We start from the raw sequence: 115,343 nt of genomic DNA, 5'->3' as shown, positions 1-115,343 counted from the left end.
TCTGCTCGTTCTCGTCGGCTGCCGCGATGGTCGGCTCGCCCGGCCAGGCCGCCTACGCCGCGGCCAACAGCTGGCTGGACGCGTTCACCCACTGGCGACGTGCTCAGGGGCTGCCGGCCGGTGCGATCGCCTGGGGTGCCTGGGCCAAGATCGGTGCCGGGCAGGGGATGGCGTCCGACGAGACCATGGCGATCGATCCGGAGGACGGCGCCTACGCGTTCGACGCGATCATCCGCCACGACCGTGCCTACGCCGGCTACGCGCCGGTGGCCGGGGCCGACTGGCTGGTGGCTTTCGCCCAGACCAGCAAGTTTGCCGAGTCGTTCGCCAACATCGGGCGGGGAGGTGCGGGCACGAGCGAGTTCCTCGCGGAGTTCCACGCACTGTCGGAGGAGGAGCGGCCGGCTCGGCTGAGGCGCCTGATCACCGACGCTATGTCTATGATACTTAGGCGATCTGTCGATCCTGACCGTCCGTTGGCCGAGTACGGCCTCGATTCGCTCGGGGCGCTTGAACTGCGGACACGTATCGAGGCCGAGACGGGAGTCCGGATCGGTTCTTCGGACATCACGAATGTTCGGGCTCTGGCAGACCGCCTGGGGGAGGCGATTTCGACGGCGATTTCGACATGACGGGTCAGGGTAGGGCGTCACAGAAGCCGCACGCTGAATTCACCGAAGCACAGGAGAGTGAGCATGGTTGCGATTAGGACCATCCATGACTGGATGGGTTCCTCGGGTGTTCTGACTTCCTGGAACCCTTCCTCTGCGTCGCTCACCAAGCTGCGCAATGCACCGGTCAGTTCGGTTCCGGTCAGCTATCAGCAGAGCCAGCACATCCGCGCGTTCCGTTCGCACGAGCGCAACGGCACCGACATGGCCCGGCTCAACATCGCGGCCTGGGACATGCCGGGTAAGTGCGACGTCCGGGCGATGACGCACGTCATCAACGCCTACGTGCGCCGGCACGACACGTTCCACAGCTGGTTCGAGCTCACGGACGACGACGCGGTGGTCCGCCGGACGGCGAAGAGCCCGCGGGACATCAAGCTGGTGGCCACCGAGCACGGCGAGATGAACGCTCAGCAGTGGCGTGACCACGTGCTCGCGACGCCCGATCCGCTGCAGTGGGACTGCTTCCACTTCGGCATCATCCAGCGCGACGACCACTTCACCTTCTACTTCAGCATCGACCACGTGCACACCGATGCGTTGCTGATGGGGCTGGTGCTGGTCGAGATCCACCTCATGTACGCGGCTCTGGTCAGTGGCGCTCCGCCAATCCCGTTGGCCGACGCCGGCAGCTACGACGACTACTGCGTCAAGCAGGCGGATTTCACCGCGGCGCTGACGCTGGAGTCGCAGGAAGTCAAGGACTGGATCAAGTTCGCCGAGGCCAACGACGGCACGCTGCCGTGCTTCCCGCTGCCGCTCGGTGACCCGACGGTGGCCTGCGGTGGCGAGATGCTCACCGTCCGGTTGATGGACAAGCATCAGTCGGAGCGGTTCGAGTCGGCCTGCATCTCCGCCGGGGCCCGAGTGATCGGCGGCGTTATCGCCTGCGCGGCGCTTGCCGAGCACGAGCTCACCGGCCGGCCGGTCTACAACGTCATCACCCCGACCACGACGCGCCGCACCCCGGCCGAGTTCATGACGACGGGTTGGTTCACCGGCGTCGTGCCGATCAGCGTCCCCGTGGCGCCGGAGTCGTTCGGCGACACGGCGCGCGCCATGCAGAAGGCGTTCGACGCCGGCATGGACCTCGCGCACGTCCCGTTCGAGCGCGTGCTGGAACTGGCAGAGGGCAAGGTCGACTCGATCCGCAAGGCGGACCCGGGTGTGCCGATGGTGTCGTACCTCGACACCAACCTGCCGCCGCTGTCGCCGGCGATCATGAACGAGTGGGAGCGGCTCAACGGCCGCGTGTACAGCGATGCCCGCTCGGCGTACCAGATCGGCATCTGGGTGAACCGGTCCGAGAAGGAAACGTCGGTCACCATCGCCTACCCGGACAACCCCATCGCCCGCGAATCGGTGGACAAGTACCTGCACGCGATGCGTGCGGTGTACCTGCGGGTCGCCGACGGCGGTTCGGGTGCCGGCCGTTCGGATGCCTTGCGCCACAACGGTTGCCGCAGCGAACTGATTCGAGCTGTGAAGGGCTGATCTGTGACGACCTCCACGCGTCCGTCGCGTGTGCCTTTGTTGCGCCGCTGGCTGGCTGACGGCAACGCCGACGATCAAGGCCGCGTGCTCGACTACGTCGATCAGGCGATGTTCCTGGGTCTGCGGGCCACCGGGCAGGCCGCCGTCATGCAGTGCGTCTGGGTCTACGAGCACCCGGTCGACATGGAGGGCCTGCGCCGGTTCCACTACAACTTCGGTCACGGTCTGGCCGGTCGGCGCATTGAGCCGTCGATCCTGCCGTTCGGCCGGCACCGGTGGGTGTCGTCGCTGGGGCCGCCGGCCCCGATGCGGGTGTACGAGACCGTCCGTCCGCGCGCCGAGCTGGGCGACTTCCTCGACGAACACGCGCAGATCCCGGTCGACCCGGAGTTCGGTCCGGCCTGGCACATGGGGGTGCAGCCGCTCGACGACGGTGCCACCGTGGTCAGCCTGGTCGGATCGCACTGCATCGGCGACGGCGGCGGCGCCATGCTGACGGTGTTCGAGTCGGTGACGGGCCAGGTGCGCGACCTCGGTCTGCCCCAGCCGCGGTCCCGCTCGTCGTTGAAGGCGCTGCGCACCGACTTCCGTCAGACCTTCCGCGACCTGCCCGAACTCGGTCGTTCGATGAAGTCGGCGGCCAAGCAGGCGTACCAGAAGCGCAGCGAGCTGCGGGGCTCCGGAAAATCAGCCGCGGCCCATCTGGATTCGGCCAGTGCCAAGGAAAACCTGGTGGTGCCGGCGATCTTCGCGTTCATCGACGCTGCCGACTTCGAGTCCAGGGCCAAGGCACTCGGCGGAAACAGCTATGCGCTGATCGCCGGGTTCGCCGCTCGGTTGTCCGAGCGGGTGGGCCGCTTCAGTGAGGCCGAAGGCGTGGTGCCGCTGGTCGTGCCGATCAATGACCGCACGCTCGAGGACACCCGCGCCAACGCGGTGCTGATCGGTGACGCCCGGGTCAATCCGAAGGGTGTTGCCGAGGACCTGACGGAAACGCGGGCGATCATCAAGGAAGCCCTGCGGAAGATGCGCGAAGAGCCCGACGAGAAGTTGGAGCTGCTGCCGCTGACGCCGTTCATCCCCAAGCGGGTCGTCACCCAGGCCGCGGATATCGCGGTCGGGTTCGGTGAGCTGCCGGTGTTCTGCTCGAATCTCGGCGTGCTGCCGGACGATCTGGCGCGCGTCGACGGAACGCCGGCCGAGTACGTGATGGCACGCGGCGTGGACGGTCAGGTTCCGCGCGCGGTGATGGAGCACCGCAAGGGCATTCTGACCGTCATCTCCATGCAGATGATCGGCCGGGTGTCGATGGCCGTGATCGGTTACCAGCCGGGCGCCGAGAACACCAAGGCCGCTCTGCGCGCGCACGTGGAAGCGACGCTGGCCGAGTTCGGCCTGTCTGCCGTCTACGAATAACTCCCCGACAATCCCAGTTTCGACAATCGAAAAGTGAAGGGCCAGGTCTATCTTGTCCACTGATACCCGGTCGAAGAGGACCGGCAGCGGCCGGTTCGGCAAGCTGCCGCAGGAGCTGGACCGTCCGCAGGACCGTCTGGACTACATGGACGAGGCGACCTTTCTGTCGTACCGGGCCAGCGGCCGGGTCCAGGTCATGCTGGCGATGTGGTTCTACGAAGGGCCCGTCGATCTCGACGGCCTGCGCCGCTTCCACGCGAACTTCGGCCGGAGCCTGGCGGCCCGGCGTATCGAGCGTTCGCCGCTGCCGTTCGGTCGCGCCCGGTGGGTCGCCGCGCCGGCCGTCGAGCGGCCGCTCGACATCGCCGAAACCGCCCGCCCGCGTTCGGAACTGACGGACTGGCTGGAGGAGCGGTCGCAGATCCCGATCGATCCCGAGCACGGTCCCGGCTGGCACCTGGGCGTCCAGTCGTTCAGCGACGGTTCGACGGCTGTGGCGCTGGCGCTGTCGCACTGCCTGATCGACGGCACCGGAGCGGTGGCCGCGATCATGGAATCGGTCCTGGGTCAGAGCCGGGATCTGGGTTACGCCCAGCCGGGGTCCCGGACCCGGTGGCAGGGCCTCCGCGCCGATCTGCGCCAGGCCCGGCGCGACTGGCCCGAGGTCCGCCGGACCGTCGTGGCCGCAGCGAAGATGCTCCACCGCAGGCGTCACGAGCTCTCCAAGTCGGGGGACACCCGTCCCGCGGTGACGACGATCAACCCCGACGAGCACGTGCTGATGCCGTTCGCCGGCACCCACATCGACGTCGAGCAGTGGGATGCGAAATGCGATGCCCTTGGCGGCAACACCTACTCGCTGGCCGCGGCATTCGCGGCCCGGCTGGGTGTCCGGATGGAACGGCACCGCAAGCACGACAACAACATTGCCCTCATGGTCGCGGTCAACGACCGCACCTCGATGGACGACACCCGCGCCAATGCCATGGCGTTCGCCAATCTGACCGTCGACCCGACCCACGTCGCCAAGGACCTGACGGACCTGCGGGCCGCGCTGCGCACCTCGCTCAGCACGGCCAAGGAGCAGCCGGACGAGTCGTTCGTCCTGCTGCCGCTGACGCCGTTCATTCCGCTGCGCGCGGTCGACAAGACGGCTGACCTGGTGCTCGGTGACATGCCGGTGACGTGCTCGAACTTCGCCGAGCTGCCGGACCTGATGTGCCGGCCCGACGGCGTCAACCAGGCGACGTTCCTGAACTGCTGGGGTGTCGAGCAGAACGTCAAGCGGGCCGACATCGAGCGGCCCGGCGGCCTGCTCGTGGTCGCGTCCGGCCGGTACAACGGCCGGGTGAACCTCGGGATCGTCGGCTACCAGGTGGGGGCCGAGAACACCCGGGCCGTGCTGCGCGAACTCGTCCAGCAGACGCTCGACGAGTTCGGCCTCACACCGCTCACCCTCTACTAGAGGCGGTCGCGCCCAGGCCGCTATCTGGCCTGGGCGGCCTTCTCCAACAGATCCGCGGTGCGTGCGACGCTGTCCGCGGGCTTCGTCATGCGCGCGGCGGCGGCCCGGACCCGCTCCGCACACTCCGGCTGCAGCGCGGTGCGCAGGGCGGCCTTCAGCGATGCCGGCGTGGTCTTCGAAAAGCGGCCTGACGCCCCGAGTTTCAGCTTCTTGATCTGCCCGGCCCACACCGGCTGGTCGGCGCTGACCCACAGCACCACGGTCGGGACCCCGGCGCGCAGCCCTGCCGCGGTGGTACCGGCACCGCCGTGATGCACCAGTGCCCGGCACAGCGGGAACACCGCGGCATGGTTGACGGCACCGACCAGCTTCACGTGGTCGCCCAGCACGGTGTCCGGCAGGTCCCAGACACCCGAGCTGATCAGCGCCCGCTCGCCGAGCTCGGCGCACACCGTGTCGATCATCGCCACGGCGTCGGCGGGGGATTCCACCGGCATGCTGCCGAAGCCGAAATAGATGGGCGGCTTTCCGTTAGTGATCCAGTCCATGACGTCCGCGTCGGTGTCGGTCTGCAGTTCCATCGACATGGACCCGACCAGGGGCTTGGCGTCGCCGTATTCGGCCGCCAGCCCGGGGAACAGCACCTCGTCGTAGGCCTGGATTTCCAGTGCGCCGCGGTCCTCGATGCGGCGGACGGCCCGCACGGTGGCCGGCGGCAGCCCCAGGGTGCGCCGCTGGATGTCCTCGGCCTCCTTGAGCATGCGCCAGTGGAACCACTCGCCGACGGCGAAGCCGCGGCGGATCAGCGGCAGCGGCAGCGGTACCGGCAGCACCTGACTGTTGGGGCGGAACGGGAAGTAGTGCAGGGCGGCCAGCGGGATGTCGAAATGCTCGGCGACGTTGGCGGCGACCTCTTGGTAGGTGGTGCCGGCGAGGAGCAGATCCGCGTCCGCGGCGACCTCGGTCAGGGTGGCGTTCATGTCCTGCCAGCCCTGGGTCATGTAGTCCCGCAGTTCGCGCACCGCATTGATGGGGTTCTTGACGCTCAAATGGTCGCGAAAGATGTCGGCATCGAGTTGCTGCTGAGAATCCACGCCGTAGCTGGCGGGTTCGGGAAGACCCGCCGAAGCGACGAATGACACCAGATTCGGCGGCACGGCCATGCGCACTTCGTGGCCGCGACGCAGCAATTCGCGGGCCACGGCCCCGCTGGGCTCGATGTCTCCGCGCGTGCCATGGATGGCGATAGCAAACTTCACAGGACGCCACACATATCGGTCTGCCGCTGATCTCCGCATTGCTGGGACATGAATGGCAACAAGGATGCTCCGCGCCCGGGGGCGTGGCGGAGGGTGGATGACTTCATCAGTGGCACACCCGATTACAGCATGGCGGCGGGATTGCGGCTCTTTGGCGGCGTCGATATTGGGGTGCCGGTCGGTGCATCTGATCGGTTTGCGGCGTGTAGCCTGTCGGGGATGCTGAAACGTGCCAGGCCAAGCGGTGCTTTGGCACATGCGGGTTTCGCCGCACTCGGCAAGTTCGTGGTGCGGCGCCCCGTCATGGTCTTGGCGGCCTGGATCGGTGTGGCGGTCGTCCTGTTTCTCGCGCTTCCCACGTTGGTCGACGTTGCCAGCCGCCGCCCACCGCCCTTCCTGCCCGACGATGCGTCGACGCTGATCGCCAGCAACGCGATGAAGAACGCGTTCCGCGAAGCCGACGCCGGCAACATCGCGGTCGTCCTGCTGACCAACGACAAGGGCTTCAGCAAGGACGACGAAGAGGTCTATCGCCGACTCGTCGACAAGCTCAACGCCGACAAGACCAACGTCAAGTCCACGCAGGACTTCATCCACATTCCCGAGCTGCGCCAGGTGATGGCCAGTAAGGACGGGAAAGCGGTGCAGCTACCGGTCAGCCTCGTCGGCAGCATGGGCACCGGGCCGGGCCAATTGGCGTACCGCAACGCCCAGAAGACCGTCCAAGAGGTGGTCAAGGGCAGCGACCTGACGCTGAACATCGTGGGTGCGTCGGCCACCTTCCAGGACATCAACGACATCGGTGCCCGCGATCAGCACATGATCGAAGCGGCCACCGGCATCCTGGTGTTCTCGATCCTGATGATCGTGTATCGAAGTCTGATCGCGATGCTGTTGCCACTGGTCACCATCGGCGTCTCGCTGATCGTGGCGCAGCAGCTCGTGGCAGGACTGGGCCTGCTGGGGCTCGCGGTCGGCCCACAGACCCTGGTGCTGATGACCGGCATGATGCTGGGCGCGGGGACCGACTACGCCATATTCCTGTTCAGCCGATATCAGGAGTTCATCCGGCACGGAGTTGCCAGCGATCAAGCGCTGGTCTCTGCGCTCACCTCGATCGGCGAAGTCATCGCCGGCTCGGCCGGCACAGTCGCGATCACCTTCCTGGCGCTCTCGTTCGCCACCCTCGGCGTCTTCGCCACCATCGGGCCGGCGCTCTCCGTGACGGTGCTGGTCGGGTTCTTTGCGTCGGTGACGATGCTGCCCGCCCTGATCGTTCTGGTCGGACGGCGCGGCTGGATCAAGCCGCGCAAGGACATGACGGGCCGGTTCTGGCGCCGTTCGGGTGTCAACATCGTCCGTCGCCCGGTCACCCACCTCGCCGGCAGCCTCGCGGTGCTGCTCGCGCTTGCCGGCTGCGCGACGATGGTTCGCTACAACTACGACAACCGCAAGGACCTCGACCCCGATGCGGCCAGCAACATTGCGTACGAGGCGCTGAACAAACACTTCCCGGTCAGTACGACCATGCAGCAGTTCATCCTCATCCAGTCGCCGCGCGACCTTCGGGCCCCGAAGTCGCTCGCCGACATGGAACAGATGGCGCAGCGCGTCGCCCAGCTGCCGCACATCGACGCGGTCCGCGGTATCACCCGTCCTACCGGTGACGTCCTCGAACAGGCCAAGGCCACGTATCAGGCCGGTGAGGTCGGCAGCAAGCTCAAAGACGCCTCGAACCTCATCAACAGCAATGACGCCATCCTGCAGAAGCTCGTCGACGGCGAGTATCAGCTGGCCGATGCGCTGAACCAGATCCGCACGCAGGTGCTCGGCTCGATCGGTCCCGTGCGTTCCATGTTGACCCAGATGTCGGCGCTGCAGAAGCAGTACGGCGGCTCGAAGACACTGGACGATCTGGACAAGTCGGCGAAGATGGTGTCGCAGATGACGTCGCTGGGCGACGCCGTGGGTGGGCAGCTGGTCCGCGTCGGAGACGTCTACAAGTGGTCCGGGAAAGCCCTCGAGACGCTGAACGCGACGCCGTTCTGCAACTACTACCCGGCATGCAACGACCTGAAGATCGGTCTGCAGAACGTCAACGACGGCAACGATCCCGAGACCGTGCAGAAGGTCATCAACCTCGGCCACATGCTGCAGCAGTACAAGAGCGACCCGGGCATGGACGACAAGGTCCGCGGCATGGGCACCAACATCGAGGGCATCACCAGCCTGCTCAAGCAGCTGCGCCTGTACGACACCGCCGACCTGGAGAAGCGCCTGCAGCAGGCCATCGACGGCGTCAACCTGCTGGCCGATTCGAGCAAGCAGCTCGCGGACGGCGTGAAGCTGCTGGTCGACCAGGTCCGGGGGATGGGCGGTGGCCTGAACCAGGCCTCGTCGTTCCTGCTCGGTATGCGGCGCGACGCCAACACGCCGCAGATGGCCGGTTTCTACGTGCCGCCCGAGATTCTGAGCCGGAACGAGTTCGAGAAGGCCGCGACGCTGTTCGTGTCCCCGGACGGCCACACGGTGCGCTATCTGGTGCAGACCGCGCTGAACCCGTTCGGCACCGAAGCCATGGACCAGACCAACGCGATCGTCAAGGCGGCCCAGACGGCGCTGCCCAACACGACGCTGTCCGACGCGAAGGTGTCGATGGTCGGTCTGTCCGCGGTGAACCGCGACATCCGCGACTACTACAACAGCGACATCCAGTACATCGTGATCGTCACGCTGATCGTGGTGTTCCTGATCCTGGTGCAGCTGCTGCGGTCCGTCGTGGCACCGCTCTACCTGGTGCTGTCGGTGGTGCTGTCGTACGGCTCGGCGCTGGGCATCGGGGTGGTGTTCTTCCAATTCATATTGGGCTACGACATCTCCTGGAGTGTGCCGGGCATCGCCTTCCTGGTGTTGGTGGCGGTCGGCGCCGACTACAACCTGCTGCTGATATCCCGAATACGTGACGAAGCGAAATGGGGCGTGCGCTCGGCGATCGTGAAAACGGTCTCCGCGACCGGCGGCGTCATCACGTCAGCCGGTCTGATCTTCGCGGCGTCGATGCTCGCGATGACGGTCAGTAGCATCCTGGGCGCCGTGCAGCTCGGCTTCATCATCGGTGTCGGCCTGCTGCTGGACACCTTCATCGTCCGCACGGTGACCGTGCCGGCGATGGCGGCGTTGCTCGGCGACGCCAACTGGTGGCCCTCCAAGTCGCCGCGACGCAAGCGCGAAGAGGCCGAGGAGGCGGCGGCCCTGGCCGCCACCGAACGGCTGCTGGCCGAGCGGCAGGCCCGCCGGGAGTCCGACGAGGTCGAACCCTGCCCGGAGTGCGGCTACGCGGCGACGTGTGATGCGTGCCAGATGACGACGGCCTTCGAGGCCGCCGGGTCGGTACAGCACCGCGGCTTCTTCGGCTGAAGCCGAGCGAATTCCGAGAAATTCATCTTTCTCGTCAATAAATCTGGTTGAATTCCTGACGTCCGGTGGGGGGAATTTAGCGTCGATGTTTTGTGCGACGGCCTGGCGCGATCGCACCGCGACTCTAAAGAAGAACAGGATATTCGATCACTGATGGATCCTCGGAAATTCGCTGACGCATTGCGGCCACTACCAGGATGGGTCGGGGGTGGCATTCTCGACTGGTACCAGCTCGGGCTCAGAAAGCCGCGAGACGCGACCAGCTATTACGGCGCCACCTTCCATTGCGACCCCGTCGACTCAATTCAGCGCAGCATCATCTACTACGGCGTGTGGGAACCCGCCATCTCGCGAATTATCGAAAACACTCTCGATCCGGGAGATCTGTTCGTCGACATCGGCGCGAACATCGGCTACGACGCCATGCTCGCGGCGACCCGGGCCGACGTCGTCGCCATCGAGGCTGCGCCCCACATCTACCGGAAGATGCTGCACAATCTCGGCCGCAACCCCGAGCTCGCCAGCCGTATCCGCCCCGTGAACGTTGCGGTTTCCGACCATGCCGGCGAACTCGACCTCTATGACTTCGGCCCCCGCAACATCGGTGCCACCACCACCTTGCGGTCGCGCAATGGAAAGAAATGCGCGACAGTCGAGGCGGCTCCGTTGCTGGATATTCTCTCGGCCGCTGAATTGGCACGTATCCGGCTGATCAAGATGGATGTCGAAGGTGCTGAAACGACCATTCTGAATGACATTCTCGACCACATCGACGCGTTTTCCGCGAATATGAACATCATCTTCGAGGCCAACCCCGAAGACGACCAAGCGGCTTTCGGTGTCCTGTTCAAGCGAATTCAGCAAAACTTCGCCGCTTACGAAATAGCGAACGGGTACAGCAATGCGTGGTATCTGAAATGGAAAGATCGCCCGCTCAAAGAACTTCATGCCGCACCGGCGCGGCGTACCGATATTCTGCTGACTCGCTCATAGCGCCGGCGCCGTCCACCTCAGGTCCCAGGCCGCAGCACCGATACCCCTGATACGGCTGTGGGCCGCAACGCCAGTGACGTTGCGGCCCACAGCCGTATCAGGTGGATCAGGCGTCGAGCCGCGCCAGTTCACCCTTGCGGTACAGCTCGGTGCAAGCCTGCCGGCGGATCTTGCCGCTGGTGGTGATCGGGATCGAGCCCCGGCCGACCAGCACCAGGTCGGCGGCGTTGACGCCGTGCACCTGCGAGATGGCCGAGGTGATGTCGTGCTTGACCTGAGCCAGGTTCTCGCGGACCTCGTCCTCGGTGTCGCCGCGCTTCTTCATCTCGATGACGACGGCGAACTGCTCGACACCGTCCTCCTCGAAGCCGACGGCGGCGGTGCGGCCGCCCGAGACCGCGCTGACGGTGGCCTCGATGTCGTCGGGGTAGAGGTTGCGACCGCGGATGATCAGCAGGTCCTTGATGCGGCCGATGATGAACAGCGAGCCTTCGGAGATGAAGCCGAGGTCGCCGGTACGCAGCCAGGTGTCCGACGGGGTGCCTTCGGGAGCGTCCTCGAGCACGCCGCGGAAGGTCTTCTCGGTTTCCTCGGGCTTGTTCCAGTAGCCGGCACACACGTTCTCACCGTGCGTCCAGATCTCGCCGACGGTGCCCTCGGCGGCCTCGCGGCGGGTCTCCGGGTCGACGATGCGAACCAGCGGCGACGGCGAGAAGCCGTAGCTCACCAGCGGGCTGCCCGATTCGACGCGCTCGACGATGCCGTCGGCCAGCTTTTCGGTGTCGAAGTCGACGACCGTCGGCGGCTCACCGGATTCACGCGACGCCACGTAGAGGGTGGCCTCGGCCAGGCCGTAGCTGGGGCGGATGGCCTTGCCGGGCAGGCCGAACTTGGCGAAGCGCTGGATGTAGCGCTTGATGGTGGTCGGCTGCACGCGCTCGGCACCGCTGAAGACCGTCAGGACGCTGCTCATGTCCTTGCCGGCCATGTCCTCGTCGGTGGTCCGGGCGGCCGCCAGGTCGAAGGCGAAGTTCGGCGCGGCGGTGATGACGTTCTTGTGGCTGCCCATCAGCTGCACCCAGCGGGCGGGCTTGACCAGGAACGAGATGGGGCTGGTCATCACGGTGTGCCAGCCGCCGAGGATCGGGGTGCAGACGCCGAGCAGCAGGCCCATGTCGTGGTACAGCGGCAGCCATGTCACCACGGTGCTGCCGGCCGGCGCGACTTTGCCCCAGTCGGAGAAGAAGACCGCGATCATCTGCTCGTAGTTGGCCGAGACGTTGCGGTGCGACACCATCACGCCGGCGGCGGTACGGGTCGAGCCGGAGGTGTACTGCAGGTACGCGGTCTCCGGGCGAACCTCGCGGCGGGAGAACGGCTTACGGCGGGTCTCCAGGTCCAGCTCGTCGACGGCGAGGACGGCGGGGCTGCGGCCGTCGTCGTTCGGCGTCGCGTACTGCGCGACGGCGTCCTTGCTGGCCGCGGTGGTCAGGGCGACGACGGGCTGCGCATCCTTCATGACCGAGATGACGCGCTCGTCGTGGTGGCCCATGATCGGCTGGGTCAGCGGGACGGCGATCATGCCGGCCTCGAGGGCGCCGAGGAATCCGACGACGTATTCGAGGCACTGCGGGGCGACGATCACCACGCGGTCGCCGATCTCACCGTGCTGGCGCAGTTCGTGCGCCACTGCGACGCTCTGCTGGTACAGCTGAGCCCAGGTGAGGGTCTTGGCCACGCCATCGGGGTCGGTGTCGTAGTCCATGAACGTGAAAGCCACGTCGTTGGGTTGCAGGCTGGCGCGCTCGCGCAGGACGGCCGGCAGAGACGACTCGATCACGGACACTTCCTCCTCGGGGATGTTCGGGCAGGGGTGAAGGCCGGGTGTCGTCGAAGGTGGTGAAACACAGTCAAACTGACACCGGGTGCCGGATAGCAGAGTAAGGCATCCCCGCAGATTTTGGCGGATCGGGCCTTTTGCTGACGAGTCTCCGACGGTCAGCGGCGGAGGCTCAGTGGGCTGCCTTCGAGAACCACTTGGTCTTGATCAGCCACGAGTGCGCGGACGCCAGCGCGAAGACCCCGCCGCACATGCAGGCGAAGACCCAGACGAACTTGCCGTCTTCGAGGGGCTGCAGCTCCGGAACCAGCGACGTCACGATGCGGGTGGCGCAGGCCATGATGCCGCTGGCGGTCGCGAACAGGTAGATGTTGGCGATGCGCCGCGAGTCGGGGATCTTGCGCAACACCAGCAGGGCGCGGCCGCCGAACACCAGCAGGTAGGTCAGGGTGCCGCACAGCACCAGCCAGTACGCGGCCAGCCAGCCGTCGGTGGGCATGGTGAACAGGTCGGGGGAGTACTCGCGACCGGCCACGCTCATCGAGAACAGCGCGAGCAGCACCGGGATGCACAGGGTCGCGGGCCGCTCGATGTACTGCGTGAACATCTTCTGCATGACGGCGTCGTCGGCCAGGCGGCCGATGGCGTTGTAGACGATGGCCGAGGCGGCCACGATGTAGCAGTCATGTCCGAGGTAGGCGGGCAGATTCCAGACGCCGGTTGCCGAGTGGATGGCGCGGCCCAGGGTGTCGGCGGCCATCGGGGACATCAGGGCGACGGCGGCGGCCTGCAGCGCGATGTTGAGGGTCGCTGCCACTTCCCAGCGGCACGACCAGGTGACGCGACGAATCCACAAACTCCACGCCATACAGGCGAGAGTGATGGTTATGAGCAATGTGAGAGCCATGGTTGGAGCCTTTGCCAGCGCCTGCGAACGCTCAGATTCTACTGGTCAGAGCGGCGGTGCATCAGCACGTCGCGTCATTTCCGACAACTTTGTGGCGCGTTTGGGGACCGCCGGCGCCGCTGTGGCAACCGCGAGGGGTGCCGATTGGATGTAGTTGACGACCTCGTCGTGACTCATCAAGCCGAACCGAACCTGCAGGTCGGGATAGCTCAACCGGAAGTGATCGGCCACCAGGCGGAGCTCTTCCGCGTTGGGATAGTCGGCCTCTTTGATCCGCCGGTAGTACGTACTGCTCGACGTTCCGAGCGCACCGTAGATCTCCCTCGCCTCGACGTCGCCGTCGAAGATGTAGTCGAGCAGCGCCTTGAGCTGTCTGCCGTTCTGGTCTGTTCGGGGCACCCTGCCACGATAGACCCTTCCCCCCTTTGGTTGCTAGCAACTGTTTTTACGACACATAAGCCGTAATTGACATGGGCGTCACAGTTTCGGGAGCTATGTCCCAAATTTGGGAATCGTGTTGTAGTGTGCATCACATGACTGTTGCGTACGCCGGTGAGATCGATGCCGTTCTCCCTTCTGCTGCTGCGGCGACGGTGCACGTCGCCGACTACGAGTTCGGCGGCTTCGACACCGCCGGTACTGCGGTCGATATGCGGCGCCTCGAGGCCCCGCTGTCGCCGGTGATCACCGCCGAGCTCGAGGGCGCTGCCGAATACCTGGGAGTGGACGCCGAGGTGCTGCTGATCGCGGCGCTCGGCCGCGCTATCGAGCGGGTCGTCGGACCCGGCCGAGCCGCGGTCGACGTGGCTGCAGCGAAGGAACGCTCCGGCGGCGGACTGGCCGTTATCCGCCGGCTCGAGGTGGATGCCGTCTCGGCATCGGACGTGGATGCCACCGAGATGGTGCAGACGGTGCGGGGCGCCCTGGCGGCCGCGACCGCCGACCCGAAGGACGTTGCCGACGTGTTGTTCAGTTACGGCATGTCCGCGATCGACGGCGAGCATCCGGGCCCGGCGCACACGCTCGAGGTGCGGGTGTTCCACACCGACGACGTACTGCACGTCGATTGGTGGTACGCCCGGCACCAGTTCGAGCCCTACACGGTGGAAGAACTCGCCGAGCAGTTCTCCTACGGCGTGATCGAGCTGGCCTCGGAGGCCATGCCGGTCTCCGAGTAATCCGTGGTGACCCGCGCCCGTTAGAATCGCTGCATTCGCATCGATCCGGCCATCACCGGGGAGCATTCGGAAGAACGGCTGCGCCGGCCTTGGCCGCGGCAGCTCAGTAGAACCGAACGGGTAGGCCCGTCATCGCCTGCAGTTGAGCGGCGCACGTGTGCGACCTTCCGGGTCGGCTGTGCGCAAGCGGGGTGGTACCGCGGCGCTCGCGTCCAGACGCGAGATCGTCGTCCCCGTGCCTGGAACTGAGCACCTGTTGGTGCTGACGGCACTGGAGACCCTGACGTGAGCGCGTACCCCAAGACCGCCAGCGGCACACCGAACTTCCCCGACCTCGAAACCGACGTCCTGGAGTTCTGGGCCCGCGACGACACCTTCCGCGCCAGCATCGCGCGCCGCGACGGCGCCCCCGAATACGTCTTCTACGACGGCCCGCCGTTCGCCAACGGCCTGCCGCACTACGGCCACCTGCTGACCGGCTACGTCAAGGACATCGTTCCCCGGTACCGCACCATGCGCGGCTACAAGGTCGAGCGCCGGTTCGGCTGGGACACCCACGGCCTGCCCGCCGAACTCGAGGTGCAGCGCCAGCTCGGCATCTCGGACAAGGCCCAGATCGAGGCCATGGGCATCGGCGCCTTCAACGACGCCTGCCGTGCGTCGGTCATGAAGTACTCGAACGAGTGGCAGTCCTACGTCACCCGCCAGGCGCGCTGGGTCGACTTCGACAACGACTACAAGACCCTGGACCTCACTTTCATGGAGTCGGTGATCTGGGCGTTCAAGCAGCTGTGGGACAAGGGCCTGGCCTACGAGGGCAACCGGGTGCTGCCGTACTGCTGGAACGACGAGACCCCGCTGTCCAACCACGAGCTGCGCATGGACGACGACGTCTACCAGAGCCGGCAGGACCCGGCGCTGACCGTGGGCTTCGTCGCGACCGACGGTCCCGTCGCCGGCGCCCGTCTGCTGGTCTGGACCACCACGCCCTGGACGCTGCCGTCCAACCAGGCCGTCGCGGTCAACCCCGAGGTCACCTACGTGCAGGTGGTGGGTCCCGACGAGCAGAACTACGTCCTGGCCGAGCCCCGGCTGGCCGCCTATGTGCGCGAATTCGGCGAGGAGCCGGTCGTCGTCGGCAGCTATCTCGGCGCCGAACTGCTCGGCACGCACTACCTGCCGCCGTTCGCGTTCTTCGTCGACAGTGACCAGGCGCAGAACGCATTCCAGGTGCTGCAGGGCGACTTCGTCACCACAGAGGACGGCACCGGCATCGTCCACATGGCCCCGGCCTACGGCGAGGACGACAAGGCCACCTGTGACGCCGCGGGCATCGTCGCGGTCACGCCGGTGGACTCCACGGGCCGCTTCGACTCGACTGTGCCCGACTACCAGGGACAGCAGGTCTTCGAGGCCAACTCGCAGATCATCAAGGATCTGAAGAACGGCACCGGCCCGGCGGCGGTCAACGCGCCGGCGCTGCTGCGGCACGAGACCTACGAGCACTCGTACCCGCACTGCTGGCGGTGCCGCAATCCGCTGATCTACCGCGCGGTGTCGTCGTGGTTCGTCAAGGTCACCGAGTTCCGCGACCGGATGGTCGAGCTGAACCAGCAGATCACCTGGTACCCCGAGCACGTGAAGGACGGCCAGTTCGGCAAGTGGCTGTCCAATGCGCGCGACTGGTCGATCTCGCGAAACCGCTACTGGGGCAGCCCGATTCCGGTGTGGAAGTCCGATGACCCGGCCTACCCGCGGATCGACGTCTACGGCAGCCTGGATGAGTTGGAGCGCGATTTCGGCGTCCGCCCGGACAATCTGCACCGGCCGTACATCGACGAGCTGACCCGGCCCAATCCCGATGACCCGACCGGGAAGTCGACGATGCGCCGCATCGAGGACGTGTTCGACGTCTGGTTCGACTCGGGCTCGATGCCCTACGCGCAGGTGCACTATCCGTTCGAGAATCAGGACTGGTTCGACGGCTCGGCGAGCGAAGAGGCCCATTTCCCGGGCGACTTCATCGTCGAGTACATCGGTCAGACGCGCGGCTGGTTCTACACCATGCACGTGCTGGCCACCGCGCTGTTCGATCGTCCGGCATTCAAAACCTGTGTGGCACACGGCATCGTGCTGGGCAACGACGGCCAGAAGATGAGCAAGTCGCTGCGCAACTACCCGGATGTGTCCGAGGTGTTCGACCGCGACGGGTCCGACGCCATGCGCTGGTTCCTGATGGCCTCACCGATCCTGCGGGGCGGCAACCTGATCGTCACCGAGCAGGGCATCCGTGACGGCGTCCGGCAGGTGCTGCTGCCGGTGTGGAACGCGTACTCCTTCCTGGCGCTATACGCGCCGAAGAAGGGCACCTGGCGCACGGATTCGACGCACGTGCTGGACCGCTACATCCTGGCCAAGCTCGCCGACCTGCGCGACACCCTGACCGCCTCGCTCGACGCCTGCGACATCTCGGGCGCCTGCGAGCAGTTGCGCCAATTCGCCGAGGCCCTCACCAATTGGTATGTGCGACGGTCGCGTTCGCGGTTCTGGGAAGAGGACACCGACGCCATCGACACCCTGCACACCGTGCTGGAGGTGACCTGCCGCCTGGCCGCGCCGCTGCTGCCGCTGGCGACCGAGATGATGTGGCAGGGACTGACCGACGAGCGTTCCGTCCACCTGACCGACTGGCCGGAGGCCGGCGTGGTCCCCGCCGACCCCGAGTTGGTCGCGGCCATGGACCGGGTGCGCGAGGTGTGCTCGGCGGGCTCGTCGCTGCGCAAGGCCAAGAAGCTCCGGGTGCGCCTGCCCTTGCCGAAACTGACTGTGGCGGTGGACAACCCGGAGGCGCTGCGGCCCTTCGTCGACCTCATCGCCGACGAGCTCAACGTCAAGGCTGTCGAGCTCACCGACGACATCGACGCCTACGGCAAGTTCGAGTTGACGGTCAACGCACGTGTTGCCGGCCCGCGCATCGGCAAGGACGTGCAGGCCGCGATCAAGGCGGTCAAGGCCGGGGCAGGCGTGGTCAACGCCGACGGCACGCTGACCGCGGGGCCCGCCGTCCTGCTGCCGGCGGAGTACAGCTCCAAACTCGTTGCCGCAGAACCGGAGTTCACCGCGGCGCTGCCGGACGGTGCCGGCCTGGTGGTGCTCGACGCCACCGTCACTCCCGAGCTGGAGGCCGAGGGCTGGGCCAAGGACCGCATCCGCGAACTGCAGGACCTGCGTAAGGCCACCGGCCTGGACGTGTCCGACCGGATCACCGTGACGTTCGCGGTGCCGGCCGACAAGCAGGCGTGGGCGACCACCCATGCCGGCCTGATCGCCGGCGAGATCCTGGCCACGGACTTCACCGTCGTGGCTGCTGAGGAACTGGCAGACGGCGCCGACGTCGGTGACGGCGTCCGGGCCGCCATCGCCAAGGCCTGACGACATTCCCCGCGAGCGTGCCGTCGGCGCACGCTCGCGGTCAGGTCCGCAGCCGTCGGCCGGTGACGACCGTCCAGCCGAGAGTGGCCACCGCCAATCCGACGTACGCCACCGCGGCCCACGCCAGGTACCACGGGCGGCTGATCTGCCACAGGCTCGGTTCAGCCATGGCCAAGACACTGGGGACGCTCACGAGCGTCAGCGCGATCCAGCCCCAACCGAAGAACCGGGCGCCAGGTTCGTCCCGCCACGGTCCGCGCAGCAGCCAGATGATCAGCGGCAGTATCCACACCCAGTGGTGCACCCAGGAAATGGGCGACACCAGAAGGCCGAACAGTTCGACGACCAACAGTGACCCCAACCGATCGCGGTCACCTGTGCTGTTCCCCAACGCCCACCACGCCAGCGCGGCGAGCACGGTGGTCCCGACGATCGCGGTGAGTACCAGGGCGCCTTCCCCCGCGTCATGGCCCACGATCCGCGATATGGCGCCTCGCCAGGATTGGTTGAACGCGATGCCGATCGGGTTGATGCTGGTATCGCCCATCACTTTCGTGAAGTAATGCCACACCTGATCGCCGACCACCAGCCAGGACACCCCGACCGTGGCGAAGAAGACGATGGCCGAGCACGCCGCGGCGGCCCAGCGTCGCACGCCGACGAAGTACAGCCCGGTGATGGCCGGAGTCAGCTTCACCCCGGCAGCCAGGCCGACCAGCAGGCCCGACAGCCACCATCGCGTGCTGTAGGCCGCGTACAACACCGCCAGCGTCAGGAAGACGCCTACCTGTCCGAGGTCGAGAGCGACACGGGCCGGCTCGAGCCAGATCAGGCCCGCGGTCCACACCATGGCCTCGCGCGCACTGCCGCTGCCCACCATGCGTTGGGATATCCGCACGATCGCGTACACCGCCGCGAGGATCGCGACTTGCCACACCAGCCCAACGGCCGCGAATGGCAGGAAATGCAAGGGGTAGAACATGATTGCCGCAAAAGGTGGATAAACGAACGGCAGCGGCTGGGTGGGGGACTGGTCCGAGTAGGCGAAGGCGTACAAGGTGTCGGGGCGGTCCAGCGCGGCGCCACCGAGGACGTACACGTGGAAGTCGACCAGGTCGGGCTGGCTGGGAATCGTCACCGCAAGCAACGTCACCGCGCTCGCCAGCAGCAGCACAGGCGCCGGCAGCCTCCGGTCAGACAGTGTGCGCAACGTGACCACGACGCCCCGTTCGGACTATCCAGGCCATGGTCGCCAGCGCGGCGCCGATGTACACGGCCTCACCCCAGGCCAGGTACCAGGGCCGGCTGATCTGCCAGATATCGGGCTGGGCAAGGGACAGCAGGCTGGGCACGCTGAGCACCATCAGTGCCACCCAACCCCAACCCAGGATGCGGGCACCCGGCTTGTCGTGCCACGGACCGTAGATCAGCCAGATCATCAGCGGCAGCGCCCAGACCCAGTGATGGACCCACGACACCGGTTCCGCGAGCAACCCGAACAGCTGGACCACCAGTAGTGACCCGAGCCGGTCCCGCTCGCCACCGAGGGCTCGGAAGGCGAGCACCGCGAGCACGGCCGTGCCGACAATCGCGCCGATGACCAACGGAGACATCCCGGCGTCGTGCCCGAGGATCCGCGACAGCCCGCCGTGCCAGGACTGGTTCCATGCCGAGCCTGCCGGCAGTGTCTTGCCGGCCGCGATCATCTGGCCCGGGAAGTAGCGGCGCGTCTCCTCGGGCGCCACCAGATACGCCAGCCCGACCGTCGCGAAGAACACCACGGCGGAGAACAGCGCGGTGCCCCACCGCCGCACTCCGACGAAGTACATGCCCGTGATCGCCGGTGTCAGTTTGATGCCGGCACCGACACCGATCAGCAGCCCCGATAGCCACCACCGCGAGCTGTAGGCGGCGTAGAGGACGGCCAACATCAGGAAGATGCCGATCTGTCCCGATTGAATGCTGCTGCCGGGCGCCTCCATCCAGATCGCGCCGGCGGTCCACAGCATCGCGGTACGCCGACAGCCGCCGCCGACGAATATCTGACTCAGCCGCACGCTCGCGTAGGTGGCGGCGATCAAGGCGACCTGCCAGCCGAAGGCGACCACCCCGAACGGCAAAAAATGCAAGGGAGCGAACAACATTGCCGCGAAGGGCGGATAGGTGAACGGCAGGTGTTCGCCCTTGGTCGGGTCGACGTAGAAGAAGTCGTACAGGCTGCCGGAATGCGCCAACGCGGAGCCGCCGAGCACATACACCCGAAGATCGAAGAAGGCGTCACCCTTGACCAGGTAGTAGCCCATCGTCGAGGCGACCCGCAGGGTGGCGCTGACAGCGAGGATAACCGGCGCCAGCGTTTGCCAGCGGGACAGTTCGGGCCGCAATGTCGAGGCAGGCCCGGCGGTCACCGGCCGACTATATCGGCAGCGCAGCCAATGCCGCCTGTGGAAATGCTGGTGCCCGCCACGTGCGCCGGCGGGGCCAGGTGCCGCCGGGCGGCTAATCCGGTGGTGACCATCCACCCGAGCGTGGCCAGCGTCAGCATCGGGTAGACGAGTCCGGCCCACGCCTCGTACCAAGGGCGCGCGATCTCCCATCGATTCACCTGCAGCTGCGCCAGCATGTTCGGCACGGCCGCGCAGGTGACCACGATCCACGCCCACCACAGCACCCTGGCGCCACGCTTGTGCTGCCACGGTCCGTGTCGCAACCAAACCAGCAGTGGCACAAGCCATACCCAGTGGGCAGTCCACGACACCGGAGAAGACAACAGTTCCAAGAGCATCACCACGAGCAGTGAGCCCAGCTTGTCACGGTCCGATCCGGCGTTGCCCAAAGCCCACCAGGCCAACGCGGCAAGCACGCCGGTGGTGGCGATCGCAGCCCACACCAGTGCACCCATCCCTGGGTCGTACCCCAAGATTCGGGCGATGCCACCGCGCCACGATTGGTTGTACACGTTCCCGATGGTGAACAGCTTGTCCCGGCCGATGAAGTCGGTGAAGAAGTAACGCACCCGGTCGCCGGTCACCAGATACGAAACCGCAAGCGTCGCAGTGAAAACAAGCGCAGCGAAGAGCGCGGTCGCCCAGCGCCGCAGTCCGAAGAAATACAGCCCGCTGACTGCCGGGGTCAGCTTGATTCCCGCGCCGAGCCCGACGAGCAGCCCAGACAGCCACCATCGGGAACTGTATGCGGCAGTCATCACGAGAACCATCAGGAAGACGCCGATCGTTGCGTGCTTGATGTTGCCGACGATGGGCTCCAGCCAGATCGACCCGGCCAACCACAGCATGGCTACTCGGTTGTCGGCTACGCCGATCATGTTCTGGCACAGACGAATTACCGCGAACAACGCCGCGATGATGCCCATTCGCCAGAGCGTGACGGCCAGTCCGAACGGCATCAAGTGGAGCGGATAGAACACCATGGCGGCGAACGGTGGATAGACGAACGGCATGGTTTCGTGGTGTGCGGGATCGAGGTACGCAGCCTGATAGAGCGCGCTCGGCTGGTCCAGTGCAGCGCCGCCGAGGACGTAGATGTGGAAATCGATGGGGTCGGTGGCCGAGTTGACGATGACGGACGCCGTCACGCTGACGACCATCAAAGCGGGCGCGAGTGCCCGCCATCTGTCGGCTCTGCTCCGAGACTGCCCATGGCTTCGATTCGCCACCAACCCCGCCCCCCAGAATTGTGACCACCCGGGCCGGCACTCAGCGTAGGCACAGCCGCCGCTGGGGCGTCACAATTCTCAGGTCATTCAATGGTGGCTCACAGCAACACGATTGGCCTCTGGCTACGACAGCGTGCCCGAGACGAGGAGATACACACCCAACAGAGTCAGCGCCGTCGCCATCACCCAGATGCGCCTGGCCCGCAACCAATTCGGCACCAGCTCCAGGTACTGCTGCGTCTTGGCAGGCGCTATCAGGTAGCACAGCAGCGGGATCTCGGCGAATGCGAACGACACGATCGCGTACACGACCACCGCGGCGACCTGCGTTGACTTGCACTGCCCGGAAGCCAGGATCACGCCGAGTGCACCGACCAGTTCGACGTGGGGCCCCGGGCCGGCCCATAACCCGGCCAGAAACGCCATCCACAACGACTGGCTGCGCATCAGCTTGCGAGCCCAGGTCGTCAGCTGTGCCGTCAGGGACGACGACTCCGGTTCGGCCTCTTCCTGGACGTCAGCGCCCGAACCGGCACGTCCCGTGACCGCCGCGGGCACCGGGGTCTTCGTCCCGGCTCGAAACAGCAGCGCCACCGCGACCAGCAGCACCAGCCCGCCGATCGCCAGTTTGGCGTCCGCAGGATCGATGGAGTCCGTGGTCGAGTTCATGTCGGCGATGAGCCGCTTGGTGGTGCCGTGCAGCAGGTAGACGGCGCTCAGGCCCACGAGCAGGCTGGAGGCGATACCGCCGAGGCAGAATACGAACAACGCCGGGATCGGCCGATGTCGGATCACGATGAACACTGCCACTCCGAGGCGGACTGGATCCCACATCGCCATGACGGCGAACATCACTACGGCGGCCCACACGGGGCGGACCATACCGACGCTAGCTGGTGACTCTTGCCAGACTTCCGCCGTAGGAGACGACGTCGCCGGCCCGCAGCTGCCGGCCGCGCCGCGTCTCGACCTCGCCGTTAACCTCGACCAGGCCGTCGCTGATCACCGCCTTGGCATCGGCGCCACTGTCGATCAGCGAGGCCAGCTTGAGAAACTGGCCCAGGCGGATCGACTCGTCGCGGATGGGCACGTCGTTCATGACCAGAAGGGTAGCCACCTAGCATTGGCCACTGTGGATCGCTGGGTCCTGCATCTGGACATGGACGCCTTCTTCGCGTCCGTCGAGCAGCTGACCCGACCTACCTTGCGGGACCGTCCGGTGCTGGTCGGCGGGCTCGGCGGTCGTGGCGTGGTGGCAGGCGCCAGTTATCAGGCCCGCAGATTCGGCGCTCGCTCGGCGATGCCCATGCATCAGGCCCGGCGGCTGGTGGGGGCGTCTGCCGTCGTCCTGCCGCCGCGCGGCGCGGTGTATTCGGTGGCCAGCCGACGCGCGCTCGACGCGGTCCGCAGCGTGGTGCCCGTGCTGGAACAGCTGTCGTTCGACGAGGCGTTCGGCGAGCCGATCGAGCTGGTCGGTGCCGAGCCCGACGAGGTCCGGCAGTTCTGCGAGGACCTGCGCGCCACGGTGCGCGCCGCGACCGGGTTGGTGGCCTCGGTCGGTGCGGGGTCCGGCAAGCAGGTCGCCAAGATCGCGTCCGGACTGGCCAAGCCCGACGGGGTCCGGATCATCAGCGGTGCTGAGCAGGGTCCGCTCTTGGCGGCGTTGCCGGTGCGCAAGCTGTGGGGGATCGGGCCGGTCGCCGAGGAGAGGCTGCACCGGCTGGGCATCGAGACCGTCGGCGCGCTGGCGGCGCTCACCGATGCCGAGGCCGCCGACGTCCTCGGCGCCACCATCGGACCGGCACTGCACCGGCTGGCCCGCGGGATCGACGATCGCCCGGTGGCCGAGCGCGCCGAGGCCAAACAGATCAGCGCCGAGTCCACGTTCCAGGTCGACCTGACCACCCTGGCGCAGTTGCGCGAGAGCATCGGGCCCATCGCCGAGCACGCCCACCGGCGGCTACAGCGCGACGGCCGAGGTGCGCGCACCGTGACGGTCAAGCTCAAGAAGTCCGACATGAGCACGCTGACTCGTTCGGCCACGCTGCCGTACGCGACCACCGACCCTGCGGCGCTGACGGCGACGGCCCGCCGGCTGCTGCTCGATCCGGTCGAGATCGGTCCGATTCGCCTTGTGGGCGTGGGCTTTTCGGGCCTGACCGATGCCCAGCAGGAGTCGTTGTTCCCGGAACTGGAGATGGCTGACGGCACTGATCTCGCGACGCCGGCGGGGGAGGCCGGGCCGGTGAGTGCCCCGCCGGCCGAATCCCCGTGGCGCGTCGGCGATGACGTCCAGCATCCGGACCACGGCCACGGCTGGGTGCAGGGGGCCGGGCACGGAGTCATGACAGTGCGATTCGAAACGCGGGCCACCGGGCCCGGCGTGGCCCGCACCGTCGCGTCCGATGATCCGCAGATCACCCGCGCCGACCCGATCGACAGCCTCGACTGGCAGGACTATCTGGCGCAGTTGCCGAGCGACGACGGAGCGGCCTAGCTCTACCCCCGGTGGGGTCGAAGTCCGCGGTTCTGCTGAGGCGGTCCGTTACCGGGAGCGAGCAAAGCCATCACATCTGCGTCGACGACGGGAGCCAGGGCTGCGCTCATGTGCACGGTGAGATGGTGGCCGTCCCGGTAGACCAGGGTGTCCCCGAGGATGCTGGGGCAGCCGGTGTCATTGCACAGGTAGTCGGTGTAGTCCAGATAGCTGAATGTGCCCCTGGTGGCCAGGTCGTGCTCGGCCTGCCGGACCCGCGCGTCGAGTGCTTTGGCCCGCGGCAGCGCGCAGCGCTGCGCATTGTCGGGGAACAGGCCCAGGCAGAACTGGGGCGCGACACCGATCGACGGAGTGTCGGCGAGCACCGCGACGCGGGACTGCGACGGAAGCTGACTGAGGGTGTCTGTCAGTGCCTTGCTCCAGTGCGCTGTCGCGTCGGAATCGTCGCTGACGTAGCTGCTTCCCCAGCCGCCGAGCAGGATCAGAGCCGGTTTGGCTGAGGCAACGCTGGCCAGCACCTTTTCGCGCCATTCGTCGCACCGCGGGTAGTTGGCGACATGAATCTGGGCCGACGGGCAGTGACTCTTGGTGCGATTGTCGAGGCGGATCAGGCCCTGATCGGCCAATGCGGAAAGCGCCGGATACCAGTGCGCTGCATGGGAATCGCCGAACAGGACGACAAGCGGTGCCCCCGGGTTGGTCCCCACCGTGCAGCCTGCCGGATCGGTGGCCCATTGGCCGCGGTGGCAGCCGTTCGCGTAGATGACGGGTTCACCGCCGGCGCTGTCGGAGAGCTGCGGTGTGAGGTTGCTCGGCACGTACCCAGTCCCGGCCGGCTTCATGCTCAGCGTGAGGTGAGCCGCGGCGCGGCGCGCGTTCAGCAGTGGGTCCTGCACGACGGCGACCGCGAGTACGACCGCACATACGGCCGCCATCACGCCCGCGGTCGCGGCGAGCGTCCGGCGCGGGCGCGCGGCGTTCAGCCACCTCAGGCGCTGGCCCGGTTGCTCGACATACGTGTAGAGCAGCCACGCCAGCGGGACACAGGCCACGACGATCGCGACGCGCAGCCACATCGGCGATGCCTGCATGTAGCCGGTGGCGGCGACGGGTAGGACCAGCAGCGGCCAGTGCACGAGGTACAGCGAGTACGAAATATCGCCGATCCAGGTCAGCGGGCGCAGACTCAGGAATGCCGCGGGGCCCCAGCGGACCGGGCCGGCGGCAATCAGCAGCGCGGTGCCGATCACCGGAACCGCCACCGCATCGCCCGGGTACTCGGTGGCCGTGGAGAACAGCACGCCGCTGCCGACGACCGCCGCCAGTCCGGCCCAGCCGGCGACGGCGCCGGCCCGGTCGCCGAAGACGCGGCCGCGGCTGAGCAGCACGACCGCGATCAGGCCGCCCACGCCGAATTCCCAAATCCGCGCGAACAGGATGAAGAACGCGTTCGGCTGGGAGAAGCCGGTCAACCACACGCACAGGACGAACGACGCCGCGATGATCGCGCCGATGGCCGCCACCCTGCGGCTGCGCAGCTTGCACAGCCCGAACAGGCCCACGAGCAGTACCGGCCACAGCAGGTAGAACTGTTCTTCCACGCCGAGCGACCAGTAGTGCATGAACAACGACGGCGTCTTGTCGGCCAGATAGTCGGTCGCGCGGTAGGCGAACACGACATTGGGGACGTAGAACGTGGCGGCGATCGCGTCCTTGACGACGTAGCCGAACTGCAGCGGTGACACCCAACAGGCTGCGGCGGCCACCGTCGCGACGATGACGGTCAAGGCGGCCGGCAGCAGGCGCCGGACCCGCCGGGCGTAGAACGCGCCGTACGCAATGCGCCCACGGTCCCGCAACTCGCTGAGCAGGTGGGTGCTGATCAGGAATCCGGAGATCACGAAGAAGACGTCGACGCCGACGTACCCGCCGCCGAATCCGGGAATCTCGGCGTGGAACAGCACGACCAGGGCGACGGCGATCGCGCGCATGCCCTGGATATCTGGGCGCTTCTGTTGTTTGCGTTGGCTCGCGTGCGCCGGCAGTTCCAATGTTGTTGTCCCCTCCGGAAGATCGGCGTGGGGGAAATTATCATTGGTTCGTCAATTTGATGCGCGTCGACAGCGCAGGTGGCCCACCCAGTGGGACGGTTTCGCTAAACCCACTCAGCGAACAGGTCCGCGGCCGGTATGCCGGCCGCCAGGGCCGCCATCAACAGCACCCGCGCCTGAGCTGCCCGCAGCCCGCCCGCGGACACCGCCCCGGCGTCCAGCAATGCCCGGCCGGGGCCATAGCCCGACGTGACGCGCGTGCCGGGCACCCGCGTCGCAATCGCCACTGCAACGCCGGCCGCGCTCAGCCGCTGCACGCCCGCGAGCACCTTGGACCCCGCATTGCCCGAGCCGAGGGATTCGAGCACGATGCCGCCTGCCCCCGCGGCCGCAAACGCGTCCATGGCCAGCGCGTCACTGCCGGCATAGGCGGCGACGATGTCGACGCGCGGCGCCGATGCCGCCGACAGCAGGCCGATCAGTGGCCGCCGTTTGACCGCGTCGGGGACGAACGAGCCGTCCCGGATCGATCCGACCCCGGTGCCGACCAAACCGTGTCCGGCCTTCGTCATGCCCAGCGGTTGCCACACCCGGCCGGCCATGCTGACCAGCACCCCGAGGTCGCGGGCGGACGGACTGGCAGCCACGGTGATGGCGTCACGCAGATTGGCCGGGCCGTCGGCATCGGGTGCGTCGCTGCTGCGCATGGCGCCGGTCAGGACCACGGGCACCGCACCGGCGTACGTGATGTCGAGCCACAGCGCGGTTTCTTCCATGGTGTCGGTGCCGTGCGTGACGACGATTCCGTCGGCATCGCCGGCCGAGCGCACGGCGGCCCCGATCCGGTCCCAATCGGTCGGGGTCAGCTCGGAACTGTCGACGGACATGAGGTCGACGGTGTCGACCTGGACGCCGGCGCCGAGATCGTTGACCAGGTCGGCGGCGCTGCGCGTCGGCCGGGCGATTCCGTGTTGGTCGATGCTGGTGGCGATGGTGCCTCCGGTGGCGATCACGACGACGCGAGTCATGGGCGAAATTGTTCCTCACGGCGTCTTTGGGATGATGGGGGAGTGACTGATGAATCCACGGAACCCGAGGCGACTCCGGGAACCGAGCCCGAGGCGACCGATAACACCGGGCCGGAGGCGACGACGGGGACCGAGTCCGCGCTGACCGCGCGGCCTCAGACCCCGCCCACCGCACGGCGGCTGCGGCTGTTGCTGGTGGTGGCAGCGCTGGTGCTGGGCCTGGATGTGGTGACCAAGGTGCTTGCGGTCAAGCTGCTGATGCCCGGCCAGCCGGTCGAAATCATCGGCGACACCATCACCTGGACGCTGGTCCGCAATTCCGGGGCGGCCTTCTCGATGGCCACCGGCTACACCTGGGTGCTGACGTTGATCGCCACCGGTGTGGTGCTCGGCATCATCTGGATGGGCCGGCGCCTGGTCTCGTTGTGGTGGGCGCTCGGCCTGGGGATGATCCTCGGCGGCGCGGTGGGCAACCTGATGGACCGATTCTTCCGGTCGCCGGGGCCGTTGCGTGGGCACGTGGTGGATTTCCTCTCCGTCGGCTGGTGGCCGGTGTTCAACGTTGCCGATTCCGCGGTGGTGTGCGGGGCCGTGCTGCTGGTCGGTCTGTCGATGTTCGGCTTCGATTTCGACACCGAGGGCAAGCGGCCGCCCGAGGATTCGGCTCCTTCGTCGGGGCCGGAGCCGGCACCGGCCGCGGTCATCGACGAGGCTGAAACCGGCCGATGAGTAGCCGTTCGATGCCGGTCCCCGAAGGACTGGCCGGGATGCGGGTGGACGCGGGCCTGGCCCGACTGCTGGGGTTGTCGCGGACCGCGGTGGCCACGATCGCCGAAGACGGCGGGGTCGATATCGACGGCGCCCCGGCGGCGAAGTCGGACAAGCTGGTGGCGGGCTCCTGGCTGGAGGTGCGGCTGCCGGAGGCGCCGCCGCCGGTGGAGAACACGCCGCAGGACATCGAGGGCATGGGGATTCTCTACTCCGATGCCGACATCGTCGTGGTGGACAAGCCTGCCGGGGTCGCGGCGCACGCCTCGGTGGGTTGGACCGGCCCGACGGTCCTCGGCGGGCTGGCCGCCGCGGGCTTCCGGATCAGCACGTCGGGTGTCCATGAGAGGCAGGGCATCGTGCACCGCCTCGACGTGGGTACCTCCGGCGTCATGGTGGTGGCGCTGTCCGAACGGGCCTACACGGCGCTCAAGCGGGCGTTCAAGCACCGCACGGTCGACAAGCGCTACCACGCGCTCGTGCAGGGTCACCCGGATCCGTCGAGTGGCACCATCGACGCGCCGATCGGCCGCAGCCGGGGCAATGACTGGAAGTTCGCCGTCACCGAGGGTGGCCGGCACAGCATCACGCACTATGACACCGTCGAGGCCTTCGTGGCGGCGAGCCTGCTCGACGTGCACTTGGAGACCGGCCGCACCCATCAGATTCGGGTGCACTTCTCGGCGCTGCACCACCCGTGTTGTGGCGACCTGACCTACGGCGCCGATCCGACGTTGGCGAAAAAGCTTGGGCTCGAACGGCAGTGGCTGCATGCGCGGTCGTTGGGATTCGCGCACCCGGCCGACGGCCGGTGGTTCGAGATCACGAGCGAGTACCCGCCGGAATTGCAGCACGCCCTCGACGTGTTGCATCGGCAGTGACCACTACCGCGACGGCCACTTCCAACCAGAACCGGGGATTGCTGCTCGGGCTCGGCGCCTACGGCTCCTGGGGACTGTTTCCCGCGTTCTTCCCGCTGCTCAAGCCGGCCGGCGCGTTCGAGGTGCTGGCCCACCGCATCGTGTGGACCGTGCTGCTGATGGTCGTGGTGCTGGCCGTCGGCCGCCGCCTGGGTGACCTGCGCAGGCTGTCGGGGCGCACCTGGGGCCTGCTGGTGTGCGCGTCGGCGTTGATCTCGCTCAACTGGGGCATCTACATCTACGCGGTCAACAACGGCCACGTGGTCGACGCGGCACTCGGCTACTTCATCAACCCGCTGGTGAGCGTGGCGCTGGGCGTCGCGCTGTTCGGTGAGCGGCTGGGTCGCGCTCAGGCTGCGGCCCTGGCCATCGCCGTGGCCGCGGTGATCGTGCTCGCGGTGCAGGGCGGGGAGGTCCCCGCGATCGGCCTCGGCGTTGCGGTGTCGTTCGGTGTGTACGGTGCGGTCAAGAAGGTGGTTCGCGCCGACCCTCGGGTCAGTGTCGGCGTCGAGGCCGGGGTGGCCGCCCCATTCGCGGTGGCCTATCTCGTCGTCCTCACCGCCGCCGGGCAGGCGACGGTTCCGTCGCTGGGAGCGGGCCACACGCTCCTGCTGATGCTGTGCGGCCCGGTGACGGCACTGCCGTTACTGATGTTTGCCGGTGCGGCGCAACGGCTCCCGCTGGTCACCATGGGTCTGCTGCAGTACCTGACGCCGGCGCTGCAGATGGCGTGGGGCGTTGTCGTCGGCCATGAGCCCATGCCGGCCGGGCGGTGGGTCGGCTTCGTCCTGATCTGGGTCGCACTCGCCGTGTTCACCGGTGACGCGGTGCGGCGCGCCCGTACGCCGGTGCCGGAGCCTCCGGAGAAGGACCCGGTCGCGACCTAGGCGACGCTAGGACGCCGCGGCGTGGCGGTAGTCGCAGGACGGCTGGTCGACGGCGCTCGGCTGCGGTACCGGGCGGCCGTCGACGAAGCTGCGCAGTCTGCTGCGGAGTCGGTCCAGTTCTGCGCGCGCCGCGGCGATGCGCGAGGTGACCGACGCGCTGTCCGACAGCATCTCGTCGAGATAGGCGTTGATGGCGGCCGGTTCATCGGTCGGCAACGCGAAGCCACCGGGTTTCAGGGTGCGGACGGTCTTCTCGATGGTCCAGTTCGACACCGCCAACGGGACAGCGCCTTCGGTGGCACCGATGATCAACGCGTGCAGCCGGTCGCTGGCGACGATCGCGGACTGCCGATGGAGGGCGCGAATCTTGTCCTCGCACTGGGCATGCGACTGGCTGCCGAAGAGCAGCGCCTCGGTGCCGGGATGAAGTTCACGGGCGAGCTTCGCCATGGCCTCGTCATCGTCCCGGACCTGGCTGAACACCTGAATTCGCAGCCCGCGTGCGTCGGCAATCTCGCGCAGGAGGCGAATCTTGCTTGCGCTCAGGGCATCTCGGTCCCATCGAGTGGTTACGGCCAGGACCTTGCGCTCGCAGGGCGGGGCGCCCAGACCCTCGGTGAGCGGATCGGGGCCTTCGCCGAATGCCCAGTCCGGCGCCACGTCGCCAACGCCGAAGGAGTCCGACGTGCCCGGATCGCGCCAGGCGACGACAGCCATCTTGCGTCGCGCGTAGCGCTCCATCGCCGGCACGTCGACCGATTTGCGGACCCGTCGGGTGCCGCGACTGGCGGCCTTGCCGACCGTCGACAACCGCACGCCGGCACCGGCCTGCACCGCCGTGCCACGGTGGGCCAGCGGGAGCAGCGCACAGAGCGCCGTCCACCAGCCAAAGTAGAAGCGAGTGCGTTCGGGGTAGACGATTTCGCCCGCCGGCATGACCATCACCGTGCGGTTGGTCATCGCGCTCGCGGCGTAGCGGGCGAGCCAGCCGATCGGGGTGTTGTGTACAGCTTCGTCTCCGCGCAGTCCGACCGCGGTGAGATACCTGTCATCGTTGGGGATCGGCATGTACTTCCGGCCGACATGGACGTGCAGTCGGGCACCGTCGATTCCGTGAAATGTCCGGAGCATGCCGCGCCTGAGGATCGAATCGCCGATGTTGCCGTTGTCGCCCCATGTCGACAGGAAAACTCGCGCCAACGTCACTGCCCCCTTCGGCATCCCCGAGTGTCAGAAATTGTGGTCCCTGTGAGGATGTTCAGGACCCTAACAGGTAGCTACCAGCTTGCGCGCCGAGACGGGACGCCCATTTGGTGTTAGCTGGTCGCGCGCGGGTGCGCGGCGGCGACGCCGACGCAATTGACGAATTCGTCGATTTTGGTCGTCGCTGGGGGTGCTGCCAGGCCCGCGGTGAGCTACCCGGTGCCTCGGGGGTGCTGGCCGGCGTTCACCGGCCGGGGAAGGCCTGACGAATGCTCGCCAGCTGTGCCGCGTTGTCAGGGTGAACAAAGATGAAGTTGTTCACGTAGTCGGGCGAGCGTTTGCCGCCCACCGACTTCGCGGCCTCGGGCCGCTGAAGCGCTGCGAGATCGAATTCGGCCGCATGCCGGAGCGCGCCCCGGTGCAGAAAATAGCCCTGATATCCCACCGATTCGAAAAAGGCGAAGGTCTGTGCGACACCCCCGGCGTTATGCCGCTCCTCGCATTCCACGATGCACGTCGGCTTCGATGTCTCCAGGGTTTGAATACCGCCGCGAAGAACTGCCGATTCGTGGCCTTCCACGTCGATCTTTATCACGCCGAGTCGGCTCAGATCGAGTTCGTCAATTGTCGTGATCGGCACGTTGATAGTGCGCAGACTGAAGCCCGGATTTGCATCTTGCTGCAGTGAACTGCGAGTGAGGACATCGCGACCGCCGCGAGTCGGAATGTGAAAGGTGGTTTCACCAATTCGGTCGGACAATGCCACCGGCAGAACCCGATTATCCGGCTTGATGATCCGGCGCAGGCCGGCCGCCATACCCGGATGTGCCTCGACGGCGACAACTTTGCGGAACTGATTGAGCGCGCAGTACGAATAGACGCCCACATTGGCGCCCACGTCGAGAAAGTCCCGACTTGAATCCTTGAGTAGGGCAAGAAGTCTGAGTTCGGGTTCGCCTTTGCGCAGCTCCCATTTGACGAGCTGGCGGGCGCGGATGGCATGTGCTGAGATCATGTTTGCTATTTGCCGCATTCTCCGACGAATTTGTAACGTGTTTCAGTGGCTGTCGGCACCGTCGCGGAACACCGCCGCGGTGCGCGCGGCAGCCTCGCTCCAGCTGCTGTAACTACCGGCCCACGAGCGCATCGATTCGCGGTCGACGGTGCCGGCCTGCGCGCGCGCCTCGGCGAGGCCCACCGCCAGTCCGTCGACGCCGAGTTCGACCGGGTAGAGCCGCTGTCCGCCGGCGAGATCGACGAGGTGGTTGACCTCGGGTCCGATGACGGGGCAGCCCATGCTGAGTGCCAGCAGGGCGCTGCCGGACGTGAAGAAGCCGCGATGCGCGATGACGGCGCCGTCCGCCGCGGCGAAGTACAACGGGACGTCATCCTTCGAAATCCGCTTTGCGCACACCAGGATTCGCGGGTCTTCCCGGGCGAGCTCGAGGTCCGCGGACACGTCACCCTGCGGGTTGCCGGCCAGGATCAGGCGGTCCTGGTCTCTGGCGACCTTCTGGAAGGCGCGGATGATGTCGCCGATTCCCTTGTAGGGGCGCAGCAATCCGAATGACAGGGCGACGAAGCCGTCGATGGGCAGGCCGAGCTTGGTGCGGGCTGCCAGCTGCGACGGCGGCGCCGGGTGTGAGTCGATGTAGTGCGGGTGCCGAACCACGGTGCATGGCCCGGTGTATCCGAATTCCGCCGCGAGCGTCTCCTGGGCGCTGGGGAAATGGATGAACACATGGTCGACGAGCGCGAGCAGGTCCTTGCGGATACTGCGGCCCAGTTCGGGGTGTGGATCGTCGTGTGGCACGAGATTGTGCGCGGTCCAGGCAATGCGCACGCCGCGCCGTTTCAGTATTTGCAATTGCCGGTTGAATGCCGCGGCGCGCGCTTCGTATATCCAACGCACATGGCTGGTGTGCGCTTCTGTGGACCAATGCAGATGCAACCAATCGCCGGCATGTAGGCGAGCGGATTCGATGCTCAGAATATGGGGCGCAGAAACTTCCAGGCCTTCGGTGCGCAACCCATTGATCATGTTGGGCAGATACGGGTTGTCCAACCAGTGTGGCCACACCGCCACTCGAATCGGCTTTGTGTCCTTGGCGGCAGAGGTATCGAGAGCATGCGGTGCAGGCCGAGTAAGCGGGCGAGCCATGCAGCGGACTCTACAGTTCGATGCGGCAAATCTGCCATATATCTGTGAATTACGGCCGGGCGCGGATATTTCTTTTTGGTTACCAATGCGAACGGTCTCTGAGCAGCGACTTCGGGCTGACCGGAAATTGTCGGAGTTCGACCGCTGAATACAATTCTGACGCGCACAGCAATTGCGTTGCCCGCATATCTCTGGCAAATAACGGACAACGGCTGGACGGTCGGCCCGCGGGTCGATCGGCAATCCTGCATCGGCGCCCACCATGATTTTTCGGTCGTCAATCGGCGACATCGCACCTGCCGCAAGGCCACGGCAACGACGCGACGGGCTGATTCGGGCAGGCCGGTGTTGATCGAGCAAACCTGAGCGCCCATGCCCAAATCCCGGTCCCAGGCCGGCGCCGCAGCGCTCGCGGTCAGGGTTGGCGTCGCCCAGGTGGCCGAACGGCAGTTCGCGGCGACTCGACGAGGCCCCGGCGGGATGGTGTGGTGTACTTAGCTACGACGGCTGCTGCTCTCGAATATTCCCGGGTCCGTGCGTCCCGACCGTGCGTGGAGCGCGCTCAGAATGATTGACCGGCGACCCCTCAGTGGTCGGAAAATTGCTGCTACGACGGGGAGTTCGGCTGTATGAGATTGAGCGTGATTGGAACGGGTTATCTGGGCGCCGTTCACGCCGCTTGCATGGCACATATCGGGCATGAGGTCGTTGCGTACGACACCGATGCGTCGAAGATCGCCGCGTTGTCGGCCGGTACCTCGCCGTTCTACGAGCCGGGGTTCGATGAGCTGCTCGCCACGGTGCTCGCCACCGGGCGGCTGCGCTTCACCGATTCCGCGCAGGAAGCGGTGTCCGGCGCCGCGGTGCACTTCGTCTGTGTCGGAACGCCGCAGTTGGCCGGTTCCGACGCCGCGAACATCGAGTACGTCAACAGTGCCTTCCGCGCGGTGGTGGCCAACGCTGACTGCGACGGGCTGATCGTCGGCAAGTCCACCGTTCCGGTCGGTACGGCCCAGCGCCTGGCCGCAGAGGTCGCGAAGACGTCGTCGGGCCTCGAGGTCGCGTGGAATCCGGAGTTCCTCCGTGAGGGCAAGGCGATCGAGGACACGTTGCAGCCGGACCGTCTGGTGTTCGGGGTCACCTCCGAGTACGCCGAGAAGGCGCTGCAAGAGGTCTACGGGGCTCTGCTCGATGGCGGCACGCCGTATCTGACGGCGGACCTGCCGACGTCGGAACTGGTGAAGGTCGCTGCCAATGCTTTTCTCGCGACCAAGATTTCGTTCATCAACGCCATGGCCGAGGTGTGCGAGATCGTCGACGCCGACGTGACGGTGCTGAGCCGCGCGTTGGGTTACGACGATCGCATCGGTAAGCGATTCCTGAACGCGGGCCTGGGTTTCGGCGGCGGCTGCCTGCCCAAGGACATCCGTGCGTTCAGCGCCAGGGCCGGTGAGCTGGGGGCCTCGGACGCGCTCAGGTTCCTGCACGAGGTCGACAAGATCAACCTGCGCCGGCGCGAGAAGGCCGTCTCCGTGGCGCGCGCGGTCGTTGGCGGGGAATTCCTCGGCAAGAGCATCGCCGTGCTGGGGGCGGCGTTCAAGCCCAACAGTGACGACGTGCGTGACTCGCCGGCCCTGAACGTGGCCGCCGCGATGCACTTGAAGGGTGCGGACGTCCGCGTCCACGATCCGAAGGCGATCGACAACGCCAAGGCCCGGTTCCCGACGCTCGGTTACTTCGACACCGCCGAGGACGCCTGCCGGAACGCGGATCTGATCGTGCTGGCGACCGAGTGGGACGAATACACCAACATCGATCCCGCGGCGTTCCGCTCGGTCGTGAAGGAGCCGCGCCTGCTGGACACCCGCAACGTCATCGACCGGGAGAACTGGTCGCGCGCCGGGTGGCAGGTGTATTCCCTCGGTCGTGGCGGACTGCACGTCTGATCCGCGGCCGCGCCGCTGCTCGACGAACTTGCGATAGAGGAGATTGATCCATGGCGGGTCAGACGATCGACGTGATCATTCCGGTCCGCGACATGGCTGATCACCTTCCGAGCCTGCTTCGGCCGTTGCTCGATCAATTGTCCGAGGGAGACCGCGTCACGGTCGTCGACGACGCTTCGGCCGACGACACGGCAGCGGTCGCGCGTTCGCTGGGCGCCAACGTGGTGACGCTGACGAACAGCCGCGGTCCCTACTACGCGCGGCAGGTTGCCGCGAGCCGGTCGGACGCCGACATCCTGCTTTTCATCGACGGGCGCTGCCGGCCCCTGCCGGGTCTCCTCGACGCGCATCGGGCCCTCCAGGGGCAACCGGGAGTTGCGTTGTCCTGCACCAACGTTCGTACCTTGTCGGGGCCGACCGTGGCTGCCCGGATGGCGGCGAAGATGCAGCCGTTCATGTTGCCCCGCGGGGGCGGGGCGATGAAGGCGGTCGTCGGGATGGTGCCGGCGCGGCCCGACTACTACCCGACCTGCAACCTCGGCATCGACCGGATCGCCTTCGAGAAGGTGGACGGGTTCCGGGCGATGCGTGGCGGCGGTGACCTCGACATCTGCTGGCGGATCCAGGACCAGTCGCTCGGCACCATCGCCACCGACACCCGGGTGCTGATGGAGTGGGAGCCACGGACGGCGATCCGCGATCTGGCCAGCCAGTGGAAGCGTTACGGCAACAGCAACGCGTACATCCGCTGGGCGCACCGCAACGACTCCGTCAGCAAGGGCACCCACGCCCCGGCGCGGGTCTCACCGGCGGTGGCCTGGACGACGATGCGGGCCGAGCTGCGGCGCCCGCCGTCGGAGCTGGCGGCTACCGCGATCCTCGGAATCGCTTTCCAATACGGCTATTTCGCCGCGCAGTTCAAGCGCAAGGAGTTCGAGATGCCGGTGCATTTCGACGTGGCTCGGGACACCGGCTCCGCCTAGGCGAACGCCGGCCCGCGCCGGCTGACCCGACGGGCTCAGCCGTCGACTTTGCCGCCTTCGACGGCGACGCGGTACGAGCGCACGGCCATCGGGACGACGACCGCCGCGATCACCACCATCCACAACGACGCCACGGCCAGGGGCTGCCAGAACGCGCCACCGGAGGACAGCGCCCGCATGGCCGCCGCCGCGGGTGCGATCGGCTGGTAGTCGGCAAGGGGACGCAGTGCGGCCGGAATCCGCGCCGGCGGGATCAAGGTGGCGAACGCCAAGCCCATGCAGGCGGTGTTCGTCCAGGTGAGGATCATGCGGCCCTGCGGTCGCAGGGCCAGGGTGATCACGATGGTCGCGAAGACGAGCACGATGACCACCGGGACCAACAGGTAGACCAGGAACGCGATCCAGTTGCCCGAGAAACGAAATCCCATCAGGTAGCCGGTCGCCACGACGAACGCCGATGCCGCAAAGGTGCGCAGCGCCTCGGCCAGCAGGGCGCCGGTCAGGGGAGAGGTCCGTCGAACGGGCATGATCCACAGCCGGGTGAGCAGGCCGCTGTCGCGGTCGTGCGGCACGGCCAGACCGGCCCCGATGGCGCCCGACATGGCGCCGGCCAGCGTGCAGACCGGGATCAGGATGTCCAGGCCGCTGTTGCCGGTGAGGCGCACCATGGACTTGCCGACCAGGATGCCGTAGATGAGGAGCAGCAGGGTCGGAAACACCAAGGCCTGCACCGGCACCATCGGGTACCGACGCCACTGGATGAACAGCCGGCCGGCGAAGATCCAGCTCTCGGTGAGCAGTGAATGTTGGTGCTGCGAACTCCGATTCACGATGATCGCTCCTGAAGTCGAACGGCAAAGGCGCCGAACACGAGCAGCAGCCCGACCGTCCACGCCAGGCTGGCGCCGAGGTTGCCGGTATCGATGTGACCGCTGGTGAATCCGCGCAGTGCGTCGGTGATCTGCGAAACCGGTTGGTAGCGCACGAAAGAATGCAGCCACGAAGGAAATGCCTCGACGGGCGCCAGGCCGGTCGACAGCATCACGAGGAACAGCTGGGGGATCAGCAGCAGCTGGCTGGCCACCTCGGCGCGTCCGGCCTTCGATCCGGTGGCGTCGGCACCGAACGACACGGCCAGGGTCAGGGTCAGCGCCAGCACGATGAAGGCTGCCGCGTAACCGATTCCGGTGGTCACCCGGAAGCCCAGCAGATACGCGGCCAGCACCGATGCGACCAACGCCAACAGGCCGCGGATCAGGCAGTAGGCCATCCGCGCCATCAGCGGCGCATAGGGGGAGATGGGCAAGGTGCGCATCCGGGAGCCCAGGCCGCTGGCCCTTTCTCCGGCGGCCCGATCGGTGGTGGTCAACGCACCGAACAACATCGCCTGCACGACCACCGCCGGCAGGATGTACTGCACATAGCTCATGTCGCCGGTGGCGATGACACCGCCGAGCATGAACGTGAGGCCGATCAGCGTGGAAACCGGCACCAGTACGGCGAAGACAAGGTCCAGCCAGCCCTTGCGGAGGAGGCGGCCCGTCAGGAGTCCGAACGCCGTCACTTGGACTTGACCGGGGTGGTGAGGTGCAGGAACACCTCGTCGAGCGAGGGTCGGCGCAGCGAGATGTCGATGAGGTCGACGCCGATCTCATCCATCCGCCGGAAGACCTCGGTCAGGGTCGCGACGCCGTTCGGGGCCGGTACCGCCACCGTCGTGGCGTCGGTGTCGACCTCCACCTCATCGAAGTCGGCCAGGGCCGTCGCGATGCGCGGCAGGTCGTCCGGGTTGAGCGGGGTCATCTCGCAGTAGCTGGAGCCGGTCTGGCGCTTGAGCTCGTCGGCGGTGCCGCGGGCGACGATCTGACCGGCGTTGAGGATGACGATCGAATCGCTGAGGATGTCGGCTTCTTCCAGGTACTGCGTTGTCAGCAGCACGGTGATGCCCTGGGCTTTCATGGACGACACCAGATTCCAGACGTCGCGGCGGCTGCGCGGGTCGAGGCCGGTGGTGGGCTCGTCGAGGAACAGCACCTTCGGCGGGACGACCAGGGACACCGCGATGTCGATACGCCGGCGCATGCCGCCGGAATATCCGCTGACCTGGCGGTCCGCGGCGTGGCCCATATCGAATTGGGTGATCAGTTCGTCGGCCCGGCTGCGGGCTTCGCCGCGCCGCAGGCCCCGCAGGCGGCCGAACAGGACGAGGTTCTCGCGTCCGGTCAGCCGCAGATCGAGCGCGGCGTCCTGCCCGGTGACGCCGATTGCCTGACGAACCTTCCCGGGCTCCTTGGCCACGTCGTAGCCGGCCACGATCGCCTGGCCCGAGCTCGGCTTGAGCAATGTGGACAGGATCTTGACCGTCGTCGTCTTACCGGCGCCGTTGTGTCCCAGCAACGCACACACAGAGCCGGTGGGGACGGAAAAGCTCACGTCGCGGAGTGCGGGAACGGACCCGCCAAAAGTCTTGGCGACGTTAATGAGCTCGATCACGGAGTCATACGATACAGAGAGCCACAGCGCATTCAATTCGCACAGCGCTCGCCGCGACGTGGACATCGTCACTGTGCGCGGCTGTTTGCCCGGCGCCTCGAGACCGCGATCGGTTGCCGGATCTCTACGTTGGCGACAAATTTCCGGGCAAATGAATTGCGGCGCTCGGCGGCGTGGCGGAAGACAGCGCTGATCGGGCGGCGAACGCACCGCCGTCTGTGCCGGTCACCGGACAGAATCGACGGATCCGGACGGTCTCGGACGGCAAGTTGGCTGGGCGTTGATGGGGTAGCGGTTGACCAGGCATCAGCTATGTCTTAGAGTTTGCTGAATTCGAAAATATCCCTTCCCTGTGCGAGGACGTGGCATGGTGCAACTCGAGGTTCTCCCAGTGAAGGCAACTCGCCGGAGGGGTCGCCCGGCGGGCACTGATTCTGCTCAGACCCGGGCCCGGATCTTGGGTGCCGCGCGCGAGGTGATTGCCGTCCGTGGCTACCACGCCACCACCATCCAGGCCATTGCCGAGATCGCCGAGTTGAGCCGTCCGACGCTGCATTACCATTTCCAGACGCGCGAGGACATCTACCACTGCCTGCTGAATGAGATCGCCACGACGATCGATCTCTGTATTACCCGCGCGGGCGCGGAATCCACGCTGCCGTCGCAGATTTCAGTGCTGATCACCGAATTCCGCAATGCCGGCGTCCATGAACCGGAGAGCGTCGCGCTGCTCGTCAGCTCCTACCTCGAGGCCGACCGACTGCCGGCCCCGAGGCGGGATGCGAAGGCGGCCGTCCGCAAATTCATGGATCAGGCCGTGCGCGACGCCGTGGCGCGCGGGGAGTTGCCCGCCGAGACAGCTGTGGCTCCTGTTGCCGATCTGCTGTACACGATGGTGTGGGGACTCGGGTTCTACGCCGGGCTGGTGGCCGACCGGGACCGCGTGGAGGCGGTAACTAAGCAACTGCAACTGGTGTTGCACAAGGGGTTGCTGGTGGCTCCGGTGGCAACTGAAGTGTGCGTGGCCGAAGAGCGTGTCCCCGCGGGCGTCGCCGCCTTGTCGTAGTCGTCCTGACGACACAGCACCCGACACGCCGAACCGTGTCGGTGGCCCGTTTTAGACTGGCAGCCCTATGAGCCAGTTCGTGCACCTCCACAATCACACCGAGTACTCGATGCTGGACGGTGCGGCGAAGGTCAAGCCCATGATCGCCGAGGCTCTGCGGTTGGGCATGCCCGCCATCGGCATGACCGACCACGGAAACATGTTCGGCGCCAGCGAGTTCTACAACATCGCGACCAAAGAGGGCATCAAGCCGATCATCGGCATCGAGGCGTACATCGCGCCCGCGTCCCGCTTCAACACGAAGCGCGTCACCTGGGGCGATCCGAGTCAGAAGGGTGACGACGTCTCGGGTAGTGGTTCGTACACCCACATGACGATGGTCGCCGAGAACGCGACCGGCCTGCGCAATCTGTTCAAGCTGTCGTCGCTGGCTTCGTTCGAGGGACAGCTCGGTAAGTGGTCCCGCATGGACGCGGAGATCATCGCCGAGAATTCCGCGGGCATCATCGCCACCACCGGCTGCCCGTCGGGTGAGGTGCAGACGCGGCTGCGGCTCGGCCACGAGCAGGAAGCGCTCGAGGCCGCCGCGAAGTGGCAGGACATCTTCGGCAAGGAGAATTTCTTCCTCGAGCTGATGGATCACGGCATCGAGATCGAGCGCCGGGTTCGCGAGGGCCTGCTGGATGTCGGCAAGAAGCTGGGCATTCCGCCGCTGGCGACCAACGACTGCCACTACGTCACGCGCGAGGCCTCGCACAACCACGAGGCGCTGCTGTGTATCCAGACCGGCAAGACGCTCTCGGACCCCACTCGGTTCAAGTTCGACGGTGACGGCTACTACCTCAAGTCGGCCGCGGACATGCGGGCCATGTGGGACCACCAGGTACCCGGTGCCTGCGACTCGACGCTGCTGATCGCCGAGCGCGTCCAGTCCTACGCCGACGTCTGGAAGTTCCACGACCGGATGCCGATCTTCCCCGTACCCGAGGGTGAGACGCAGGCCAGTTGGCTGCGTAAAGAGGTGCTGCGTGGCCTGGACCGGCGCTTCCCGACCGGCCCGCCGCAGGACTACCTCGACCGGGCTGATTACGAGATCAATGTCATCGTGCAGATGGGCTTCCCGGCGTACTTTCTCGTCGTCGGTGACCTCATCAGCCACGCGCGCGAAGTCGGTATCTGGGTCGGCCCGGGCCGAGGCTCGGCGGCAGGTTCGCTGGTCGCGTGGGCGATGGGCATCACCAACATCGACCCCATCCCGCACGGTCTGCTGTTCGAGCGGTTCCTCAATCCCGAGCGCGTGTCGATGCCCGATATCGATATCGACTTCGACGACCGCCGCCGCGGTGAGATGGTGCGCTACGCCAGTGAGAAGTGGGGCAGTGACCGCGTCGCCCAGGTGATCACCTTCGGTACCATCAAAACCAAAGCAGCACTGAAGGATTCGGCGCGTGTCCACTACGGGCAACCGGGCTTCGCGATCGCCGACCGCATCACCAAGGCGCTGCCGCCGCCGATCATGGCCAAGGACATCTCGGTGTCCGGGATCACCGATCCCACCCATGAGCGGTACAAGGAAGCCGCCGAGGTCCGCGCACTGATCGACACCGATCCCGACGTGCGGACCATCTACGAGACCGCTCGCGGTCTGGAGGGCCTGGTTCGCAACGCCGGCGTGCACGCCTGCGCGGTGATCATGAGTTCCGAGCCGCTCATCGACGCCATCCCGATGTGGAAGCGGGCCCAGGACGGCGCCATCATCACCGGCTGGGACTACCCGTCGTGTGAGGCCATCGGCCTGCTGAAGATGGACTTCCTGGGTCTGCGCAACCTCACCGTCATCGGTGACGCCCTGGAGAACATCAAGGCCAACCGCGGCATCGATCTCGATCTCGATCACCTGGGTCTGGAGGACCCGAAAACCTACGAGCTGCTGGCGCGCGGCGACACCCTCGGGGTGTTCCAGCTCGACGGGTCCGCGATGCGCGACCTGCTGAAGCTGATGCGGCCGACCGGCTTTGAGGACATCGTGGCGGTCCTGGCGCTGTACCGGCCAGGCCCGATGGGTGTGGATGCGCACACCGACTACGCGAAGCGAAAGAACGGGCTCCAGGAGATCAAGCCCATCCACCCGGAGCTCGAAGAGCCGCTACGCGACATTCTTTCTGAGACTTACGGTTTGATCGTTTACCAAGAACAGATCATGCACATCGCGCAGAAGGTCGCGGGCTACTCGCTCGGCCAAGCAGACCTGCTGCGTCGCGCGATGGGTAAGAAAAAGAAGGAAATCCTCGACGAGGCCTACGGCGGATTCGCCGACGGCATGAAGCAGAACGGCTTTTCGCAGGCGGCGATCACCGCATTGTGGGACACGGTGCTGCCGTTCGCCGGCTACGCGTTCAACAAGTCGCACGCTGCCGGGTACGGCCTGGTGTCGTTCTGGACCGCCTATCTCAAGGCCAACTTTCCGGCCGAGTACATGGCAGGTCTACTGACCTCGGTCGGCGACGACAAGGACAAGGCCGCCGTGTACCTGGCGGATTGCCGCCGCCTGGGAATCACGGTGCTGCCGCCGGATGTCAACGAGTCGGTGCACAACTTCGCCTCGGTCGGTAAGGACATCCGCTACGGGCTGGGCGGTGTGCGCAACGTCGGCGCCAATGTGGTGCAGTCCATCATCGCGGGCCGCACCGACAAGGGGAAGTACACCGATTTCTCCGACTACCTCAGCAAGATCGACATCACGGCCTGCAACAAGCGCGTCACCGAATCTCTGGTCAAGGCAGGCGCTTTCGACTCGCTCGACCATGCCCGCAAGGGCTTGTTCCTGGTCCATGCCGACGCAGTCGACTCGGTGCTTGGCACCAAGAAGGCCGAAGCCATGGGCCAGTTCGATCTGTTCGGCGGCGGTGATGCCGGTGACGCCGGCGATGCGGCGTTCACCATCAAGGTGCCCGAGGACGAGTGGGACGACAAGCACAAGCTCGCCCTGGAGCGAGAGATGCTGGGCCTGTACGTTTCCGGCCATCCGCTCAACGGTGTCGCGCACCTGCTCAACGCGCAGGTGGACACCCAGATAACGGCCATCCTCGAGGGCACTGTCGCCAACGACACCCAGGTTCGCATCGGCGGCATTTTGGCGGGCGTGGTACGACGGGTCAACAAGCAGGGATTGCCCTGGGCCTCAGCGCAATTGGAAGACCTCAACGGTTCGGTAACGGTGAACTTCTTCCCGAAGACCTACGCAGTGTTCGGTGCCGACATCATGGACGACGCCATCGTGCTGGTGAGCGGCAAGGCCCGGGTCGAAGACGAGCGGGTATCGATCTTCGCCAGTGACCTTGTGGTGCCGGACTTTTCGAATGCGCAAGCGGACCGCCCGCTCGCGGTCAGCCTGCCGACCCGGCAGTGCACCCCGGAGAAGGTCAGCGCGCTCAAGCAGGTGCTGGCACACCATCCGGGCACGTCGCAGGTGCACCTTCGGCTGATCAGCGGGGACCGCATCACCACGCTGGAACTGGACCAGACTCTGCGGGTCACACCATCTTCGGCGCTGATGGGCGACTTGAAGGCGCTGCTGGGTCCGGGCTGCCTCGGCGGTTAGCTGGAAGCACCGCGACGCGGGCTCGTCTGTGCTTCGATCATGGGGCCGAACGAGGAGGGCCCCGCATGTCCGCAGCGCAGCGTCCGACCACTTTGTGTGAAGCCTTTCAACTGAGCGCGGCGGTCGATCCCGATGCGGTCGCGTTGCGGACCGCAGGCGGCGGGCCGACCCTGACCTGGGCGCAGTACTCCGATCAGGTGCGCACCGTGGCGGCAGGGCTGAGCGGTCTCGGCGTGACCCGCGGCGACACCGTGTCGCTGATGATGAGCAACCGGGTGGCGTTCTATCCGCTGGAAGTCGGTGCGCAACATGTCGGCGCCACGTCGTTCTCGGTGTACAACACCCTGCCGGCAGGTGATCTGGCGCATGTCTTCGGCAATGCCGGCACCAAAGTCGTGCTGTGCGAGGCGCAATACGTCGACCGGATCCGCGCCAGTGGTGCACCCATCGAGCACATCGTCTGTATCGACGGCACAGCCGACGGAGCCCTGAGCGTCGACGACCTGCTGGCAGCCGCGCCCGCCGACTTCGACTTCGACGCCACCTGGCGCACCGTGCAACCCGACGACATCGTCACGCTGATCTACACCTCGGGCACCACCGGCAAGCCCAAGGGCGTGGAGATGACGCACACCAACATCTTGTTCGAGTCGTTCGCGGTCGATGAGGTGCTCGGCATTCGGTTCGGTGACCGCGTCACCTCCTACCTGCCGACCGCGCACATTGCCGACCGCTTGATGAGCGTGTACTTCCAGGAGGTGTTCGGCACCCAGGTGACGACCGTCGCCGATGTGCGAGCCATCGCCGCGGCGCTCCCGGAGGTTCGGCCGACGGTCTGGGGTGCGGTGCCGAGGGTATGGGAAAAGCTCAAGGCCGCAGTCGAATTCGCGGTCGAGGGCGAACAGGACGAGATGAAGCGGGCGGCGCTGCAGTGGGCGCTGTCGGTCGGCGCCAAGAAGGCCGGTGCGCTACTCGCTCACGCACCGGTACCGGACGACGTCGCCGCGGAGTGGGCCACGGCCGACGAGCTGGTGCTGTCGAAGCTTCGCGAACGTCTGGGCCTGGATCAGGTCCGGTGGGCTGTTTCGGGCGCGGCCCCGATCCCCACGCAGACCCTCGGCTTCTTCGTTGGCATCGGCGTCCCAGTGACCGAACTGTGGGGCATGTCGGAGCTGAGTTGCGTTGCGACGGTGAGCCATCCGCGTGATGCCAAGCTCGGCGCCGTGGGCAAACCCCTGTCCGGACTCGAATGCACGATCGCCGACGATGGCGAGCTCCTGGTCCGCGGGCCCATCGTGATGAAGGGCTACCGCAAGGAACCGGCGAAGACTGCCGAGGCCATCGACGCCGACGGCTGGCTGCACACGGGCGACGTCGGCCATCTGGACGGCGAGGGGTATCTGACCATCGTCGACCGGAAGAAGGAACTGATCATCAACGCGGCCGGCAAGAACATGTCGCCGGCCAACATCGAGAAAGCCATCAAGGCTGCCTGCCCACTGATCGGCGTCGTCATGGCCATCGGCGATGCCCGCCCGTACAACACGGCGCTGATCGTGCTCGATGCCGAGTCTGCGGGTCCGTATGCCGCTCACCGTGGGCTTGCCGACGCGTCGCCCGAAGCGCTGGCAGCCGATCCCGAACTGATCGCGCAGATCGCCGCCGGTGTGGCCCAAGGCAATACGGAGTTGTCGCGGGTCGAGCAGATCAAGCGGTTCTCCGTGTTACCGGCCTTCTGGGAGCCCGGGGGAGACGAGATCACTCTGACCATGAAGCTCAAACGGCGCCCCATCGCCGAGAAGTACGCCCCGCAGATCGACGCCCTGTACGCGCCGGAACCCGGCCCCGTCGTCCACGAGCCGACAACGATCGTCGCCGCGGCGAACTGACCGCGCGGCCCCGGATCAGGCGGTCGTGCAGGCGAACTTCAAGCCGACGCCTTCCGGCGCCGGGAGCACCGGCGTCAGGCAACCGAAGGTCTGGATGCCGGCGTTGCTGAACCGGATCGCCGTGCGGCGCGCGTAGTTCACGCACACGGGCCCGGTCGCGTCGGCGCGGCACAGGTAGTCGCCGAACCGCAGGCTCTGGCCGTCTTTCAGTTTGGCTCCGGTGCCGGCGGAGAAGCGGCCCGGATCGCCATGCACCGAACCGACTTCCGCGGTCGGACCTTCGAAATCGACCCAGCCACCCACCCAGTGGCCGTAGGTGTCGGCCGGCTGTGGCGGCGGGGAGGTCAGATGCGTCAGGCACGCCAGCGTGCCGTTGAAGTCCTTGTCGGTCATGCAGTTCGCACCCGATGCGGTGGTGAACGCGATGTCGGTACCCAAATTCGTGGGGGTGCCCTCGCGCGTGGCGGTATGGAATCCGGCCGGGTCGGCCGGGGTGCCGGCCTCCACCCAGGCGATGACGTCGGCGACGGGCGCGCCCGCCGGCGGCGGCGTGGTGGGTACGGCCTTCGGGGTCGGAGCCGCGGGACGGCTGGACGGGGCGGCGGCAGACAGCGACGGCTCCGAGATCGCCACGCCGGGCTGTCCGTGCTGGTCTGACCCGGCGGAACAACCCGCAACCAGGGCACATGCCGCCAGGACCACCGGAAGTCGCATGCCCGTCAGGGTAACCGGCACTGCCGCAACACGCGGCTCAGGCACCCCGATGATTACAGATTTTCGATAGTGTCCATTTATGCACGAACGTACCGTCCGCGTGACCATCGACAGCGGAACCATCGAGGGCTTCACGCGCGACGGTGTGCACCGTTGGCGTTCCGTGCCCTACGCCCGGCCGCCGGTGGGGCCGTGGCGCTATCGGGCCCCGCAACCCGTACAGCCTTGGCGCGGCGTGCGCTACTGCCATGGCTTCACCTACTGCGCGCCGCAGGAACGCAAGTTCACCATGCTCAGCGTGGGCAAGTACCAACCCACGGGTGAAGACTGTCTGACCCTCAATGTGGTGACGCCCGAGCAGCACACCGGCGAGCCGCTGCCTGTGATGTTCTTCATCCACGGTGGCGGTTACATATTGGGCAGCTCAGCCACCCCGATCTACGACGGGGCCGCACTGGCCCGCCGCGGCTGCATCTTCGTCTCCGCCAACTACCGGCTCGGCGCGCTCGGGTGCTTCGATGTGTCGGCGCTGTCGACACCCGACCAGCCTCTTGACGGCAACCTGTTCCTGCGCGATCTGGTCGCGGCGCTGAAGTGGGTGCGCGCCAACATCGCCGTGTTCGGCGGGGACCCGGGCAACGTGACCATCTTCGGAGAGAGCGCCGGAGCCCACGCGGTGGCGACCCTGTTGGCCGTGCCTCAGGCGAAAGGGCTTTTCCACCAAGCAATTGCGGAGAGCCCGGCCAGTGGCATGGTGCGTTCTCCGGACGCGGCCGCGCAGTTCGCCAAGCAGTTCGCCGAACAGTTGGGGGCGGGCAGCCGTGACGGCGCCGCCGCGCTGATGTCAGCCAAACCCGCCGAGCTGATGGCAGCGCTGGACCGCGTGATCCACGGCGCCGTGGTCGACATGCCGGGTGCCTTCCCGGCCGGCCCGGCGTGCGGCACCGAGTTCCTGCCGGAGGATCCGGTGATCGCGATGCGCGAGGGGCGGGCGCACCAGGTGCCGCTGATCGTGGGCAGCAATGCCGATGAGGGCCGCCTGTTCACCAAGTTCATGCAGCTGCTGCCCACTACTGAGGCGACGATCGAACGGATTCTGGCGCACGTCCCGGCGGAGCAGCGCGCCCGGATCACCGCGGCCTATCCCGGTTACCCGCAGTCGGCCGATGCGTGCATCAAACTCGGCGGCGACTTCGCATTCGGCACGGCATCGTGGGAGATCGCCGGCGCGCACATGCGCCACGCACCCACGTATGCGTACCGGTACGACTACGCCCCGCCAGCGCTGCATTGGACGGGTCTGGGTGCCACGCACGCCACCGAACTGCTGGCGGTCTTCGACGTGTACCGGACACCGTTGGGGTCGGTGCTGACCGCTGCCATGGACCGTAAGTCCGCGCTGCGGATCAGCAATGACGTGCAGAACCGCTGGCGAGCGTTCGCGCGGACGGGTGTCCCCGGCGAGGGCTGGCCGCGGTACGACGCCGACGACCGCGCCGTGCTGGTATTCGACCGCAAGACCCGTGTCGAATTCGATCCGCGTGCCGAGCAGCGTCAGGCCTGGGAAGGCTTTTCACTGGTTCACGGCTAGCCAGTGCGGGATTTGTGCACGAAAATCCGCGCCGACCGCGGATTTTCGTGCACAAATCGCTTACTTCTTGACGACCTGGGTACCGCCGGCGAGTTCGTCGTGCCGGCCCTGCTTGCACGGGCTGGAGCTGACGGTGACGGCGATGAAGATGTACGCGATGAACCCGAGCAGCCAGCCGATCCACGGAATGATGGTGAGCAGGGTGAACGAGTTCCGGATCGCCGACTGCTTGACGTCGGGCTTCGGCATCCCGTGTGGCCCGCGAACGCTGAGACCCAGCAGCATCTTGCCCGGTGTCGCGCCCACCGTGACCTCGAACACCACGAAGTAGAGGAACATCCCCAGCCCGGAGAACAGACCGGTGACCATGATGTCGGACATCGAACCGGCGATCGAGAACGCACCGAAGAGCGCCAGCACCTCGACGATCAACCCGTCGATGACCCGAGCAAAGAACCGGGGCAGCAGGTCGCCGGGATGCACCGGGGTGGGTGCGCCGTAAGCGCCTGCCGCGGGGTAGTTCTCGCCGTGAGTCATGCCGCCAATCTACTGCCGACCGGCCAGCAATATCTGGCTTAGGCGCGTAGTGGTCGCCTGGCCATCGGCGTTGCCGCCGGCGCCGTTCAGCGCATTCATGACAGCGAGAGTGAAACGTTGTCCCGGCCCGGCGAATCCGACGGTGTTGGTCACCCAGCCGCCTTGCTCGTCGGACCAGCCGTCTTTGTTGCCGGGCGCCATGTTCGGGCCGGCGCCCCAGACACCCCACTGCTGGATGGGGTCGACGTTCTGCATGGCGCTCACGATCCACGCGGTTTCGTTGGGCCGCAGCCGGGTCAGCATGTAGTTGACCATCTGGTCCAGGTCGTCGGTGGTCGACTTCTGAAAACCCCAGTAGGGGAACATGTCTCCGAATCCGCGTTGCGGTTGTACCCGGGTCATGCCGAAATGCGGGAAGTCGTTGTTGAAGATGGTGTGGTCCGGTCCGCCGTACCGGGTCCACAGGGTATCGGCGGCATCGTTGTCGGACGTGTGCAGCATCTTGCCCATGAGGGCGATGTCGTTGTCGGTGAGCCGCAGCAGGCCGGCGCTCTGCCGGGCGAACAGATCCACCACGATGCCGAGCTTGATCGTCGAGGCCGTCCAGACCATGTCCCCGGCGTGCGAATTGCGGTACACCGCACCGGTTTTGCGGTCGCGCAGCACATAGCCGACGGTGCCCGGCCGGGTCGACAGGTAGGCGTCTGCTGCCGCGACGCGCTGCTGGGCATCGCAGGCGGCAGTGCATTCGGCCCGCGCGGTGGGCAGCACAGGCCCGGTCAGTAGTGCCGCGACCAGTACGGCCCTGATCAGTTTCACGCCGGTAGCCTCCCAGATCTCGGTCAGTGTCATTCGGTGCCGACCGCCTCGGGACGAGGCCACGTCGGCAGCGGTACCGGCCCGTCGCCCGGTCGCAACCGGTCGAGCACCGCCCGCAGCGGCGGCCAGTTGGTGCGGCCCTTGCGGGTGACGGCATAGGCGGTGTGGATCACCGTCGGCCCGGCCAACGGAACGACCTTGATGCCCGCGCTGGTGGGCCGCTCCAGCGGTAGCAGCCCGACGCCGTAGCCGGCGACGATCAGGTCCTCGACCAATTCGAGGCTGTCGATCTGGTGGGCGATGCGCGGGGTGAATCCGCTCAGCGCACCCAAGGTGCGGACAGCGTCCTCGTCAGCGGTGTTGCGGGAGTTGACGATCCAGGTCCGGTCCGCGTACTCGGACAGTTCGGCGGGGCCGTTCGCCTCGTCGGCCCGCAGTCCCAGTCCCCACGGAATCGACCACAGCGCAAAGCCTTCCAGTAGCGGACTGGGCGAGGCCGGGGCCAGGTTGTAGTCGTAGGTCAGGGCCAGGTCCAGGTCGTCGTTGGTCAGCAACGCGAACGCCTCGATGGGCTCGTATTCGCTTATGGCGACGTCGATTCCGGGATGCTCGCGGGTAAGTTCGGCCAGGATCGGCAGCAGCGAGACGCGGATGCCGGTCGCGAATCCGCCGATCCGCAGGGTGCCGACGGGTTCGGCGCCGGAATCGAGGTCCAGGCGCGCCGCGTCGACGGCCGCCAGGATGGTCACCGCATGCTCGGCCAGGCGCTGTCCGGCCGGGGTCAGCCGGACGCGGCGGCCCTCCGGTTCGATCAGCTGCGTGCCGGTTTCCTTGGCCAGAGCGGCGATCTGTTGCGACACCGTCGACGTCGTCAGATTGAGGTTCTCGGCGACGGCCCGCATCGACCCGAGGCGCGACAAGGCCAGCAAGAGGCGCAGTCGGCGGGTGTCCATCTGCCTATTGTCCAGGGAATCTGGACGGTTCCGCGTGATGTGGCCCAAAGTTATGAATATTTAGCCAATGTGCGACGATCCGAAAATGACCGCACGTCCTGCTCACTTCACCCCGATCGACGCCGATCGGGTTCAGCCGACCCGATTCGCCCAAAGCCTGTGGGGTGAAGACCACCTCAACGGCCCGGCGGTGGTCGGCCTGGCTGCCCATGCGCTGGATGCCGCGTTCGGCCTGCCCGACTTCCTGCCGGCCCGGCTCACCGTCGACCTGTTCCGGGCCGCCCGCGGGGTGCCGACCACGACCGTGGTGAAGTTGGTGCGCGACGGGCGCCGGGTGCGCAATTCCGAGTGTGATGTGGTGCAGGACGGCGTCACCGTCGCCCGGGCCACGCTCGTGCAATATCGGCTCGCCGCGGCGCCGCCAGGTGAGGAGTGGTTCCGCGCAGCCGATTTCGAGCCGCCCGCCGTGATCGATGACGACCTGCCGCCCTACATGAACAGTGACGCCGTCGGCTGGACGCGGGCCATCGCCGATCACCAGAACACCAGTCGCAAGCGCTACATCAACCGGCCCATCGACGTCATCGAGGGTCAGGTCAACACGCCGTTCGTGCGGGCTGCGATGGCGGCCGAGGGCACCAGCCTGGTGACCAATCTGGGCACCGCCGGCGTCGGGTACATCAACGGCGATCTCACCGTGGCGTTGTCCCGGTTGCCGCAGGACACCTGGGTGGGTGCCGAGGCTGATTCGCACTGGGCGGCCGACGGCATCGCGGTCGGCACCACCACGCTGTACGACAGCGCCGGGCCGTTCGGAACCGGCCTGACCACGGCAGTCAGTAACCCGGGCGCGCAGATCGACTTCGGCCACAGCCGGTTCCCCGACCGGATCAGGCGCGAGCTGTAGCTTCCGATCCGTTCACGGTTTGCGAACGATATGTCCACGATTATCACGTGGACATGAACGTTCTGACTCCCGTTCAATACAACGATGACCACCGCAGCGGCGCGCAACGGCGCACTCATGACCGTCGCGTCCATGATGTCGGTGCAGCTGGGTGCTGCTCTCGCGGTAAAGCTGATGGACGGTATCGGCCCGGCCGGTGTGGCCTGGCTCCGCCTGGCCTGGGCCGGCGTGTTGATGCTGCTGTTCGTCCGGCCGCGGCCGGCGTCGTTCACGCGATCGGCGTTCGTGTCCTGCGTCCTGCTGGGAATCACCACCGCCGGATTCACCCTGCTGTTCATGGTGGCGGTGTCCCGCATTCCGCTCGGTACCGCCAGTGCCCTGGAATACCTTGGCCCCCTTGCGATTGCGATGATGAAGGGGCGTGGACGAGGGCGGTGGCTGTTCCCGGCGATGGCCGGCACCGGCGTCGTGCTGCTGACCGAACCGTGGGCGGCTGCCGTCGACCCGGTGGGCGTGCTGGCAGCGCTCGCGTCGGCGGTCTGCCTGGCCGCCTACATCCTGCTGACCCAGCGCGTGGGCGACGAGGTCACCGGCATCACCGGCCTTGCGGTGTCCATGCCGGTCGCCGGGCTGGTGGTCACTCTGGTGGCCGGTCCGTCGGTCATCGGGCACCTGACGCCGCACCTGCTGCTGGCCGGTCTGGGCCTGGCGATCCTGCTGCCGGCGATCCCGTTCACCTTGGAGATGCTGGCCCTGCGCCGCCTCACCGCGGCAGCCTTCGGCACGCTGATGAGCCTCGAGCCCGCGTTCGCCATGATGCTGGGGCTGCTCATCCTGCATCAGGTGCCGGGGCTGCCTGCCCTCGCCGGAATCGCACTCGTCGTGCTGGCCGGTATCGGCGCCGCGCGCGCCGGCGCCCGACCCGCAGCCGAGGCTGGCCATCGGGAACCGGCGCTCGTGGTCGAATAGGGGCATGACGCCACCGGCCACCGCGCTCACCGCCGCACCGTTCACCGGCCACACCCCCAGCCGCGCCGGGGACATGTCGGTGGAAACCCATGGCATCGCGCCGGTTCCGGCAGACCGCCGCTACGGCACCCCGGGCCGGCTGTTCACGGTCTGGTTCGCACCGCAGATCAACATGACGTGTGTCTTCACCGGCGCGATGATCGGTGCACTGGGCCTGGGCTTCTGGCTGGCGCTGCTGGCGATGATCGTCGGCACGGTCCTCGGCTCGCTGGTGGTGGGCTACCTGTCCACGCTCGGCCCGCGCACCGGTACTGCGCAATTGCCCGGCGCGCGCATGGCTTTCGGCGGTCTGATCGCGGTTCCGGCTGTCCTGCAATGGCTCTCGTCGGTGGCGTGGGACGCGCTGGTCGGCCTGTTCGGCGGCGAGGCGCTGGCGGTGCTGCTGGGTATCCCATTCTGGGTGGCGGTGCTGATCGTGCTCGGCGTGCAGGGCGCGGTCGGCTTCATCGGATACGAGTTGATCCACCGGCTGCAGGCTGTACTCACCGTGGTGCTGTTCGCGACGTTCGTGGTGTTCGCCGTCAAACTCGTTGGTGGGCATCAGGTCGTGACGCCGCCGACCGCGCACGGCGCGGACCTGACCGGGGCCTTCGTGCTGGCCGTGACCATCGCGCTGAGCCTCGCGGTGTCCTGGGCCAGCTATGCCGCCGACTTCAGTCGCTACCTCCCCGTGGACTCCGCGCCGCGCAAGGTGTTCGGATTCAGCTTCGCGGGACTGGCTGCCGCGTACGTCTTCGTCGAGACCATCGGCATCGCCGCGGGGAGCCTGATCACCGACCAGACCGCCGAGGGTGTGCGGTCGGTGATGGGTGGGGGAGCACTGGGGGCTGTCGCGCTGCTCATCATCGCCCTGGCGTCGGTCGGCTCGGGCGTGATGAACGACTACAGCGGATCCCTGGCCTTGCAGACGCTGGGCGTGCGGGTGCGGCGCCCAATCTCGTCACTGGTGGTGACGGCGCTGGCGTTCGGGCTCATCCTGTGGCTCCACACCGGCGACACCGCAACGCGATTCACCAATGTGCTGCTGCTGATCAGTTACTGGATTCCGGCCTTCGCGGCCATCGTGATCATCGACTGGCGCCGCCGCAGCCGTGGCCGGCAGACCGTGGACCCGGCCGCGGAGACGACGCCGCGGCGCGACGCGGTCGCCGCGTTGGTCGCGTTCGTCGTGGCCTACGGTGCCGCGATCCCGTTCATGAACACCACGCTGCTGCAAGGACCCGTCGCCGTCGCGTGGCACGGCGCCGACGTCGCCTACTTCGTGAACTTCTTCGTTGCGTTGGTGGTCTACGGGGGATACCGGCGCTTGCGGGCAGCGTGACTCAGCGCACCGTCGCGAAGAACGCCCGCACGTCGTCGACGAAAAGCTCGGGCTGCTCGAAGGCGGCGAAGTGACCGCCGCGCGGCATGGTGGTCCAGTGGGTGACGTTGTACCCGGTCTCGCACCAGGACCGCGGTGCCCGCAGAATCTCTTTCGGGAACGACGCGACGCCGGTGGGCAGCTCGACCTTCGTGCCGCCGCCGAAGGCGCGGAAGCTCTCCCAGTACATCCGGGCTGACGACGCCGCGGTGGCGGTGGCCCAGTAGATCATCACGTCGTCGAGCATCTCGTCGCGGCTCAGCGCGCTTTCCACGTTGCCGTCGTGGTCGGTCCAGGACCAGAACTTCTCCACGATCCACGCCAATTGCCCCACCGGTGAGTCGACCAAGCCGTAGCCGATGGTCTGCGGGCGGGTGGACTGCTGCTTGGCGTAGCCCGAGTCCTGGTCCTGGTAGTGCTTCAGCGCCGCGAGCGCGGATTGCTCCTCGGCGGTGAACTCCGTGGTGCCGGCCGCGGGACGACCCATCGGCATGTTGAGGTGAATCGCGATGCAGTGCCCGACGTTTCGCCCGATCTGAGTGGTGACCGCGGCGCCCCAGTCGCCGCCCTGGGCGCCGTACCGGGTGTAGCCGAGGCGCACCATCAGTTCTTCCCACGCCCGCGCGGTCCGTTCGACGTCCCAGCCGGTGGTGGCTGGCTTGCCGGAGAACCCGTAACCGGGCAGCGAAGGGCATACCACGTGGAAGGCGTCCTCGGCGCGGCCGCCGTGCGCCGTCGGATTCGTCAGCGGTTCGATGATCTTCTGGAACTCGGCGATCGAGCCGGGCCAGCCGTGCGTGATGATCAGCGGCAGGGCGTCGGCGTGCGGGGACCGTTGGTGAATGAAATGGATGTCCAAGCCGTCGATTTCGGTGACGTACTGGTCGAACCGATTGAGCGCGGCCTCACGGGCCCGCCAGTCGTAGCCATTGGCCCAGTAGTCAGCCAGCTCGCGGGTGTAGCTCAGCGGGATGCCCTGGCTCCAGTCGACGACGCACTCGGCTTCCGGCCAGCGGGTGTTGGCCAGCCGGCGGCGCAGGTCGTCCAGCACCTCGTCGGGCACGGCGATCTGAAAAGGTGCAATGTCGGTCACAATCAACCATTCTTACCGGCCGGCTCCGACGATCACCACGTCGAGGGTGCGCGGACCGTGTACGCCTTCGACGCGCTGCAGTTCGATATCGCTCGTCGCGCTCGGCCCGGAGATGAACGTCAGTGGACGCGACGGGTCCAGGGCCGCGAAGGCCTGCGGCACGGTATCGACGATCTGGTCGGCCCGGATGACGCAGACGTGATGGTCGGGTACCAGCGTGAGCGCACGACGGCCCTGTGCCGCACCGGCATCCAGCACGATGGTGCCGGTGGCTGCGATCCCGAGGGCACAGCCGGTCACCACCGCATCGACACTGTCCAGCACGTCGAGGCCGACGGGCGGGTCGTCGACGACGGTGCGGATGCCGGTTACCCAGCCCGGTGGCAGGTCCGCGGGGATCACGGCGGTTCCGGAGACCAGCGCGCCGATCGTTGTCGCCACCTCGTCCGGCCCGACGCGATGCACCTGCGCCCGGTAGTCGGCCACCGTCTCGGCGAACCGCTCGACGTCACCGCTGCCGGTCGACGGCTGCCGGTCGTAGTCGCGTGGCACCGGCACCGCGGCCGGGGTTTCCGTCCCGAGCGCGGCGCGGATGCGTCCCAGTACCACCGCCCGTGCGTCGCTCATCGGTCCGCATCCCGGTTGCGGGCCCACCACTGCCGGAAGGTCTCCGCCGGTGGCGCCGGAATGTCGCGACTGCCAGTCCATTTCGACGCCGGCCAAGGCAGTCTGCGGATGCGGTGGTCCTTGCCGGCGATGAGCCGTCCCGCGCCGAGGGCCTTCTCCGCCAACTCGAACCGCGACGCGGATCCCATGGCCCAGCCCGCCGCCTTCATCGCCAAATCCTGTCCGGAAGGAAGGACACCACGCCCTCCTCTTTCCTGATCCACCTGCACCGCACGCAGATGCACCAGGATCGACGGGATGTCGATGAGTACGGGGCAGGCCTCGAAACACGCGCCGCACAGTGTGGAGGCGTAGGGCAGGCTGGCGTTCGGATCGTGATGCCCGGTGGTCCCCGTCAGCTGCGGACTCAGGATCGCCCCGATGGGTCCCGGGTACACCGAGCCGTAGGCGTGCCCGCCCGTGCGTTCGTAGACGGGACAGACATTCAGGCAGGCGCTGCACCGAATGCAGTGCAGCGCAGAGCGTCCCACCTCATCGGCGAGCACCCGGGTCCGGCCGTTGTCGAGCAGCACCAGGTGGAACTGCTGGGGGCCGTCGCCGGGATGCACGCCGGTCCACATCGAGGTGTACGGATTCATCCGTTCTGCGGTCGACGACCGGGGCAGCAGCTGCATGAACACTTCGAGATCGGTGAACCGGGGGAGCACCTTCTCGATGCCCATCACCGTGATCAGGGTTTCGGGCAGCGTCAGGCACATCCGGCCGTTGCCCTCGGACTCAACCACGGCCAGTGTCCCGGTCTCGGCGACCCCGAAGTTGGCGCCGCTGACGGCCACCTTGGCGGACAGGAACTTTCGCCGCAGATGTGCCCGCGCGGCCATCGCCAGCACCCGGGGCTCGTCGGTGAGCTCACCGGCGCCGGGCATCTCGCGTTCGAAGATCGCCCGGATCTCCGCACGGTTGCGGTGGATGGCCGGCACCAGGATGTGGCTCGGTTTGTCATGTCCGAGTTGGACGATGAGCTCGGCCAGGTCGGTTTCGATCGGTGTGATGCCCTGGTCTTCCAGGTATTCGTTGAGTCCGATCTCCTGGGTGGCCATCGACTTGACCTTGACGACCTCGTCGCTGCCGGTGGCCCGGATCAGCTCGGCGACAATGCGATTGGCCTCGAGCCCGTCGCGGGCCCAGTGCACGGTGCCGCCGCGTGCCGTGACATTGGCTTCGAGTTCCTCCAGCAGTTCCGGCAGCCGCGCCAGCACGTCCTGCTTCAGGGCGCTGCCGGCAGCCCGCAGCTGCTCCCAGTCATCGCACTCGGCAACGGCGGCAAGACGTTTGGCGCGGATGGTCGCGGTGGCATGGCCCAGATTGTGACGTAGTTGCGGATCCGCCAGTGCGGTGCGGGCGGCCTGCGGAAAACTCTGCTCTCCGCGCAGATTGCCCACGCCGGGCTGCCCGAGAAACACCGCGGTCATGGTGTGGCCGCCAGGATTTCGGCCAGATGCACGGTGCGGACGTCGCTGCCGGCGCGGCTCAGGCCACCCCCGATATGCATGAGGCACGACGAGTCGCCGGCGGTGCACACCTCGGCGCCCGTCGTCGCGATGTTCGACATCTTGTCGGCAAGCATCGCGGTGGACACATCGGAGTTCTTCAAGGCGAAGGTGCCGCCGAAGCCGCAACAGGATTCGGCCTGGGGCAGCTCGACCAGGGTCAGGCCCCGGACGTTGCGCAGCAGGCGCAGTGGCTTGTCGCCGACACCGAGCATCCGCAGCGAGTGGCACGTCGGGTGGTAGGTGACGCGGTGCGGATAGTAGGCGCCGACATCGTCGACCCCGAGCACGTCGACCAGGAATTCGGAGAGCTCAAAGGTGTGTGCCGCAACCGATTCGGCTCGGGCGGCCAGGTCGCTGTCACCGGCACGCCGGGCCACCATCGCATGCTGGTGACGCGCTGACCCGACGCACGATCCCGAGGGCGCCACGACGGCATCGAAGCCGCTGAATACGTCGACGTGGTTGCGCACCAGGGGCACGGCCTCGCGCAGGTAGCCGGTGTTGACGTGCATCTGCCCGCAGCAGGTCTGCCCGGCGGGAAACGCCACCTGGTGGCCGAGGCGTTCCAGGAGCCGCACCGTGGCGATGGCGGCAGCCGGAAACATGGCGTCGGCGAGGCAGGTCGCGAACAGGGCTATCCGCACCGGCCGACAGTACCGCTCATGTCGGCCGGTGCGGCGCAAAGACCCTTACTGTGCGTACTGGTCCGCCACGTCGAGCGCGCGGTCCAGGATGGCGAGCCCGGTGCGGACCTCGTCGTCGCCGGCGTTGCACGGCGGCACCACGTGGATGCGGTTGAAGTTGGTGAACGGCATCAGGCCGTTCTCCTTGCAGAAGGCGACGACCGCGTTCATCGCGTCGCTGGTGCCGCCGTAGGGCGCCAACGGTTCCCGCGATGCCTGGTCCTTGACCAGTTCGATGGCCCAGAACACGCCCGCGCCACGCACTTCGCCGACGCTGGGGTGCCGCTGCGCGAAGTCCCGCAGGGCAGGTCCGATGATCTCCGCACCCAGGTGGGCAGCGTTCTCGACGATGCCTTCGTCGCGCATGGCGTTGATGGTCGCGACCACGGCCGCGGCGGCCAACGGGTGCCCCGAGTAGGTCAGGCCACCGGGGTAGGCGCGCTCGGCGAAGGTCTGGTTGATGGCGTCGCTGATCGCGACGCCGCCGAGCGGCACGTAACCGGAGTTGACGCCCTTGGCGAAGGTCAGCAGATCGGGAACGACGTCAAAGTGGTTGATGGCGAACCATTTTCCGGACCGGCCGAAGCCGGACATGACCTCGTCGGCGATCATCACGATGCCGTACTTGTCGCACAGTGCGCGCACGCCCGCCAGGTAGCCGGGCGGTGGCACCATGATGCCGGCGGTCCCCGGGATGGACTCCAGGATGATCGCGGCGATGGTCGACGCGCCTTCGAGTTCGATCACGTGCTGCAGCTCGTCGAGGGCCCGCGCGGATTCCTGCTCCTCGGTTTCGGCGTGGAACACCGAGCGGTACAAGAACGGTCCGTTGAAGTGCACGACGCCGGCCGCTCCGCGATCGTTGGCGAACCGCCTCGGGTCGCCGGTCAGGTTGATCGCCAGGTCGGTGCCACCGTGGTAGGAGCGGTACCGGGCGAGCACCTTGTGCTTGCCGGTGTGCAGCCGTGCCATGCGCACGGCGTGCTCGTTGGCGTCGGCGCCGCCGTTGGTGAAGAAGATGTGGTTCAGATCGCCGGGGGTCAGCTCGGCGATCAGCCGGGCGGCCTCGGAACGCGCGGCGTTGGCATGCTGCGGCGCGACGGTGCACAGCGTGGCGGCCTGTTCCTGTATCGCCGCAACGACTTTCGGGTGCTGGTGGCCGATGTTGGTGTTGACCAGCTGCGAGGAGAAGTCGAGCAGCCGGTTGCCGTCGCCGTCCCAGAAGTAGCTGCCTTCGGCCGCGGTGATGGTCATTGGGTTGAGCGCTGCCTGGGCCGACCACGAGTGGAAGACGTGGGCGCGATCCAGCTCGTAAGCGCGCGCGGCTTCGGCGCGCATCGAGTCGATGGTGTGGCCGGCGGGCAGGACGTGGTCTGCGGCGAGGGTCATGTCAGGTCCTCTGGTGGCAAGTGGTGGGCGGAAGGGGCAGTGCGCGGGGCCCGAAGGGGACGATGGGCCCCGCGCACCGGACTGGGTTGTGCGATCAGTTGTTTTCCGGGAAGCCCAGGTTGATGCCGCCGTGGCTGGGGTCGAGCCAGCGCTGGGTGATGGCCTTGGCGCGGGTGAAGAACTGCACGCCCTCGGGGCCGTAGGCGTGGCTGTCGCCGAACAGCGAGGCCTTCCAGCCACCAAAGCTGTAGAACGCCATGGGCACCGGGATCGGCACGTTGATGCCGACCATGCCGACCTCGACCTCGTTCTGGAACCGGCGGGCAGCGCCACCGTCGTTGGTGAAGATCGCGGTGCCGTTGCCGTAGGGGTTGTTGTTGATCAGTTGCAGGGCCTCGTCGTAGGTCTCGACGCGGATGACCGACAGGACGGGACCGAAGATCTCGTCGGTGTAGACGCTCATCTCGGGGGTCACGTTGTCCAGCAGGGTCGGGCCGAGCCAGAAGCCGTTCTCGCCACCGTCGGCGACCACGTTCCGACCGTCCAGCACGACCTTGGCACCCTCGGCCTCGCCGGCGTCGATGTACGACGCCACCTTGTCGCGGTGCACCTTGGTGATCAGCGGCCCCATGTCCGAGTCCTTGGTGCCGTCACCGGTCTTGAGGGTGAGGGCACGCTCGACGATCTTGGCGACCAGGTCGTCGGCGATCGGGCCGACGGCCACACACGCGGAGACGGCCATGCAGCGCTCACCGGCCGAGCCGAAGCCCGCGTTGATCATGTTGTCGGCGGCGAGGTCGAGGTCGGCATCGGGCAGGATCACGGCGTGGTTCTTGGCGCCGCCCAGGGCCTGGACGCGCTTGCCGGAGGCGGTGGCGGTCCGGTAGACGTACTGCGCGATCGGGGTGGAGCCGACGAACGAGACGGCCTTGATGGCGGGGTTGGTCAGCAACTCGTCGACGGCGGTCTTGTCGCCCTGCAGGACGTTGAAGACGCCGTCGGGCAGGCCGGCTTCCTTCCACAGTTCGGCCATCCACAGCGACGAGGACGGGTCCTTCTCCGACGGCTTGACGACGACGGTGTTGCCGGCGGCGATGGCGATGGGGAAGAACCACATCGGGACCATGGCCGGGAAGTTGAACGGCGAGATGATGGCGACGGGGCCGAGGGCCTGCCGGATGTTGTAGACGTCGACGTTGGTGGAGGCGTTCTCCGAGTAGCCGCCCTTGAGCAGATGCGGGATGCCGCAGGCGAATTCGACGACCTCGATGCCGCGGGCGACCTCGCCCATGGCGTCGGAGAGCACCTTGCCGTGCTCGGCGGTGATGATCGCGGCCAGTTCCTCGCGGCGGGCGTTGAGCAGCTCGCGGAAGGTGAACAGGGTCTGCACGCGCTTGGTGATCGAGGTGTCGCGCCAGGCGGGGAAGGCGGCGACGGCCGCGTTGATGACGGCCTGCGCGTCCTCGACGCTGGCCAGTGCGACCTGACCGGTGACCTCGCCGGTGGCCGGGTTGGTGACCGGTGCCGACTGTCCCGAGGATCCGGTGAAGATGTCGTTGTTGATCCAGTGCGAGATGGTCTGCGTGGTGGTCATCGTCGAGGTTGGCCTTCCTGGTCGGTGCGGGTGTGCACTCAGCTTGCCCCGCGGCAAGCTCCGAAATGGGCGTCAATCTGTATCAAGTTGCATTCCTAGATTTACACTTTGTAAATGCCGACCGTCGCCGAGATCGTCGCCCTGCCGGTCATCCAGCAGGGCGAACCCGAGATTCTCTGTGCGCACGGGTTCGACCGCCCGATTCGCTGGGTCCACGTCAGTGACGTCCCGGACCTGTCGGACGTTCTGCAGGGTGGCGAACTGGTGCTGACGACCGGCGCCGCGCTGCGGGCGGCGCCGCTGGACTATCTGCGGTCGGTCGCGGCGGCACACGCCGTCGGCGTCGTCGTCGAACTGGGTGCCGGCGCCGTGCCGCTGCCGGTCAATGTCGGGGCGATCGCCGAGGAACTGGGGCTGGCGCTGGTGGCGGTGCGCCGGGTGATCAAGTTCGTCGAGGTGACCGAACAGGTGCACCGGGTGATCGTCGCCGATCAGTACCAGGAGGTCGATTTCGCGCGGCAGACGCACGAGGTGTTCACCGATCTGAGCATGCGCCGGGCCACGCCGGCCGGGATCGCCGAGGCGGCGGCGAATCTGCTCGGTGCGCCCGTCGTGCTCGAGGACCTCACCCACCAGGCGATGGCGGTGGCGACTGCGGGACATCCGACCTCGGATGTGTTGCGGGACTGGCAACGTCGATCCCGCCAGCACGAGACCGGGGCCGAGCGGACCGACGACTGGGTGATCAGCGAGGTGGGTCGCGGCGACGACGCGTGGGGCCGCCTGATCGCGCTCAGTCCTTCCGACGAGGTGGCGGCCAGGTTCACCATGGTGCTGGAGCGGGCCTCTCAGGCGCTGGTGCTGCACCGCATGGCCGAACGCGGTCGCACGGACATCGAACATCAGGCGCAGGCCGGGTTGCTGGAAGACGTTGCACGCGAACGCATCCGGTTCGAGGACGAAGCGACCGCACGCGCGTTCGCGCTGGGTCTGCGTCCGGCGGCGCAATACCTGCCCGCGACCCTGCGGATCTCGGGATGGGCTCCGAAGGATGGTTCAGACGCCGATCCCGTTTCAGAGCAGCGGCGCAGTGCCCGCCTGCTCGACGTCGTGACCCGGTCGGTGAAAGCGTTGGGGCACACCGGACTGTTCTCGTTGCGCGGGCCCGGCGAGATCGCCATGGTGTTGTCGCTGAACATGCGCCCGGGTAGCGCGCTGGAACCGCTGGGGCGAGCGTTGCGCCGGGATGCCGAACGTGCCGTCGACGCCCAAGGCCTGGTGCTCGGCGTCGGCACGCCGGCGCCGGGGCTGATCGACGCCATTCACCGCATCACCGACGCCGCCCATGTCGCCGAGGCGGCGCTGTCTTTGCCCGCCTCGCAGCGGGTCTGCTTCCGGGTCGCGGACATCAGGCTGCGCGGCTTGCTGTCGATGCTGCGGGCGGACCCGCGGGTGCAGCGATTCGCCGAAGGGGAGTTGCGCGCGCTGATCCTGCACGACATCGAGTCCGGTGCCGGTCTGCTGGACGTGCTGCGCGGATACCTGGAACTCGGCGGCAACAAGTCGGCGCTGGCGTCGCGCCTGCATCTGAGTCGGCCGTCGCTCTATGCGAAGTTGAACCGGATCGAGCAGATTCTGGGCGTGGACCTCGCAGACGGTGAGTCGGCGACCTCACTGCATGTGGCGCTGCTCATCCTCGAGACACGAAACGCGTTCAGTGGCGGCGGCGCAACGCTGTGACATGCTTTTCGACGTGTCGGGCACATCGCAGAACCGCCAGGGCAATGCCACCCGCGCCAAGTTGGTGAAGACGGCCGAGAAGCTGTTCGCCGAGCTGGGCGTGGATGCCGTCTCGGTGCGTTCGGTCAACGCCGCGGCTGGCCTCGGCGCCGCGTCGGTGCACTACCACTTCGGTTCCAAGGACGAACTGCTGCGCGCGGTGGTGCTGGACCTCGGCGCCGCGGTGGGCTCGGCCATCCAGGCGAATGTCGATGTGCTGGCAGCGGATTCGGCCGCGCCGTCGCCCGACGCGTTGGTCCGCGCCGTCACCGCGCCCTATCTCGATCTGTTGCGTCGCCAACGCAGCCGCGGGATGCGGTGGATCAAGATCATGGCGCAGATCACCCAGGCCGGTCCGGCCGACGAAACCATCGAGCCCAAGCTGCGCGTCGCCCTGCTGGCGCAGGTCCGGCGGAGCTTCCCGAACGCGGCCGAGGACCGGCTCGAGGCGCGCTGGGCGGTGTCGATCATGGGCTTCGTACAGGGCCTGAGCCGGGCCGACGAATGGGACCGGGCCAAGCTCTCCGCCCCGGCTTTGGAAGCGTTCTACGAAGACCTCGTGACGTTTGTCGTCGGCGGCACCGAGCGCCTGCTCAACTCCTGACGCCGAACGTGAAGTAGCTACCGAAAATTCGCGGATAGCTCGCAACCTCCTGCCCGCCCCGCATGCCTCTACCTGTGCAAAGTCGTACCCGGCGCGGCCGATATTTATGGATCACTTGATCCAATCGAGTGATCGGATTACAGTCGGCCGAGAAAGCCGAGACATCCCTCACCGAGAACCAGGAGACCACCGTGAGCAGCGCTGCCCAGTGGAGCCCGACGTCCATGAAATTCGGGGCGTTCCTCGCCCCGTACCATCCGCTCAATGCCGACCCGGCGCTGCAGTTGCGCCGCGACATCGACCTGATGACCCACCTGGACCACCTCGGTTTCGAAGAGGCGTGGATGGGGGAGCACCACTCGACCGGCGCCGAGATCGTCCCGGCGCCCGATGTGTTCATCGCTGCCGCGGCCGAGCGCACCGAGCGCATCCGCTTCGGCACCGGTGTGATGTCGCTGCCGTACCACCACCCGCTGATCACCGCGGACCGCATCACCCAGCTGGACCTGCAGACCCGCGGCCGGCTGATCGTCGGTACCGGCCCCGGCAAGATCCCGCTCGACGCGCACATGATGGGCATCACGACCACCAACCAGCGCCGCATGCAGGGTGAGGCCCTGGAGGCCGTGCTCGCCTTGCTGCGCGGCGAGGTCGTCAACATGGAGACCGACTGGTTCACCTTGCGCGACGCCCGCGCTCAGCTGCCGACGTACAACCCGGCCGGCATCGAGGTCGCCACCGCTTCGACCATCTCGCCCAACGGTTCGGTGCTGGCCGGCAAGCACGGCCTGTCTCTGCTGTCGCTGGCTGCCAGCTCGCAGGCCGGCTACGAGTCGCTGGACCGCAACTGGGGTGTGTACGAACAGGTTTCGGCCGAAAACGGCTACGTCGCCAACCGCGACACCTGGCGTCTGGTCAACCCGATGTTCATCGCCGAGACCCGGGAAGAAGCCGAGCGTGCCGTCAGCCGCCGCATCCACGCCATCGCCGAGTACGTCAACCGTCAGCAGGGCATCAACCCCGACTGGGCGCAGACGCCGGCCGGCATCATCGACTACTGGCGCAATGAGTCGCTCGGTGAGTTCGGCCAGGCGATCATCGGCACGCCGGAGGACGCCATCGCCCAGATCGATCGCCTGATCGAGAAGACCGGCGGCTTCGGCACCCTGCTGATCATGCACGTGGACCTGGCCGACTGGGAGAACACCAAGCGCAGCTACGAGCTGTTCGCGTCCGAGGTCATCCCGCACTTCCGCCGTCGCAACGTCGCCCGTCAGGCCAGTCTGCAGTTCGCACAAGACAACTCAGAGGTGCTCATCGGCAACCTGGTCGGCGCGATCACCAAGGCCTACACCGATTACTACGGGCAGCCGACCGACCTGCCCGCCACTCCGGCGCCCGCCACCGAACTGACCACCACAGGAGTACAGGCATGAGGGCAGCACAGTTCATCGATGGCCAGTTCACCGTGACCGAAGTGCCGGAGCCGCCGGCCACCGGTGCGGGCCAGCTGCGGATCAAGGTGGCGGTCTGCGGCATCTGTGGCAGTGACCTGAGCATGTCCAAGGACCCCTGCCGGTTCGTGGCCGTCGCCGCCGGTGCGGGCTTCCCGTTCGCCGTCTTCGACGCCACCCGTCCGGTCGTGCTCGGCCACGAGTGGGCCGGCACCGTCATCGAAACCGGGCCGGGTGTCGAGGATTTCGCTGAGGGCGACCGGGTCACGGGGCTGGGTATCACCACCGAACAGAACGGGATGCCGACGATCATCGGCTACTCGAACGACTACCACGGCGCCTTCGGTGAGTACATCGTCGTCGACGCCTTCTGGGTCCGGCACGTGCCCGACGGCTTGTCGCTCGAACACGCCGCCCTGGCCGAGCCGCTGCACGTCGGGGAGATGCACATGCAGCAGTCGGGCCTCACGCCCGCGGACACCGCGCTCGTGATCGGCTGCGGCTCGATCGGTTTGGGCACGATCCTGGCCGCCAAGGCAGCCGGGGCGCACCTCGTCATCGCCTCGGAACCGTCGCCGAAGCGGCGTGAGTTGGCCGCCAAGATGGGCGCCGACATCGTCGTCGACCCGAACGAACAGGACCCGATCGAGGTCTACAACGAATTGCTGGCCGGCGGCAAGACCGGCGGCGGGCTGCTGATCGCCTACGAATGCAGCGGGCGTGTCGGCACGCTGAACACGCTGACCCACACGCTGCCGTGGGGTTCACGGATTCAGGTGGTGGCCTCGCCGTTCGCCGAGGAGACCATCATCCCGGTGGTGGCCCAGATGCGGCAGATCGCGATCAACTTCGGGCACGGCCCGTACGAGCAGGCCTACGAGAAGGTGCTGGCCCGGCTGGCCGCCGGCGAGATCGACGCCGAGGCGCTGATCACCGGACGTACCGGGCTCGACGGCGTCGCAGATGCGTTCACAGCACTGCGAAATCCCGACGAGCACGTCAAGATCCTGGTACTGCCGCCAGAGATCGTGAGCAGCGTTACCGACGTGTAGCCGTGTCGATCACGGGACAGGCGGGCCCGGGTGCGGCACAGTTAACTGTATGGCCGGTCAAATGATTCCGAAGCCCAGCGACCTGAAGGCCGCAGCCCAGTCCGCGGTTGATGCCGCCCAGTCCGCCGTCGAGATGACGCAGGCGGTGGCCAGCGGTGCTTTGCGCATCCCGCCGGCCTCCGTCCAACTCGCCGCCCAGGTGCCCGATCTCATTGAGAACCTGGCGGTGGCCACCGAGCGGCTCAACACCACGATCGACCGCACCGAGCGGTTCATGGCCATGGCCGATCCCATGTTCCGCACGCTCGACGCCCTGCTGCCGCAACTCGAGGCGCTGGTGAATACCGGCAATGAGGTGTTCCGGCTGCTGTCGAACATCCCGGGGGTGTCGAGGCTGAACCCCTTCAGCGGCGGCGCCAAGCCGCAAGACAAGTGATTTCGGCGTGATTTGTAGCGTTCGCCGCTATAAATCACGCCGAAGTCGCAGGGCGCAGCAGATTTCCGCGAGGACTCTGTCGGGATACTCGGTCAGGTCGAGCCAGGTGAACCGCAGCACCTGATAGCCGGCCAGCGCGATCTTGTTCTGCCGTTCACGATCGTTCTGAAAATCGGCCGCACTGCTGTGAAATGCGAAGCCATCGGTCTCGATGGCGATTCGTTCGCGGCGGAATAGGGCATCGACCTTGTATCCGGCGACCGGATGGTTGGCCTGCCAGCCGGTGATCTTGTTGTCGCGCAACAGCTGGACCAACAATCGTTCGGCCTCGGATCGCGCTCCGTCGGCAGCGGCCACAAGGAGTCGCCGCGATGCCGGCGAACCATGGCGACCTTTGTTGCGTAAATGTGCGTCCCACAACGGCTGCAATGCGACGTGTCGCTGCAGAGCAGTGTCCATCAGCCGCACGCCACCGCCGCGCCGCACTGCAGCCTCGACCACTGTCAGTGGCAACGCGGTGACTCGCATGCCATTGCGGTCAACAATGTCGGCCGGATGTAGGTCTCGACGCCGTACCCGGGTACCCGTGCGTCCTCGGCCGTTGCTGTTGCGTGGCACCGTGACTTCGACGATGTCTGGTGAGTACTTGCAGAGCTCGTGCCACCAGGCGGCTGCCAGGCCGCTCGCGGTCGCTTGTGGTCCGTAACCCCATACGGCAACACGGATCCGGGCCGCATCGGTGAGCGGCCGGTCGTCGACGAAGAAGACACCGGGCGAACACCGCAGCCAGCGGCCGGTCTTCACCCTCCGCTCGACCGCGTGGCGGTCGAGCCCTGCCGTGGACGCTTGAGCCAGCGTGATGACGCCGTCGTGGGCTCGCAAATAGCCGTCGAGAACGTCGTGATCCACATGTTTATGGACGCGCCGGGCCGCCGGCTGGTTCCGCCCAAGATCCGCGAGCGATTTCGGCGTGATTTGTAGCGATGAACGCTACAAATCACGCCGAAATCACTGGAGGGCTGCGAAGCGGATCGCCAAACCGTCGATGAACGACGTCAGGGCCAGTTCGAAACCCGCTGCGTCGATCTGGTCGGCCTTGCCGCGCAGCAGGTGTGCCTGGCCCATGTGCGGGTAGCGGTCGCGGTAGACCTGCACGTCGTCGGTGAAACCGCGGGAGAACGAGCCGACGGTCGAGCCGAGGACCAGTGAGCGGGTCGCGGCGCCGATGAGCGTGGCTTCGCGGGGCGGCCAGCCGGCCCCGACCAGGCCGCCGTGCACGGCATCGGCGATCCGCAGACTCACGTCGCGACGGCCCGGCCCGGTCGCCAGATAGGGCACGAGATTCGGGTGGGCGGCCAGGGCCGCGCGGTGGGAGCGGGCCCACGCCGCCAGCGCGTCCTGCCAGTCGTCGCCGCGGTCGAACCCCGACGTGTCGATTTCTCTCGCCACCTGGCTCGCGACGGCGTCGAGCACGTCGTCTTTGGTGGGGTAGTGCTTATACAGCGACGACGCCTGGACGCCCAGTTCGGCAGCCAGCTTGCGCATCGACATCTCGGCGAGGCCGTCGCGATCGATCAGTTCCAGCGCGGTGTCACGGATGAGTTCGCGGTTGAGCAGTGGTACGCGGGGCCTGCCCATCTGCATCTCCCTTGAATTAGCGAACGTTGTTAGCTTATTGTGACAGCAACAAGCTAACACTGTTCACCACTTTTGAGGAGATGTCTGTGAAACGCGAGGTCTACAGCGAAGAGCACGAGGATTACCGGTCGATGATCCGGTCCTTCGTTGAGTCCGAGGTGAGCCCGGTCTACGACGAGTGGTTCGAGAAGGGCCTGGTGCCGCGCGACTTCTACTACAAGCTCGGCGAGCTCGGCATCTTCGGCGCGGAAATCCCGACCGAATACGGCGGCGAGGGCCTCAGTTCGTACAAGTTCCAGGCGATCCTCACCGAGGAACTGTCGCGCGCCGCGGTGTCGTTCGGTGGCTCCAGCGTGCACGTCGGCCTGTGTCTGCCCTACATCCGCGACATCGGTAACGAAGAGCAGAAGAAGCGCTGGTTCCCCGGCATGCTCAGCGGCGAGATCATGTTCGCGATCGCGATGACCGAACCGGGCACCGGCTCCGACCTGGCCGGAATGCGCACCACCGCAAAGCTTTCCGGGGACGGCACCCACTACGTCCTCAACGGCTCGAAGACCTTCATCACCGGTGGCGTGCACGCCGACCGCGTGATCGTCTGCGCCCGTACCTCCGCTCCCAAGGAAGACGACCGTCGCTTCGGCATCTCGCTGCTGGTGGTCGACACCAAGCTGGAGGGCTACTCGGTCGGCCGCAAGCTCGACAAGCTGGGCCTGCGCTGCTCGGACACCGCCGAGTTGAACTTCACCGACGTCAAGGTCCCGGTCGAGGACATCCTCGGCGAGGCCAACCAGGGCTTCAACTACCTCGGTCAGAACCTGCCCCGTGAGCGGCTCGGCATCGCCGTCAGCGCCTACGCGCAGGCCAAGGCCGCCGTCCGGTTCGCCGTGCAGTACACCAAGGACCGCACCGTTTTCGGTAAGCCGGTCTCCTCGTTCCAGAACACCAAGTTCGAGCTCGCCGCCTGCCAGGCCGACGTCGACGCGATGGAAGCCGTCGTCGACCGCGCCATGGAGGCCCACGACCTCGACGAGCTGTCCGCCGCCGACGCCGCCAAGGCCAAGCTGTTCTGCACCGACGCGGCGGCCCGCGTGATCGACCGCTGCCTGCAGCTGCACGGCGGCTACGGCTACATCAACGAGTACCCGATCGCCCGGCTGTACGCCGACAACCGTGTCGGCCGCATCTACGGCGGCACCAGTGAGGTCATGAAGATGATCATCGCCAAGGACATGGGTCTGTAAATTCCTGCTGTCGCAGTGTGCGAAGGCGCCCGTCGGAGTAACTTCACTCTTGGGCGCCTTCGGCATTCGGGCGGGTGCCCGGATCGAGGGAACGACGTAAGTGGCAGCCCCGCGACACCACGTGCACGTGTGCGACCACCCGCTCACGCGGGCGCAGGCGCGCCGGCTGAGTCGGCGATTCGCCGTCGCCGGAGTGCAGATCGAGCCCGGACGCCTGCAGGAGATCGCGGCGGGCGCGGCCACCGTCGGGGACGAACACATCGACGTCGCCTTCGCGATGGTTGCCGTCGGTTATGTCGAGGAATGCCACAACGCAAAATTGACGCGCATTCGCCGGCGAATGGGCCGCTGGCTGCTGGTTGGTGCGATGATCGTGTTGAGTCTGTGTCTGCTCATCAGTTTGGCGATGGCCATGCTGACGCTGATGCAGCCCACGTTCACCGGGGTATGAGTCACCACATCACGCGGTAGGTCCGGAGGAGTTTGAGCATCGAGAACGTATTGACGCGCGGGGCGATGGGGGTCATCGCCTTCGTGATGATCGTGGTCGCGGCTGTGCTGCCGTGGTACACCGCGCACAACGACCATGGCCGCGGCGCCATGAGCGGCTGGGGGATCTGGGACATCACCGGGCACCTCGGCGCCGAGTTGCGGCCGCTGCCCTTCGCGGTGCTGATCCTGCTCGCGGCCGGCACGATGATCGTTGCCGCCGTGCGCGCCATGTTCGGCACCGCGTTGGCCGCAGCCATCGGCTGCTTCGTCGTCAGCCTGCTGCCGTTGATGACGGGCGGCGCGGTCGACCGGCGCTTGGCCGGAAGTGATTCTGTCGCAGTGGTTCTCGGTCAGGCGGTCTACCCGATGATCGCCATCGCCTTTGTGGCCTGTGTGGTGAGCTGGATCGGCTATGCCCGATGCGTGCTGCGCGCGGCGCCGAAGGCCGAAGTCGAGGTGCAGCCGGTCTGACCGGCATTCCACTGATCGGACTTTCTGCCTACCCGAGCCGTCGCCCTGCGATTTACTTCGGCCATGGGTGCACAGGAACTGTTCGGTGGTGGAGTTGCGGTCATCACGGGGGCCGGCTCGGGGATCGGGGCCGGCTTGGCCAGGTACGCGGCCCAACTGAGTATGACGACGGTGCTGGCCGACGTGAATGCCGATGCGGTCGCCGCCCTGCGTGACGAGCTGACCGCGGCCGGTGCGACCGCCGTGGACGCGGTGTGTGACGTCCGGGACGCCGAGGCCGTGCAGGCCCTGGCCGACCGGGTCAACAGTGAAATCGGCCCGGTGCGCCTGCTGGTGAACAACGCCGGTATCGAACAGTTCGGCTACCTGTGGGATACCCCGGTCGCCAACTGGGAGCGCGTCATGGACATCAACGTCAGCGGCGTCTTCCATGGCGTGCGGGCCTTCCTGCCCGCCATGTTGGCGTCGGACGAACCGGCGTGGGTGTGGAACATGTCGTCCGTCGGCGGCGTGTCGACGGTGCAGCTGCAGGCGCCGTACATCGTCAGCAAGCACGCCGTGCTGGCGCTGACCGAATGCCTGCGCGTCGAGGTCGAACTGGCCGGCCACGACAACCACGTGTGTGTACAGGCGGTCTTGCCGGGCCCGGTGCAGTCGAACATCTTCACTGCCGCCGGTGGGGTCGAGAGTCGCGGTGACGCGGCCGAAGCGTCAGAGTCCGAGCGCACCGCCATGCACCAGCTCTCAGCCATGGATCCGCTCACCGCCGCCGAGGCCATCTTCGAGCAGTCGGCGGCGGGTGGTTTCTACCTGACCACGCACCCCGAGGCCATCGCCGGCGCCATGACCGAACGCGCCCGGGTGCTCAGCGAGCAGGCGGTGCCGAAACTGCGCAACCGCCGGTTCGCCGCCAACTGAGGGCTCACACCAGGGACGCCAGGAGCGCGGCCAGACCGTACTCGAACACCGCGTCGTAGTCGGTGGGCGAGCGCAAGGCCTCGACCAGTTTCTGGTCGGGCCAGTCGTCGCCCCACAGCGACGCGTCTTCCTCGTCGTGCTCACCACTGCGAATGGCCGAAAACTGCATGAGCGCAGACGAAATGACGTGCACCTCGATAGAGCGCAAGGCCAGAGCCGCCTGATTTCCGGTGATCCCCAGCGCGGCCAGTTCGGCGGCGAGGGTCTGTTGCACTGATTGGAACAGCGACGGCGTCCGGTCGCGTTCGTGCGCGATGGCCATCAGGTGCTGACGCTCGATGAGCGCAGTGCGCTGCGCGCGGGCCAGCGAGACGATGCGGTCTTTCGGGTTGTCGCCGACGGCGGGCAGGCTGGCCATCACGTCGATCAGCCGGTCGATCAGGTGGTCGAACAGCTTGTCGCGTCCGCCCACGTGCCAATAGATGGACGTGACGGCGACACCGAGATGCTCGGACAGGCTGCGCATGGAGAATCCGGAGACGCCATCGCGTTCCAGCAGCGCCGCGGCGGTGTCGAGGATCAGTTGAGCATCAACAGTTTTCGACGTGCCGTCGGACCCACGCTGGGATGCCTGCGCCATGACCACCTGCTTCCGGTATGCCGAACACCTAATCACACCCAATCGCGACCAGTCGCTAGATCTACGTCTCATCACGGTGTAACACTGTTACAGTACTGCCGCTGACTGATGGTCGCGGGTCGCAACGAGGGAGCAGATGTGTTCGATCTGAAGATCACCGGTGGCACTGTTGTCGACGGCACCGGCGCCGACCGGTTCACGGCCGATGTCGCGATCAAGGACGGCAAGATCGTCGAGATTCATCGGCGCGGCCCGAATGACGCTGTGCTGTCCGGTGATTCGGCCGAGACCATCGACGCCGGCGGCAAGATCGTCGCTCCGGGGTTCGTGGACATCCACACCCACTACGACGGCCAGGTCAGCTGGGACAGCCTGCTGGAACCGTCGAGCAACCACGGGGTGACGACCGTGGTCGCGGGCAACTGTGGCGTCGGCTTCGCACCGGTGCGCCCCGGCCAGGAGGAATGGCTGATCCGGCTGATGGAAGGCGTCGAGGACATTCCCGGCACCGCCCTCACCGAGGGCATCACCTGGGGCTGGGAGACTTTCGGGGAGTACCTCGATGTCGTCGGCCGGCGTGAACTCTCGGTGGACATGGGTACCCAGATCGCCCATGGTGCGGTCCGGGCATACGCCATGGGCGAGCGCGGCGCCCGCAACGAGCCCGCCAACGCCGACGACATCAAGGCCATGGCGAAGCTGGTCCAGGAGGCGATCGAGGCTGGGGCACTGGGCTTTTCGTCGTCGCGCACGCTGGCGCACCGCGCCATGGACGGCGAACCGGTGCCGGGTACCTTCGCCGCCGAGGACGAACTATTCGCCCTGGGCCGGGCCACCGCGGCCGGCGGGGCAGCGGTCTTCGAGCTGGCTCCGCAGGGCGCTGCCGGCGAGGACATCATCGCCCCGCGTAAGGAACTCGATTGGATGCGCCGCCTCGGCGAGGAGATCGACTGCGCGTTGAGCTTCGCGCTCATCCAGGTCGACGCCGATCCGAATCTGTGGCGCGAGCAGCTCGACCTGTCCGCCGCGGCGCACCAAGCCGGTAGCCGGTTGTTCCCCCAGGTGGCGGCGCGGCCGTTCGGCATGCTGCTGGGTTTCCCCGGCCATCACGCATTCACGCACCGCCCCACCTACCGCCGGCTGGCCGCAGAATGCACGCGCGAAGAGCTCGCCGAGAAGCTGGCAGAGCCCGCGGTGCGGGCCGCGATCCTGACGGAGGACGACCTGCCGATCGACCCCACCAAGCTGTTCGACGGCATGTTCATGCTGGCGCAGAATGCGGCAAATCGCTTGTACCACATCGGTGAACCGCCGGACTACGAGCCGACCGTCGAGCGCACCGTCGCGGCGATCGCACAGCGGCGCGGCATGGATCCACTCGCCGCGATGTACGACCTGATGCTCGAGGCCAACGCCGGGGCCATGCTCATGTACCCGATGTTCAACTACTCGGACGGCAACCATGACGCGATCCGCGAGATGCTCACGCACCCGGCCGGGGTGCTGGGGCTCTCGGACGGCGGCGCGCACTGCAGCATGATCTGTGACGCCTCGTACCCGACGTTCCTGCTCACGCACTGGGCCCGGGACCGTCACCGCGGCGAGAAGCTGCCGTTGGAGTACGTCATCCGGAAGCAATCCCACGACACCGCCCAGCTCTACGGCATGTCCGACCGCGGTGTGATCAGCGTGGGCAAGAAGGCCGACATCAACGTCATCGACCTCGACGCGCTGACGCTGCACGCACCCAAGATGGTGCATGACCTGCCGGCCGGTGGAAAACGCTTGGTGCAGGGCGCAAGTGGCTACGACGCGACGATCGTCAGCGGCACCGTCACCCGCCGTCACGGCATCGATACCGGCGCACGTCCGGGCCGGTTGGTCCGCGGCATCCGCTAGGTCGATGCGACGGCCCGGCGGCGGTTTGCAATCGCGATGATTTCAGGGGGCTCCGGTGTCTCCATTCGGCGATGGCGTCGGACGGCGAGTGCTGAAAGCTGGGGCGCAGATTCTCTGGTCGACTCCGCGATGTGGGCTCCCGAATTCTGCTTACGCACGCAACGGGCGCACGCCAGTGCTGGGGCGATGGCGTCAAAGTTGCTGACCTGCAGCTGTTTTGACGGTACAGCGCGTCTGTCCCGCGGCGTCGGGGGTGTCGTCGGCGACCCGGCCCGCGCGACTCTGGGTGTGGTGGTGCGATCGGTCGATGCGCGTCGGACCGAACCTGCCCGCCGATAACGCGATTATTCCCTTTCCCTGGCGCTGACGATGTCGCAGCCGCCGCGATCTGCACGCGGCTCGGCAGAGTGGTCGTATCCCGTCAGGAAAGCAGGTCGCGTGATGCCCCATTCGTCGAACCGATTCCATCTGGCAGTGGCTTTGGACGGCGCCGGATGGCACCCGGCCGCGTGGCGGGAAACCGACGCGCGACCCGCAGACCTGTTCGGTGCCGGGTACTGGACCGACCTGGCCGTCGAGGCCGAACGCGGCTCAGTGGATCTGGTGACCATCGAAGACTCGCTGGCGGTGCAGTCCGACGATCCATTCGAGCCCGACGATCGCACCGATCGGGTCCGCGGCCGGTTGGACGCCGTGCTCATCGCCGCCCGCGTCGCACCTCGTACTCAGCGGATCGGGCTGGTGCCGACGACGGTGATCACCCATACCGAGCCGTTCCATGTGTCGAAGTCCATCGCCACCCTTGACTACGTGAGCGCCGGGCGGGCGGGCGTTCGTGTGCAGATCGCGGGCCGCCGAGACGTGGCCGCCCATTTCGGGCGGCGTGAACCGGCAGTCGAACGACAAATCCGTGAATACTTCACCGAGACAGCCGATTACGTCGAAGTGTTGCGTCGCCTCTGGGACAGCTGGGAGGACGACGCGGAGATCCGCGACGCCGCCACGGGACGATTCATCGACCGGGACAAGCTGCACTACATCGACTTCGAAGGCCGCTGGTTTTCGGTCAAGGGCCCGTCGATCACGCCGCGCCCGCCGCAGGGCCAGCCGATCGTCGCGGCCCTGGGCCACGGCGGCGCCTCCTACGAGTTGATCGCCGGCAGCGCAGACATCGGGTTCGTGACCCCGCGTGACGCCGAGGATGCGGCAGACATCGTCGGTGAGATCCGTGCCCTCCAACAGGCTGTGGGCCGGGGTGCCGAGAAGCTGCACATCTTCGGCGACCTGGTGGTCTTTCTCGACGACAGCGAGTTGGCGGCCCAGGCCCGTCGGCGGCGGCTCGATGACCTCGCCGGATCCGAATATCGAAGTGACGCGCGAATTTTCGTCGGTACCGCAGCTCACTTGGCCGACCTGCTGCAGGAGTGGCACGCCGCTGGGTTGACGGGCTTCCGGCTGCGGCCGGCGACGCTGCCCCACGACCTGCGCCAGATCACCGAGCAGCTCGTGCCCGAACTGCGCCGACGGGCGCTGTTCCGCGGCGAGTACGAAGCGAACACGCTCCGCGGGTTGCTCGGCCTGCCGCGTCCCGCCAACCGCTATGCGCTCGCCTGAACCACCGACACCCGCAGAATCCGAGGATCAGCCAATGAGCAAGCCAGTCAAGCAAATTCACCTGGCCGCGCACTTCCCCGGGGTGAACAACACCACCGTGTGGAGCGACCCGGCCGCCGGCAGCCACATCGAGTTCAGCTCGTTCGTACATTTCGCCCAGACCGCTGAGCGCGGGAAATTCGATTTCCTGTTTCTGGCCGAAGGACTGCGGCTGCGGGAACAGAACGGACTCATCTACGACCTCGACGTGGTGGGCCGTCCGGATACCTTCACCGTGCTGGCGGCGCTGGCCGCGGTGACGGAGCGAATCGGGTTGACCGGCACCATCAATTCGACATTCAACGAGCCCTACGAGGTAGCCCGCCAATTCGCCTCGCTGGACCACCTGTCCGCAGGCCGTGCCGCCTGGAACGTCGTGACATCGTGGGATGCGTTCACGGGGGAGAACTTTCGCCGGGGCGGCTTCCTTGCCGAGGACCAGCGTTACGAGCGCGCCAAGACGTTCCTGGAGACGGCGCTCGAGCTCGTCGACTCGTGGCACGGTGGCGAGATCGTGGCAGACAAGGCTGCTGGCGTGTTCTTGTCCGATCCCGACGCCGGGGCCTTCGATCACACGGACAGCCACTTCGACATCCACGGCCGATTCAACGTGCCACGCAGCCCCCAGGGCCGGCCGGTGATCTTCCAGGCGGGCGATTCAGACGAGGGCCGGGAGTTCGCGGCATCCGCCGCCGATGCGATCTTCTCCAGGCACAGCACGCTGGAGGCCGGCCAGGCGTTCTACACCGATGTCAAAGGCAGGCTGGCCCGGTACGGGCGCCGTCATGACGAGTTACTCATCCTGCCGGCCGCCACCTTTGTGATCGGCGACACGGACCAGGAGGCGGCCGACATCGCGCACGAGGTCCGGCTTGCCCAGGTCTCTCCACAGACCGCGATCAAATTTCTCGAACAGCTCTGGAACCGGGACCTTTCCGACCATGATCCGGACGGCCCGCTGCCCACCGTGGATCCGGTCGTGGGGGAGAACACCATCGCCCGCGGTCGGGCCAGCGTGCGCATGTTCCGCGACCCCCTCGCGACCGCCGCCGAGTGGAGGGCCAAAGCCGAGGCGCAGAACCTCAGCAGCCGTGAGCTGATCATCGAAGTCACCGGCAGGCAGTCGTTCATCGGGTCGGCTCAGACGATCGCGTCGACCATCGACGACTTCGTTCAGGCCGATGCCAGTGACGGATTCATCCTGGTCCCGCACATCACGCCCGGCGGACTCGATGTGTTTGTCGACCAGGTGGTGCCGCTGCTGCAGGAGCGCGGCACGTTCCGCACCGAATACGCGGGCAGCACGTTGCGCGACCACCTGGGGCTGGCGCCGCTGCCGCGGCCGGCGCGCCGCACGAACCCGTCCACCGAGGTGGCGTCGTAGACCATGGCGACTCCACTGACAGTGCTCGATCTGGTGCCCATCTCGTCGGGTTCGTCTGCGCCGCAGGCGTTGCGCAACAGCATCGACCTCGCCAAGCGCGCGGAGGCGCTCGGCTATGCGCGCTACTGGTTCGCCGAACATCACCTCAATCCCGGTATTGCCGGCACGTCGCCGGCGGTGCTGCTCGCGCTGACCGCTGCGGAGACCTCGACCATCCGGCTGGGTTCGGGCGCGGTACAGATGGGGCACCGGACCTCGGTGGCGACGGTGGAGGAGTTCGGCCTGCTCGACGCCCTGCATCCCGGCCGGTTCGACCTCGGCCTGGGGCGCTCCGGCGGCAAGCCGCGGGAAGCCAAGGTGCCCGTGCCCGCCGCGGCAGCCACCCGGGTCAATGGCACTGGCGGAAACGGACTGCTGATCCCCGGGAAGTTCGATCCGTTACCGCTGTTGAAGTCCCCGCGGTTCGCACTCCAGCGGGCGCTGCTCCAGCTGCCGGGCGCGCAATCGCAGGACTACACCGACCAGATCGACGACATTCTTGCGTTGATCGCCGGCGGCTACCGCAACGTGGATGGGTTGACGGCGCGGGTTGTGCCGGGCGAAGGTGCTGACCTCCAGATCTGGATCCTGGGCAGCAGCGGCGGTGAGAGCGCCGACGTTGCCGGCACGCGAGGGCTTCGGTTCGCCGGCAATTATCACGTCGCGCCTGCGTCGGTCCTGGAGGCGACCGACGCCTACCGGGCCGCGTTTCGGCCGTCGGCCGAGCTCGGTGAGCCCTACGTCGCGGTCTCGGCCGACGTCGTCGTCGCCGCAGACGAGGCCACCGCCCGGGAACACGCCGCCGGCTACGGCCTGTGGGTGCGCAGTATCCGGACGGCTGAAGGCGCGATCCCGTTTCCGGCCCCGGCCGAAGCCCGGACACACGCCTGGACCGCCGCTGAACGCGATCTCGTCGCCGACCGAGTGGATACCCAGTTCGTCGGATCGGCCGCCCAGGTCGCCGACCAGCTCGAGCGGTTACGCGACGCCACGGCGGCCGACGAGCTCATCATCACGACAATCACTCACGACCACAACGACCGGGTGCGGTCCTATGAGCTGCTGGCCGAGGAATGGTCCCGCAGGTGACCTGTTTGACCAGAACCCGGACGGCCCAGTCATTTTCGACGGTTTCGGGGTGGTTCGTCCCCTGGGAGTGTCGAGCGCCACTGCCGTTGGGTTGATCTGCCCCCTAATCTGGACACATGACATCGAGCAGCGCCCTGTTCCAGATCGAGGACTGCATCGACGAGGCGGGGCGGGTGACGCTGCCGCCCACCGCGACGCTGATCGCCTTGATCGACGGAAACATCGCACATCTGCCCGACATGGTGGCCTACCGCTACCTGGATTACTCCGGCTCCGACGTGCGGACGACAGAACTGACCTGGTCCGAACTCGGGGTGCGCCTGGCGGCCATCGCGGCCCGGGTACAGGCGGTCGCCGCGCGTGGTGATCGAGTTGCCATCATGGCGCCGCAGGGCCTCGACTACGTCGCCGGGTTCTTTGCGGCGATCAAGGCCGGCGCCATTGCGGTGCCGCTGTTCGCGCCCGAATTACCGGGGCATGCCGAACGTTTGGACACGGCGCTGCACGACGCGCGACCAGCTGCGATCCTGACGACGGCGTCGGCGCGGTCCGCCGTCACCGAATTCCTGTCCGCCCACCCGGATTTGGGCAGTCCGACGGTCGTCGCGGTCGATGAGGTGCCCGACGACGAAGGCGCCGCGTTCGATCCTGTCCACATCGACATCGACGACGTCTCTCACCTGCAGTACACCTCGGGCGCCACCCGACCGCCGGTCGGCGTCGAGATCACGCACAAAGCCGTGGGCACCAATCTGATTCAGATGATCCTGTCCATCGACATGCTGGACCGCAACACCCACGGCGTCAGCTGGCTGCCGCTGTATCACGATATGGGTCTGTCCATGATCGGCTTTCCTACCGTGTACGGCGGACACTCAACGTTGCTGTCTCCCACCGCATTCATCCGTCGGCCGCTGCGGTGGATCCAGGCGTTGTCCGACGGGTCGAAGGTCGGCCGGGTGGTCACCGCCGCACCGAATTTCGCCTACGAGTGGTCGGCGCATCGTGGTGCGCCGGGCCCTGGCGACGACATCGACCTGGCCAACGTGGTGATGATCGTCGGTTCGGAGCCGGTCAGCTTCGACGCCATCAAAACGTTCAACGCGGCGTTCGCACCGTACGGGCTGCCGAAGACGGCGATCAAGCCGTCCTACGGCATCGCCGAGGCAACACTTTTCGTCTCCAACATCGCACCTGACGCGGAAGCGACGGTGCGGTACTTCGACCGCGACCGGCTCGCGGCGGGCTTCGCCGTGGCGGTGTCCGAGGATGCACCGGGTGCGGTCGCGCAGGTCTCCTGTGGGCAGACGGCCAGCAGTCTGTGGACGGTGATGGTGGACCCGGCCACCGGAGCCGAGCAGCCCGACGGGCGAGTCGGCGAGATCTGGTTGCAGGGCAACAATATCGGCCGCGGCTACTGGGGTCTGCCGGACGAGACGCGTGAGGTATTCCAGGCTCGGCTTCGGTGCGTCCTGCCGAAGGACAGTCACGCTGACGGCGCCGATGTCGACGGATGCTGGATGCGCACAGGCGATCTGGGCTTCTACCTCGACGGCGAGTTGTACGTGACGGGGCGGCTGGCCGACATCATCACGATCGACGGGCAAAATCACTATCCGCACGACCTCGAGGCCACCGCTGCTGACGCGTCAGCCCTGGTGCGGCGGGGGTACGTGGCCGCGTTCACCGTGCCGGTCGATGGTGGCGACCAGCTCGTGATCATCGCCGAGCGCGCATCGGGCACGGCACGCAGTGATCCGCAGCCGGCGATCGACGCGATTCGCGCGCTGGTGGCCGAGCGCCACGCAGCGACCGTCGCCGACGTCCGGTTGCTGCCCGCGGGCGGTATCCCGCGCACCACCAGCGGGAAATTGGCCCGCCGCGCCTGCCGCGCCGCGTATCTGGACGGGACGCTCTAGGCCGGTTCTCCCGCGAGCAGACGCAAAACTGTCGTTTCTGGACGTGATTCGACAGTTTTACGTCTGCTCGCGCTTACTGCCATCCGACCCGCTATGAGGGCAATCATAGTCCAGTGGGTAATCGTCCTCTGGGGAGCGGAGATGTGCGGTTTGTTGCGCGACATCGACTCCTGGTTATGATTATGGTCATAATTCGAACCGAATGATCCGCCCGCCAGGAGCTGCCCATGCCGACCGATACCCGTCAGTCGATGGTGCTTGCCGCCGTCGAGCTGTTGCGCGAGCGCGGCGTCGACGGCGTCACGCTCGACGATGTGCTCAGCCGGAGCGGGGCGCCGCGGGGGTCGATCTATCATCATTTTCCGAGCGGGCGTGCCCAGATCATCGAAGAGGCCGCGCAGCTCAGCGGTGATGCGATCTCCCGGCTCATCTCCAATGCCGCGCCCAGCGGACCGGCCGCCGTTGTCGATGCCTTCACTGCCTTCTGGCGAAAACTATTGCGCCAGAGTGATTTCGCCGCCGGATGCCCGGTGGTGTCCATCGCAGTCAGCGCCCCGCCGGACTCGGCACTGGCACAGCACGCCAATCAGATATTCCGCACCTGGCACCAGCTGGTCACCGATTGTCTGATGGCGGATGGCCTCGACACCGCGGTCGCGCGTCGGCTCGCCACCATGTCCCTCGGCGCGATCGAAGGAGCGATCACCATGTGCCGGGCCACATCGAGCCTGCAGCCGCTCGAGGACGTCAACACCGAACTGAAGCTCCTGTTGGCGGCCCGGACACTTTTCGCCGCAGAACCTGGGGCGGAAACCGTGAGGCGCCCAGCCAAACGGACTGCACGGAAGGGAAGTTGAAATCATGGAGTGGACCGGTGCGGTGTATGCCGACGCCCCGACCGTCGAGGTTTCGACGTGGATCGACGCGCCCGTGGGACGGGTGTGGGAGCTGGCTTCCGACATCACGGTGATGCCCGAGTGCAGCCCGGAACTGCAGCGAGTCGAGTGGCTCGACGGCAGCGCCGAACCTCGTGTCGGGGCCCGGTTCGTCGGCTACAACAGCCACCCCGCACTCGGTGAATGGTCGACGGAATCCGAGATTGTCGAGTACGAACCACAACATGTGATGGCTTGGGCCATCGGCGATGCCGAGAACCCGACCGCGACCTGGCGGCTGAGTCTGAGCCCCGAGGGCACCGGAACACGGCTCGCGCAATGGGCTCAGCTGGGTCCCGCGCCGTCGGGCTTGTCGCTGGCGATCGCCCAGATGCCAGACAAGGAGCAGAAGATCGTCTTCAACCGGCTCCGCGAATTCGAGTCCGGTATGCAGTGTGCACTGGAGCACATCAAGCGACGGGCGGAAAGCTGATGCGCGCGGCGACAACCATCGAGGCCGCCAGCCTCGGAACTTGGGACCACCAAAGGATTTTCGTCTCAGAGGCCGAGAAGTTGGGCCTCGACATCTGCTGGGTGGCCGAGGCCTGGGGATCCGACGCGCCGTCCGCGTTGGGTTACTACGCCGCGTGCACCGACCGGATGTTGTTGGGCTCGGGCATCATTCAGCTCGGCACCCGCACCCCGGTGGCCATCGCCCAGGCGGCGGTCACGCTGTCGAACCTGTCGGGCGGACGCTTCCTGCTGGGACTCGGCGCCTCGGGACCGCAAGTGATCGAGGGTCTGCACGGTGTGCCGTTCGCCAAGCCGCTGGGCCGGATGCGGGAAACCATCGACATCATCCGGCAAGCCATCGCGGGCGATCGGATCACGTACACCGGCAAGCAGTTCCAGATCCCGATGCCGGGTGGCGACGTCAAGCCGATGCGGTTGTCGATGCGGGCGGAGCACGAAATACCGCTGTACATAGCCAGTCTCACGCCCGCCATGCTGCGCCTGACCGGCGAGGTCGCCGACGGCTGGCTCGGCACCAGCTTCGTGCCGGAGGGCGCAGACGACGCCTACTTCGCCCATCTCGACGACGGACTCGGTCGCTCTGGCCGGACCCGCGCCGACTTGGACATCTGCCAGGGCGCCGAGGTGTCCTTCGCACGCGACGAAGCGCAGCTGAAAACGATGATCGACGCGCGGAAGTCCGAACTGGCGTTCAGCCTCGGTGGAATGGGTTCGGCCTCAACCAATTTCTACAACCAGGCGTACAGCCGCCAGGGCTGGGCCGACGTCGCCGCGGCAGTTCGGGAACGCTGGCAGGCCGGGGACCGCGACGGTGCGGCGACGCTGATCACCGACGACATGATCCTCGCGACCACCCTGATCGGCACTGCGGACATGGTGCGCGATCGCCTGCGGGTCTGGTGCGACGCGGGCGTCGACACCGTCCGCATCTACCCGGCGGGCGACACCATCGAGGAACGATTCACCACCCTCGGCGCGGCGATCGACCTGGTGCATTCGATCAACTGAAACGGGCAATTGGCGCGTCAAGTCGGTGTTAGCTTCAAGCACAGACGATGCTGAGTGCTGGTATGCAGACTCGCGCTGGGACAACAAGGTGAGGTAGGAACTCTTCGACCATGCTGTTTACTGTCGACCTGGATGAATCTGCGCGGAAGCTCGCCGACATGGAGCGGTACTTCAGCGAGAATGTCTGGGGTCCGGCAAGAGGGTTGGTGTGCCAGTCAAAAGAGATGTGCAGAACGTCGGCCTTGAAACGCGCTGACACCTTGTTTCATGAGGGACAAGGTCAGATGGTTGGCCCGTGTTTTGACTTGTCAGTCGATGGAAAACCGTTGCGGGTACTTGTAATTCCGATGGAATATGGGACCAGCGAGACTGGGATTTCGTTCGCCGAGAGAACTTCGATCGTCGCCAACGAGGCCGCGAAGCAGCCATTTCGGAAGCTAAATCCGCATATGCGTGGAGTGGTGTTCACACTACAGTTGGCATTTGGCTTGCCAGTGGGAGAGGACGGTCCCACAGAACTCAGCATCGCCGGCCATGGCGACGTACACGTGTTCAAGGCATACGCCATGGTCAATCTCCTGTGGTGCAGTGCCGTACGAGGAGCGACCATGTCGTCCCGTTCTACAGGAATGATGCGTGCATCGTGTTCGAGGCACATGCGGGCCACCATCGACGTTCTCAAACCCACGTTGGTGATTTCACAAGGGTCGGGGCTTGACGAGACATTGCGTGCGAGTCTTGGTGTACGAGGGCCGGTGTCGCACCACGTCGCCGAGTGCGACCTCGACGGCAACAAGTTTGTGTGGGCCTCGTTGCGTCATCCGACCCTGAACTGGCACTCGACAAAGTATCCGTACTTCGATGAGGTCGTAGTGCCGACGATCCTAGAGGCGAGAAGTCGTGCCTTCGGCGCGCTGTGAATCTCGCACATCACCTACGCGCCATCACACACCGCATCGCACACAGGGGTGAGGCGCAGCCGCCGACAAGCGAATCCGATTCGCTACCACTAAGAGGAATCCGATCGTTGATTATCTGGTAATCCTCAGCTGCCGAGCTTTTCCTGAAGTGTCGATTCTATTCGAGTTCACCTGATGTGGACGGAATCGAAAGGGGGCTATCGTGTCGAGGTCGCTGAGGTTCAATGGTGCTTGCGGGTTTCTGATCGTTCTGGAAGTGCGTTGACCAACTGATCCTCGGACAGCAGTGTTGTCGTCTACCGTCGCATCGTGTGCGCGTTCGTTCTGAGTAACGACATTCGCCGTGGCAACAATGGCTTTGGGGGCTGATATGGAAGAAACGGTGTCCTTCGGGTTCGCAAACCTGGGCGGCGTGACATTCTCGGCGATTCGGACAGTAGACGGTGACTCGGAAGGTTCGATATCCGCAAGGCACCACACTGCCGGCTGGATCCGTGTCATGGCTCGCGATGATCTCACGGGCGACATCGTCATGGACGGGGGCTCAACCGGCCCAGAAACAGGTGAGGAAGCGGGTTTCTTCACTAGTAAGTCACAAATCAGCACCTACTTCACCTGTGATGTTACGTTTCGGTTCGCGTCGTTGCCGGGCGTGACCTTCCACGTTAGCCGTTCAACCGACGACGAGAACGACGAAGGTGGTCAGCGCCGTCGGGGCTGGGTGTCCATCGTGGGAAGGCGGAATCGGGACGGAGCGTTTGTATTTGGATCCGGGATCGCTGGTCCCGAGCGCATAGACGGCAATGTGTCTCCGTATTCCAACGTGTCTAGGACACCTGCCGCAACGTCGTTGGCCCTCCATCGACTGCGAACGCTCGCGGTGGGGCGCTACGACTGGGGATCGTGGGGGCCGGCGGCAGCTGGGCGGTTGCTCGCAATCGGTGCCGGCGACCGAGATGGGCTGATGCTCGACCTACTTGAGGACACTCAGCGGACAGTATCGGGCGGAGGAAGCTTGTGGGGGTCATGGCAGCCCGTCGCCTTGGATCCGAACTTTGCGATTGGCACGATTGACCACGGAGTGAAAGTTGTTGCGAACGAAGGTGTTATCGCTGGGGATGATGAATCCCCTCAGGCGGCCCTTCGCAACACCGCCGGACTACCGCGCTGGGGCACCTGGGCATATGTGGACGGCCGGTGGAGACTCCTCACCGGGGTTCGCGACACGTACCGGTTGTGGGATCCGGTGTCCGGCGCGCTGACGTCCCAACGGACCCACGAGGTAGGCGAGTTGTCCTGGGGGTGCGCGGTGCATCTTCCGTCGACCCACCCGCCAAGCTCTAGCTTTGCCCCAACAACGTTGCTGTTGGGCGGTTCGGGCACGGGCGTATGGATGTTTGAACTCGCTGGCCGCGGCGATTCGCTCCTGGACGCTTCAGTGTTTGCGAGCAACTTGACAATGCCTCGTGTTCATCACAGCGGGACAGTTGCGTGGGGCTGTGCCACTACGATTGCTGGGGTCGGAGTTGTCGCCACCGGGGGGCCGGCGAACGAGGTGATTCTGTGGTGCTTCGCTGCCGACGGTGTGACATCCTTTCGACTTCCATTGGGAGACACAAACTTTGGTCCGACGACGTGGGGCTCCTGGGGGTTTCTAGGGAACGAACCAGTTCTAGCTGTTGGCGGCCCGGGATCTGGTGGTGTCCACATTTGGTATCCGTCGATGCGAGCAGCCGGTCAGAAAGTCCTTGACAGCAATCTATATTGGGGTGCTTGGGGTTTAGCCGATGGACAAGCAGTCCTTGCGGGTAGCGATGACACCTGTGTAGGCATATGGGAAGTCCAGACCGAGACCCTTGTGAGCGCAAGGCCGGACTACCATTCTGACACGGCTGGTTCGGTCGAGGATATCGATGTACTCGATCGCCAGGCCGATGCGGCTGCCCTCGCGGAACTCATCACTTCCCGGACGGCCCGCCCACCACTGGCGGTTGGGATCTTTGGCCAGTGGGGCGAAGGTAAGAGTCACTTTATGGGGTTGCTTCACCGGGAAGTTGCCCGTGCTTCCGAATTTGTCGAGAGCGATGCGCCAGCGTTTGCAGATGCCATGAATAGACACCAGCATGTTCGACAAGTTCGATTCAACGCATGGCACTATTCGGAAACGGATTTGTGGGCGAGTATTGTCTCTGAAATATTTGGTCAGCTTGGCGCTCGCGGTGGTCGCAGCGATGGCATAGCTGAAGATCAGCGTCAACAGTCACGTCTGCTCTCGGAGATTATTGCGGACCGTAGGCTTCCGGAACGGATTGCAGCGGAGAAGGATCGATGCAGTGCATTGAAATCTGCTGCGTCACGGAATAGCTTTGAGAAGCTTTCTCGCGAGAACAAAGCTGAGCTTAAGGAAGCGCTAGTCGCTATTGATCCAGATCTGGCCTCCGAGTTTCAGACGGCACTCGACGCGGCGCTTGAATGGGCGAAGTTCCGCCGCGGTCAAATAACACGGGTGGCTCGGGCGATACCGTGGTGGCGGGTTGGAATAGTTGCCGGGCTCGCGCTGGCTATTCTCGTAGTCGTCATCTCGTTCAGTCCCGCACTACCTGGCAAGGTCGCTGGCGGAATTGCAAGTACTTTCGTCCTCGGCGTCGGATACTGGAACCTCGTTTCGCCGCACCTTGCTGCTCTACAGGCTCAATTGAGGAGAGGTCGCGATGCTGCAACAAAGATTCGTGAGGCAGCGCGCAACCTCACGGCATCGCTAAATCGTGATGTCGAGCTCGCATTGTCAGTGAGCGAAGCGACCATCATCACTCTCGAAAATGAGTTACGCGATCTCACTGCGGCAGGACAGCTCGCGGGCTTGGTTGCGGAACGGGCAACCAACAAGACATACCGGGAGTCTCTTGGCCTCATGACCGAGATTCGGGAGGATTTCGAACGCATGTCGAAGCTCTTAGCCCACGACAGATCGGAATTTCGGCTGAATGACGTCGTCGGCGATGAACTGCCACAGATCGATCGAATCGTGCTCTACATTGACGATTTGGATCGATGCCCGCCAAAACGCGTCGTCGAGGTTCTGGAGGCGGTTCACCTCATGCTCGCGACGGAACTGTTTGTGGTAGTCCTAGCTGTCGATCCGCGATGGCTGCACCGTGCCGTGGCGGTGCACTACCGAGATGTGCTGACAGAAGAACCTCACTCCGGAGGGGTTGAACGCTGGGCTTCTACTCCGACACAGTACCTCGACAAGATCTTCCAGATAATCCTGAACATTGCTCCGCTCGAAACTGCCGGCTATAGCGCGCTTCTCGATAACCTGGTCAACATCAATCGCCAAATTCCCGAGCCGATCAACGACCTGAGCGATGACCATGCATCGGTGCGAACTGGCTCGACAGAATCATTTCTTGATTTGAGTCGACAACCGTTCAATGTTGCGCCCCCAGACGAGCTACCGACGCCTCGGGCTACTGATCGCGTTGATCCCCTTGCGTTTGGTGAAGACGAACTGCACTTGATGCGTTTGCTAGGGCCGCCGCTCATCACCACACCGCGGTCCGTGAAGCGCCTGGTAAACAGCTACGCCCTCCTAACCTCGATTCGCAGGCTACAAGGCCTGCCGTCGACCGGAGCGATTCGGCGTCCAGCATTGATTTTGCTCGCGGCTCTGATCGGGTATCCAGAACAATGCGCAACCTTGTTGCGCGAGTTGCACCGCACTGCTAGTGATGCACCAGCGTCGACGTGGCATGAATTCATCAACGGACTTCCAGCGATTCTCGAAGATCCGGCTAGGACCGACGACCTCGCTGAATCGCAATTGGCCGTACGGCGTGCAGCCTGGCTTCGCTTATCGAGTGCACTCGGCACCATCACGACGGCCGCAGCCGCACAAGGGATTTCGCTCCCGAGCGCAATTACTACTTGGGCAGAATGGATCCCATCGGTCGGACGCCTCGCATACCCCGCCGGCGCAGTCGTCCGTGCGCTGCAGCACGAGACGTAGCTAGATCGTCAGTCAAACTGTGGATCGAGGGACATTTGCATCGATGCCTTGGCCGTGTGTATCTGGGTTGAGTCACCCCCGATGCATCAGTTCGCGTGGGCGCACAAGTTCGGCTCGTCGCTAGTGAACCAATGCGTGAAGCGAGGTGCGGAACCTTGCCGTATTGGTCGTGTTAGATGTCGTCGGCGGCAGCCACCCGGAGGCGCCAACTAGTGAGCAGCCCCGCTGATACCGTCGGTTGATGACCCGGCCCGAACATCCCAACCGCGTATGCGCATTGACCAGGGCCGAAATTCCGATCATCCAGGCGCCCATGACGTTCATCGCCGGCGCCCAGCTGGCTGCGGCGGTGTCCAACGCGGGCGGACTGGGCATCATCGAGACGACGTCGGAGCAGGGCCGTGCCGATCTGCGGCGGGTGCGCGACCTGACCGACCGCCCCGTCGGGGCCAACATCGCGCTGCTGTTCAACCGTGATCCGAAGATGGTGGAGATCCTGGTCGAGAACCAGATCCGTTTCGTCACCACCTCCGCCGGGGACGCCGGCATGTTCGCCGACCGGTTGCACGACGCCGGCATCACGGTATTCCACGTGGTGGGGACACTCGCCGACGCCAAGAAGGCCGTCGACGCCGGAGTCGACGGCCTCGTGGTCGAAGGCGTGGAAGGTGGCGGCTTCAAGAACCGGTTCGGTGCATCTGGCGAGTCCCCGTTACTGAGTCCACCCGGTCATAGAGTCGGGTTGGTTTTATCCGTTCTCAGGTGATGCTGCAGGCCACCGGGGTGTGGGTGCACCGGCAGGCAGCAGCGTACTCGGCTGGCGTGCGGTAGCCCAGTGCCGAGTGGCGGTGTCGGTGATTGTGCTCGTGCTTGAAGTCGCCGATGACCACGCGGGCCTCGAACAGGGTGTTCCAGTAATTACGGTTGAGGCACTCCTTGCGTAGCCGGTTGTTGAACGATTCGATGTAGCCGTTGTCCCACGGGCAGCCCGGCGGTATGTACACCATTCCGGTCCTGTTCTCGCAGAACCGTTGCAGCGCTTGAGAAACCATCTCCGGTCCGTTATCCAGGCGCAGCACCTTCGGCGGGCCACCATTAGCGGCAAACACCTTCTTCAATTCCTCGACCAGGCGCTCGCCGGTGATCGAACGCTCCACCAGGTTCAGCAGCGACTCGCGGGTGTGCTCGTCGATCATCGAGGCGATCTTGATGGCCTTACCGTCGATGGTGGAGTCGAACTGGAAGTCGATCGCCCACACCACCTTCGGCGCATCGGCGATGATCGGCGGCACCGAGGAGATGCCCGCCCGCTTCCGCGGACTGTGCACACGGACCTGCAGGCCTTCTTCGCGCCACAGCCGGTGGATCTTCTTCTTGTTGACCTCACGGCGCTCGTCGTAGCGCAGTGTCGCCCAGGCGCGCCGGAACCCGTGGCAGGGATGTTTGGTGGCGTAGGCGCGCAGCCAGGCCCTCATCTCGGCGTCCGGATCGGTCGGGGTCTGCGCCAACGGCAGGCGGCGGTAGGTGGAGCGGGCCAGCCCAACGGCCTTGCACGCCAGCCGCTCCGACATACTCAACGTCTCCTTGAGCATGTCCACGGCGCGGCGCTTGGCAGCTGGGCTCAGAATTTTCCCTTCGCGACCTCCCGCAACGCGTCCTTCTCCAATTCGGCTTCGGCCAGCAGCCGCTTGAGGCGCCCGTTCTGCTCGCGCAGCTCTTTGAGCTCTTTGGCGGCATCGGTGTCCATGCCGCCGTAGGTGCGCCGCCAGTTGTACAGCGTGGCCGGCGAGACCTGCAGCTCGGCGGCGATCTCCTCGCCAGTCTTGCCCTCGGCAGCCAGCTCATCTGCCCGGCGCAGTTTGCGCACGATGTCCTCCGCGGAATTCCGCTTCCGACCAGCCATGTGTTCATCGTCCCTTCTGGCCCGACATCGGGCCACAGGACTCTAAAACGGGTTGGACTCATTCAGCGGGAACACGCCACATCCACCATGGTGCTGTTGCCACTGATCGCCGATCATGTCGACGTGCCGATCGTGGCGGCGGGCGGCATCTGCGACGCGCGGTCCATGGCTGCGGCCATGGTGCTCGGGGCCGAGGGCGTGCAGATGGGCACCCGGCTGCTGGCGTGCGCCGATTCACCCGTGCACGCCAACTTCAAACAAGCGGTGCTCGACGCCGATGACAACGGGACCGTGCTGCTGCCACTCGGCGGCCGCAGGATGATGCGCGTCATCCGTACTCCGGCAGCCCAGCGTATGGACGCCGAGGGGACGCCGGGTACGTCAGCGCTGGAACGTGTGCAGCGCTTGTACTTTGACGGCGACCTCGACGCCAGCGTGGCCAACACCGGTCAGGTCGCCGGCCGCATCGACGACCTCCGGCCCGCCGCAGACATCATCAGCGAGATGTGGCGCGGTTGCCGTGACGTGTTGTCCGCCACGGCAACCCGGACCGCGGGCTACGTATAGGCGACGTGGACGCCGTGGATGCGGCCTTCGAACGGGAAGGGTGCGCGTTCGCGGTAGTCCATTGACACCGGCGAGCCGAGGCAGGTGCCGATGTCGAGGCAGTCGTTCGCGGTGAACAGCAGCGGGGCGCTGATCGGAACCTCGCCCGAGGCCACTGTTTCACCGTCGACCGCGATGACGATGTCCAGCGGGCCGCCGGCACGTGGCTCGGCGTACTGGGTCGTCACGGTAATGGTGTGGCGCCCTGGCGCGACCACGCCGTCCGACCGGATCTTCGTCTTCTGCAGGATGAACAGGTTGTACTCGTAGCGCACCTGGCCGTTTTCGAAGTAGCACGTCAACCCGCCCGCGCCACTGCCAAGGGCGTACAGCACGCCGGACGCGTCCTCCGGGATATCCGCGTCGATGGTCACCACGTTGTTCTTGTTGCCCAGCCCGGGCGCGCAGAATTCCGGCATCCGGATCATGTCGCCCGAGAACTCCCACTCCTTGAACGGCGGCGCGATCCGTAGCTCGGGGTGATACACCGGCACCCACAAGCCGCCACCGATCGGCAGCACCGCGTTCTTCGCCGCCTCGATCGCGAACATCTCGCGCATCTGGGCCAGCTTCTCAGGCATCTGCGCCGCGAGGTCGTTGGCCTGCGTCCAGTCCTGGTCCAGGTGGTACAGCTCCCAGGCGTCCTGGTCGGGGGTCCAGGTTGCCATGCCGGGCGGGAGGCCGGGGATCCACGGCAGCCGCGGTCCGACCGCGCCGGCGAACCACCCGTCGTGGTAGATGCCCCGGCTGCCCATGATCTCGAAGTACTGAGTCTTCTTGCCGCCCTGGGCATCCCGATCAACCAGCGTCTGCGCGAAACCCGCACCCGCCAGCGGCATCTGCGCCTCCCCGGACACGGTGCGCGGCGGTTCGATCCCGACCACCTGGTAGATGGTCGGCACGACGTCATTGCAATGCAGGAAATGCGGGCGCGGCGTCGGATCAGCCGCCACCTTCGCCGGCCACCGCACCGCCAGCGGATTGCGGGTGCCGCCCAGGTGCGAGGCCATCAACTTCATGCCCTTGTACGGCGTGGACCCGGCCCACGCCCAGCCCGCGTGGTATTGATTGTCGACCAGCGGAGAACCCAGGACATCGAGCCCGCCGAGCTCATCGAGGGCGTCGATGTGCTGACGGACGGTCGTCGGAATTCCGTTCTGCGCCAGTAATTCCGAGATGGTGCCGTTCTGGCCTTCGCCCGAGGAACCGTTGTCGCCCCAGATGTACAGGAACAGTGTGTTGTCGGCGTAGCCCAGCGCTTCGAGTTCGTCGGTGATCCGGCCGACCTGAACGTCGACGTGCTCGGCGTACCCGGCGGCGACCTCCATCAGGCGCCGCTGGAACGGCTTCTCGTCCTCTGGGATGTCATCCCAGGCGGGCAGCTGCTCGTCGCGCTCGGTGAGTTCGCAGTCGGCCGGGATCCAGCCCTTGTCCTTCGCGCGTTCGAATACCCGCTGCCGGTAGGCATCCCAGCCGTCGTCGAACTTGCCCGCGTACTTGTCTGCCCAGTCCTTCATGATGTGGTGCGGGCCATGCAGGCAGCCGCTGGCCCAGTACATGAAGAACGGCTTGTCGGCGTTGAACGCCTTGTGTCGCCGCAGCCACGAAATCGCGTCGTCCGCCAGATCTTCGGACAGGTGGTAGCCCTCTTCGGCAGTCTTCGGCGGGGCGACGACGGTGGTGTTGCGGACCAGGTTGGGCTCGTACTGCGACGCCTCACCGGCGAGGAACCCGTAGAAGTACTCGAAACCCAAACCGGTGGGCCAGTTTTCGAACGGACCAGCCGCGGTGGTCTCCTCGGCCGGGGTGTTGTGCCACTTGCCGAAAGCCGACGTCGTGTAACCGTACTGCTTGAGCACTTCCGCGACGGTGGCACTGGACCGCGGAATCTTGCCCGCGTACCCGTCCCAGTCATTGGCGAGTTCGGCGATCTGTCCGTTGCCGATCTCGTGATGGTTGCGGCCGGTCAGCAGCGAGGCCCGGGTCGGCGAGCACATCGCGGTGGTGTGAAATCTGTTGTAGGAAACGCCTTCAGCGCACACCCGGTCCAGTGTCGAGGTGGTCACCTCGCCGCCGAACGTCGATGGCAGGCCCGGACCGGCATCGTCGATGAGGACGATGACGATGTTGGGGGAGTCGTCGTGCAGGTGCTTGGGAACGGCGCGCGGCTGGTACGTCGACTCCTGCAGCGTCCTGCCCGCGATGCTGGCGGACGGAACCGGTGGGAACGGCAACACACCACCGCCGGGCAGTACCGGCGCCACCACACCTGTGTCAGACAACTCGACCCCTCTTTCTGCGAATGACCGCAAGCGGATTTCCCCGAACGTGCCGTCTACTGTGCCGCACGTCACTGACGGTCGCGTCAGCGGGGCGTGGTGAGCGCCGGGAAAACTCAGCCCCGGTAGCCGTCCAGGAAACCGGTCAGCCCGGACGGCGTGTGCGGACCGATGGCGATCTGTTCGACGACGCCAATCCCGGTGCGCGCACCCATGGTGGCCTTCACGACGTTCTGCAGATGCAGCGACGTGAAGTCGGTCGGGTCGAAATCGTCCAAACGGATTGATTCCCGGCCGATTTCGTACTGCCCATGGTTGGAGCCGTGTCCCCAGTGCGGGTGCCAGTAGCCGATGCCGCGCATCCGGAACGTGTAGAGCTTCTCCAGCTCGATGTGGGTCTCACCCTCGATGGGGTCGGTGAACCACAGATGGGCACGCCGGATCTCGCGCCGCCCGGGCTCCCAGTCGAGTTCGTAGCCGATGTCGTAGCACTCGCGTACGCCGACCCGGCTCCACGGCGCGGCACCGGCCGGCAGCGGATCAAGAATCTCGGCGGTCTCGAGCCATCGTCGCCCGTCTTCGTGCTCGTGGAACGCGTAGTGGGTGAACCGATCCTCGAAATGCAATGGCGCCCAGAGCCAGAAGACCTGGAACGGCATGGGTTGCCGCAACATCGGCAGCTGCTCGCCGACCGGCCGGATACCCCACGAGCGATCCCGCGTCCCCGGGACGTCACCAGCCGTGACCGCCAGATCCTCGCCGTCGACAGTGATCGTCCCCTCCCACGACCCCCACTGGGTGAGCCTGGTGTGGTCGGTCAGCACGATGCCTTCAGCGGTGCGTCGCTGCTGACGTGGCTCCTCCACGGCCACCGTGGTGGCGCGGAAAGTCAGGTCGCAGGAGATGTTGTGCTCGTTGGAGTCGACGACGTAGCGGATGGTGCGCAGCGGCTCGAGCACCTCGATGCGGAAAGGGCCGATGGTCGCCGACCGGTCCAACGGCATCGCTCCCGACCCGAAGATCGAATGCTCGACACCGTCTTTCACCACACTGAAGGCGGCGTCGATGATTCCGCGAACGGGGTAGTGCCCCATGGCCGCACCGAAGTAGAAGTCGCCATCGCGCTGGTGGCCGTTGAACCAGTAGCGGTCGTAGTGGTTGGGGTCGCCGCTGGCCGGCACGCCCACCGGGTCGGCCGAGGCGTGGATCGGATAGTCGTCGAAGGGAGTCAGCACGGTGTCAGCTCCCCGGCTCGCTGATCTTCACCAGCATCTTGCCGATATTGGCTCCGGTGAACAGGCCGTTGAGTGCGTCGATGCTGGATTCCAGTCCGTCGTAGACGGTTTCGCGATGCACCAGCAGGCCCTGCTGCTCCCAGCCGCTCAGCGCGGCGAAGGCCTCGTCGAAGCGTGCCCACTCTTCGAGCGCGATGAAGCCCTGCATCGTCGAGGCCGTGGCGAGCAGGTTCACGTAGTTGGACGGACCGGGGTGATCACCGTTGAGGTACGTGGTGATGATGCCGCACATGACCACGCGAGCCCGGTGGGCAAGGTTGCCCAGCACCGCATTGAGGATGTCGCCGCCGACATTGTCGAAGTAGACGTTGATCCCGCCCGGGCAGGCCGCCTTCAAAGCGGCGGGGAAGTCGTCGGCCTTGTAGTCGACGCAGGCGTCGAAGCCGAACTCCTCGACCACGACGCGGCACTTCTCCGGACCGCCTGCGATGCCGACAACGCGAGCGCCGGCGATCTTGGCGATCTGGCCGGCGACCGAGCCGGTGGCGCCGGCCGCGGCGGACACGACGACCGTCTCGCCGGGCTGGGGTTTTCCGACGCCTGTCATGCCGAAGTAGGCGGTCGCTCCGGTGGGCCCGTAGATCGACATCACCGCAAGGGGATCGGTGTACCCGACCACCGGCGTGCTGAACAGGTCGTCGCGGATGATCGCGTAGTCCTGCAGCCCGGTCAGGGTGGTGACGAGGTCGCCGACTTTATATGCGGCACAGCGTGATTCGACGACCTCGCCGATACCGGCCACCCGCACCACCTCGCCGAGTTCCAGCGCCGGGAGGTAACCGGGTTCGCCGTCCAGCCAGGTCCGGGCGGCGGCGTCGATGCCGACATACCTCGTCCGGAGCAACGCCTCGCCCTCAGCGGGGACCGGAGCGGGCGCCGTCACCATCTCGGTGTCGTCGGGGGAGACCAGCCTATCGGGACGGCGGCGCAGCAGGACCTGACGGTTATCTCGGTTCATCGTGTCGTTTCTATGGGAGGCGATTTTTCATATTGATTATTAAAAGTCGCCTCGGTTATCGTCAACCCCGAATGTGAAAGTGGTCGCCAGGAGGGTCGGATGAGCGTGCCCAACGCAGCACCCCGCCGCGGGAGGCCGCCGCGCATCGACCAGAGCGCCATTGCCGCAGCGGTTTTGGAGATCGGTACCGAGAACGCCACCATGCGCCGGGTCGCCGAGCATCTCGGTGTCAGCCTGCCCGGGCTCTACCATCACGTGAAGAACCAGCACGACCTGCTGCGGTTGGCCACCGTCAGTGCCCTGACGAACTCGCCCCCGCCGCGATACACCGGCGGGCACTGGGCGACGTGGCTACGCGACTATGCGTCCTACATCCGGACCGTGCTGGCGTCGGAACCCGCGCTGGTGGAGAAGTTCGTCAGCGGAGCCGTCGGCCACGACGTCGAGATGGAATACACCGCGGAGGCGGTCGAAGCGCTTGCCGCGCAAGGCTTGTCGCCGAGCGACGCCCTCGCGGTGTTGGCATCGGTGAGCACGATGGCGGTCGGCAGCGTCACCGAGGCCCATCGGGAATATCTCTACGCCGAGGGTGGGCAACCGTGGCTGGCCCGGATCCTCGAGCTCACCGACGCGCGCCCGCCCTCGGAGTACCCGACGCTGCGTGCCATCGCGACATCCGGCGACGACCCGTTCGGCGACGAGGCCTTCCAACATCGAATGACGTTGCTACTGGGTGGGATCGCGGCCCACTACGGCCTGCCACCCGAACCCTGACCGCAACGCCACACGGACCACAAACGCCGAAACGGCATTCCAGCAGAACAAGTTCGAGAACCTGCCTGCCGGAATGCCGTTTCGGCGGAAGTTGGATCAGCTGCGCGGGTACGTCGGGTATTCGATACCCGACAGGAACTGCACGACGCGGACCACCTGGCACGAGTAACCGAACTCGTTGTCGTACCAGCAGTACAGGATCGCCTGGTCGCCATCGACGATGGCGGCGTTCGCGTCGATGATCGACGCGGCACGCGAACCGATGAAATCGCTCGACACGGCGTCGGTCGCGGCGGTGTAGTCGAGGTTGCGGCTCAGCGGACCCGACAGCGACGTCTCGCGCAGGTGCGTGAGCACCTCTTCCTTCGTCGTCTCCTTCTTGAGCTGCAGGCTCAGGATCGCGATCGAGACGTCGGGGGTGGGAACGCGGATCGAGTTACCCGTGATCTTGGCCTTGAGCTCGGGCAGGGCCTTGGCGACGGCCGAGGCGGCACCGGTCTCGGTGATCGTCAGGTTCAGCGGCGCCGAACGGCCACGACGGTCGGCCTTGTGGTAGTTGTCCAGCAGGTTCTGGTCGTTGGTGAACGAGTGGACCGTCTCGACGTGGCCGCGGATGATGCCGAACTTCTCGTCCATCGCCTTGAGCGGCGGCACGATCGCGTTGGTGGTACACGACGCGCACGAGAAGATCTGCTGGCTGACGTCCTGGCCGAGGTGGTTCACGCCGTGCACGATGTTCGGCACGTCGCCCTTGCCCGGTGCGGTCAGGACGACCTTCGAGATGCCCGGACGCAGGTGCTGCTCGAGGCCCGCGCGGTCGCGCCACTTGCCGGTGTTGTCGATGAGGATGGCGTCGTTGATGCCGTGCTCGGTGTAGTCGACCTCGGACGGGTCGTTGGCGTAGATGAACTTGATGACGTTGCCATTGGCGATGAGGAGGTTGTTCTCCTTGTCGACCTTGATGGTGCCGTTGAAGTGCCCGTGTACCGAGTCGCGGCGCAGCAGGGATGCGCGCTTCTTGAGGTCGTCGGCGCCACCGCTGCGAACCACGACGGCCCGCAGGTTCAGGCCGTTGCCGCCACCGGCCTTCTCGACGAGCAGCCGCGCCACGAGGCGACCGATCCGGCCGAAGCCGTAGAGCACCACATCACGCGGGCACTGCGGCTCACCCTTGTTGTCACCGGTGACCGCGGAAAGCGCGTCGGCGACGAAGTCGGCGACCGAGAGGCCGCGCTCGTCGGCGCGGTACGCGTGCACCAGCAGGCCGAGGTCGATCTTGGCCGGACCAAGGTCCAGGTTCGCCAGAGCCTCCAGGAACGGGAAGGTCTCGACCACCGACAGCTCTTCGCCGGCGATCTGCCGGGCGAAGCGATGCGTGCGCAGGATGCTGATGACCGACTTGTTCACCAGCGACCGGCTGTGCAGCAGGACGGTGACGCCGCGCGTGCGGTGCAGAGTGCCGACGATCGGAATCATCGCCTCCGCCAGGGCTTCCTGGGTGTTCCAATTGGCAAGTTCTGGTGTATTCAACTCATCTGTCCTACGGGTCGCTTGGCCGATCGCGCTGAGCAGCGCATTCATGTTAGCGATCGGCATTTCCGGCTCTGCAGGTTGCTCCCGCTGGCAGGGCACGTAGGGGTTGACAGCTGCCCGAACAGGGCTTATCTAAGCCGCCACGCTGGGCGCTCACTGAATGGCCGGCTGAATCCGTCGCAAAACCGGGACCAGTCCGGCGAGCGCCGCGATGTTCGCCACCACGATGAGCGCGATGGTGTACACGGGGGAGATGTCGTAGACGGCACCGAGCACGCCGCCCGCGACGAGCAGCGCGACACCACGCAGCAGGGACAGCCGGCCGAACGCGATGGCCCGCAGGTTCGCCGGGACGAGCTCGGTGACCACCGACTTGACCGTCGAATCGAGCACCCCGTTGACGACGCCCCAGACCGCGACGCCGACCCAGACCAGGGTGCGGTCGCCGGTGAAGGCGATCGCGGAAAGCGCGGCGGCGATGGGAACGGCGAGCAGGGTGACCGGTCCGCGCTTGTCATAGACCCGGCCCATCACCAGGCCCGAAGCGCCGTCGACGGCCATCGCGACCGCGAACAGGATCGGTACCTGGGCGTCGGTGAGGAGCCCGGTGCGCTGGGCGTGGAAGGCCAGTAGCGGGAACGACGCGACGCCGCAGGAGAGCAGGCCGATGGCGACGACGTACTGCCAGAACTGGACCGGCAGCGCTGACCTGGCGCCGGCGGGCTGGGCCGCTGCGGTGTCGCCGGACGCGGCTTCCGTAGCCGTGGACTCCTCGTGTGCCGGCTCGTAGTCACGGGGGTCGGGAACGCGAAACCGGAGCCAGCCGAGCAGGCCCAGCACCAGTACACCGGGGACGATGAGTACCCCGAACGCCAGCCGATAGTCGCCGGCATGGGCGCTGAGCACCGCCGCCAACAGCAGCGGCCCGGCGATCGCGCCGGTCTGGTCGAGGGCCTGGTGAACGCCGAACGCGCTGCCACGACCCGTGCTTGTCGACGCATGCGAGAGCAGCGTGTCTTTCGCCGGTGAGCGCACTGCCTTGCCGAGGCGCTCCGTGCCGTACAGCAGTAGAGCCGGTACGAGCGAGCCGGTGACACCGATCAACGGAACGCTCAGCACCGTCAGCGCGTAGCCGGTGATCGTCCAGGCCCAGTAGTGCTGCGTCCGTGACACGGCGTAGCCGGCGACAACCCGTAGCCCGTAGCCGATGAATTCCCCTGCACCGGCGACCAATCCGACGATGGCGGCCGACGCGCCGAGGGTGGCCAGGTAGGGACCGATGATGCTGCGGGCGCCCTCGTACACCATGTCCGCGAGCAGGCTCACCACGCCGAAGACGAGGACGAAATGCCAGGGCTTGAGCGGTCGGCGGGTCACGCCCTGATTCTGCACGTTGGGCCGACGTTCGTCCGTCCGGCTAATGCGCGTGGTCGAACAGAACCAGGGTGTCGGCCAGGTTGCCGTCGACGAAATAGGCGCGGCACGTGAAGGGATCGTGAATCGTGCCGCCGGCTTCGGCTTGGGCCTCAACGGTTCCTGACACGTTCCACACCGTGATGCGCGCGTGGTCAACGCCTTTGAGCGGTTCGTCGGTCATGAGAGCGAACATGTCCTGGCCGTCCGCCTCCAGTGCGCCGGCCACCGCGCGCACACCTGAAAGCTTGGCTGACCCGGGTGCTGCCAATTGCTTACGCACATCGGCTTCGCACCTGTCCTGAGCCACGTCCGAAGCCTGGCGCGGCGCTGGCCCTACGAGACCGAAACCATGTGTCTTCAGGGCGATCACGGCCAGGGCCGCCAGCGCCAGGACACACACTGCCGCGATACCCAGTTTCTTCTTGGCGCCCGTCATGGCCCGAACGTAACCTGTGTCGCGTCGCATCCGGTCACCGGCTTGCCTGGTGGGAAGTCACGCGGATTCACATTGGGGATGACGGTGTCCCAGCGGTACGCATGCCGTGCGTCGGCGGCGCAGCCTTCGTTGGCGGTGTCGTACAGCACGCGGAACGTGTGTGGGTCGGCGCCGTCGATCGCCCGGTCTTGGTAGTAGGCCCGCTGATCGTCGACCGCGTAGTTGAAGACGCTGTCGTTGAGCCGCCGGAAGGTTGCCGCGTTCGCCCCGGGGATCGCCGCACACCGATAGAACACCGTCCGAATGTCCTTGGTGTAGTCCAGGTTTCGGTCGTCGGGGGAGAAGCGCACGATCTCGAAGTGCGCTGGGTCGTCCGAAATCTCCCTGTCTTTGCAGAACACGCCCGAACCGTCCTTCGCCAGATCGCTGTTGATCATCACGAAGTGCTCGGGGTCGCTGCTCAGGGGTTGGGTGCCGGCCCAGATGTGGTTGCGGTCCTTGGCCCAGCCGTGGTTCAGCCAGTCGAAAGTGGCGACGTCGGCGCCGGCGATCTGAGCCCCGCGGTAGTAGGCGTGGGACTTGTCCCGTGCGTAGCCGCTGGAGAGTTTGTGGAACGAATCGGGGTCCGCGCCGGCCACTTCCCGGGGCGACGAGTCGATGCCGCCGGTCCAGTAGACCTTGCCGTCCTCGACGTAGTAGCCGCCGACGACCTTGGGGCTACAGGCAGGCACGAGGACCAGTGCAGACACAGCCAGCGCGGCGATCAACTTACGCACCAACCCACCTCCTGCCTGTCCCCGGATTAGACGTTCGCACAAAGAAGGTGGCCGCGCATCTATCTATTGGTGGGTGTTCCGCGGGCGCCGTGCTCATCAAGCTTGGCCTACTTGCGCACGAACCGGAAGGACACTGGTGGGAATTCGAAGCCTGGACAGCACTGCCGACAAGGTGGTGGCCCACCCCCGAGAGCGTGGCCACGACATTCTCAACCGCGGCTTCGGGTTTCGGGCCGCCCTGTCGCTGGCCTTCGCCGACATCTCGCCGATCGTGGCCCTGTATGCGATCTTCGCGTTGGGCCTGTTCGCAGCGGGTCCCCGATTCTTCTGGGCGTTCCCGATCGTGCTGTGCGGTCAGCTGCTGGTCGCGCTGGTCTTCGGTGAGCTGGCGTCGCGGTTTCCGTACGCCGGCAGCGTCTACCAGTGGGCCCGGCACGCCAAGGGCACTACGTGGGGCTGGACGGCCGCGTGGGCGTACATCTGGGGCCTGACGCTGACGCTGTCGACGATGGCCTACGCCGCCGCGGGATTCATTCTCGAGGTGTGCGGTGTCGAGTCACCGAGCCGGTGGCTGCTGGCCGCGGTCTCGATCGGCGTCATCTGCTTCACCACTGCGGCCAACATGATCGGCCGGCAGGTCCTCAAGGTCATGATCGTCGCCAGCATCATCTGCGAGATCGTCGGCTCGGTCGGCCTTGGCACCGTGCTGTTGCTCTTCCACCGCGTCAACCCGGTCTCCACGCTATTCGACGGTCTGCCCGATGGATCGGGCAGCACCATGAGCACGATGCTCATCGCTGTCGCGTTCGTCGGGTGGGCATTCCTTGGCTTCGAATCGGCCGGCTCCATCGCCGAAGAGGTGGAGAACCCTGAACGCAACGTGCCCAGGGCCATCGTTTTCGCGCTGCTGCTGGTGGGCGTGATCGTCATGTACTCCGCCGCAGCGGTCATCCTCGCAATCCCTGACCTTTCGGCGGTGCTGACGGCGCAGAGCGGTGACCCGGTGTCGGCGACGTTGACGGCGCAGCTCGGTTCGTCGATCGCGAAGCCGCTCCTGCTGATGTTCGTCATCGGGTTCATGTCCGCGTGTTTGGCCGTGCAGTCGGCGGTCTCTCGCGCCGTGTACGGGATGGCGCGCGACCGTGCATTGCCCGGTGCCGAGTTCCTGGCCAAGCTCGGTGGCCCCGAGCGTATGCCGATCCGGGCCATCGGCCTGACCGCGGTCGTCGCCGCGTTCTTCCTGCTGTTCGCCGGCTCCGACCTCTACAACGTGCTCGTCAACTTCTCGGTGATGGGGCCCTACATCGCTTTTGCCGTACCGGTTTTCGCGGCGGCTCTCACTCGTCTCGCGGGGCGCTGGGTGCCCGGCGTGTTCTCGCTGGGACGTTGGGGCGCACCGGTGACGTACGCCGCGGCCGCCTGGCTGGCCTTCGAGGTGATCAACGTCCTCTGGCCGCGCACGCAGCCCGGACAGCCGTGGTTCGTGAACTGGAGCATGGTGATCAGCCTGGTGAGCCTGGGGATCGTCGGCGCGGTCGTGTACGCGCGATGCCGCCACCGCATCACCGAACCCGTCGGCGAACGCTTGTGAGTCTGCGGTTGTGCGAATGCTCAAACAAGCCCCTGCCGCTTATGGCGGAAACAGCTCGCAACTGGCCCTCACCGGCGGCAATGCTGACTACAGAACACCCCGCGAGTCGAGAGGCTGAACACGACAGATGAGCACCCGAAACGACATCATCGGTGCAGTGCCCGCCACCAAGGTGCCCCGGTACGCGGGTAAGGGCACGTTCGCCCGTATCGCCGACATCCACGAGGTGTCCGACTACGACATCGCGATCCTCGGCGTCCCGTTCGACGGCGGCACCTCGTACCGGCCCGGCGCCCGATTCGGCCCCATGGCGGTCCGGCAGGCGGCCCGCGCCCTGCGCCCCGGCTATCACGTCGAACTGGGCGTTGCCCCGGTGCAGGAGCTGCAGGTGGTCGACGCCGGCGACGTGGCCGTCACGCCGTACAACATCGAGGAGGCCTGCCAGCAGATTCAGGATCATGCCGCTGAGATCCTCCGCGGCGGGGACCGGCGCATCGTGTCCATCGGTGGTGACCACACCATCGCACTGCCGAATCTCCGTGCGCTGCATGCCAAACACGGTCCCGTCGCGCTGGTGCATTTCGACGCGCACCTGGACACCTGGGACACCTACTTCAACGCCCCGGTCACTCACGGCACCATCTTCCGGCGCGCATTCGAGGAAGGTCTGCTGATCGAGGACCACTCGATCCACGTCGGTATCCGAGGTCCGATCTACGACCAGATGGACCTGGTCGACGACGCGCGCATGGGCTTCAAGATCATCCGCGCCGGCGACCTGGACGTCATCGGTATCGACGCGGCCATCGATGTCGTGCGCCGCCGTGTTGCGGACGTGCCGGTGTACCTGTCCATCGACATCGACGTGCTCGACCCGGCATTCGCGCCGGGCACCGGCACGCCGGAGGCGGGCGGTCTCACGTCGCGCGAGCTGCTGAAGATGCTGCGCAAGATGACCGGGCTGAACATCGTCGGCGCCGACGTCGTCGAGGTGGCTCCGGCCTACGATCATGCCGAAATCACCTGTGTAGCAGCGGCAACGCTGGTGTTCGACATCGTGTCGCTGATGGCCGCCGGGGCGCGTACCGCCCTGCCCGTCAACGGCGAGGTTGCGAACGCCGTGACCTGACAGGCTACGATTGCCGCAGACAACTCAATACGCCGTCATACGCGCTGTGGGAGAACCTCCGGAAACGGAGGCGCCGTAGGAGCAACTCCTCCCCGGGAATCTCTCAGGCCCAAATACCGCAGCGTCGAGGCAACTCTGGAGAACAGCGCGGATCCGTCGATCCACGCTTACCGAAGGTGAACAGCGCGCACGCGCCAAAACTCTCAGGTGTCAGGACAGAGCGGGGAGGTGCTACCCAACGATGCGTCGAGCAGTTAGCGACGCCCCGCGAACCGGAGTCACCTCATGTCTGACCGCACTGCAATTACCAAGGCCCACAGCAGCTTTCGTGGCCGCCACATCGGACCCGACGCCGCTGCTCAGCAGCACATGCTCGCTGTCCTCGGATACTCGTCGCTCGATGATCTGATCGATGCGGCGGTGCCCGAACAAATCCGGTGCACCGAGGGTCTGCAGCTGCCGGCCGCCCGATCCGAGCAGCAGGTACTCGCCGCGCTGCGCGCCCTGGCGGAGCGCAATGAGACCCGTATCCAGATGATCGGCCTGGGGTACCACGACACCATCACGCCGCCGGTGCTGCGCCGCAACATGCTGGAATCGCCGGCCTGGTACACCGCCTACACGCCGTACCAGCCCGAGATTTCGCAAGGCCGGTTGGAAGCTCTGCTGACGTTCCAGACGGTCATCGAAGACCTCACGGCACTGCCGGTCGCCGGCGCGTCCCTGCTCGACGAGGCGACCGCGGTGATGGAAGCCGTGCTGCTGATGCGCCGGGCCAACAAGGCCTCGAAGTCCAATCGTGTTGTGCTCGATGCGGATTGCCTGCCGCAGACCCTCGCGGTGGTGCGCGGGCGGGCCGAGGCCGTGGGTATCGACGTAGTGCTCGCCGACCTGGCCGAAGGGCTGCCCGACGGAGATGCCTTCGGCGTCGTCTTTCAATCGCCGGGTGCCAGCGGCGCCGTTCGTGATCTCGCCCCGCTGATCGCGACGGCCCGCGAGCGCGGCATGTTCACCACCGTCGCCGCCGATCTGCTCTCCTTGACGCTGCTGACCGCCCCCGGCGAGCAGGGCGCAGACATCGCCGTCGGCTCGGCTCAGCGGTTCGGTGTGCCACTGTTCTTCGGCGGTCCGCACGCCGGCTACATGTCGGTCCGGTCGGGTTTGGAGCGCATGCTGCCGGGACGTCTCGTCGGTGTCTCGGTCGATGTCGACGGCAAGCCCGCCTACCGGCTGGCGCTGCAGACCCGCGAACAGCACATCCGCCGCGACAAGGCCACCAGCAACATCTGTACCGCCCAGGCGCTGCTGGCCAACGTCGCCGCGATGTACGCCGCCTACCACGGTCCGGAAGGGTTGCGCGCCATCGCAACTGAGGTGCACGGCCACGCCGTGTCGCTGGCCGCCGGCCTGCGGGCCGCCGGCCGGGAGATCGTCCACGACCACTTCTTCGACACCGTGCTGGTTCGGGTACCCGGTGAAGCGACCCAGCTCGTGGCGGCAGCCGACGACGCGGGGATCAACCTGCGCCTCGTCGACGCCGATCACGTCGCCATCGCCTGCGACGAGTGCACGACCGACGATGTGATCGGCCAGGTGCTCGAGGTCTTCGGTGCGGCACCTGTTGCGTCGGCAGGGGCCGTCGCATTTCCGTCGTCGGTGCTCCGCACCTCGGATTACCTGCAGCACCCCGTGTTTCACTCCCACCGGTCCGAGACGGCGATGCTGCGTTTCCTGCGCGAACTGTCCGACAAGGATCTCGCACTGGACCGCACCATGATCCCGCTGGGCTCATGCACCATGAAGCTCAACGCCACCGCCGAGATGGAACCGATCAGCTGGCCCGGGTTCGCCGGCATCCATCCGTATGCCCCGGCCGGGCAGACCGCCGGGTACCTCGAGCTGATCGGGAACCTGGAAAACTGGCTGTCCGAGATCACCGGCTACGACCGGGTTTCGTTGCAGCCCAACGCCGGATCGCAGGGTGAGCTCGCGGGCCTGCTGGCCATCAACGCCTACCACCGCTCGCGTGGCGACGCCGGCCGCGACATCTGCCTGATCCCGCAGTCGGCGCACGGCACCAACGCCGCCTCGGCGGTCCTTGCCGGGATGCGGGTCGTGGTGGTCGCGACGGCACCCAACGGCAACATCGACCATGACGACCTCGAGGCCAAGCTCGCCGACCACGACGGTCGGGTCGCGGCGATCATGCTGACCTACCCGTCCACCCACGGTGTGTACGAAGCCGATGTCCGGACGGTGTGCGACCTCGTGCACAACGCCGGCGGTCAGGTGTACGTCGACGGAGCCAACCTGAATGCCCTTGTCGGCCTGGCCAAGCCGGGTGAATTCGGTGGCGACGTGTCGCACCTGAACCTGCACAAGACGTTCTGCATCCCGCACGGCGGCGGCGGTCCGGGCGTGGGGCCGGTCGCGGTGCGGGCGCACCTGGCGCCGTTCCTGCCGGGTGATCCGCTGACAGTGGAGGGACCGGGCCCGGTGTCGGCTGCCAACTATGGGTCGGCGGGCATCCTCCCGATCACCTGGGCCTACCTCGCGCTGATGGGTCCGGACGGGCTGACTGCGGCCACCAAGACCGCGGTGCTGGCGGCCAATTACCTCGCCGCGTCGCTCGGCGACCGGTACCCCGTGCTCTACGCGGGCGAAACCGGACTCGTCGCCCACGAGTGCATCCTGGACCTGCGCGAGATCACCAAGCGCACCGGTGTGACAGCCGAGGACGTCGCAAAGCGGTTGATCGACTACGGTTTCCACGCCCCGACGCTGTCGTTCCCGGTCAACGGCACCCTGATGGTCGAACCCACCGAGTCGGAAGACCTCACCGAGCTGGACCGCTTCATCGCGGCGATGATCGGCATCCACGACGAGATCAGCCGGGTCGACTCAGGGGAGTGGACGCTGGAGCAGAGCCCGTTGCGTCAGGCCCCGCACACCGCCGAGCAGGTCACCGACGCCGATTGGCCGTTGCCCTACAGCCGGCAGTACGCCGCGTATCCCGTTGCGACACTGCGCCGCAACAAGTACTGGCCGCCGGTCCGGCGCATCGACGGCGCTCACGGTGACCGCAACCTCGCCTGCTCCTGCCCGGCGCCCGAAGCATTCCAGATCGAATCCGTCGACATCCTCGAGGAGGCTTTTGCATGAGTGACAAGAGCATGACCATCAATCCGGTTTCCCCACTGCTGGACGAGCACCGTTCCCTGGCAGCCAGTTTCACAGACTTCGCCGGCTGGGAAATGCCGTTGAAGTACGGCAGTGAGCTCGCCGAGCACCGCGCGGTACGCGAGGTCGCGGGCTTGTTCGACCTGTCGCACATGGGTGAAATCGCAGTCACCGGAACGCAATCGGCCGCCGCGCTGGACTTCGCGCTCGCCGGTGAGGCCTCCAAGATCGCAGTCGGGCGGGCCAAGTACTCGCTGATCTGCGACGCCGACGGCGGCGTGATCGACGATCTGGTGGTGTACCGGCTCGACGACGCGCACTTCCTGGTCGTCGCCAATGCCGCCAACGCACCCACGGTGGCGCGCGAACTGGTCAGTCGGGCAGAGCAATTCGACGCGGTCGTCGACGACCAGTCGATGGACACGGCGCTCATCGCGGTGCAGGGACCCGCGTCAGAAGCCATCGTCAGCTCCCTCGTGCCAGCGGATCAGCGCACGACCGTCGCCGACCTCAAGTACTACGCGGTGACCGAGGCTCAGGTGGCCGGCATCGAGGTGCTGTTGGCGCGGACCGGCTACACCGGTGAGGACGGCTTCGAACTCTATGTGCCGAACGGCCAGGCAGTCGCGCTGTGGCAGGCCCTGCTCGCGGCCACCACCGAGGCCGGCGGCGTCCCCGCGGGCCTGGCCTGCCGCGACACCTTGCGGCTGGAGGCGGGCATGGCGCTCTACGGGCACGAGCTGACCATGAGCACCAACCCCTACCAGGCGGGCCTCGGCAAGGTGGTGCGGCTCGGCAAGGAATTTGTGGGACGCGAGGCGTTGCAGCAGCTTTCGGAGCTGCCTGTGCAGCAGGTGCTCGTCGGACTCAAGGGCGACACTCGCCGGGCCGCGCGTGCCGGGTACACCGTGCACCAGGGCGACGAGGCCGTCGTGGGAACCGTGACCTCGGGCACGCTGTCGCCGACCCTGGGGTATCCCGTCGCACTGGCCTACCTCGACGCGGCACTGGCGGAACCGGGCACCAAGGTGCAGGTCGACGTTCGCGGGCGCAAAGAACCGTTCGAAGTCACTCCGGCGCCGTTCTACCGCCGCGCCTGAGCCGCGCCCAACTGACCACGCCCACTACTTCAGAAAAGGACCACCATGGCCACCACCACCATTCCCGACGATCGCAGCTACACCGAGGAACACGAATGGGTGCTCGTCGCTCCCGGTGCCGGGCTTCCCGATACGCCGGTTCGGGTCGGCATCACCTCGGTCGCGGCGGCGGCCCTCGGTGATCTGGTGTACGTCGACCTGCCCGAGGTCGGTTCGGCCATCACCGCGGGCGAAACCTGCGGCGAGGTGGAATCGACGAAGACCGTCTCCGAGCTGTACCCACCGGTGAGCGGCACCGTCACGGCGGTCAACTCCGACGCCGTCGACGATCCCAGCATCATCACCGCCGATCCGTACGACGCCGGCTGGCTGTTCGAGGTGCAGGCCATCGCGGCCGGAAACCTGTTGACCGCAGCCGAATACGCAGCACGGAACGAGGGCTAGCCATGAGCATCCTGGACGAACGGCTCGCCGATTTCGACCCTGCGATCGCCGCGGCCATCGGCGACGAGCTGCGTCGCCAGCGCCTCGGCCTGGAGATGATCGCCTCGGAGAACCATGCGCCGCTGGCCGTGATGCAGGCGCAGGGCTCGGTGCTGACCAACAAGTACGCCGAGGGCTACCCAGGGCGCCGCTACTACGGTGGCTGCGAGCACATCGACGTCATCGAACGGCTCGCCATCGCCCGGGTGAAGGAACTGTTCGGTGCCGAATTCGCCAACGTGCAACCGCATTCGGGCGCGCAGGCCAACGCTGCGGTGATGCACGCGCTGATCAAGCCCGGCGACACCATTCTCGGTCTGTCCCTGGACTGTGGCGGCCACCTCACGCACGGCATGCGGTTGAACTTCTCCGGCAAGCTGTACAACGTCGCTGCCTATGGGGTGTCCAAAGAGGACTACCTCATAGACATGGATGCGGTCGCCGAGGCTGCCCGGGAACACAAGCCGCAGTTGATCATTGCCGGCTGGTCGGCCTACCCGCGCCAACTCGACTTCGCCCGGTTCCGCGAGATCGCCGACGAGGTCGGCGCCTACCTGATGGTGGACATGGCGCACTTCGCGGGGCTCGTCGCCGCCGGGCTTCATCCGTCGCCGGTGCCGCACGCTCACGTGGTGACGTCGACAACGCACAAGACTCTCGGCGGTCCCCGCGGTGGCGTGATCCTGACCAACGAGGCCGACATCGCCAAGAAGATCAACTCGGCGGTGTTCCCAGGGCAGCAGGGTGGGCCGCTGGAGCACGTGATCGCGGCCAAGGCCGTCGGTTTCAAGATGGCCGCACAGCCCGAATTCGCCGAACGGCAGCAGCGGGTACTGCGCGGCGCGCAGATTCTGGCCGACCGGCTGAGCCAGCCGGATGTGCAGGCCGCGGGCATCACCGTCCTGACCGGCGGCACCGACGTTCATCTGGTGCTGGTGGACCTGCGCAACGCGGCCATCGACGGGCAGCAGGCCGAGGACCGGCTAGACGCCGTCGGCATCACCGTCAACCGCAACGCGGTGCCGTTCGATCCGCGTCCGCCCATGGTGACCTCCGGACTGCGCATCGGCACCCCGGCACTGGCGGCACGCGGGTTCGGTGACGCGGAGTTCGCGCGCGTCGCCGACGTCATCGCGGCCGCACTGATCGCCGACGCTGACGCCGATACCGAACATCTGGCCGCGCAGGTGCGTACGCTGGCCGAACAGTTCCCGCTTTACCCGGAGTTGTAATGGCGATCAGCGTGTTCGACCTGTTTTCCGTCGGGATCGGGCCGTCGAGTTCCCACACCGTCGGCCCGATGCGGGCGGCCGGCATGTTCGTCGACCAACTCATCGCGCGGAATGTGGTCGACCACGTCACCGATGTCCGCGTCGATCTGTACGGCTCGCTGGCCGCCACCGGAGCCGGCCACGGCACCATGCCGGCCATCCTGCTGGGCTTGGAGGGCTACCGGCCCGAGACCATCGAGACCGGCGAGATGGAACGGCGCCTCGCGATCATCCGGGCCGACGGAAAGATCCGGTTGGGTGGCCGAATCGTGCTCGCGCTCACCGAATCCGACATCGCCCTGCACCCGGCGCAGCAGCTCGACCGTCATCCCAACGCGATGACGGTCACCGCCACATCGGTTCACGGCGGCGTGCTGTACGAGGAGACGTACTTCTCTGTTGGCGGCGGCTTCGTCGTCACTGAAGAAGACATGGCCCACCCAACCGGAAGTGCCGACGGCGCCAACAGTTTCACGTCAGCGGCGGAACTGCTGACCCTCACCGATCGCGATCACATCTCCATCAGCACGGCGATGATGGGCCAGGAGTCCACGACCCGCACCGACACCGAGGTGCGGGAGCGACTGCTGCACATCCGCGAGGTGATGATCGCCTGCGCGACCAACGGGATGTCCCGCGACGGCTACCTGCCCGGCAACCTGATGGTCCGCCGGCGGGCCAAGGACTGGTTCCTTCGGCTCAATGCCGAAGACCCGCAGCGGGATCCGGCCTTCGCCGAAGATTGGGTGAACCTGGTGGCGCTGGCCGTCAATGAGGAGAACGCCTCGGGTGGACGCATCGTCACCGCACCGACCAACGGCGCCGCCGGCATCATCCCTGCTGTCCTGTACTACGCCCTGCACTACACGGCCGCAGGCAAAGCCGATCCCGATGACGCCACAGTCCGGTTTCTGCTGACCGCCGGTGCCATCGGATCGCTGTACAAGGAACGCGCGTCCATTTCCGGTGCCGAGGTCGGCTGCCAGGGTGAGGTCGGATCGGCAGCATCCATGGCTGCCGGTGGGCTCGCCGAAATCCTCGGTGGCACACCGCAACAGGTCGAGAACGCCGCCGAGATCGCGATGGAGCACAGCCTGGGACTTACCTGCGATCCGATCGGTGGGCTCGTGCAGATCCCGTGCATCGAGCGCAACGCCATCTCCGCGGGCAAGGCCATCAACGCCGCGCGCATGGCACTGCGGGGCGACGGCACCCACCGGGTCAGCCTCGATCAGGTCATCGAGACCATGCGGGCCACCGGCATGGATATGAGCTCCAAGTACAAGGAAACCTCGACCGGTGGCCTCGCCGTCACCGTCAACGTCGTCGAATGCTGAGTTGAATGACTATTGCCCCCGAAGGGCGCCGCTTGCTGCGGCTGGAGGTGCGCAACGCGCAGACGCCGGTCGAACGTAAGCCGCCCTGGATGAAAGCCCGAGTCCGGACCGGACCTGAGTATCGCGAACTGTCCGCTTTGGTGCAGCGCAACGACCTGCACACGGTATGCCAGGAAGCGGGCTGCCCCAACATCTTCGAGTGCTGGGAGTCCCGCGAGGCAACATTCCTCATCGGCGGCGACCAGTGCACGCGACGTTGCGACTTCTGCCAGATCGACACCGGCAAGCCCCCCGACCTCGACCGCGATGAGCCTCGGCGCGTTGCCGATTCGGTGGCGCAGATGGGGTTGCGCTACGCGACGGTCACCGGTGTCGCGCGCGATGATCTGCCCGATGGCGGTGCCTGGCTGTACGCCGAGACGGTTCGGCAGATTCATGCCACGTGTCCGGGCACCGGTGTCGAGCTGCTCATCCCGGATTTCACCGGGACACCCGATCAGCTCGACGAGGTGTTCGGCTCCGAGCCTGAAGTGTTGGCGCACAACCTGGAAACGGTGCCCCGGATCTTCCGCCGGGTCCGGCCGGGCTTCGATTACTCGCGCTCGCTCGCTGTGCTGACGCGGGCGCGTGGCGCGGGCCTCATCACCAAGTCGAACCTGATCCTCGGGATGGGGGAGACCACAGAGGAAGCGCTGCAGGCGCTGTGGGACCTGCGCGAGGCCGGCTGCGAGCTGGTCACCATCACCCAGTACCTGCGGCCGACCCCACGGCATCACCCGGTCGAACGGTGGGTCACCCCAGCAGAATTCGACGACCTCGACACCGCCGCTCGTGAGATCGGCTTTCTCGGTGTCATGTCCGGGCCGCTGGTGCGGTCCTCGTATCGGGCGGGAGCGCTTTACGCGCAGGCCCGCACCGTCATCCAACAACAGAGGAGTCAGTCATGACCGCAGCAGACGTCGTCATCCTGGGCGGGGGACCGGGCGGCTATGCCGCGGCGATCCGTTCCGCACAGCTCGGGCGGTCAGTCGTGCTGATCGACGAGGCTGCCGTCGGCGGCACCTGCCTGCACCGTGGCTGCATCCCGACCAAGGCGCTGCTGCACGCCGCCGAAGTGGCCGACTCCGCGCGCACCGCAGCGCAATTCGGTATCGCAGCATCGTTCGGCGGGGTCGACGTAACCAAGCTGCACGGCTTCAAGAACACCGTGGTCTCCCGCCTGCACAAAGGGTTGACGGGTTTGATCGCGGCGCTGGGCATCACGGTCATCAACGGCCGCGGCCGGCTGACCGGGCCGACCACCGTCGACGTCGACGGCACCACCATCACCGGCGGGGCGATCGTGCTGGCCACCGGTTCGGCGCCCAAGGTGCCGGGAATCATCCAGACCTCGGACCGGGTGCTCACCAGCGATCAGGCACTCGAGCTGGACCGCATTCCCACGTCGGCCATCATTCTCGGCGGCGGCGTGATCGGCGTCGAATTCGCCAGTCTGTGGACCTCATTGGGCGCCAAGGTGACCATCGTCGAAGCGCTGCCGCGGCTGGTGCCCAACGAGGATTCCGCCATCTCGGCGTACCTCGAGCGGTTGTTCCGCCGCCGCAAGATCACCGCCAAGACCGGGACTCTGGTCACGGGCGTCAGCTCCGATGACGAGTCCGTCCAGGTGACCCTCGAATCCGGCGACGTGCTCTCGGCCGACGTGCTGCTGGTCGCCGTCGGTCGTGGTCCGCGCACCGCGGATCTCGGTTTGGTCGAGGCGGGCGTGGAGCTCGACGGCGGCTTCGTGGTCACCGACGACAAGCTGCGCACCAGCGTGCCGACCGTGTACGCGATCGGTGACATCGTGGCCGGACTTCAGTTGGCACACCGGGCATTTCAGCAGGGCCTCTTCGTCGCCGAGCAGATCGCCGGACGGGAACCCGAGGCCGTCGCCGAGCTCGGCATCCCACGGGTCACCTACTGCGATCCGGAGATCGCTTCGGTCGGTCTCACCGAAGATGCCGCTCGCGAACAGTACGGCGAGGGCGTGGAGACCGTCACCTACGATCTGGCGGGCAACGGCCGCAGCCAGATCCTCAAGGCGTCCGGCGCGGTCAAGCTCGTCGTCGACCCGGCCGGCACGGTGGTCGGTGTGCACATGATCGGCGCCGGGGTGTCCGAGCTGATCGGCGAGGCCCAGCTGCTGTACAACTTGGGCGTCAAGGCCTCCGAGGCAGCCCGTTTCGTCCACGCCCACCCAACGCAGAACGAGGCCTTGGGCGAGGCGCTGATGGCCGTGTCCGGGGCGCCGCTGCACCTGCACGGGTGACGTTACGCCGAGGATTGCAGTCACTATGTGGCAGTAATCCTCGGCGTATTCGCGCGAGGACGGTCATGCCGCGAGGGCTAGGCGACTGTATTCGCACCCCGGCCCGCACGGGTGGCCAGTCACGGCTATGCCGTGCTGGCGCATCACTTGAGCGATCTTGGCTGCCGTCTGGCAGGGTCTCTCGAACACTTGGTGGTAGGTCAGTCGGACGGTTGACCGGCCGTCGACGGCGGCATCGAGGTCGCGCTCGAAGTCTTTGCTCCGTGCGGACGCCGAGTCGTGAAACATGCGTCCGTCGAGTTCGACTATTAGTCGTTCGCCATATTCGGTGTCTCGATAGCTCACGCCAATCGACGACATCGAGCGGGCCTGCCGCGTGGCCCGCGGTAGCCCATGCGCCCGCTCCACCCGGTTGAGGTAACCGTGCTCCAGGACTGAGCAGGTCCCGTCCGCGATGTCGACGAGAACCGCTTTCAGCCAGCGCCGATTGCGAACACGCTGGCGTGAGTCGAGAGCCCGCAGTAGCCGGTGAGCCGTGGTGCGCCGCGACTGGCAGGCATCGGCCAGTACCGCGATGGCATCGAATCCTGTTGCGCGCACTGCAATGTCAAGGGCCGCTTCTTCATAGCGCAGCCGTGGCGGTCCGACGTTCCAGAGCACCCGCTCGTCGAGGTGATCCAAGTGGTGGATACGTACACCGTCTGGTTCGACCAACTTGGCCCGCTGGCGCGAGACCGCGACGTGGATCAGGGAGCTTTCGATCGACAAGGCAGATTCAAGGCACAATGCCGCCGGTGCCGCGTAAAGAACTGCGGCCCAGGCCCGCTGCAACCAGGTCAGCGGCCCGGTGTGGTCGACGTAAACGCCGTGGTGGACACGGGCCCATTCCTTGCGTCTGAGCAGTCGCCGGATCTGGTGGTGCTGTAGTCCGGCATCGAGGGCTTGGCGACGTGAAATAACGCCTGACTGCAGGCGAAGTACATCGTCGATGTCCATGGCTTTGATCGTGGTCGATTGCCACAACGAGGACCAGACCCAGATGCGGGGCCTGTGGATAACTCGTTTGCGCCGAGGATTACGGTCACTATTTGGCAGGAATCCTCGGCGTTGTTAGTGCTAGACCGAACTCGCGCGGCGGTCCCCGAACTCCTCGTCCAGGATCGCGACCAGCCGGTCGACCATCCAGTCGGTGAGCATCTTGCCCTTCTCAGCGCTGGCGGCCTCCGGCGAGGACAGCGTGCCGCTGGCCGTCGACATCCGAGTGTCGATCGGCAGCACGTCGTAGTTGACGACTCGTTCGGGGGAATCGGCCTTGATGTGCTCGGGCCGGACCAGGTGCGGGGCGTGGTGCAGCAGTAGCGAGGTTTCGATGACGGCGGCGTGCTCCAGCGCCAGGCCCGGGAAGCCCCCGGGCCAGATGGCCTGCTGGCGATCGGCCGTGAAGTCCGGGTTGGCGTCCTCCATCACCAGGATCTTCAGCTCCGGGTGCTTCTCGGAGATCAGGAACGCCGGCTCGTAGATGAACCCGCTGTTCTCGTAGTGCCAGTTGTACAGCACGATGTTGCGGAACCCGGCCCGCTTCAGTTCGCTGAGGATGTCCTCGAGCAGCGCGATATACGTGGTGGCCCGCAGCGACAGGGTGCCCGGAATATGCTGTCCGCCACCGCTTCCCGGTCGGCTGCGATAGCCGAAGGGGACGAACTGCCCGACGATCAGGTCGGTCCGCTCGCTGGCGGCTTCCAGCAGCTTCTCGGGGATGAGCCAATCGGTGCAGACCGGCAGGTGGTGCCCGTGTTGTTCGGTCGAGCCGATCGGAATGGCCACGGGAATGTCGGCGCGGGCAGCCTCGGCGATCTCGGGCCAGGTCATCTCCCGGTACAGCCGGGTTCGCTTCTGCTCGGTCATGGAAACTCCTTGCGGGTCAGACATTCTGGGAGACGCCGATGTTGCCGGCGGGAATGCAGGTGGATCGTCCACCGTCGACGACGAGGTGGGTGCCCACCGCGTAGCTGGCCCGGTCGGACAGCAGGAACACCACGGCTTCGGCGATCTCCTGCGGCTCACCGAACCGTCCGACGGCGACGCTGGACGCGATTTCGGCGATCTCGGCCTCGGGGTCGGCGCTGTCCTCGAATTCGACCATGAGTAGCGGAGTGCGGGTGGTGCCGGGGCACACCGAATTCACCCGGATGCCCCAAGACACCAATTCCGCTGCGGCACTACGGGTCATCGCGACGATCGCGCCCTTGGTGGCGGTGTAGGCGACGAATCCGGGTTGGCCCATGAGGGCCAGTTCGGAACCGGTGTTGACGATGGCACCAGATCCGCGGGGCTGCATGACCCGGGCGGCCTCGCGCAGCACGTAGAACGAGCCGGCGACATTGATCGCCATCAGATCGTCGAAATCCTGGTCGGTGGTGTCGACGAGCGGTGCGACACGGGAGATTCCGGCGTTGTTGAGCACGGCATCGATGGGGCCGAGTTCGGCTTCCGCTCGCTCGAAGGCGGCCCGCACCGCGGCGGAGTCTCGTACGTCGACACTCACCGCAAGCGCGCGCCGGCCATGGGCGGTCACCTGTCGCACGGCCTCGGACAGGTCGTCTTCCGGCCGGGCCAGCACGGCCACGTCGGCTCCTTCGCGGGCCAGGGTCGCGGCCGTGGCCAGCCCGATCCCCGAGGATGCCCCCGTAACCAGGGCGATGCGGTTCGCCATGTCTCCCATGAAGCGTTGTCCCTTCGATTCGTCAGAGTTGTTCAGTGGACCGGATCCACTCGATCTGTGATTGCAGCCCCTTCTCGAGCTCCCACGCCGGTTCGTATCCGAGATCGCGGGTGGACCGGGAGAGATCGAACTGAACCTGGCGGTCCCAGTCGGGCAGGTAACCCGGACCGATGTCGAAGCGGGCGTCGGGCAGGTATTTCTGGAGCAGCGCAGCGGTTTCGAACACCGTCATCCGGTCGCCGCCCGAGACGAAGTAGGCCTGCTGGCTGAGCGTCGTCGTGGTGGACGCCAGCCGCGCCGCGGCGGCGACGTCCTCGACGTGCACGAACTGGAAACCGTGGTCACCACCGGACTCGAGGGTGAAGGTCTCGCCGCGCAGCCCGGCCCGGATCATCTCGCCGAGCAGGCTGGGCATCCACAACCCGGGTCCGTACACCTCGGTGATGCGCAGTGAGACGATCTCCATGCCGTACAGCGAGTTGTACGCGCTGCCCAGCAGTTCGCCGGCCACCTTCGTCACGCCATACACGGTGGTGGGTGCGGGCTTGACGTCCTCGGTGACAGGGCCTTGTTCGGTGATGTTTCCCAGGGCGCACTCCGAGGAGAAGAACACGATCCGCCGTACGCCCGTCATCCGGGCAGCTTCGTAAACCGCAAGCGTGCCATCGGCATTCGCGGCGAAGGTGGTGACCGGCAGTTCGATCGAGAGCGCCGGGTGGCTCTGGCCGGCGGTGTGGATGATGCGGTCCACCTCGTAGGTGCGCAGGGTCTCGGTGAGGCGGGGGATGTCGAACAGCTCGCCAAGGACCGCGACTACTCCGGCTCGGGGGTCAACGGAGTAGTCGCGGTTGTACATGATGACGCGCTCGCCGTCGGCCAGCAGTTGGTCCACCAGATGGCGGCCGACGAAGCCGCGGCCGCCGGTGACGAGTGTGGTCATCGATATCTTCCTTTTCCTTGGCGCGGTGCGGTCGTGCTGGAGGTTCTCGCACGCCACTGCCGTGCTGATCACATTGCCGTCGCTGCTCTGTCAGCGGCAACGAACGAACTGTCGAGGCTCGTTGTTCGTCCTTGTGCGAATGCACAAGGTGACTTCGTGGGCTTGTGCGGATTCGCGGCCACCCAGCGGGTGTGATCCACGCATCATTGATCCACAGATGTGACCGACTTGGAGTGCGACTGGTGAACACACAAAACATCGACGACGAGCCCGACGTCCTGATCATCGGGGCCGGCGCCTCCGGTGGGGTAGCGGCCCTCGAACTGGCTCAACAGGGCCTGAAGGTCGTCTGCCTCGAACAGGGCGGCTGGAACTTGCCCGACGATTTCACCGCAGGCAAGCCGGAATGGGAACTGACCCGGCTCAAGCAGTGGAACGCCAGCCCCAACGTGCGGCAGAACCAGGCCGACTACCCGATCGACAGCACCGAGAGCCCGGTAGAACCGTTGATGTTCAACGGCGTTGGCGGCAGCACCATCATGTTCTCCGGCCACTGGGTGCGTCCCATGCCGTCGGACTTCCGCGTCAAGACCCTCGACGGTGTGGCCGAGGACTGGCCGTTCACCTACGACGATCTGCGGCCGTTCCTGGATGAGGTCACTCACCACATCGGTGCCTCCGGACTGGAAGGCGACCCGGCTTATCCCGACTCGCACACCTTCCCGCTGCCGCCGCTGCCCATCGGCAAGTACGGCCTGGTCGCTGCCAAGGGCATGGACAAGCTCGGCTGGCACTGGTGGCCCGCGCCGAATGCCATCGCATCGCGCAAATACAAGAACCAGGAAGGCTGCCAACGCTACGGCGCCTGCGAGTCCGGTTGTCCGGTCGGCGCCAAGGCCAGCACCGACATCACCCACTGGCGCGACGCCATCAAGCTCGGCGTGCGGCTCGTTACCGGGGCTCGGGTCAGCCGCCTCACCATGAATAAGAAGGGCCTGGTCACGGGCGCCGAGTACATCGACCGTAAGGGCACTCTGCAGCACCAGAGCGCACGGGTAACGGTGTTGGCGGCCAACGGAATCGGCACACCACGTCTGCTGCTGAACTCGGCGCCGGATGGGCTGGCGAATTCGTCAGGCCTGGTCGGTAAGCGGCT

Annotated in this window: 94 protein-coding genes, 1 pseudogene and 1 riboswitch (2 of these 96 only partly in view); of the genes and pseudogenes, 53 read left to right on the top strand and 42 right to left on the bottom strand. The window is 66.4% G+C overall.

Features of this window, described 5'->3' with window-relative positions:
* The 4 genes from pks2 to A7G45_RS17345 form a co-directional block, all read left to right on the top strand.
* Positions 1–632, top strand: the 3' end of a protein-coding gene (gene pks2 / locus A7G45_RS17360; RefSeq protein ID WP_260938886.1) for a sulfolipid-1 biosynthesis phthioceranic/hydroxyphthioceranic acid synthase. The gene continues 5,644 nt to the left of window position 1, outside the view; only the last 632 of its 6,276 coding nucleotides appear in the window; its start codon lies beyond the left edge, outside the window; its stop codon occupies positions 630–632.
* 63 nt (positions 633–695) lie between these two features.
* On the top strand, positions 696–2,165 hold the full coding sequence (locus A7G45_RS17355; protein ID WP_260938885.1) for a condensation domain-containing protein: 1,470 nt from the start codon (positions 696–698) through the stop codon (positions 2,163–2,165).
* 3 nt (positions 2,166–2,168) lie between these two features.
* Positions 2,169–3,581, top strand: coding sequence for a hypothetical protein (locus tag A7G45_RS17350; protein ID WP_260938883.1), 1,413 nt, complete (start codon positions 2,169–2,171; stop codon positions 3,579–3,581).
* Between the two features lie 52 nt (positions 3,582–3,633).
* Positions 3,634–5,046 (top strand): hypothetical protein, encoded by a 1,413-nt coding sequence (locus A7G45_RS17345; protein ID WP_260938882.1) that lies wholly within the window; start codon positions 3,634–3,636, stop codon positions 5,044–5,046.
* 20 nt (positions 5,047–5,066) lie between these two features.
* Here A7G45_RS17345 and A7G45_RS17340 read toward each other — a convergent pair whose 3' ends face one another.
* Positions 5,067–6,305 (bottom strand): glycosyltransferase, encoded by a 1,239-nt coding sequence (locus tag A7G45_RS17340; RefSeq protein ID WP_260938880.1) that lies wholly within the window; start codon positions 6,303–6,305, stop codon positions 5,067–5,069.
* A gap of 219 nt (positions 6,306–6,524) precedes the next feature.
* Here A7G45_RS17340 and A7G45_RS17335 point away from each other — a divergent pair, with 219 nt between their 5' ends.
* Positions 6,525–9,722, top strand: coding sequence for an MMPL/RND family transporter (locus A7G45_RS17335; RefSeq protein WP_260938877.1), 3,198 nt, complete (start codon positions 6,525–6,527; stop codon positions 9,720–9,722).
* 90 nt (positions 9,723–9,812) lie between these two features.
* A complete protein-coding gene (locus A7G45_RS17330; RefSeq protein ID WP_260938875.1) occupies positions 9,813–10,715 on the top strand; it encodes an FkbM family methyltransferase in 903 nt (300 codons plus the stop codon).
* A gap of 106 nt (positions 10,716–10,821) precedes the next feature.
* On the opposite strand, the gene A7G45_RS17325 is transcribed toward A7G45_RS17330, so the two are convergent.
* The 3 genes from A7G45_RS17325 to A7G45_RS17315 all read right to left on the bottom strand — a co-directional run bounded on the left by A7G45_RS17325 (position 10,822) and on the right by A7G45_RS17315 (position 13,861).
* Complete coding sequence (locus tag A7G45_RS17325) at positions 10,822–12,561, bottom strand: AMP-binding protein (protein ID WP_308204121.1); 1,740 nt, start codon at positions 12,559–12,561, stop codon at positions 10,822–10,824.
* A 166-nt stretch (positions 12,562–12,727) separates the two neighbouring features.
* A complete protein-coding gene (locus A7G45_RS17320; RefSeq protein ID WP_260938871.1) occupies positions 12,728–13,462 on the bottom strand; it encodes a hypothetical protein in 735 nt (244 codons plus the stop codon).
* Positions 13,463–13,507: 45 nt separating this feature from the next.
* Complete coding sequence (locus tag A7G45_RS17315; RefSeq protein WP_260938869.1) at positions 13,508–13,861, bottom strand: XRE family transcriptional regulator; 354 nt, start codon at positions 13,859–13,861, stop codon at positions 13,508–13,510.
* Between the two features lie 134 nt (positions 13,862–13,995).
* Here A7G45_RS17315 and A7G45_RS17310 point away from each other — a divergent pair, with 134 nt between their 5' ends.
* Entirely contained in the window at positions 13,996–14,640 is a 645-nt protein-coding gene (locus A7G45_RS17310) for a hypothetical protein (RefSeq protein ID WP_260938867.1), read from the top strand.
* A gap of 285 nt (positions 14,641–14,925) precedes the next feature.
* On the top strand, positions 14,926–18,072 hold the full coding sequence (gene ileS / locus A7G45_RS17305; RefSeq protein ID WP_260938865.1) for an isoleucine--tRNA ligase: 3,147 nt from the start codon (positions 14,926–14,928) through the stop codon (positions 18,070–18,072).
* Between the two features lie 40 nt (positions 18,073–18,112).
* Here the strand turns inward: ileS and A7G45_RS17300 are convergent, their stop codons facing one another.
* The 5 genes from A7G45_RS17300 to A7G45_RS17280 all read right to left on the bottom strand — a co-directional run bounded on the left by A7G45_RS17300 (position 18,113) and on the right by A7G45_RS17280 (position 22,847).
* Positions 18,113–19,291: a mannosyltransferase gene (locus A7G45_RS17300; RefSeq protein WP_377042080.1), complete on the bottom strand. Its 1,179-nt coding sequence runs from the start codon at positions 19,289–19,291 to the stop codon at positions 18,113–18,115.
* Positions 19,266–20,480, bottom strand: coding sequence for a mannosyltransferase (locus tag A7G45_RS17295; protein ID WP_308204120.1), 1,215 nt, complete (start codon positions 20,478–20,480; stop codon positions 19,266–19,268). The genes A7G45_RS17300 and A7G45_RS17295 overlap by 26 nt, the downstream gene beginning before the upstream one ends.
* Positions 20,477–21,748 carry a mannosyltransferase gene (locus A7G45_RS17290; RefSeq protein WP_260938861.1) on the bottom strand — a complete coding sequence of 424 codons (1,272 nt, stop codon included), beginning with the start codon at positions 21,746–21,748 and terminating at the stop codon, positions 20,477–20,479. Before A7G45_RS17290 ends, A7G45_RS17295 begins: the two co-directional genes overlap by 4 nt.
* Before the next feature lie 123 nt (positions 21,749–21,871).
* The gene (locus tag A7G45_RS17285) at positions 21,872–22,618 is read right to left on the bottom strand and encodes a GAP family protein (protein WP_260938859.1); all 747 of its coding nucleotides are present in this window, start codon (positions 22,616–22,618) and stop codon (positions 21,872–21,874) included.
* Positions 22,619–22,637: 19 nt separating this feature from the next.
* Entirely contained in the window at positions 22,638–22,847 is a 210-nt protein-coding gene (locus tag A7G45_RS17280) for an RNA-binding S4 domain-containing protein (protein ID WP_133763189.1), read from the bottom strand.
* Positions 22,848–22,907: 60 nt separating this feature from the next.
* Between A7G45_RS17280 and A7G45_RS17275 the strand changes: the two genes are divergently transcribed.
* Positions 22,908–24,245, top strand: coding sequence for a DNA polymerase IV (locus tag A7G45_RS17275; protein WP_377042082.1), 1,338 nt, complete (start codon positions 22,908–22,910; stop codon positions 24,243–24,245).
* 2 nt (positions 24,246–24,247) lie between these two features.
* Here the strand turns inward: A7G45_RS17275 and A7G45_RS17270 are convergent, their stop codons facing one another.
* Complete coding sequence (locus A7G45_RS17270) at positions 24,248–26,236, bottom strand: acyltransferase family protein (protein ID WP_344258466.1); 1,989 nt, start codon at positions 26,234–26,236, stop codon at positions 24,248–24,250.
* A 164-nt stretch (positions 26,237–26,400) separates the two neighbouring features.
* Entirely contained in the window at positions 26,401–27,324 is a 924-nt protein-coding gene (locus tag A7G45_RS17265) for an asparaginase (RefSeq protein ID WP_260938850.1), read from the bottom strand.
* 141 nt (positions 27,325–27,465) lie between these two features.
* Between A7G45_RS17265 and lspA the strand changes: the two genes are divergently transcribed.
* Genes lspA through rarD form a run of 3 tightly spaced genes read left to right on the top strand, consistent with a single transcriptional unit; the run spans position 27,466 to position 29,899 of the window.
* Positions 27,466–28,053, top strand: a complete 588-nt coding sequence (lspA, locus tag A7G45_RS17260) for a signal peptidase II (RefSeq protein WP_260939759.1) — start codon at positions 27,466–27,468, stop codon at positions 28,051–28,053.
* Positions 28,050–28,973, top strand: coding sequence for an RluA family pseudouridine synthase (locus tag A7G45_RS17255; protein WP_133763193.1), 924 nt, complete (start codon positions 28,050–28,052; stop codon positions 28,971–28,973). Before lspA ends, A7G45_RS17255 begins: the two co-directional genes overlap by 4 nt.
* Entirely contained in the window at positions 28,970–29,899 is a 930-nt protein-coding gene (rarD, locus tag A7G45_RS17250) for an EamA family transporter RarD (protein WP_260938847.1), read from the top strand. Before A7G45_RS17255 ends, rarD begins: the two co-directional genes overlap by 4 nt.
* Positions 29,900–29,905: 6 nt before the next feature.
* On the opposite strand, the gene A7G45_RS17245 is transcribed toward rarD, so the two are convergent.
* The 3 genes from A7G45_RS17245 to A7G45_RS17235 all read right to left on the bottom strand — a co-directional run bounded on the left by A7G45_RS17245 (position 29,906) and on the right by A7G45_RS17235 (position 32,945).
* A complete protein-coding gene (locus A7G45_RS17245; protein ID WP_260938845.1) occupies positions 29,906–31,105 on the bottom strand; it encodes a polysaccharide pyruvyl transferase family protein in 1,200 nt (399 codons plus the stop codon).
* 241 nt (positions 31,106–31,346) lie between these two features.
* The gene (locus A7G45_RS17240) at positions 31,347–32,117 is read right to left on the bottom strand and encodes an FkbM family methyltransferase (protein WP_260938843.1); all 771 of its coding nucleotides are present in this window, start codon (positions 32,115–32,117) and stop codon (positions 31,347–31,349) included.
* A gap of 42 nt (positions 32,118–32,159) precedes the next feature.
* Positions 32,160–32,945, bottom strand: a complete 786-nt coding sequence (locus A7G45_RS17235) for a glycosyltransferase (protein ID WP_260938841.1) — start codon at positions 32,943–32,945, stop codon at positions 32,160–32,162.
* 947 nt (positions 32,946–33,892) lie between these two features.
* Between A7G45_RS17235 and A7G45_RS17230 the strand changes: the two genes are divergently transcribed.
* Both A7G45_RS17230 and A7G45_RS17225 read left to right on the top strand, forming a co-directional pair.
* Positions 33,893–35,209, top strand: a complete 1,317-nt coding sequence (locus A7G45_RS17230) for a UDP-glucose dehydrogenase family protein (RefSeq protein WP_043986932.1) — start codon at positions 33,893–33,895, stop codon at positions 35,207–35,209.
* A gap of 50 nt (positions 35,210–35,259) precedes the next feature.
* Positions 35,260–36,192, top strand: a complete 933-nt coding sequence (locus A7G45_RS17225) for a glycosyltransferase family 2 protein (protein WP_260938838.1) — start codon at positions 35,260–35,262, stop codon at positions 36,190–36,192.
* 35 nt (positions 36,193–36,227) lie between these two features.
* Here A7G45_RS17225 and A7G45_RS17220 read toward each other — a convergent pair whose 3' ends face one another.
* The 3 genes from A7G45_RS17220 to A7G45_RS17210 are packed head-to-tail and all read right to left on the bottom strand — an operon-like array spanning position 36,228 to position 38,685.
* A complete protein-coding gene (locus A7G45_RS17220; RefSeq protein ID WP_260938837.1) occupies positions 36,228–37,022 on the bottom strand; it encodes an ABC transporter permease in 795 nt (264 codons plus the stop codon).
* Positions 37,019–37,756 (bottom strand): ABC transporter permease, encoded by a 738-nt coding sequence (locus A7G45_RS17215; RefSeq protein ID WP_260938835.1) that lies wholly within the window; start codon positions 37,754–37,756, stop codon positions 37,019–37,021. The genes A7G45_RS17220 and A7G45_RS17215 overlap by 4 nt, the downstream gene beginning before the upstream one ends.
* Positions 37,753–38,685 (bottom strand): efflux ABC transporter ATPase subunit, DrrA-related, encoded by a 933-nt coding sequence (locus A7G45_RS17210; RefSeq protein WP_260938833.1) that lies wholly within the window; start codon positions 38,683–38,685, stop codon positions 37,753–37,755. Before A7G45_RS17210 ends, A7G45_RS17215 begins: the two co-directional genes overlap by 4 nt.
* 367 nt (positions 38,686–39,052) lie before the next feature.
* Between A7G45_RS17210 and A7G45_RS17205 the strand changes: the two genes are divergently transcribed.
* The 3 genes from A7G45_RS17205 to fadD11 all read left to right on the top strand — a co-directional run bounded on the left by A7G45_RS17205 (position 39,053) and on the right by fadD11 (position 45,241).
* Positions 39,053–39,751, top strand: a complete 699-nt coding sequence (locus tag A7G45_RS17205) for a TetR/AcrR family transcriptional regulator (protein WP_260938831.1) — start codon at positions 39,053–39,055, stop codon at positions 39,749–39,751.
* Between the two features lie 67 nt (positions 39,752–39,818).
* Entirely contained in the window at positions 39,819–43,352 is a 3,534-nt protein-coding gene (gene dnaE / locus A7G45_RS17200; RefSeq protein WP_260938829.1) for a DNA polymerase III subunit alpha, read from the top strand.
* 65 nt (positions 43,353–43,417) lie between these two features.
* A complete protein-coding gene (fadD11, locus tag A7G45_RS17195; RefSeq protein WP_260938828.1) occupies positions 43,418–45,241 on the top strand; it encodes a fatty acid--CoA ligase FadD11 in 1,824 nt (607 codons plus the stop codon).
* Positions 45,242–45,256: 15 nt separating this feature from the next.
* Here the strand turns inward: fadD11 and A7G45_RS17190 are convergent, their stop codons facing one another.
* Positions 45,257–45,955, bottom strand: coding sequence for a hypothetical protein (locus A7G45_RS17190; protein ID WP_260938826.1), 699 nt, complete (start codon positions 45,953–45,955; stop codon positions 45,257–45,259).
* A gap of 79 nt (positions 45,956–46,034) precedes the next feature.
* Between A7G45_RS17190 and A7G45_RS17185 the strand changes: the two genes are divergently transcribed.
* A complete protein-coding gene (locus A7G45_RS17185) occupies positions 46,035–47,546 on the top strand; it encodes a carboxylesterase/lipase family protein (protein ID WP_260938824.1) in 1,512 nt (503 codons plus the stop codon).
* A 60-nt stretch (positions 47,547–47,606) separates the two neighbouring features.
* On the opposite strand, the gene A7G45_RS17180 is transcribed toward A7G45_RS17185, so the two are convergent.
* Genes A7G45_RS17180 through A7G45_RS17170 form a run of 3 tightly spaced genes read right to left on the bottom strand, consistent with a single transcriptional unit; the run spans position 47,607 to position 49,855 of the window.
* Entirely contained in the window at positions 47,607–48,083 is a 477-nt protein-coding gene (locus A7G45_RS17180; protein WP_260938823.1) for an RDD family protein, read from the bottom strand.
* 9 nt (positions 48,084–48,092) lie between these two features.
* Positions 48,093–48,902: a serine hydrolase gene (locus A7G45_RS17175; RefSeq protein WP_260938821.1), complete on the bottom strand. Its 810-nt coding sequence runs from the start codon at positions 48,900–48,902 to the stop codon at positions 48,093–48,095.
* Between the two features lie 29 nt (positions 48,903–48,931).
* Complete coding sequence (locus A7G45_RS17170) at positions 48,932–49,855, bottom strand: LysR family transcriptional regulator (RefSeq protein WP_260938819.1); 924 nt, start codon at positions 49,853–49,855, stop codon at positions 48,932–48,934.
* An 85-nt stretch (positions 49,856–49,940) separates the two neighbouring features.
* On the opposite strand from A7G45_RS17170, the gene A7G45_RS17165 reads away from it, so the two are divergent.
* From A7G45_RS17165 to A7G45_RS17155, 3 genes are all read left to right on the top strand, one after another.
* Positions 49,941–50,762, top strand: coding sequence for an acyl-CoA thioesterase domain-containing protein (locus A7G45_RS17165; RefSeq protein WP_260938818.1), 822 nt, complete (start codon positions 49,941–49,943; stop codon positions 50,760–50,762).
* A gap of 84 nt (positions 50,763–50,846) precedes the next feature.
* Positions 50,847–51,731: an EamA family transporter gene (locus A7G45_RS17160; protein WP_260938817.1), complete on the top strand. Its 885-nt coding sequence runs from the start codon at positions 50,847–50,849 to the stop codon at positions 51,729–51,731.
* 4 nt (positions 51,732–51,735) lie between these two features.
* On the top strand, positions 51,736–53,112 hold the full coding sequence (locus A7G45_RS17155) for a purine-cytosine permease family protein (protein WP_260938815.1): 1,377 nt from the start codon (positions 51,736–51,738) through the stop codon (positions 53,110–53,112).
* Between the two features lies 1 nt (position 53,113).
* Here A7G45_RS17155 and A7G45_RS17150 read toward each other — a convergent pair whose 3' ends face one another.
* The 6 genes from A7G45_RS17150 to A7G45_RS17125 form a co-directional block, all read right to left on the bottom strand.
* Entirely contained in the window at positions 53,114–54,235 is a 1,122-nt protein-coding gene (locus tag A7G45_RS17150) for an epoxide hydrolase family protein (protein ID WP_260939756.1), read from the bottom strand.
* Positions 54,236–54,256: 21 nt separating this feature from the next.
* Positions 54,257–54,871: a LutC/YkgG family protein gene (locus A7G45_RS17145; RefSeq protein ID WP_260938813.1), complete on the bottom strand. Its 615-nt coding sequence runs from the start codon at positions 54,869–54,871 to the stop codon at positions 54,257–54,259.
* Positions 54,868–56,343, bottom strand: coding sequence for a LutB/LldF family L-lactate oxidation iron-sulfur protein (locus tag A7G45_RS17140; protein WP_260938810.1), 1,476 nt, complete (start codon positions 56,341–56,343; stop codon positions 54,868–54,870). The genes A7G45_RS17145 and A7G45_RS17140 overlap by 4 nt, the downstream gene beginning before the upstream one ends.
* Positions 56,340–57,068, bottom strand: coding sequence for a (Fe-S)-binding protein (locus A7G45_RS17135; RefSeq protein ID WP_260938809.1), 729 nt, complete (start codon positions 57,066–57,068; stop codon positions 56,340–56,342). The genes A7G45_RS17140 and A7G45_RS17135 overlap by 4 nt, the downstream gene beginning before the upstream one ends.
* 45 nt (positions 57,069–57,113) lie before the next feature.
* Positions 57,114–58,496, bottom strand: a complete 1,383-nt coding sequence (locus tag A7G45_RS17130; protein WP_260938807.1) for an aspartate aminotransferase family protein — start codon at positions 58,494–58,496, stop codon at positions 57,114–57,116.
* A 94-nt stretch (positions 58,497–58,590) separates the two neighbouring features.
* Positions 58,591–60,090 (bottom strand): CoA-acylating methylmalonate-semialdehyde dehydrogenase, encoded by a 1,500-nt coding sequence (locus tag A7G45_RS17125; RefSeq protein ID WP_260938805.1) that lies wholly within the window; start codon positions 60,088–60,090, stop codon positions 58,591–58,593.
* A 114-nt stretch (positions 60,091–60,204) separates the two neighbouring features.
* Between A7G45_RS17125 and A7G45_RS17120 the strand changes: the two genes are divergently transcribed.
* The 5 genes from A7G45_RS17120 (at position 60,205) to A7G45_RS17100 (ending at position 65,415) form a co-directional block, all read left to right on the top strand.
* Entirely contained in the window at positions 60,205–61,830 is a 1,626-nt protein-coding gene (locus tag A7G45_RS17120) for a PucR family transcriptional regulator (protein WP_260938802.1), read from the top strand.
* A gap of 13 nt (positions 61,831–61,843) precedes the next feature.
* Positions 61,844–62,473: a TetR/AcrR family transcriptional regulator gene (locus A7G45_RS17115; RefSeq protein WP_260938800.1), complete on the top strand. Its 630-nt coding sequence runs from the start codon at positions 61,844–61,846 to the stop codon at positions 62,471–62,473.
* A gap of 191 nt (positions 62,474–62,664) precedes the next feature.
* Positions 62,665–63,909 carry an LLM class flavin-dependent oxidoreductase gene (locus tag A7G45_RS17110; protein ID WP_260938796.1) on the top strand — a complete coding sequence of 415 codons (1,245 nt, stop codon included), beginning with the start codon at positions 62,665–62,667 and terminating at the stop codon, positions 63,907–63,909.
* Positions 63,906–64,979: an alcohol dehydrogenase catalytic domain-containing protein gene (locus A7G45_RS17105; protein WP_260938793.1), complete on the top strand. Its 1,074-nt coding sequence runs from the start codon at positions 63,906–63,908 to the stop codon at positions 64,977–64,979. Before A7G45_RS17110 ends, A7G45_RS17105 begins: the two co-directional genes overlap by 4 nt.
* 49 nt (positions 64,980–65,028) lie before the next feature.
* Complete coding sequence (locus tag A7G45_RS17100; protein ID WP_043396291.1) at positions 65,029–65,415, top strand: hypothetical protein; 387 nt, start codon at positions 65,029–65,031, stop codon at positions 65,413–65,415.
* Positions 65,416–65,442: 27 nt separating this feature from the next.
* Here A7G45_RS17100 and A7G45_RS17095 read toward each other — a convergent pair whose 3' ends face one another.
* Positions 65,443–66,324: a type IV toxin-antitoxin system AbiEi family antitoxin domain-containing protein gene (locus tag A7G45_RS17095; protein WP_260938788.1), complete on the bottom strand. Its 882-nt coding sequence runs from the start codon at positions 66,322–66,324 to the stop codon at positions 65,443–65,445.
* 99 nt (positions 66,325–66,423) lie between these two features.
* The gene (locus tag A7G45_RS17090; protein ID WP_260938786.1) at positions 66,424–67,053 is read right to left on the bottom strand and encodes a TetR/AcrR family transcriptional regulator; all 630 of its coding nucleotides are present in this window, start codon (positions 67,051–67,053) and stop codon (positions 66,424–66,426) included.
* A gap of 86 nt (positions 67,054–67,139) precedes the next feature.
* Here A7G45_RS17090 and A7G45_RS17085 point away from each other — a divergent pair, with 86 nt between their 5' ends.
* The 4 genes from A7G45_RS17085 to A7G45_RS17070 all read left to right on the top strand — a co-directional run bounded on the left by A7G45_RS17085 (position 67,140) and on the right by A7G45_RS17070 (position 70,178).
* Positions 67,140–68,297: an acyl-CoA dehydrogenase family protein gene (locus A7G45_RS17085; protein ID WP_260939754.1), complete on the top strand. Its 1,158-nt coding sequence runs from the start codon at positions 67,140–67,142 to the stop codon at positions 68,295–68,297.
* A 100-nt stretch (positions 68,298–68,397) separates the two neighbouring features.
* On the top strand, positions 68,398–68,748 hold the full coding sequence (locus A7G45_RS17080; protein WP_260938784.1) for a hypothetical protein: 351 nt from the start codon (positions 68,398–68,400) through the stop codon (positions 68,746–68,748).
* Positions 68,749–68,780: 32 nt separating this feature from the next.
* Positions 68,781–69,260, top strand: a complete 480-nt coding sequence (locus tag A7G45_RS17075) for a hypothetical protein (RefSeq protein WP_260938783.1) — start codon at positions 68,781–68,783, stop codon at positions 69,258–69,260.
* Between the two features lie 63 nt (positions 69,261–69,323).
* Complete coding sequence (locus A7G45_RS17070; protein ID WP_260938781.1) at positions 69,324–70,178, top strand: SDR family NAD(P)-dependent oxidoreductase; 855 nt, start codon at positions 69,324–69,326, stop codon at positions 70,176–70,178.
* Positions 70,179–70,182: 4 nt separating this feature from the next.
* Here A7G45_RS17070 and A7G45_RS17065 read toward each other — a convergent pair whose 3' ends face one another.
* On the bottom strand, positions 70,183–70,818 hold the full coding sequence (locus tag A7G45_RS17065) for a TetR/AcrR family transcriptional regulator (protein ID WP_260938779.1): 636 nt from the start codon (positions 70,816–70,818) through the stop codon (positions 70,183–70,185).
* A 138-nt stretch (positions 70,819–70,956) separates the two neighbouring features.
* Here A7G45_RS17065 and A7G45_RS17060 point away from each other — a divergent pair, with 138 nt between their 5' ends.
* The 11 genes and pseudogenes from A7G45_RS17060 to A7G45_RS17010 all read left to right on the top strand — a co-directional run.
* Positions 70,957–72,717 (top strand): N-acyl-D-amino-acid deacylase family protein, encoded by a 1,761-nt coding sequence (locus tag A7G45_RS17060; protein ID WP_260938777.1) that lies wholly within the window; start codon positions 70,957–70,959, stop codon positions 72,715–72,717.
* A gap of 441 nt (positions 72,718–73,158) precedes the next feature.
* Positions 73,159–74,331 carry an LLM class flavin-dependent oxidoreductase gene (locus A7G45_RS17055; protein ID WP_260938775.1) on the top strand — a complete coding sequence of 391 codons (1,173 nt, stop codon included), beginning with the start codon at positions 73,159–73,161 and terminating at the stop codon, positions 74,329–74,331.
* Positions 74,332–74,365: 34 nt separating this feature from the next.
* Positions 74,366–75,754: an NtaA/DmoA family FMN-dependent monooxygenase gene (locus A7G45_RS17050; protein WP_260938771.1), complete on the top strand. Its 1,389-nt coding sequence runs from the start codon at positions 74,366–74,368 to the stop codon at positions 75,752–75,754.
* Positions 75,755–75,757: 3 nt separating this feature from the next.
* Positions 75,758–76,882 (top strand): LLM class flavin-dependent oxidoreductase, encoded by a 1,125-nt coding sequence (locus A7G45_RS17045; protein ID WP_260938769.1) that lies wholly within the window; start codon positions 75,758–75,760, stop codon positions 76,880–76,882.
* A 116-nt stretch (positions 76,883–76,998) separates the two neighbouring features.
* Positions 76,999–78,801, top strand: a complete 1,803-nt coding sequence (locus tag A7G45_RS17040) for a fatty acyl-AMP ligase (RefSeq protein ID WP_260938766.1) — start codon at positions 76,999–77,001, stop codon at positions 78,799–78,801.
* A 227-nt stretch (positions 78,802–79,028) separates the two neighbouring features.
* Positions 79,029–79,658 carry a TetR/AcrR family transcriptional regulator gene (locus A7G45_RS17035; RefSeq protein WP_260938764.1) on the top strand — a complete coding sequence of 210 codons (630 nt, stop codon included), beginning with the start codon at positions 79,029–79,031 and terminating at the stop codon, positions 79,656–79,658.
* A 4-nt stretch (positions 79,659–79,662) separates the two neighbouring features.
* Positions 79,663–80,169 carry an SRPBCC family protein gene (locus A7G45_RS17030; protein WP_260938762.1) on the top strand — a complete coding sequence of 169 codons (507 nt, stop codon included), beginning with the start codon at positions 79,663–79,665 and terminating at the stop codon, positions 80,167–80,169.
* Positions 80,169–81,218: an LLM class flavin-dependent oxidoreductase gene (locus A7G45_RS17025; RefSeq protein ID WP_260938759.1), complete on the top strand. Its 1,050-nt coding sequence runs from the start codon at positions 80,169–80,171 to the stop codon at positions 81,216–81,218. Before A7G45_RS17030 ends, A7G45_RS17025 begins: the two co-directional genes overlap by 1 nt.
* A 110-nt stretch (positions 81,219–81,328) precedes the next feature.
* Complete coding sequence (locus A7G45_RS17020; RefSeq protein ID WP_260938757.1) at positions 81,329–82,138, top strand: hypothetical protein; 810 nt, start codon at positions 81,329–81,331, stop codon at positions 82,136–82,138.
* A gap of 1,858 nt (positions 82,139–83,996) precedes the next feature.
* On the top strand, positions 83,997–86,147 hold the full coding sequence (locus A7G45_RS17015; protein WP_260938755.1) for a P-loop NTPase fold protein: 2,151 nt from the start codon (positions 83,997–83,999) through the stop codon (positions 86,145–86,147).
* Positions 86,148–86,388: 241 nt separating this feature from the next.
* Positions 86,389–86,847, top strand: a pseudogene (locus A7G45_RS17010) (nitronate monooxygenase); the annotation flags it as partial.
* 58 nt (positions 86,848–86,905) lie between these two features.
* Here A7G45_RS17010 and A7G45_RS17005 read toward each other — a convergent pair.
* A protein-coding gene (locus tag A7G45_RS17005) for an IS3 family transposase (RefSeq protein WP_407667536.1) occupies positions 86,906–88,050 on the bottom strand; the annotation gives its coding sequence in 2 pieces (ribosomal slippage) (positions 86,906–87,786 and positions 87,786–88,050; 1,146 coding nt in all).
* On the opposite strand from A7G45_RS17005, the gene A7G45_RS17000 reads away from it, so the two are divergent.
* Positions 88,051–88,617: an NAD(P)H-dependent flavin oxidoreductase gene (locus A7G45_RS17000; protein WP_407667535.1), complete on the top strand. Its 567-nt coding sequence runs from the start codon at positions 88,051–88,053 to the stop codon at positions 88,615–88,617.
* Here the strand turns inward: A7G45_RS17000 and A7G45_RS16995 are convergent.
* The 3 genes from A7G45_RS16995 to A7G45_RS16985 all read right to left on the bottom strand — a co-directional run bounded on the left by A7G45_RS16995 (position 88,608) and on the right by A7G45_RS16985 (position 93,188).
* The gene (locus A7G45_RS16995; protein ID WP_260938752.1) at positions 88,608–90,938 is read right to left on the bottom strand and encodes an arylsulfatase; all 2,331 of its coding nucleotides are present in this window, start codon (positions 90,936–90,938) and stop codon (positions 88,608–88,610) included. The two genes, A7G45_RS17000 and A7G45_RS16995, sit on opposite strands and share 10 nt — an antisense overlap.
* 113 nt (positions 90,939–91,051) lie before the next feature.
* Positions 91,052–92,170, bottom strand: a complete 1,119-nt coding sequence (locus A7G45_RS16990) for an Rv3169 family protein (RefSeq protein WP_260938750.1) — start codon at positions 92,168–92,170, stop codon at positions 91,052–91,054.
* 4 nt (positions 92,171–92,174) lie between these two features.
* Positions 92,175–93,188 (bottom strand): NADP-dependent oxidoreductase, encoded by a 1,014-nt coding sequence (locus A7G45_RS16985; protein ID WP_260938748.1) that lies wholly within the window; start codon positions 93,186–93,188, stop codon positions 92,175–92,177.
* Between the two features lie 99 nt (positions 93,189–93,287).
* Here A7G45_RS16985 and A7G45_RS16980 point away from each other — a divergent pair, with 99 nt between their 5' ends.
* Positions 93,288–93,962, top strand: coding sequence for a TetR/AcrR family transcriptional regulator C-terminal domain-containing protein (locus A7G45_RS16980; RefSeq protein WP_260938745.1), 675 nt, complete (start codon positions 93,288–93,290; stop codon positions 93,960–93,962).
* Positions 93,963–94,058: 96 nt separating this feature from the next.
* Here A7G45_RS16980 and A7G45_RS16975 read toward each other — a convergent pair whose 3' ends face one another.
* The 4 genes from A7G45_RS16975 to A7G45_RS16960 all read right to left on the bottom strand — a co-directional run bounded on the left by A7G45_RS16975 (position 94,059) and on the right by A7G45_RS16960 (position 98,123).
* Positions 94,059–95,492 carry a glyceraldehyde-3-phosphate dehydrogenase gene (locus A7G45_RS16975; protein WP_260938742.1) on the bottom strand — a complete coding sequence of 478 codons (1,434 nt, stop codon included), beginning with the start codon at positions 95,490–95,492 and terminating at the stop codon, positions 94,059–94,061.
* A gap of 156 nt (positions 95,493–95,648) precedes the next feature.
* On the bottom strand, positions 95,649–96,872 hold the full coding sequence (locus A7G45_RS16970) for an MFS transporter (protein WP_260938740.1): 1,224 nt from the start codon (positions 96,870–96,872) through the stop codon (positions 95,649–95,651).
* 40 nt (positions 96,873–96,912) lie between these two features.
* Positions 96,913–97,347: a hypothetical protein gene (locus A7G45_RS16965; protein WP_260938738.1), complete on the bottom strand. Its 435-nt coding sequence runs from the start codon at positions 97,345–97,347 to the stop codon at positions 96,913–96,915.
* Positions 97,344–98,123 carry a DKNYY domain-containing protein gene (locus A7G45_RS16960; protein ID WP_260938735.1) on the bottom strand — a complete coding sequence of 260 codons (780 nt, stop codon included), beginning with the start codon at positions 98,121–98,123 and terminating at the stop codon, positions 97,344–97,346. The genes A7G45_RS16965 and A7G45_RS16960 overlap by 4 nt, the downstream gene beginning before the upstream one ends.
* Positions 98,124–98,259: 136 nt before the next feature.
* On the opposite strand from A7G45_RS16960, the gene A7G45_RS16955 reads away from it, so the two are divergent.
* The 9 genes from A7G45_RS16955 (at position 98,260) to lpdA (ending at position 110,525) form a co-directional block, all read left to right on the top strand.
* Complete coding sequence (locus tag A7G45_RS16955; protein ID WP_260938734.1) at positions 98,260–99,714, top strand: amino acid permease; 1,455 nt, start codon at positions 98,260–98,262, stop codon at positions 99,712–99,714.
* Positions 99,715–99,841: 127 nt separating this feature from the next.
* Positions 99,842–100,843 (top strand): agmatinase, encoded by a 1,002-nt coding sequence (speB, locus tag A7G45_RS16950; RefSeq protein WP_260938732.1) that lies wholly within the window; start codon positions 99,842–99,844, stop codon positions 100,841–100,843.
* Positions 100,844–100,880: 37 nt separating this feature from the next.
* Positions 100,881–100,972, top strand: a riboswitch (glycine riboswitch).
* 156 nt (positions 100,973–101,128) lie between these two features.
* Entirely contained in the window at positions 101,129–104,005 is a 2,877-nt protein-coding gene (gcvP, locus tag A7G45_RS16945; RefSeq protein ID WP_260938730.1) for an aminomethyl-transferring glycine dehydrogenase, read from the top strand.
* Positions 104,002–105,123, top strand: a complete 1,122-nt coding sequence (gene gcvT, locus A7G45_RS16940) for a glycine cleavage system aminomethyltransferase GcvT (protein WP_260938729.1) — start codon at positions 104,002–104,004, stop codon at positions 105,121–105,123. Before gcvP ends, gcvT begins: the two co-directional genes overlap by 4 nt.
* Before the next feature lie 45 nt (positions 105,124–105,168).
* Positions 105,169–105,567, top strand: a complete 399-nt coding sequence (gcvH, locus tag A7G45_RS16935; protein ID WP_260938727.1) for a glycine cleavage system protein GcvH — start codon at positions 105,169–105,171, stop codon at positions 105,565–105,567.
* A 2-nt stretch (positions 105,568–105,569) separates the two neighbouring features.
* Positions 105,570–106,838, top strand: a complete 1,269-nt coding sequence (glyA, locus tag A7G45_RS16930; protein ID WP_260938725.1) for a serine hydroxymethyltransferase — start codon at positions 105,570–105,572, stop codon at positions 106,836–106,838.
* Entirely contained in the window at positions 106,838–108,214 is a 1,377-nt protein-coding gene (locus A7G45_RS16925; protein ID WP_260938723.1) for an L-serine ammonia-lyase, read from the top strand. The genes glyA and A7G45_RS16925 overlap by 1 nt, the downstream gene beginning before the upstream one ends.
* A gap of 5 nt (positions 108,215–108,219) precedes the next feature.
* A complete protein-coding gene (gene lipA, locus A7G45_RS16920) occupies positions 108,220–109,161 on the top strand; it encodes a lipoyl synthase (RefSeq protein ID WP_260938720.1) in 942 nt (313 codons plus the stop codon).
* Positions 109,158–110,525 (top strand): dihydrolipoyl dehydrogenase, encoded by a 1,368-nt coding sequence (lpdA, locus tag A7G45_RS16915; protein WP_260938718.1) that lies wholly within the window; start codon positions 109,158–109,160, stop codon positions 110,523–110,525. The genes lipA and lpdA overlap by 4 nt, the downstream gene beginning before the upstream one ends.
* Before the next feature lie 63 nt (positions 110,526–110,588).
* Here lpdA and A7G45_RS16910 read toward each other — a convergent pair whose 3' ends face one another.
* From A7G45_RS16910 to A7G45_RS16895, 4 genes are all read right to left on the bottom strand, one after another.
* Positions 110,589–111,521 (bottom strand): type IV toxin-antitoxin system AbiEi family antitoxin domain-containing protein, encoded by a 933-nt coding sequence (locus A7G45_RS16910; protein ID WP_260938717.1) that lies wholly within the window; start codon positions 111,519–111,521, stop codon positions 110,589–110,591.
* A gap of 120 nt (positions 111,522–111,641) precedes the next feature.
* The gene (locus A7G45_RS16905) at positions 111,642–112,430 is read right to left on the bottom strand and encodes a creatininase (protein ID WP_260938714.1); all 789 of its coding nucleotides are present in this window, start codon (positions 112,428–112,430) and stop codon (positions 111,642–111,644) included.
* A 16-nt stretch (positions 112,431–112,446) separates the two neighbouring features.
* A complete protein-coding gene (locus A7G45_RS16900) occupies positions 112,447–113,238 on the bottom strand; it encodes an SDR family NAD(P)-dependent oxidoreductase (protein ID WP_260938712.1) in 792 nt (263 codons plus the stop codon).
* A 31-nt stretch (positions 113,239–113,269) separates the two neighbouring features.
* Positions 113,270–114,187 carry an NAD-dependent epimerase/dehydratase family protein gene (locus A7G45_RS16895; protein ID WP_260938709.1) on the bottom strand — a complete coding sequence of 306 codons (918 nt, stop codon included), beginning with the start codon at positions 114,185–114,187 and terminating at the stop codon, positions 113,270–113,272.
* Positions 114,188–114,420: 233 nt separating this feature from the next.
* Here A7G45_RS16895 and A7G45_RS16890 point away from each other — a divergent pair, with 233 nt between their 5' ends.
* A protein-coding gene (locus A7G45_RS16890) for a GMC family oxidoreductase (protein WP_260938707.1) crosses the window boundary here: on the top strand, positions 114,421–115,343 show its 5' portion. 703 nt of this gene lie beyond the right edge of the window; the window shows 923 of its 1,626 coding nt (coding positions 1–923); its start codon is at positions 114,421–114,423; the stop codon falls past the right edge of the window.

The organism is Mycolicibacterium llatzerense (assembly GCF_025331195.1).
In the GTDB taxonomy this organism is placed as follows: Bacteria; Actinomycetota; Actinomycetes; order Mycobacteriales; family Mycobacteriaceae; genus Mycobacterium; species Mycobacterium llatzerense.
Note: the sequence above shows the minus strand (reverse complement) of the source record. Positions and strands in the feature narration are given on the sequence as shown.

Excerpts from the sequence above, each read along its gene's own strand:
- A7G45_RS17020 (WP_260938757.1), top strand. The coding sequence starts at position 81,329 with ATGCTGTTTACTGTCGACCTGGATGAATCTGCGCGGAAGCTCGCCGAC.
- A7G45_RS16965 (WP_260938738.1), bottom strand. The coding sequence starts at position 97,347 with ATGACGGGCGCCAAGAAGAAACTGGGTATCGCGGCAGTGTGTGTCCTG.
- lpdA (WP_260938718.1), top strand. The coding sequence starts at position 109,158 with ATGACCGCAGCAGACGTCGTCATCCTGGGCGGGGGACCGGGCGGCTAT.
- A7G45_RS17025 (WP_260938759.1), top strand. The coding sequence starts at position 80,169 with ATGCGCGCGGCGACAACCATCGAGGCCGCCAGCCTCGGAACTTGGGAC.
- A7G45_RS17105 (WP_260938793.1), top strand. The coding sequence starts at position 63,906 with ATGAGGGCAGCACAGTTCATCGATGGCCAGTTCACCGTGACCGAAGTG.
- A7G45_RS16925 (WP_260938723.1), top strand. The coding sequence starts at position 106,838 with ATGGCGATCAGCGTGTTCGACCTGTTTTCCGTCGGGATCGGGCCGTCG.
- A7G45_RS16980 (WP_260938745.1), top strand. The coding sequence starts at position 93,288 with ATGAGCGTGCCCAACGCAGCACCCCGCCGCGGGAGGCCGCCGCGCATC.
- gcvH (WP_260938727.1), top strand. The coding sequence starts at position 105,169 with ATGGCCACCACCACCATTCCCGACGATCGCAGCTACACCGAGGAACAC.
- A7G45_RS17355 (WP_260938885.1), top strand. The coding sequence starts at position 696 with ATGGTTGCGATTAGGACCATCCATGACTGGATGGGTTCCTCGGGTGTT.
- A7G45_RS17160 (WP_260938817.1), top strand. The coding sequence starts at position 50,847 with ATGACCACCGCAGCGGCGCGCAACGGCGCACTCATGACCGTCGCGTCC.
- A7G45_RS17255 (WP_133763193.1), top strand. The coding sequence starts at position 28,050 with ATGAGTAGCCGTTCGATGCCGGTCCCCGAAGGACTGGCCGGGATGCGG.
- A7G45_RS17155 (WP_260938815.1), top strand. The coding sequence starts at position 51,736 with ATGACGCCACCGGCCACCGCGCTCACCGCCGCACCGTTCACCGGCCAC.
- A7G45_RS17035 (WP_260938764.1), top strand. The coding sequence starts at position 79,029 with ATGCCGACCGATACCCGTCAGTCGATGGTGCTTGCCGCCGTCGAGCTG.
- A7G45_RS17055 (WP_260938775.1), top strand. The coding sequence starts at position 73,159 with ATGCCCCATTCGTCGAACCGATTCCATCTGGCAGTGGCTTTGGACGGC.
- lipA (WP_260938720.1), top strand. The coding sequence starts at position 108,220 with ATGACTATTGCCCCCGAAGGGCGCCGCTTGCTGCGGCTGGAGGTGCGC.
- A7G45_RS17145 (WP_260938813.1), bottom strand. The coding sequence starts at position 54,871 with ATGAGCGACGCACGGGCGGTGGTACTGGGACGCATCCGCGCCGCGCTC.
- A7G45_RS17230 (WP_043986932.1), top strand. The coding sequence starts at position 33,893 with ATGAGATTGAGCGTGATTGGAACGGGTTATCTGGGCGCCGTTCACGCC.
- A7G45_RS17265 (WP_260938850.1), bottom strand. The coding sequence starts at position 27,324 with ATGACTCGCGTCGTCGTGATCGCCACCGGAGGCACCATCGCCACCAGC.
- A7G45_RS17205 (WP_260938831.1), top strand. The coding sequence starts at position 39,053 with ATGGTGCAACTCGAGGTTCTCCCAGTGAAGGCAACTCGCCGGAGGGGT.
- A7G45_RS17045 (WP_260938769.1), top strand. The coding sequence starts at position 75,758 with ATGGCGACTCCACTGACAGTGCTCGATCTGGTGCCCATCTCGTCGGGT.
- A7G45_RS17040 (WP_260938766.1), top strand. The coding sequence starts at position 76,999 with ATGACATCGAGCAGCGCCCTGTTCCAGATCGAGGACTGCATCGACGAG.
- dnaE (WP_260938829.1), top strand. The coding sequence starts at position 39,819 with ATGAGCCAGTTCGTGCACCTCCACAATCACACCGAGTACTCGATGCTG.
- A7G45_RS16900 (WP_260938712.1), bottom strand. The coding sequence starts at position 113,238 with ATGGCGAACCGCATCGCCCTGGTTACGGGGGCATCCTCGGGGATCGGG.
- A7G45_RS16895 (WP_260938709.1), bottom strand. The coding sequence starts at position 114,187 with ATGACCACACTCGTCACCGGCGGCCGCGGCTTCGTCGGCCGCCATCTG.
- A7G45_RS17170 (WP_260938819.1), bottom strand. The coding sequence starts at position 49,855 with ATGGACACCCGCCGACTGCGCCTCTTGCTGGCCTTGTCGCGCCTCGGG.
- speB (WP_260938732.1), top strand. The coding sequence starts at position 99,842 with ATGAGCACCCGAAACGACATCATCGGTGCAGTGCCCGCCACCAAGGTG.
- A7G45_RS17050 (WP_260938771.1), top strand. The coding sequence starts at position 74,366 with ATGAGCAAGCCAGTCAAGCAAATTCACCTGGCCGCGCACTTCCCCGGG.
- A7G45_RS17130 (WP_260938807.1), bottom strand. The coding sequence starts at position 58,496 with ATGACCCTCGCCGCAGACCACGTCCTGCCCGCCGGCCACACCATCGAC.
- A7G45_RS17270 (WP_344258466.1), bottom strand. The coding sequence starts at position 26,236 with ATGCGCGCGATCGCCGTCGCCCTGGTCGTGCTGTTCCACGCCGAGATT.
- A7G45_RS17280 (WP_133763189.1), bottom strand. The coding sequence starts at position 22,847 with ATGAACGACGTGCCCATCCGCGACGAGTCGATCCGCCTGGGCCAGTTT.
- A7G45_RS17190 (WP_260938826.1), bottom strand. The coding sequence starts at position 45,955 with ATGCGACTTCCGGTGGTCCTGGCGGCATGTGCCCTGGTTGCGGGTTGT.
- fadD11 (WP_260938828.1), top strand. The coding sequence starts at position 43,418 with ATGTCCGCAGCGCAGCGTCCGACCACTTTGTGTGAAGCCTTTCAACTG.
- A7G45_RS17090 (WP_260938786.1), bottom strand. The coding sequence starts at position 67,053 with ATGGGCAGGCCCCGCGTACCACTGCTCAACCGCGAACTCATCCGTGAC.
- A7G45_RS17240 (WP_260938843.1), bottom strand. The coding sequence starts at position 32,117 with ATGATCTCAGCACATGCCATCCGCGCCCGCCAGCTCGTCAAATGGGAG.
- A7G45_RS16985 (WP_260938748.1), bottom strand. The coding sequence starts at position 93,188 with ATGAACCGAGATAACCGTCAGGTCCTGCTGCGCCGCCGTCCCGATAGG.
- A7G45_RS17165 (WP_260938818.1), top strand. The coding sequence starts at position 49,941 with ATGACCGCACGTCCTGCTCACTTCACCCCGATCGACGCCGATCGGGTT.
- glyA (WP_260938725.1), top strand. The coding sequence starts at position 105,570 with ATGAGCATCCTGGACGAACGGCTCGCCGATTTCGACCCTGCGATCGCC.
- A7G45_RS17125 (WP_260938805.1), bottom strand. The coding sequence starts at position 60,090 with ATGACCACCACGCAGACCATCTCGCACTGGATCAACAACGACATCTTC.
- A7G45_RS17275 (WP_377042082.1), top strand. The coding sequence starts at position 22,908 with ATGGACGCCTTCTTCGCGTCCGTCGAGCAGCTGACCCGACCTACCTTG.
- A7G45_RS17065 (WP_260938779.1), bottom strand. The coding sequence starts at position 70,818 with ATGGCGCAGGCATCCCAGCGTGGGTCCGACGGCACGTCGAAAACTGTT.
- gcvT (WP_260938729.1), top strand. The coding sequence starts at position 104,002 with ATGAGTGACAAGAGCATGACCATCAATCCGGTTTCCCCACTGCTGGAC.
- A7G45_RS17310 (WP_260938867.1), top strand. The coding sequence starts at position 13,996 with ATGACTGTTGCGTACGCCGGTGAGATCGATGCCGTTCTCCCTTCTGCT.
- A7G45_RS17030 (WP_260938762.1), top strand. The coding sequence starts at position 79,663 with ATGGAGTGGACCGGTGCGGTGTATGCCGACGCCCCGACCGTCGAGGTT.
- A7G45_RS17070 (WP_260938781.1), top strand. The coding sequence starts at position 69,324 with ATGGGTGCACAGGAACTGTTCGGTGGTGGAGTTGCGGTCATCACGGGG.
- A7G45_RS17225 (WP_260938838.1), top strand. The coding sequence starts at position 35,260 with ATGGCGGGTCAGACGATCGACGTGATCATTCCGGTCCGCGACATGGCT.
- A7G45_RS17180 (WP_260938823.1), bottom strand. The coding sequence starts at position 48,083 with ATGACTCACGGCGAGAACTACCCCGCGGCAGGCGCTTACGGCGCACCC.
- A7G45_RS17100 (WP_043396291.1), top strand. The coding sequence starts at position 65,029 with ATGGCCGGTCAAATGATTCCGAAGCCCAGCGACCTGAAGGCCGCAGCC.
- A7G45_RS17335 (WP_260938877.1), top strand. The coding sequence starts at position 6,525 with ATGCTGAAACGTGCCAGGCCAAGCGGTGCTTTGGCACATGCGGGTTTC.
- A7G45_RS17140 (WP_260938810.1), bottom strand. The coding sequence starts at position 56,343 with ATGACCGCGGTGTTTCTCGGGCAGCCCGGCGTGGGCAATCTGCGCGGA.
- A7G45_RS17185 (WP_260938824.1), top strand. The coding sequence starts at position 46,035 with ATGCACGAACGTACCGTCCGCGTGACCATCGACAGCGGAACCATCGAG.
- A7G45_RS17320 (WP_260938871.1), bottom strand. The coding sequence starts at position 13,462 with ATGGCTCTCACATTGCTCATAACCATCACTCTCGCCTGTATGGCGTGG.
- A7G45_RS17120 (WP_260938802.1), top strand. The coding sequence starts at position 60,205 with ATGCCGACCGTCGCCGAGATCGTCGCCCTGCCGGTCATCCAGCAGGGC.
- gcvP (WP_260938730.1), top strand. The coding sequence starts at position 101,129 with ATGTCTGACCGCACTGCAATTACCAAGGCCCACAGCAGCTTTCGTGGC.
- A7G45_RS16905 (WP_260938714.1), bottom strand. The coding sequence starts at position 112,430 with ATGACCGAGCAGAAGCGAACCCGGCTGTACCGGGAGATGACCTGGCCC.
- A7G45_RS16910 (WP_260938717.1), bottom strand. The coding sequence starts at position 111,521 with ATGGACATCGACGATGTACTTCGCCTGCAGTCAGGCGTTATTTCACGT.